Genomic DNA, 115343 nt, shown 5'->3' on the forward strand with positions numbered 1-115343 from the left:
AAACCACCGTTCCGGCCCCGCCTTCCATATCCAGATCGTCTGGACTGATACGGACAGCGCACCCGGGGCACTGACTCCCCAAAACCGTCCGTTTGAGACCGGCAGCCTATGAATACCCCCCGGGCGGAAAGCCGGGGAATCCCCTCATATGGCTTGGGTCACACTCCTGTCAGGCTGAAGCAATCAGAGGACGGCCCCGCCGGACACTTCCGGCGCCGCCGGCTTCCCCTTCAGTCAGAGAGGACTCGGAGACCATGTCACAACCGCATGCCGTACTAGCCGAAAACCCACAAAAGGAGGCACGCACTGCCAACTGGGTGGCCTTCATCATCTGCACAGCCCTCCTGTTTGACGGCTACGACCTCGTCATTTACGGCACCGTCCTGCCAGGGTTGCTCGCGGACGCGGGCCAGATCGGAGCGTTTGATGCAGTCACCGCCGGCCTCCTGGGATCCTGGGCGCTCATCGGGGTACTCGTCGGCTCCCTGGTGTGCGGGGCTATCGGTGACTTTTTCGGCCGTCGCCGGCTGATGCTCCTGGGCATCGCCTGGTTCTCCGTCGGCATGTTCGCCACGGCCTTTGCCACCAGCGTCCCTGCCTTTGGTGCCCTGCGGTTTGCGACCGGGCTCGGGCTGGGCATAGTCATCGCCAGCGCCGGCGCCACCATGGCCGAATTCGCGCCAGCGGGAAGGCGGCAGTTCTACAACGCCATTGTGTATTCAGGCATCCCGGCAGGCGGTGTCCTTGCCTCCGTCCTGGGCATTCTTTTCCTCGACAGCATCGGCTGGCGCGGGCTCTTCATCATCGGCTCGCTGCCGCTGGTCATCCTCCTGCCCATCGCCTGGCGCAAACTCCCGGAGTCACCGCGGTGGCTGCTGTCCCGTGGCCGCGAACAGGAGGCCCTGGCCGCCGCACAGCGCACCGGCGTCCCGCTGATCGAAGAGCGGGTCATCCTGCAGGCCGGCGCCGCACCGCTGAAATCAGGCTTTGCAGCCGTGTTTTCCCGCCAGTTCGCCGTGGCGGCCGTTCTGCTGGGCATGATGTCCTTCTGCGGCCTTCTGCTGACGTACGGGCTCAACACGTGGCTGCCCAAAATCATGGAGGGCTACGGTTACGGGCGGACGTACTCCCTGTTCTTCCCGCTGGCACTGAACCTCGGCGCGGTGGCGGGCGGGTTGCTCGCATCCCGGCTGGCGGACAAGAACGGCCCCCAGCGGGTCATCGCGGCCACGTTCGCGCTGGCCACCATTTCCCTGGCACTCATGACCTTCAGCTTTCCGTTGCCGCTGCTTTTTGCTTTCATCGCCCTCGCCGGCGTGGGCACACTGGGAACCCAGGTGCTGATCTATGGCTTCCAGTCCAACTACTTCACCACCAACGCCCGGGCCGCGGGTGTGGCCTGGTGCGCAAGCGTGGGGCGGCTCGGCGGGGTGCTCGGTCCGATCATCGGCGGCTGGCTGGCCGCCGCAGGCATCGGCGGATCCACGGCCTTCTACATCTACGGGGCTGTGGCCCTGGTCGGTGGCCTGGTCACTGTCCTGGTGCCCCGCCAGCGCAAGCTGGAAGAGGCCGGGCACCAGGTGGAGGAGCTCGTCGAAGGCCGGACAGAGGACAGCCTTCCGGCGGTGCAGCTGAAGTAGGCGCTTTGGCATGGCCGGCTGAGCAACATTACGTCTGCAAAATATCCTAGTAGGGCTTATTATGGTTATTCTTTGAATAAATCGTAGAACGGCATCGGGGCCGGTGAGCGGAAGGACGGGACCACCTTTGGACATCCGCCAGCTGAACTATTTCATCGCAGTCGCCGAGGAGCGGCACTTCGGCCGCGCCGCCAAGCGCCTGCATATGGCCCAGCCACCCCTCTCACAGCAGATCCGGCAGCTGGAAGATCAGCTGGGCGTCAAGCTGCTCAACAGGACCACCCGCAGGGTTGACCTCACGGCGGCAGGCCAGCTCCTGCTGGACCGCGGGCGGCAGATCGTCAACGACGTCGCCACCCTCCAGGCCGATGTCTACCAGGTAGGGCGGGGCGCAACCGGGGTCCTGCGGGTGGGCTTCTCAGGGTCGGCAACGTACGGCGTGATGCCCCGGATCGCCCGCCTTGCGAAACAGGTCCTGCCGGGCCTGTCCCTTGCGCTGCACGGCGAAATGCTCACACCTTCCATGGAAGAGGGGCTGCGGGACGGCACCCTGGACGCAGCACTGCTCCGGCCCCCCGTCGCTTCGCAGGACATCGACTACAGGACTGTGACCCGGGAGCCGCTGGTTGTCGCCCTTCCCTCGTTCAGCGCCCTGGCCGTGGACCGGCCGGTGGCGATGCACGAGCTGCAGGACCAGGATTTCATCGCCTACGGACCCGAGTCCGTGCTCTACCGCACCACCGCGGACCTGTGCCGCCAGGCGGGCTTCCAGCCGCGCATCACCCAGATGGTCGGGGAAACTTCGACCATGCTGGCGTTCGTAGCCGCAGGCGGCGGGGTGGCGGTCATGCCGTCCAGCGTGCAGGCGTTCCAGCTTGAAGGCGTGGCCTACCGGGAGATTGAAAACGTCCCCGAAGTGGAGCTGGCTGTCGCCTGGCTGCGCGGACATCATTCAGCATTGCTGCACAACTTCCTGGAAGTCGTGGCGACCGCAACCGCGGGAGCCGCGGCGCCTGCCCCGGCCCCCGGCCCTGCGCCGGTTCCCACGGATGAGTTTCCTACAGATGAAAGGCTTACCCACGCATGAAGATCGCAGCCATTGAGGCGATTCCGTACTCGATCCCTTACCTTCATCCGCTGCACTTCGCGTCCGGGTCCGTGCACGAGGCGGACCACGTGCTGATCAGGCTTCGCACGGACGACGGCGTGGTGGGCATCGCTGACACCCCGCCGCGCCCGTACACCTACGGTGAGACGCAAAAGTCGATCGTTGCGGTGGTGGAGGACATTTTTGCCCCGCAGCTGATCGGCGTCGACATCTTCGACCGCGAAAAGGTCCAGGCCGTCCTGTACCGGACGGTGCACAACCAGACCGCCAAGGGCGCAGTGGACATCGCGCTCTGGGACGTCATCGGCAAGACGCTCGGTCAGCCCGTGACAAAACTGCTGGGCGGGTACACGGACTCGCTGCGCGTCTCCCACATGCTCGGCTTCAAACCGGCCGAGGAATTGCTGGCTTTGGCCTTGGAGTTCCGCGGGACGTACGGCATCAACACGTTCAAACTCAAGACCGGCCGGCGCCCCCTTTACCTCGATGTCGAGGCCGCCCGGGTACTGCGCGAAGGCCTGGGCGAAGACGCCGAGCTCTATATGGATGCCAACCGCGGCTGGTCCGCCAACGAGGCGGCCGAAGTACTTCGCCGCACGGCGGATCTGGGCCTGCAGTTCCTCGAGGAGCCCGACGACGCCCGCGAGGTCCTGGGCCGCCGCCGCCTCGTGGCCAGCTCCCCCATTCCCATCGCCGCAGATGAATCCGCCCCGAACCTCGGTGAAGCCGCACGGGAAATCCTCACCGGCGGCGCCAACCTCCTGGCGGTGAAGACGGCCCGGTCCGGCTTTACGGAGGCCGCCAAAATCGTCGGGATGGCCGAGGGCATGGGCATCGACGTCTACATCGGCAACCAGATCGACACGCAGGTCGGGACGGCCGCCTCGGTGACCTTCGGCGCAGCCTTCGCCCACACGGCCAAACGTGCAGCGGAACTTTCCAACTACCTGGACATGGCCGACGACCTGCTGGCTGAGCCTTTGGCCATCACCGGCGGACGCATCCGTGTCCCTGAGGGCCCCGGTGTGGGTACCGCCGTTGACGAAGACAAGCTCGCCCTCTACCGCACCGACAAATAGCAACCGCTTTACCGAAGGGACATTCATGAAGTACCTGGTCCACATGGACGTAAACATTCCCGCCGACCTGCCGGCCGATGAGGTCGCGGAGATCAAGGCCACGGAGAAGGCCTACTCGCAGCAGCTGCAGCGCTCCGGCAAGTGGCCGGAAATCTGGCGCGTGGTGGGCGAATACGCCAATTACTCGATCTTCGACGTCGATTCGAACGACGAACTCCACGAGATCCTGCAGAACCTGCCGCTGTTCCCCTACATGGACATCTCGGTGGTGCCGCTCGCGAAGCACCCCTCAGACGTCAAGTAGACGCCGGCGTCAGGTAGGCACCGGCGTCAAGTAAACGCCGGTGCAGAAGCACGTAAAGCGCGGCCGTGTTCCGGCGTCAGTCCTTGGCCCGGAACGCGGCCGCGAGCTCGCTGCGGGAGCGTATCCCCATTTTTCGGTAGAGCCGGGTCAGGTGGTACTGCACGGTCTTCTCCGCCAGGAACAGCGCGCGGGCCGCTTCCTTGTTGGTGGCACCGCCTGCGACCAGTTCGGCCACCGCCCGTTCCTGCGCTGTGAGCTGGAGATGGTGGTTGCTGACGGCGGTCAGCACGGGGTCGGCAGGGTCCGGAACGTTTCCGGCGTCGAGCCCTGTTGCCTTGAGCTCCCGGTCGCACCGTTCCACGTAGGTGGCCGCCCCCAGGGAGTCGTATAAGTCGCGGGCCGCGCGCAGGACGGTCGAAGCCAGGCGCCGCTTGCCCGCCCGCCGCATGCTCTGGCCGAAGGCGAAACTAACCCGTGCCCGCAGATATGGGCGGTTGAGGCCCCTGAGGTGCCCCAGGGACGCCTCGAAATGTTCCCTGGCGGTGTCCGGGTCTCCCTGCGCCGCCACGAGCCGTCCCCTCGCCCACGCCATCCGCGCCATATCCGAAGGTATATCCCGTTCGCGGGGCACCCGCTCAAACGCGGTGAGGAAGGAGTCGGCGGCGTCGAGCTGGTCCGTCATGACAAGGGCGTTGACGTAGGTGTCCTGCCATGGCCAGAAGGACACCCGGTGCTCGGTCCACGGGTCAAGCTCCGTCAGCGGCTGGAGGACGGCCAAAGCGCCTTCATAGTCCGCCCTCGCCTCGTGGAAGCGGGCGCGGGCGAGGCTCGCCGGCACCTGCATGGCGCGGTATGTCCCGGGCTGCACGGCGGCCTGGGAGACGTAGTAACGGGCGCGCTCCCAGTCTCCCCGCAGGGACCACAGCTCAGCGGCAGTCCAGTAAAGCAGCGGGCGGATCAGCGGCATTCGCGAGGTCTCAAGGCGTACGGAGGCGCGCGCCACTGTAGCGGCCGCAGCATCCCAGTTGCCGAGCACCAGGTGGGTGCGCGCCAGCCAGGCCTCGGCCCAGAGGGAAATCCGCATCGAGCCGCCACGGTATTCCGTGGGGGCTGCTGACTCGAAGTTCACCAGCGCCGTCTCAGCGTTGTCCAGCCGCAGTGCCAGCCAGCCCGCCCCCATCTGGACCCGCTGTTTTTGGGCGTTCTCCGCAGCATGTTCGAAGGCCCGGTGATAGGAGGCCTCCGCCTCCGAAAGCCTGCCCTGCGCATACAGGCCCAGGCCGTAGATGGCCTCCGATTCGATGTGGGCGGGGCTTTCCGGCTCGGTAAGTTCCATAGCCCGTTCAGCCCAGGTGGTAATCATCGGGCCGTCCCAGGATGCCACGCCGTGCAGGACGAAGCGCTGGGCCACCTGCGCGGCGGCCGCCGGATCATGCTGCGGGCTGGACGTGCGCCAGGCCATCTCCAACTGCGTCTGTGCGCTGTCGTTCTGTCCCGACGCTGTCGAGAGGTATCCCAGGACGGAGGAACGGAGCGGCGACGGCGGCAGGGCGTCCACTGCCGCCGTCCACATCTGGGCCTGGGCAATGTTGCCGGAACCCACCAGGGCATCCACGGCCCTCAGGAGCCTGTCATTCCGGGAACGGATGTCCAGGGAAAGCCGGGACGCCGAGAACAAAGCCGTGGAGGCATCCTGCCACGCCCCTACCCGGGCCTGAAGCCGGGCGAATTCCTCCAGCTCCTCCGCCAGGGCCTCATCGGCGCCCGGTGTGGCGGAGACGCGGTGGCCCAACCGTTCACCCTCGGGCTGCACCGCCTCAGCGGCCAGCCGATGAAGCGCGATGCGCCGGCTGGGAACGATCTGTTCATAGACGGCCTCCGCGGTGCCCGGTCCAAAGAACACAACGGCGGAACGGGCCTGGTCAACCGTCAGCCCCAGCAGCCCGGCACGGTGTCCCTCATCGAGTGCTTCCATAACGGATTCCGCCCCGCTGACCTGGGAAACGTCTGCCATGCTTGGGGCACTCCCGAGCACTGCCGCGGCCTCCGCGACGGCAACCAGCCCGGGGGACGCTGCAGCGAGGACGCTCCGCACCCGGGCGCGCACACGGGACGTTGGAGGCAGAGAGGGAAACCACGTCTGCCAGGTTTCCGGCGGCAACTCCTGGAGCAGCTCCACGACCGGCTGTGCAAGCCCTCCGGTGTGCCGGACCAGGCCGTGGGCAGCCGTCGCACTCAGGTCGATGCCGAGCATCCTCCTGGCGAGATCCTGCACCTGCTGCGGCGTGAGCGGCTCCAGCGGGATAGTGGCCACCTGATGGCCCGTCAGGAAGTCCAGCACACCGGTAGGAACGCGTAAGGAATCGTCGGGGTTGAGCGTCAGGACAAACAGAACCCGTTTTCCGTGCAACCGCCGCATAACGAAAGTCAGGATGCGCAGGCTCTCCACATCGAGTTTGTGGACGTCGTCCACGGCGACAACGACGCTTCCGTGGGACTGCAGTGCCTCCAGATGCGTGCTGAGGGTGGCAGCGTAATTAACAACCTGGGCGGGGGTAAGAGCCGCGACGGGACCCGCGGGGAGGGCCGGTCCGCCGTCGTAATCCTTGGCCGAGCGGAGCGGCGAGGTGAGCATGAGCTGGGAGTAGCCGGCGAGGGGAAACTGCGCCTCCCACTCGTCACCCATGGCGGACAGCACCCGGACGCCACGGGCCCCGGTGCGGCAGTGCTCAAGAAACAGCTCCAGAACCGCGGTTTTCCCGGACCCGGCGGGACCGGAGACCACCACGGCACCCACCTTGCCTTTGCGGACGGTCCGGAAAACCGCCAACAGTTCCTCAAAGACCCCCGACCGGCCAACAAGCGGTAAGTCCTCCGCCATTTCACCGTGGATGGAGGGCGCCGTCATGGCCGCAACTCTACCGGAGCCGCCGTTCCGGCCCCGGCGGCGGCCATCCGACATGCTGTCCTCAGCCCAGGTCGCCGCCGGCGACCGGAAGGATGCTGCCGGTCACGTAGGACGCTTCATCCGAACCCAGGAACACGATGGGTGCAGCCTGTTCGTCCAATGTCCCGTAGCGCTTCATGAACGACGAGTCCACGGTCTGGTCAACGATCACCTGGTACCAGGCTTTTTCCGTGGCAGATTCGGCCTCGGGTCCCCGCTTGACCCTGCGGGGCGGCGCCTCCGTGCCGCCGGGGGCCGCCGCCACCACGCGGATGCCGCGACCGCCAACCTCCATCGCCAGTGACTGGGTCAGGGCGTTGACACCGCCCTTCGCCGCCGCATACGGCACACGGTACATGCCGCGGGTGGCCACGGATGAAACGTTGACGATGGTGCCCGAACCCTGCTCCAGCATGGCCGGCAGTACCGCGCGGCAGGTCCAGAGGGTAGGGAAGAGTGAGCGGCGGATCTCCTTCTCGATCTTGTCCTCGTCGTATTCCTCATACGGGCGGGCCCAGATGGTGCCGCCAACATTGTTGACCAGGACGTCCACCCGGCCGTGGGCGGCCAATGCCGCGTCCACGGCCTGCTGCGCTCCGGCGAAAGTCTCCAGGTCCGCGGTCACCGATGTGGCAGAGCCTTCCGAACCGGAACCCTGTGCGGCGTCCCGGATTCCTTGCGCCACCTCATGGACCGATTCGTCCCGGTCTACGAGGACGACGGCGCCGCCCTCGGCACCGATGCGCTCGGCCACCTTCCGGCCAATGCCCTGGGCGGAACCGGTCACCACGGCGACCTTGCCGGCGTACCGGCCGGGAGTAATGAACTGTCCCGCGTATGCCCGGGTCATCAACGGCCCGCCTTCGCGTCGATAGCTCCGGCCATCGTTTCCTTGGCATCGTGGGCGTGGGCCATGATGACCTCCCGGACCCGTGCCTTGTCCTGGCGCTCAAAGGCGTCAACCACATCAAGATGGTCCTGTGTGACCCGCTCAAAGATTGCGGTTCCGGCTTCGAAGGCTGCAGCCATCTGTGCGTGGACGTCGAGCCGGCGGTAGGACTCAAGCAGCATGGGATTGTCGCAGACCACAAAAAGGTATTCGTGGAACTCCTCGTTGGTCCGTGCGAACTCATCCGGTTCCTGGATGGTGCCGGCAGCCACCGAGCGGCCGGTGGCCTCGGCGAGCCGCCGGAACTGCTGCAGCTGCTCCTCGCTGAGGCGGCCCAGCATCAGTTCGCTCACCGCGAGCTCCAGTCCCATGCGCGCGTCCAGCTGGGCGAAGCTGTCCTCTTTGCGGAAGTCCAGCCGGCCGGTTTCGAGGGAAGAGACCGCCTCGCTGCGGCTCATCGAGTCGCCCTCGGCCTCGATCTTCTCTGCTGGTGCCGGTGCGCCTGTTTCCGCGTCGCCCCCGGTGGTTTCCTTCGGGGCAAAGCGCTCGAAGTAGAAGTTGGCGGGCTTGATGCCCTCAGAATCCAGCCACTTCGACACAGCGTTCACCATGGGAGGCGGACCGCACAGGTAGATGTCGACGTCGCCGTCGTTCAGGTGCTTTGGCTCGATGATCTGGGTGACATAACCCGTGTGCGGAGCGGACGTGCCCGGCTCGGAGGCAATGTAGTCCCAGGTGAATCCGGGCAGCTTCGCCTCATACTCGCGCAACCAGTCCAGGCCAACGATGTCCGCTTCCCTGGTCAGGCCGTAAATCAGGTGGACCGGCACCGACGCCGGGTTCTCGGAAAGCTTCTCGAGGATGGACAGGAGCGGGGCCAGGCCGGTGCCGCCTGCCAGCAGGAGGAGGGGCCGCTTGGGCTCACGCAGGAAGAAGGATCCGTAGGGACCCGTGAACTCGATCGTGTCGCCCACGGCCGCCCTGTCCCGCAGGTATTCGGACATCGCACCCTGCGGCGTCACCCGCACCATGAACGACGCATCCTGCACCTCGGGGCCGCTGCTGAACGAATAGGAGCGCTCCGCGTCCGTTCCGGGGACCTTGATGTTGACGTATTGGCCCGGGAGGAAAGCCAGGGCCTCCCGGTTTTTCGCCTCCAGGGTGAAGGAAACTGTAGTTTCCGAATGCTTGTTGAGTTCCGTCATGGTGGAAGTGAAGGTGGTTGCTGAGGTTTTGGCGGATTCCGACGTGGCAGGAATCTGAATGGCCAGATCCGACTCAGGGACCGCCTGGCAAGTGAGCAGGTACCCCTTGTCGAGTTCCTCCTCCGTCATCGCGTCGTCGATGTAGTCGCCCGGATCGAAGGTGCCGGAGTCGCAGAAAGCCTTGCAGGTGCCGCATGCCCCGTCCCGGCAGTCCGACGGAATGTTAATGCGTGCCTTATAGGCGGCGTCCATCACGGTCTCGTAATCGCCGACCTTGATGACCTTGGTGACGCCGTCCTCAAAGCTGAGGGCTACTTTGTGGCCCATGGTTTCCTCCTGGCTGGGGGCGCCTCGATGCGACCCGGGGTAGTGCGGATGTGCCCTCCGGGGGGCACGGGTGGTGAAACGGCCAAGGCCGGTGCCGGGCACATGCCGGGCACCGGCGCTGGCCGTCAGATCATGTAGACGTCCACAACGTGGTGGATGTAGTCGTTCTTGAGGACAACCTTCTTTTTCATGATGACCGGCTCGCCGCCGGAGAGATCCATCGTGTAAAAGCTGGTCCCGAAGTACGTGTCCGTGGTGTTGTAGCGGAAGTAGAGGGTGAACCAGTTGAAGCGCACCTTCACCTGGTCGCCGTCGTGCTCCATGATTTCGATGTTGGTGAGGTTGTGCCCCGTGCGGGGCTCCGGCAGGGACGTGGCTGAGGAGCGGTCCGTCTTGATCCGGAAGACGCGGTCTTCAATGCCGCCGCGGTTGTCATAGTAAATGAGCGAGATCTCGTTCTGCGGGTCCTCGGTCAGACGGTCATCGACGTCCCAGGCGGGCATCCAGAACTCGGAGTCCGGGTGGTAGCACTGAAGCCACTCATCGAACCGGCGGTCATCGAGCAGGCGGGCTTCCTTGTACAGGAACGAGCGGACGGTTTCGAGGGCGGCGATCTCCTCGGCACTCTTGAGCGCCGAAGCGGGTTTTGTCAGGTTGGTCATGGGTTCTGCACTCTCTCTGGTTCCACGTGGGCTGGGTCAGGCGATGACTGGGACAGCGTCCAGCGCGGAGGTTTCGGCTTCGGTCTCGGCCTCCGCCAGTGCCCGGTCCATGACTTCCTTCCAGTACCCGTGCTGAATGGGGTACAGCCCCTCATCCTCGGTGCGCATGCCGGACGCGATGACCCTGGTCATGCCCAGCGCCTGCGCCTGCTCATCGGGGCCCGCGATCTCGTGCGTGGAACCGCGGGTCATGTCGTTCCAGGGCGCCGAAGTGGCCCAGTAGGTCTTGTTGCAGGACCGGAACTCCTCGAGGTCATCGGGAGTGGCCATGCCGGTGGCGTTGAAGAAGTCCTCGTACTGGCGGATCCGCTTTGACCGGTTCTCCTGCGATTCACCCTTGGGCGCGATGCAGTAAATGGTCACCTCGGTCTGGTCCGCAGAGATGGGACGGAAGTGGCGGATCTGCGAGGAGAACTGGTCCATGATGTAGACGTTCGGGTACAGGCAGAGGTTGCGCGAGATGTTGATCATGAAGTTGGCCATCTCCTCGCCGTACTTCTCAACGAGCTCGTCACGGCGGTCCCACAGCGGGCGGTCCTCCGGGTTGGTCCATTCCTGCCACAGCAGCAGGTGCCCGTGGTCGTAGGAATAGAAACCGCCCTTGACCTTGCCCCATTTGCCGGCATCCATGGCCTTGGTCTTGTTGGCGGAGTCACCGGCGGTACGGCGTGCCGTGGTGGCGGCGTAGTTCCAGTGCACGGCGGTGACGTGGTAACCGTCCGCGCCGTTCTCTGCCTGCACCTTCCAGTTGCCGTCATAGGTGTACGTGGACGCACCGCGCAGCACCTCCAGTCCCTCCGGGGACTGGTCCACGATGGAGTCGATCACCTTGGTGGCGTCACCCAGGTGTTCCTCGAGCGGGAGCACATCCGCCTTCAGGGAACCAAAGAGGAAGCCGCGGTAGGACTCGAAGCGGGCCACCTTGGTGAGGTCGTGGGATCCCTCTTTGTTGAAGGTCTCCGGGTAGCCCGCGTTTCGCGAGTCCTTCACCTTCAGCAGCTCACCGGAGTTCTTGAACGTCCAGCCGTGGAACGGGCACGTGAAAGTGGTGCGGTTGTCCGTCTTGCGGCGGCACAGCATGGCGCCGCGGTGTGAGCAGGCGTTGACGAGGCAGCTGAGCTTTTCGTCCTTGTCGCGGGTAATCATCACCGGCGTGCGGCCGATGTTGGTGGTGAAGTAGTCCCCCACGTTGGGGATCTGGGATTCGTGGGCGAGATAAACCCAGTTGCCTTCGAAGATGTGCTTCATCTCCAGTTCAAAGATTTCTTCGTCGGTGAAAATTTCGCGCTTGGCTCGGATGACGCCGTTCTCACGGTCATCGATCACGGCGTCGGCAAGGACCTCGCGGACATGGGCCAGGTTCTCGGTCATGGCGTGCTCCTTCGATGGAGGGTGCTGGACGGATGAGCGGGAGGTCCGGGCCAACCCGCGGTGCCCAGGGGGACGTTGTTACGCCAGTCTTCCTTACGGTGACCGCACTCACATCAGGCAAACACCTAGCTTCGGCCAAGGGTGTCTTTATGTCTGGTTAATGACAGAAAACAGGCCAAATCGATATTTGTAGCGTCCTTATTTCGCGCCTACGATGAAACTGACATCACCGAACTGCGCCGCGGCAGGTTCAGATCCTGCCCCCTCCGGTTCACTCCGGGTCCAGGAGCAGTTCCTGTCCCCATTCAAAGAGGAGTATGGACATCACCATGACCGAGACCCAAGCAGACACCCGCAAAGAGGACGAGGGCACTGCCGTCGAAGCCGGCTCCAAGGCCACCGAACGCTTCGCCGCCTCAGGCAAGCTCTCCCACCTGGATGTACCGAAGGAACGAGTGAGCCTGCTGGCGGGGGCACTCATCAAGGCCGCCAACGACATCGTCGTGGAACACCAGGTCACCTACGAGGAGTACAACGCACTCAAAGCCTGGCTCATCAAGGTGGGAACTGACGGGGAATGGCCCCTGTTCCTTGACGTGTGGCTCGAGCACACCGTGGAGGACGTCAACTCCCAGGACCGTCCCGGCACCGTGGGCACCATCGAAGGGCCCTACTACGTCCCGGACTCCCCGGTGCTCCAGACCCCCGGCACCGTCGAAATGCGTGAGGACGAGGAGGGCACACCGCTGCACTTCAGCGGCCGCTTCACCGATACAGACGGTAACCCCATCCAGAATGCCCAGGTGGAAATCTGGCACGCCGACAGCGCCGGGTTCTACTCCCAGTACGCACCGGGCCTGCCCGACTGGCTCTTCCGGGGCACCATCAAGGCAGATGACGACGGCCGCTTCGAAATCAACACGATGCGCCCGGCGCCGTACCAGATTCCGACGGACGGTGCTTGCGGGCAGCTGATCAACGCCGCAGGCTGGCACGCCTGGCGCCCTGCACACATCCACATCAAGGTTTCCGCACCCGGCTTCCAGCCCGTAACCCAGCAGCTGTACTTCCCCGGCGACCCGCACAACGCTGACGACATCGCCTCGGCAGTCAAGCCCGAACTGATGCTCGACCCCAAGCCGCGCACGGATGGCGGCGCCGGGGAGGAAGTGGTCTACGACTACGTCCTCGCCAAGGAAGGCCAGCACAAGTAAGAACCACCGCTGACAATCGGTGCCGGCGCCTCGGCCCGGCACCGCAGGCGCCCCGGAGTGAAAACTCCGGGGCGCCTGTTTTTTTGCCGCCGTCGCCAGGAGCCCCAATGCTGCCATCCCGTCAGGACCCGCCCATCACCCCTCCCGCGGAAAACGTTGCGGCCCACGGTCGCCAGCCACTGCTGGAGCGCCCGGGTGTGCGCCCTGCAGGCGTACGCCAGGTTATCCGCGACCTGGGCCTGCCCTATGTCTCCAACGGGGTAATCGGCCTCGTCTTCTCCGCCTCCGGTCCCATAGCTGTAACCCTGGCCGTCGGGGCCGCGGGAGGACTGACCGAAGCCCAGCTCGCGTCCTGGGTGTTCGGCATCCTCTTTTCGGGCGGGGCGGCCACCGTGGTGATGTCCCTCCTCTACCGACAGCCGCTGGGCTTCGCCTGGTCCATTCCCGGGACCGTGCTCCTGGGTCCGTCCCTGCAGCACCTGTCCTTCGCGGAAGTGGTGGGGGCCTTCTTCACGTCCGGACTTCTCGTCCTCGCGCTGGGCTCCACCGGGGTAATCCGTCGGATCATGGCAGCCGTTCCGATGCCGATTGTTATGGCCATGGTGGCCGCCGTGTTCCTCAAATTCGGCACGGACATCGTCGCCTCAACCCAGGCGAACCCGGTGGTGGCCGCCCCCATGGTGGTCGCTTTCCTGGTCCTCACCGCCGTGCCCGCCCTTGGCCGGTTCCTTCCACCGGTACTCGGCACCCTGGTGGCGGGGTGCCTCGCCGTCGCGGCAAGCGGTCAGTTCTCCTTCCATGCGGGCGGACCGGTCCTGGCCGCCCCGGTCTTCACCCTTCCGGAGTTCACCTGGGCCGCCCAGCTTGAGCTCGTGGTTCCCCTGGCCCTCACCGTGTTGTTCGTTCAGAATGGCCAGGGCATCGCGGTTCTCCGCGCCGCCGGCCACCATCCGCCGGTCAACGTCTTCGCCATCGTTTCGGGCGCCTTTTCGTTGCTCAACGCAGGCTGCGGCGCTGTCTCAGCGTGCGTGACCGGCCCCACCAACGCCCTCCTGACGTCTTCCGGAACAAAGGGGCGCCAGTACACTGCTGCCGTGGTGTTCGGCGTCCTGGCAATGGCCTGTGCCCTCCTGGCTCCCGCGCTCACGCAGCTCATGCTCGCCGCGCCTACGGAATTCATCCTCGCCCTGGGCGGCATTGCCATGCTGCGGGCTCTCCAGCAGGCGTTCGTGGCCGCATTCGCCACGGCGTTCACATTGGGGTCCCTGGTGACGTTCGTGGTGACCATGTCCGGCCTGAGCCTTTTCAATATCCATCCCGCGTTCTGGGGCCTGGTCATCGGCTACACGGTGTCCCGCGTCCTTGAGCACGCAGACCATGCCGCCCACAACGCCAAACCGACAAGCCGCACGTCTGCACCACCTGTAAAGGCCTCGGCCAACTAAGCTAGCGGCATGGCCAAGAAAACCGCTGCAGAGAAGCTCGCCACCATCCAGAAGGGCTACACCCTGGAAGGTGCCACCATCGAACTGGGTGCCGCCATCGTCGACGGCGAACTGCACAAGGAAGCGCAGGTCCGGCTGCCGCTGGCCATGATGAACCGCCACGGGCTGGTGGCCGGCGCCACCGGCACCGGCAAGACTGTCACCCTGCACATGATGGCAGAGCAGCTGTCCGCGGCCGGCGTTCCCGTGTTCCTTGCAGATATCAAGGGCGACCTGTCCGGCCTGGCGACGACGGCAACCGGCAGCGAGAAACTGAAGGCCCGCACCGACAGCATCGGCCAGGCGTGGGCAGGCAAGACCTACCCGGTGGAGTTCCTTGCCCTGGGAGGGGACGGCAACGGCATTCCGGTACGCGCCACCATCACCTCGTTCGGCCCCATTCTGCTCTCCCGCGTGATGGAGCTCAACGACACCCAGGAGTCCAGCCTGCAGCTGGTCTTCCACTTTGCGGACAAAAACAACCTCGAGCTGATCGACCTCAAGGACCTCCGCGCCGTCATCCAGTTCCTCACCTCGGACGAAGGCAAGGATGACCTGGAGGAACTCGGCGGCCTGTCCAAGGCCACGGCCGGCGTCATCCTGCGGGAACTGGTGAACCTTGAGGCCCAGGGCCTGGAGAGGTTCTTCGGCGAGCCCGAGTTCGATACCGCCGAGCTGCTCCGGACCGCCCCGGACGGCCGCGGCGTGGTGACGTGCCTGGAGCTGCCCACGCTGCAGACCAAGCCGATGCTGTTCTCGACCTTCCTGATGTGGCTGCTGGCTGACCTGTTCGAAGACCTGCCCGAAGCGGGCGACCTGGACAAGCCCAAGCTGGTGTTCTTCCTGGACGAGGCCCATCTGCTCTTCAACGGCGCATCCAAGGCCTTCCTGAACGCCATCACCACCACCGTCCGGCTGATCCGGTCCAAGGGTGTGGGGATCTTCTTCGTCACCCAGACCCCCAAGGACGTGCCCGCCGACGTCCTGGGCCAGCTGGCCAACCGCATCCAGCACGCCCTCCGCGCGTTCACCCCCGAGGATGCGAAGGCCCTGAAAGCCACCGTTTCCACCTTCCCGGTCAGCGACTACGACCTCGCGGAAACCCTCACATCCGCGGGGATCGGCGAGGCTGTCATCACGGTGATGAACGAGAAGGGTGCGCCGACGCCGGTGGCCCACACCCGTCTGCGGGCCCCGGAATCCGTGATGGGCCCCAGCACTGACGAGCTCATCAAAAACACCGTCGCCGGGTCCGCACTGTTGGCCAAGTACGGTACCGCCGTGGACAACGTCTCCGCCTACGAGAAGCTCACCGGCAAGGCCGCAGCCTCCACCGGCGACGCCGCCCCGGGTGAGCCCCCGGTCCCAGGCAGCGCGGGAGACACCGGTACCGGCCAGGCCGACGTCGACGCTGAAGCCCGCCGCATCGAAGAAGAGATCCTCGGCCGGCCAAGCAGCCGCCCGGCACCGGCCCCGGACCGGGCCCCCGAACGGGCACGGCGTGCACCTGAGCCGGCCGCACCGGCGGGCGGCGGGTTCGCAGGCGATCTCGCCGGTGCCCTCGGCGGAGCGTTAGGCGGCGGACTCAAGAGCATGGTCCGGTCCATGGGCACCCAGCTCGGCCGCGAACTGCTCCGCGGCGTGTTTGGCACTTCGTCCCGGCGCCGCCGTTAGGCAAAACCGGACGATGTCTGACTCTGCGCCCCCGCCGTCGGGCGTCAGGAAGCCCCCGCCCCCTTCAGAAGGGGTAGCCCCTACACCTGTGTTCACCGGGCTTACAGGTAACGTAAGGGGCGTGCAGATGAGTCAGGCGTTGGTGAGGATAGCGGCAGGGTGGCTGCTGGGCCTCATGCTTGCCGTGGCCGCTGCCATAGTGGCCATCAACGTGGTGAACAATACCGTGGCCAGCCCGCAGCAGCCGGTCCGCGAATATCTGGATGCGCTGCGCGAGGGTGACGGCGGAAAGGCCCTCGGCCTGCTCCGCGCCACGGTGCCGTCCGGCAATGCCGCCATGCTTGACGGGACGGGGCTCCAGACGGCTGCGTCGCGCCTGGCGAACATCACCATCGGCGAGCCCGAGGAACGCCCGAACAGCCAGGTCATGGTCCCGGTCCAGTACACAATTGACGGCAGCAGGCTCCGCACCGACTTCCTGCTGCAGCAGACCGGAACCGAATGGCTGTTCTTCAACACGTGGGCGTTTGTGCCGTCGCGGCTACCCACAGTGGGCGTCACGGTGGTCAACGCCAGCGAAGCGAACCTCAACGGCGTCCCGGTGAACATGCCCGACGGGAAGAACTCGTTCGCCGTGTTCTATCCCGGCGAGTACGAAGCGTCCCTCAACGGTGAATACTTCGCCGCCCCTGCCACCCGCGCCACCATCACGTCCCGTGACGCTCCGGCGGCTCCGCTGAACCTGTTGACCGAGGCGACGGACCGGCTGCGGGAGGACGTGGGAAGGAGCGTGCGGGAGTTCCTCGATGGCTGCGCCGCCGAGGCCGTGAAACAGCAGAAACTCCAGCCGGACTGTCCCTTCTATTTCTCCAGCACCAACAACGTGGACGACGGCACCATCAAGTGGACCATCACGGAGTACCCGGAGATTTCCATCGAGCCCTTTGACGGCCGGTGGGTGGTTGCTCCCCTCGATGGCAAGGCCCGCGTGGAGGCCGTCCAGCAGAGCGCCTTCACAGGGGCCTGGTTCCCATTGGACGAAGAGGTGGACTTCAGCTTCACCACCCGCCTGGACGTGGACGGCGACACCATCAAGGTCACCCCGCTCCTGACCTACTAGGCCCCGCTCCGCAGGCTGGCCGGTGATCAGTCCATGCCGCGCAGGTCCAGGACCAGCTCGGTGTCGCCGTCGTCCGTCAACAGCACAGGGATGCCCCAGTCCTGCTGGTACAGGTGGCAGGCGGCATGGTCCGGAATTTCACCGTCCGCGTCTTCGGGGCCGTCGCAGGCCGCGGCACGGGCGGTGATGTGCAGGACACCCTCCGGAATCCCCGAGGCCAGCTCCAACGTCCGGAGCAGGCCCACCGAGGTCCCGCCGCCGGCCACCAGGAGTTCCGGCGGTGTGGAGGAGATTTTCAGCTGGGTGGGATCGCCCCAGCGGTCGTCGAGCTTCTGGCCTGTGGGCGCTGTGAACCGGACGTTCAGCTCCAGCAGGCCGGGGGCTACCGGGCTCTTGGGCCGGTGGGTCTGCGATGCGCCCTCGTCCACCTGCTGGGCTTCCTTGGGGATGGGTACGTAGACCAGCTGGTGTTTGTTGGCCTCCACCACAACGAGGAGCGGCTCGGAGCCGGTCGCGTGTGTGTGGTCCACAATCACGTCGGAGGGTTCGGAGAGGCCCCGCGCAAGGGTGGAAACCTTGCCTGCGGCGGGGTCGTAGCGGCGGACGGCCCCGTTGTAGGTATCGGCAATGGCCACGGAGCCGTCCGGCAGGACCGTCACGCCCAGCGGGTGCTGCAGGCGCGCCCCGGCCGCTTCACCGTCACGGAAACCGAAGTCGAAGAGACCCTTGCCGACGGCGGTTTCCACTGTGACCGTGCCGGCGTCGTCAATTGCCAGCTTCCGGAGGGCGGAGGTTTCGGAGTCCGCCACCCAGACGTTGCCGTCGGCGTCCTCGGCGAGGCCGGATGGCTGGGCGAACCAGGCCTCGTGGGCGGGGCCGTCCAGCAGACCTTCCAGGCCGGTGCCCGCGACAATCGCCACGGCTCCGGTCAGCGGGTCGAAGCTGAAGATCTGGTGCGTGCCGGCCATGGCAACCAGCACCGCGTTGAGCTTGGTGGACCAGACAACGTCCCACGGGGAGCTGAGTGAAACATCCAGCGGGTGGTCGCTGAGCTGGCCGGTGAACCCTGCCGCGTCCTCATCCACACGTGCCGGGCCCGTTTCCAGGAGCCTCTGGATGCCGTTGCCCACAACCGTCGTGGCTGTTCCGTCCGTCAGTGACAGTCCGCGCAGGCGGTGGTTGACGGAGTCGGCAATGACGACGTCGTACCCCGCCTTCCCTGCCACGTCTTCCGGAAGCAGCACCAGGCCCTGCGGTTCGTTGAACCGGGCGGCCGGTGTCACCGAGTCGACATCAGCGGCGCCTCCGTCGGCGAAGCCCCTGGTGCCTGCGCCGTAGGTGCGGAGCACCGTCTGGAAGTCGGTGCCCAACTCCACGAGGCGGTGGTGGCCGGTATCCGTCACGAGCCAGGTGCCGGCGTCGGACGTTTCAGCGTCAGGAGTTCCAGTCCCGGAAGTACGGGCTTCGGAGGTTCCGCGCCCGGCGGGGAGGAAAAGTGCCTTGCCGGGGAAGCGCAGCGTGCCCGAGGTGGCTTCCGGCGCCACGTAGGGGCCGGAACCGCGGTGCAATGTGCCCTTGGCGTCGTGCTCGGCGATCAGTTCGGGGATGAGTACCGCGAGGCCGTCGGCGTGGCCTTCACCGGACAGGTGAGCCACGATGTAGCCCTCGGGGTCGATGACCACCAGGGTGGGCCAGGCGCGCGCCGTGTACGCCTTCCAGGTGTCCAGGTCGGGATCGTCCAGCACCGGGTGGTGGATCTCATAGCGCTCGACGGCTGCGGCCAGGGCTACAGGATCGGCCTCGTGCTCGAACTTGGGCGAATGAACACCCACGGTGACCAGGACGTCGGAGAACTTCTCCTCGAGCGGGCGCAGCTCATCGAGGACGTGCAGGCAGTTGATGCAGCAGAAAGTCCAGAAGTCGAGCAGGACGATTTTGCCGCGCAGGGCTTCGAGGTCCAGCGACTTCCCGCCCGTGTTAAGCCAGTTACGGCCCACCAGTTCGGAGGCGCGGACCCGGAGTTGGGTGCGTACGGTTTCGCTCATCATCGTCCTTCCAGCTTGTTGCGTTCAGCCAATCTGGCATCGCGTTCGGCCAATTTGGCAAACATATCGTTGTAAGCAGTCAGGTCGGCGTCGTTATTCCTGTCCGCCGCCCTATCTACGCGTTTGGTCTCCCGCTGATCGGACCGGGACCACATAATCGCCACGCCAAGAGCGACCAGCAGCGTGGGCACTTCACCGATGCCCCATGTCACCGCACCGCCTATTTGCTGATCCGCGAGGGCCGACGGTCCCCAGGGGCGTCCGAGGTTCCCGAAGTAATCCGCAGCCAGCAGGCCGGTCCCGCCCATGATCGTGACGCCGAAGAAGGCGTGGAAAGCCATGGTCGCCAGCAGGAGGAGCAACCGCATTGGGTAGGGGGCGCGGCGCGGCAGCGGGTCCGTGCCGATCATGCTCAGGACGAAGATGTAGCCCGTGAGCAGGAAGTGCAGGTTCATCAGCTCGTGTCCCACGTGCTCACGCATCGCGAAGCCGAAGGCGTCCGAGAAGTAGAACAGCACGATGGAACCGGCGAAGTTGGCCGCGGCGAACAGCGGGTGGGTGACTACCTGCGAGAACTTGGAGTGCACAAAGACCAGCAGCCACTCTCGCGGGCCACGGGAGCCGTCAGTCCGGGCAGGCAGGGCCCGCATGGCCAGCGTCACCGGAGCACCAAGAACCAGGAAGATCGGCGCCACCATCGTGAGCGCCATGTGGCCCACCATGTGGGCGGAGAAGAGCACCATGCCGTACACCGTGGGCGGCCCGGACGTGATGTAAGTCAGCACCAGCAGACCGATCACCCAGTTCACCGTACGGAACCACTGCCATTTGTCTCCGCGCCGCATCACCTTGACGACGCCGAGGACGTAGGACACCAGGGCGAAGAGCACCACGGCTGCCCAGAGCCAGTCGACGCGCCACTCGGTCAGCCAGCGCTCCGGGGTCAGTTCAGGCGGCAGCTCGTAGCCGGAGAGGATGAATGCCGGCGTTGCATCCGGGGCGAATGTGGTGGGCTCCGGCGGCGCCGAGCGGCTCAGCGCGACGGCGACCCCCGAAGTGGCTCCCATGATCAGGAGTTCCACAAGCACAAGCTGCCAGAGCACATGCCGGGACGACAGAGACGAGCCCTTCCGGCCCAGCTGCGGGATAACCCACTGCCGGTGCATAAGGCCGATGCCGCCCAGCACCAGGGTGGCGGCCGACTTGGCGAGGATCAGCTGGCCGTACGGGGACCCAAAGAGGTCCGCCCAGTTGGTGATGCGGACGCTTGCGTTGATGACACCGGAGGCGAACACCAGGGCAAAAGCAAAACCGGCCAGGGCCGAAAACCGCCGCAGCGTGGGCTCGGTGATGTCGGCACCCGATCCCGGCTTCGAACCGGTCAGGATGCCGGACAGCAACGCCAGCAGGATGATGCCGCCAACCCAGACGCTGACGCCCACCAGGTGCAGGCCCAGGGAGTTGACCGCCGCGGAGTGGTCCGAGGAGCTCGACGAGTGGCCGATCAGGGCGGCAGGTACCAGCCCGCCAAGCGCCAGGGCCAGCGTGAGCGCGAGGCCGCCAAGGGACCTGACCCCGAACAGGGCCGTGGTCACGACGGCCCCGATGATCGTGACGGCGAGCCAGGCCCTGCCGGTGTCGATATCGGTCATGAAGTAGACCAGGGCACGGGTGAATTCAGCGTCCCCGGAGAGCCTCTGGCCCGCGACGTCCGAGTAGGTGAGCACCAGTACCGCAATCGCTGAAAGCGTCCAGGCTGCACCGGCGGCGGCCGCTATGGCCAGGGCACGGGCGAAGGCCGGGTGTTCCGGAGCCTCAACATCGTGGGTCCGGGTTCGTGGTCCTGCGGCCCGGGGCAGGATGCCGATCGCAAAGATCAGCCCGCCGATGACCGTAGCCAGGGACACGTTGTGGACGGCCTTGCTGATGGGGAGTCCCCACCGCACAAGGGCGCCCGGGTCTGATACGGCCCGGGCTGCGGCAGCGCCGGAGAAAAGGAGTGCTGCTGCCAGTCCCACAAACAGGGCTGCGAGCCCCAGAAGCTGCCACCGCCGGGAAATGCCCACGGCGCCGGCAGCCAGCGTTGTATCGCCCCTGCCGGAGGCCGGTTGGGGTGCTGTGGAACGGGACTTTGCTGCAGAAGGCACTTATCCATTGTCCGCTAAGCGTGCCGAGGCGGCGAATCGGCCATCGCCGCCCAACGCAAAGGAGCGGCAACCCTGAGGTTGCCGCTCCTTTGCTGGTGCTGAAGAAGACTACTTCTTCTTGGCGACGGCAGCCTTCAGCTTGGAGCCGGCGGTCAGCTTGACGCTGTGGCCTGCTGCGATCTGGATGGTCTCGCCGGTCTGCGGGTTACGGCCGGTGCGGGCTGCACGGTCGGTGCGCTCCACTGCAAGCCAGCCCGGGATGGTGATCTTCTCGCCGGCGGCGACAGACGTCTCGAAAACCTCGAACAGTGCATCGAGGACGGAGTTGACGGCTGCCTGGCTGGTGCCGGCCTTGCCTGCTACCTCTGAAACAAGTTCACTACGGTTCTTAGCCATTGATGTCCTCCTGGACGGTCACGATTTCTGGAGCCTGAACGCGGCGTGCGTGCAAGCCACTGTTCGAAAACTTACCAGCTTGGGCCGCCGGGGTCCGCAAATTCCGCGTGTTTCCGCGACTTTTTGACTTAAATCACGGGATTTCCGGGCATTTGCGGGGGAATTGCGCCCACAGCGGACGCTCTCTCACTTAATGTCGGTTTTTGCGGTATTTATCAAGCTGTTTGTGACAGCGGGTTGGTTTCTTTGTGGTTGATGCCGGCTACGGGCGGGACTCCCAGTGCGGTGGGCCTGCGTCGGTATCGGTGTGGGTTGCGGGCGTAGCAGGCATCGAGTGTTTCTTGGCGATGCCTGGTTGCTTGCTGGACCAGTCCGTTGTGGACGGTGTCCGGGGTGTAGTAGTTCAGTCCGCTGTGGCGGTGGTGGGTGTTGTAGCTGGTGAAGAACGTCGCCAAGTGCTCCCGCGCGTGCCCAAGGTCTTGGAACCGTCGGGGGAAATCCAGGTCATATTTCACGGTTCTGAACAGGGATTCCGAGTACGGGTTGTCATCGGAGACCCGGGGCCGGGAGTAGGACAGGGTGATGCCCAAATCGCGGGCAAGTTCCAACGTGGTGCCTGCCCGCATCGGGGCTCCGTTGTCGGCGTGGAGCACGGCAGGCGTGCGTTTGTTGCCGGCGACGGCGTCCCGGATCAGGGCCGAGGCGAGAGCGGCCGTTTCGGTGTGTTCGACGCGGTGGCCGACGACCTTTCGGGAGAACACATCCATGATTGTGTAGAGCTTGTAGGTGTGTTTGCCGGGGCCGTGGAGCATGGTGATGTCCCAACTCCAGAGCTGATTTGGAGCCGTCGCCGCGTGGACGGGTTTAGCCCGTTTGGGGCCGTTGCCGGGGCGTTGTTCGCGGCGGTCGCCGTTCTGCCCGTGGCGGGCCACGATTCGGTGCGCTGCCGCAATCGAGAACGGGCAGTAGCCCGCGTCCAGCATCCGGTAATAGGCCTGGGTGACCGAGAGATCGGCGTATTCCTCGGAATTGAGCAGCGCCATGAATTCGTCTGCCTCGGCCGTGCTGATCCGGTTCGGATAGTCCCGGTCGAGGTGCGGAACGGTGATCCCGGCCGGAGCCGGCGGGGTCAGATGCCGATACCAGCTGGTGCGGTGAACCCCGACCAGGGCGCACGCTTTCACTGCTGACCAGCCGGCTGTCACCAGTTTCCCGGCGAAGGTCAGGGCGATGGTTTTCCAGGCTTTGGCATCAACCACTCCGGGCGCCCTTGCTCCGGTGCGTCCAGCTGCGGATCGGTCGCCGCCGCGCTCTTGGCCATCGCGTCCAAGAGCGCGGAAGCTTTTCCCAGGATGTCCACCGCGGCCTCGGAGCGGGCCAGTTTGGCTTTGAGAATCTCGTTCTCCTTGAGGACTCGTTGGAGTTGTCGTTTGTCTCCGGCACTCAATCGCTGGTCCTCCTTGGTTAGGTCTCCGACGGCAGGCAGTTCCCCGGATTCCCGGGCGCGTGCCCATGCCCGGATTAAAGCCGTTCGAATTCCGAGTGCACGGGCCAGGGCGGCCTTCGAGCCCATCTCCAGGCATTTCTCATGCTCGTCCAGAATCGCGTTTTTCTCGCTCGTTGTGAAGTGGCGATTCGACTGGCGGACAGGAATAACAAAGTCCATCATGGGCCTTTCCCCGTCCCGAGCGTCGGGCTCATGCCGACAGAAACCTGTCACACAAGAGCCTGACACACAGGGTTTGGGGAACGCTCTCTCACTTGATGTGGGGTTTTGGGGAACGCTCTCGCAGTGTGTGGTGTCCGACGGCGGTGCGGGCGAGGATGCCGCGGTGCGGGGACCGTGGGTGGAGGTGCCGTGGGTTTTTGGTGTGTCTGGAGGCTCTGGACGGTTAAATGTGGGAGACCCCCCGACACGTGTGTTGGGGGGTCTCGACCTAATGGTGTTCCGGCGGTGACCTACTCTCCCACACCCTCCCGGGTGCAGTACCATCGGCGCTGTGGGTCTTAGCTTCCGGGTTCGGAATGGGACCGGGCGTTTCCCCCACGCTATGACCGCCGTAACCCTTGCTCCGCACCCTGTCCTGGCTGTGCCGGGCGGGGTGGGAAATCTGTGGTTACAACATGCTTCCTGCCGGTGAGGGCAGGTGTGGTGTTGATTATTGTGTTGTGTTTTTTGTTCCCTGCAACAAATTGGTTTGTTGTTTGGGAACCACATAGTGGACGCAAGCAGTCTTGTTATCTTTGTACTCTCCCCATGGGTGTGAACGTCTTTTGAATCCGTTCACGAGGAGAGTGTGTGGTGTAAGTTATCGGCCTATTAGTACCGGTCAGCTTCACGAGTCGTTAGTCCTCGCTTCCACATCCGGCCTATCAACCCAGTGGTCTGGCTGGGGGCCTCTCACACACAAGGTGTATGGAAATCTCATCTCGAAGCGAGCTTCCCGCTTAGATGCTTTCAGCGGTTATCCCATCCGAACGTAGCTAATCAGCGGTGCACTTGGCAGTACAACTGACACACCAGAGGTTCGTCCGTCCCGGTCCTCTCGTACTAAGGACAGCCCTTCTCAAATTTCCTGCGCGCGCAGCGGATAGGGACCGAACTGTCTCACGACGTTCTAAACCCAGCTCGCGTACCGCTTTAATGGGCGAACAGCCCAACCCTTGGGACCTACTCCAGCCCCAGGATGCGACGAGCCGACATCGAGGTGCCAAACCATGCCGTCGATATGGACTCTTGGGCAAGATCAGCCTGTTATCCCCGAGGTACCTTTTATCCGTTGAGCGACGGCCATTCCACAATGTACCGCCGGATCACTAGTCCCGACTTTCGTCCCTGCTCGAGATGTCTCTCTCACAGTCAAGCTCCCTTGTGCACTTACACTCGACACCTGATTGCCAACCAGGCTGAGGGAACCTTTGGGCGCCTCCGTTACTTTTTAGGAGGCAACCGCCCCAGTTAAACTACCCATCAGGCACTGTCCCTGACCCGGATTACGGGCCGAAGTTAGATGTCCAAAGTGACCAGAGTGGTATTTCAACGATGACTCCACCCGAACTGGCGTCCGGGCTTCAACGTCTCCCACCTATCCTACACAAGCCACTCCGAACACCAATACCAAACTATAGTAAAGGTCTCGGGGTCTTTCCGTCCTGCTGCGCGTAACGAGCATCTTTACTCGTACTGCAATTTCGCCGAGTTTATGGTTGAGACAGCGGGGAAGTCGTTACTCCATTCGTGCAGGTCGGAACTTACCCGACAAGGAATTTCGCTACCTTAGGATGGTTATAGTTACCACCGCCGTTTACTGGGGCTTAAATTCTCAGCTTCGCCGCGAACGGCTAACCGGTCCTCTTAACCTTCCAGCACCGGGCAGGAGTCAGTCCGTATACATCGTCTTGCGACTTCGCACGGACCTGTGTTTTTAGTAAACAGTCGCTTCCCCCTGGTCTCTGCGGCCCCGATCCCCTCCCACCAGCGCGTGGTGTTCAAGGTTGGGGCCCCCCTTCTCCCGAAGTTACGGGGGCATTTTGCCGAGTTCCTTAACCATAATTCTCTCGATCGCCTTAGTATTCTCTACCTGATCACCTGTGTCGGTTTGGGGTACGGGCGGCTAAAACCTCGCGTCGATGCTTTTCTCGGCAGCATAGGATCACCAAATCCCCCCTCACGGGGGTCCCATCAGATCTCAGGCATCATGAACAGCGGATTTGCCTACCGTTCGCCCTACATCCTTAGACCGGGACAACCATCGCCCGGCTTGGCTACCTTCCTGCGTCACACCTGTTAATACGCTTGCCTCCCAGGATCAGGTCCCGCGCTCCACCAAAACCCTTCCACCACAAGGGCGGTCAGGCAGGTTTCGGGCGGTTAGTATCCCCTGTTCAACATGGACGGTTTTTCGCCGGTACGGGAATATCAACCCGTTGTCCATCGACTACGCCTGTCGGCCTCGCCTTAGGTCCCGACTTACCCAGGGCAGATTAGCTTGACCCTGGAACCCTTGATCATTCGGCGGACGGGTTTCTCACCCGTCTTTCGCTACTCATGCCTGCATTCTCACTCGTGTAGGCTCCACCGCTGGTTTACACCGCGACTTCACTGCCCACACGACGCTCCCCTACCACTCCAAACGCCTGAACCAACCCCACAAGGGAGCGGCTTGGCTAATATTTGAAATCCACAACTTCGGCGGTGTACTTGAGCCCCGCTACATTGTCGGCGCGGAATCACTTGACCAGTGAGCTATTACGCACTCTTTTAAGGATGGCTGCTTCTAAGCCAACCTCCTGGTTGTCTTCGCAACTCCACATCCTTTCCCACTTAGCACACGCTTAGGGGCCTTAGTTGGTGGTCTGGGCTGTTTCCCTCTCGACTATGAAGCTTATCCCCCACAGTCTCACTGCTGCGCTCTCACTTACCGGCATTCGGAGTTTGGCTGACGTCAGTAACCTTGTAGGGCCCATTAGCCATCCAGTAGCTCTACCTCCAGCAAGAAACACGCAACGCTGCACCTAAATGCATTTCGGGGAGAACCAGCTATCACGAAGTTTGATTGGCCTTTCACCCCTACCCACAGCTCATCCCCTCCATTTTCAACTGAAGTGGGTTCGGTCCTCCACGACGTCTTACCGTCGCTTCAACCTGGCCATGGGTAGATCACTTCGCTTCGGGTCTAGATCACGCCACTGCAACGCCCTATTCAGACTCGCTTTCGCTACGGCTTCCCCACACGGGTTAACCTCGCGACGTAACACTAACTCGCAGGCTCATTCTTCAAAAGGCACGCCGTCACCAGAATCAGACTGGCTCCGACGGATTGTAAGCACACGGTTTCAGGTACTGTTTCACTCCCCTCCCGGGGTACTTTTCACCTTTCCCTCACGGTACTGGTCCGCTATCGGTCATTAGGGAGTATTTAGGCTTATCAGGTGGTCCTGACAGATTCGCACGGGATTTCTCGGGCCCCGTGCTACTTGGGATACTCTCCAGGCGGCACAAAACATTTCGGTTACGGGGCTCACACCCTCTCTGGCCGGCCTTTCAAGACCGTTCACCTATGCCTGCACATCACACCTCACTGTCCCGGCAGAGACAGTATGGAAAGTCCCACAACCCCGACCATGCAACGCCCGCCGGCTATCACACATGGAACGGTTTAGCCTGATCCGCGTTCGCTCGCCACTACTAACGGAATCACTATTGTTTTCTCTTCCTGCGGGTACTGAGATGTTTCACTTCCCCGCGTTCCCTCCACGCACCCTATGTGTTCAGATGCGGGTCACCAGGCAGATCGCTCCCCTGGCGGGGTTTCCCCATTCGGACACCCTGGGATCACAGTCCGGTTATCGACTCCCCCAGGCTTATCGCAGATTCCTACGTCCTTCTTCGGCTCCTAATGCCAAGGCATCCACCGTGTGCTCTTAAAAACTTGACCACAAAAGATCAAAAAACTACTTCACGAGAGAACCATGAAAACCATCACTCCATCCCGAAAGACAGAACAACAGATCCAGGTTCATATTCTTGGAAATTGCTTCTTATAAAAGATGCTCGCGTCCACTATGTAGTTCTCAAACAACAACCCCAAACCACACACCCCACACACACAACATGCGCGATCGATGCAGCCAGGAAACCAGAAACAAACAAACCCGGAACCCTCCCCAAGGGAAGAACCCCGGCCCTGTTGCCTCAGGACCCAACAGTGTGCCAAACACTACCCAGCAACCCGAACCAGCGAGCGTTCCAGGACAACTGATCTTCCGAAGAAAAACAATGTCCGTACTAACAACCGGTCCGTGCCACCAGGCACCTATTTGCTGATATTCCACCCGTGAGCACCCGCCGCAGAACAAACGTCTGCGCAACGGGCATATACTCCTGACAACCCCGCCACACTCACATAACGTGAGGCACGGTGACTGTAGGTGCTCCTTAGAAAGGAGGTGATCCAGCCGCACCTTCCGGTACGGCTACCTTGTTACGACTTAGTCCCAATCGCCAGTCCCACCTTCGACAGCTCCCTCCCCGTAAGGGGTTAGGCCACCGGCTTCGGGTGTTACCAACTTTCGTGACTTGACGGGCGGTGTGTACAAGGCCCGGGAACGTATTCACCGCAGCGTTGCTGATCTGCGATTACTAGCGACTCCGACTTCATGGGGTCGAGTTGCAGACCCCAATCCGAACTGAGACCGGCTTTTTGGGATTAGCTCCACCTCACAGTATCGCAACCCTTTGTACCGGCCATTGTAGCATGCGTGAAGCCCAAGACATAAGGGGCATGATGATTTGACGTCGTCCCCACCTTCCTCCGAGTTGACCCCGGCAGTCTCCTATGAGTCCCCGCCATAACGCGCTGGCAACATAGAACGAGGGTTGCGCTCGTTGCGGGACTTAACCCAACATCTCACGACACGAGCTGACGACAACCATGCACCACCTGTGAACCGACCGCAAGCGGGGCACCTGTTTCCAGGTATTTCCAGTCCATGTCAAGCCTTGGTAAGGTTCTTCGCGTTGCATCGAATTAATCCGCATGCTCCGCCGCTTGTGCGGGCCCCCGTCAATTCCTTTGAGTTTTAGCCTTGCGGCCGTACTCCCCAGGCGGGGCACTTAATGCGTTAGCTACGGCGCGGAAAACGTGGAATGTCCCCCACACCTAGTGCCCAACGTTTACGGCATGGACTACCAGGGTATCTAATCCTGTTCGCTCCCCATGCTTTCGCTCCTCAGCGTCAGTTAATGCCCAGAGACCTGCCTTCGCCATCGGTGTTCCTCCTGATATCTGCGCATTTCACCGCTACACCAGGAATTCCAGTCTCCCCTACATCACTCTAGTCTGCCCGTACCCACCGCAGATCCGGAGTTGAGCCCCGGACTTTCACGGCAGACGCGACAAACCGCCTACGAGCTCTTTACGCCCAATAATTCCGGATAACGCTTGCGCCCTACGTATTACCGCGGCTGCTGGCACGTAGTTAGCCGGCGCTTCTTCTGCAGGTACCGTCACTTTCGCTTCTTCCCTACTGAAAGAGGTTTACAACCCGAAGGCCGTCATCCCTCACGCGGCGTCGCTGCATCAGGCTTTCGCCCATTGTGCAATATTCCCCACTGCTGCCTCCCGTAGGAGTCTGGGCCGTGTCTCAGTCCCAGTGTGGCCGGTCACCCTCTCAGGCCGGCTACCCGTCGTCGCCTTGGTGAGCCATTACCTCACCAACAAGCTGATAGGCCGCGAGTCCATCCAAAACCACAAAAAGCTTTCCACCCCCCACCATGCGATGAGGAGTCATATCCGGTATTAGACCCAGTTTCCCAGGCTTATCCCAGAGTCAAGGGCAGGTTACTCACGTGTTACTCACCCGTTCGCCACTAATCCCCCCACAAGTGAGGTTCATCGTTCGACTTGCATGTGTTAAGCACGCCGCCAGCGTTCATCCTGAGCCAGGATCAAACTCTCCGTTGAAGTAAAACAAAAACGAACACAACACAGAAACCACGGAAATAACGCGGCAACCGCACTGCAAAATTTGAAACCAGCTGTAAAAACCAGACCACACCACAGGGGCGGCATGACCCGGCAAATTCAACCAATTCAATACAATAAATTGGTATCAACAAACTTGGCACACTATTGAGTTCTCAAACAACAGACACACCCGGCACCACCACCAGCACTAAACAGCCGTGGATCGCTCCGGAGCAACTTTTCAAACTTACCCGGTCTCGGCCAGCTTTGCAAATCAGCGTTTCCGCGATTTCCTGCTCCGACGAACCGGCCCCACCCGTACCTGACACACCAGAAAGTGCGCCATTCTCAGGCTGTTGAAGAAGGGGGCTTGTCGCTATTTTCCCGCATCAGCGGCGGCGACTCAGAAAACAATACACGCCCCCAACCCACACCGCAAATCCACCACCAACACCACCCCCAAACCCCCAAAAACCCCGCCAACACACCAAACCCGGACCCTCCCCAACGCAAAACAGGCCCCCACAGCCGGCATCCGACACTGTTCCCTGAATCACACCCCATGGTGCCTCCAAGCCAGCGGCGCTCCACCCCATTTCCTATGGGTCACACCGAACCGTCACCGCAAGCGCCCGGCAAACTAGCCTGCCCCGTGGAAGACCGTCCCGGCCTTAACGGCCAGGCTGACCGGGGCAAGGCCTTCAGGCACGCTAACCAAGTCACCCAAACTAAGTTGGCTTTCCGCTCCAGGCGGGTATGCCCGCCGCCTGTCAGCCTGCGGGCATACCCGCCCTGATGTCGCGCACAGCGCCGGCGTCAACGACATGAGTCACACCGAAGAGGACCACTAAGCCTCGGATCGCGTTAGAGGTCTAGGGCCAAGACAACCAATGCAGAAATGCGGCTGCCCGATGGCGTATGCATCCTCCGCGGGTAAAATGAGGCGAAATTCGCCTATGAACGTACTCGTTCCGATAGAGGAGCCGGTTGTCGCGAGGCAGCCTGCTGATCTCCTTGCCGGCCGGTGGAACATAGCGATGGCGCTGACCAGCAAGGGATACGCCGGCTCGATGAGTGACGGCAGCCAGGCTGGCATGGAGCTTTTACCGGCCGCCCCCCAAGTTCGAGCCATTATTGCGGACGCCATTTGGCGCACCCGTACCAGTTAGGTCGCCAACGGCAGAACCCCTGCCGGCGACAACCGAGCCGGAGGCGAGATCCGCCGCCAACCGCAAGAGCCTGGCCAGATTCCCGTACCAGAGGCCCTCGACTGAGAGCCCGCGAACTGAACGTTCGTAATCCTGCCGCCTACCGGCGAACCGCTGGTTGTGGGGGCAACGGCGGCACGTACACCGGGCAGCCGCACAGGTGCTAGGCCAGCGAGCGAGGCCTGATCTGTGTCACCGCTGCGCGTGGACCGACCCGAAGTAGCGCCTGCCGGACCTGAACACGATAGGTACGACGTCCATGCGCACCTCGTCGACCAGACCCGCGGCAAGCACCTGGCCGTCGACGAAGCGAAACGGCGCCGCGGCGTTCCACCCCTCAGAGTCACTCGGGCCGATGCGTCACCACGACCACATAGTCGGCCCCTGCCTGAGGCTTCCCGTCCCAGCCGTCCGCCGTGTCGAAAACGTGGCGGATGGCAACGGTCGCCCCGATCTGGGCCCAGTGCGCCCGGGTGTAGTCGGAGGACCGCTGCGACACCTTCAAATGCCCCGTTATCGTCCGACCCACGTCACCGCTGGACAACCAATCGAACAGGCGTCCGGGCTTGTCGTTTCCGTCCGCGATGAACCCGTCCACCGACACCGAGCCGTACATGACCACCTTGCCCATGGGGGAGCTCTTTTATGCTTTGAGGTGCCCCGGATTAGCGCCTCAGTATCTCCGAAGTACCCCATATCGGGGTGGGGTGGTCGTCGTTTACGGGGCTCCTCGGGAGGCACCGGGGTGTTTCCGGTTGTCGGTTGGGCGCCAGGGCCGACCGGCGCCGATCAACGGCAAACGCGCGGGGTGCCGGGTGATAGTTGCCCGCCGCAGCTGGCCGGGTCGTACTGGAACTGTCGGAGCTCTGGCGGGCATCGGCAGGCGACGGCGATCTTCGCGGCCCAACCGACTGCAGCTCCCGCGAGGGGCGTTCGAGAACGATGTAGCCACCGTTAGGTACCTTGGGCTTGGGCACGCGCCGTCGATGACGGCGGCAACATCCGTCCGCTATCAAGGCACCGCTCCGATGCCACGACCGATTGTGGCTCCGCACATGTCGTCAAGATAGACGCTGTCACGACCTGCCTGCATGACCTGGCCGAGCGGTACTGGCTAAGTCTTCGACCTGACTTGGCTCATTTGCTTAGCGCGTGAGTTTCGGGTTGTGGAGGGCGTCGAGAATGGCCTGGTGCTCGGCGGCGATGTCCCGGGCAAAATGCCTGGTTGGCGCCGTTGATGGCGATGGTCGCTGATCACAGGGACCTGAGTTGTTTGATGACGTTACGAACTGCCAGGCCTGTCTTGTTCTGGACAGTCCGGGAGACCGCAATCGCGGTGAAAACGGTGGTCAGGTGCGCCTCGATAGCGTCGCGGGTGCGGTGGAACATGGGTCCGGCCCGCAAGTCTGTCTTGCTCATCCGGAACGACTGCTCGACGTGCCACCGGTCGTGGTAGGAGCCGATGACTTCCCCTGCGGCCATGATGTTTGCGGCGATGTTCGTCACGTAGCCTTTCAGCCCGACGAATTGCCGGGCACGCGCTGTGAGGCTTCGTCCAGGCTCGGTTTCCCGCCGGCGGTACTGACGAACCATGGGGTCCGGGCTGATTTCTGTCCCTCGATGACCTCGCGGGCCCGGTTCTCCTGGGCCGTGAGCGGGGTGTTGTCATGGACGGCCCGTTTGCGGGAGTACGCCCGAACTGCCCGCCAGGAGCCGGGGTGCGCGGCAGGGTCCCAGACGGGTTCTGCGCGCAGGTCGGGTGGTTCTCGTTCGTATGGCCGGTCCTGGGAGTTGTGTGTCGATCAGTTGCCCGGCGCTGAACGCGTCGCCGTGCCAGCGGAAATGCGAGGCCAGGTCATTCGGCGCTTTCGTCATCCGGGAGCCGACGATGAACCGCAGGTTCGCCTCGTCCAGCTCGCGCAGGTTGCCCGCTGAGAGCATGCCGGCATCGGCGACAACGACCATGTCGGCCAAGCCGTGGCGGGCTTGGAACTGCTTGATGATCGGGACGATGGTCGCGGTTTCGGCCTTGTTGCCCTCGAAGCAGCCGATCTCCAGCGGGTGGGTAACGTGCCGTCGATGATGGAGGCAACATCCGTCCCCTCTCAAGGCACTGCTCCGATGCAATGACCGATTATGGCTCCGGACATGTCGTCAAAACGCTGTCACGATCTGCCCGTATGACCTGGCCGAGCGGTACCGGCTAAATGTTCGACGGCGGTGCTGTGGGTGTGGGGCACTAGGCCTGTGCACCTCGGGGTTTTGCCCGCGTTGAGTGAGAGAGGGTCAGCGGTTTTCGCGCGTTAAGTGAGAGAGCGTTGCAGGTGGGCTTGGTTTGGCCGGTTTTTTGGTGTGGTGGTTAAATGTGGGAGACCCCCCGACACGTGTGTTGGGGGGTCTCGACCTAATGGTGTTCCGGCGGTGACCTACTCTCCCACACCCTCCCGGGTGCAGTACCATCGGCGCTGTGGGTCTTAGCTTCCGGGTTCGGAATGGGACCGGGCGTTTCCCCCACGCTATGACCGCCGTAACCCTTGCTCCGCACCCTGTCCTGGCTGTGCCGGGCGGGGTGGGAAATCTGTGGTTACAACATGCTTCCTGCCGGTGAGGGCAGGTGTGGTGTTGATTATTGTGTTGTGTTTTTTGTTCCCTGCAACAAATGGGTTTGTTGTTTGGGAACCACATAGTGGACGCAAGCAGTCTTGTTATCTTTGTACTCTCCCCATGGGTGTGAACGTCTTTTGAATCCGTTCACGAGGAGAGTGTGTGGTGTAAGTTATCGGCCTATTAGTACCGGTCAGCTTCACGAGTCGTTAGTCCTCGCTTCCACATCCGGCCTATCAACCCAGTGGTCTGGCTGGGGGCCTCTCACACACAAGGTGTATGGAAATCTCATCTCGAAGCGAGCTTCCCGCTTAGATGCTTTCAGCGGTTATCCCATCCGAACGTAGCTAATCAGCGGTGCACTTGGCAGTACAACTGACACACCAGAGGTTCGTCCGTCCCGGTCCTCTCGTACTAAGGACAGCCCTTCTCAAATTTCCTGCGCGCGCAGCGGATAGGGACCGAACTGTCTCACGACGTTCTAAACCCAGCTCGCGTACCGCTTTAATGGGCGAACAGCCCAACCCTTGGGACCTACTCCAGCCCCAGGATGCGACGAGCCGACATCGAGGTGCCAAACCATGCCGTCGATATGGACTCTTGGGCAAGATCAGCCTGTTATCCCCGAGGTACCTTTTATCCGTTGAGCGACGGCCATTCCACAATGTACCGCCGGATCACTAGTCCCGACTTTCGTCCCTGCTCGAGATGTCTCTCTCACAGTCAAGCTCCCTTGTGCACTTACACTCGACACCTGATTGCCAACCAGGCTGAGGGAACCTTTGGGCGCCTCCGTTACTTTTTAGGAGGCAACCGCCCCAGTTAAACTACCCATCAGGCACTGTCCCTGACCCGGATTACGGGCCGAAGTTAGATGTCCAAAGTGACCAGAGTGGTATTTCAACGATGACTCCACCCGAACTGGCGTCCGGGCTTCAACGTCTCCCACCTATCCTACACAAGCCACTCCGAACACCAATACCAAACTATAGTAAAGGTCTCGGGGTCTTTCCGTCCTGCTGCGCGTAACGAGCATCTTTACTCGTACTGCAATTTCGCCGAGTTTATGGTTGAGACAGCGGGGAAGTCGTTACTCCATTCGTGCAGGTCGGAACTTACCCGACAAGGAATTTCGCTACCTTAGGATGGTTATAGTTACCACCGCCGTTTACTGGGGCTTAAATTCTCAGCTTCGCCGCGAACGGCTAACCGGTCCTCTTAACCTTCCAGCACCGGGCAGGAGTCAGTCCGTATACATCGTCTTGCGACTTCGCACGGACCTGTGTTTTTAGTAAACAGTCGCTTCCCCCTGGTCTCTGCGGCCCCGATCCCCTCCCACCAGCGCGTGGTGTTCAAGGTTGGGGCCCCCCTTCTCCCGAAGTTACGGGGGCATTTTGCCGAGTTCCTTAACCATAATTCTCTCGATCGCCTTAGTATTCTCTACCTGATCACCTGTGTCGGTTTGGGGTACGGGCGGCTAAAACCTCGCGTCGATGCTTTTCTCGGCAGCATAGGATCACCAAATCCCCCCTCACGGGGGTCCCATCAGATCTCAGGCATCATGAACAGCGGATTTGCCTACCGTTCGCCCTACATCCTTAGACCGGGACAACCATCGCCCGGCTTGGCTACCTTCCTGCGTCACACCTGTTAATACGCTTGCCTCCCAGGATCAGGTCCCGCGCTCCACCAAAACCCTTCCACCACAAGGGCGGTCAGGCAGGTTTCGGGCGGTTAGTATCCCCTGTTCAACATGGACGGTTTTTCGCCGGTACGGGAATATCAACCCGTTGTCCATCGACTACGCCTGTCGGCCTCGCCTTAGGTCCCGACTTACCCAGGGCAGATTAGCTTGACCCTGGAACCCTTGATCATTCGGCGGACGGGTTTCTCACCCGTCTTTCGCTACTCATGCCTGCATTCTCACTCGTGTAGGCTCCACCGCTGGTTTACACCGCGACTTCACTGCCCACACGACGCTCCCCTACCACTCCAAACGCCTGAACCAACCCCACAAGGGAGCGGCTTGGCTAATATTTGAAATCCACAACTTCGGCGGTGTACTTGAGCCCCGCTACATTGTCGGCGCGGAATCACTTGACCAGTGAGCTATTACGCACTCTTTTAAGGATGGCTGCTTCTAAGCCAACCTCCTGGTTGTCTTCGCAACTCCACATCCTTTCCCACTTAGCACACGCTTAGGGGCCTTAGTTGGTGGTCTGGGCTGTTTCCCTCTCGACTATGAAGCTTATCCCCCACAGTCTCACTGCTGCGCTCTCACTTACCGGCATTCGGAGTTTGGCTGACGTCAGTAACCTTGTAGGGCCCATTAGCCATCCAGTAGCTCTACCTCCAGCAAGAAACACGCAACGCTGCACCTAAATGCATTTCGGGGAGAACCAGCTATCACGAAGTTTGATTGGCCTTTCACCCCTACCCACAGCTCATCCCCTCCATTTTCAACTGAAGTGGGTTCGGTCCTCCACGACGTCTTACCGTCGCTTCAACCTGGCCATGGGTAGATCACTTCGCTTCGGGTCTAGATCACGCCACTGCAACGCCCTATTCAGACTCGCTTTCGCTACGGCTTCCCCACACGGGTTAACCTCGCGACGTAACACTAACTCGCAGGCTCATTCTTCAAAAGGCACGCCGTCACCAGAATCAGACTGGCTCCGACGGATTGTAAGCACACGGTTTCAGGTACTGTTTCACTCCCCTCCCGGGGTACTTTTCACCTTTCCCTCACGGTACTGGTCCGCTATCGGTCATTAGGGAGTATTTAGGCTTATCAGGTGGTCCTGACAGATTCGCACGGGATTTCTCGGGCCCCGTGCTACTTGGGATACTCTCCAGGCGGCACAAAACATTTCGGTTACGGGGCTCACACCCTCTCTGGCCGGCCTTTCAAGACCGTTCACCTATGCCTGCACATCACACCTCACTGTCCCGGCAGAGACAGTATGGAAAGTCCCACAACCCCGACCATGCAACGCCCGCCGGCTATCACACATGGAACGGTTTAGCCTGATCCGCGTTCGCTCGCCACTACTAACGGAATCACTATTGTTTTCTCTTCCTGCGGGTACTGAGATGTTTCACTTCCCCGCGTTCCCTCCACGCACCCTATGTGTTCAGATGCGGGTCACCAGGCAGATCGCTCCCCTGGCGGGGTTTCCCCATTCGGACACCCTGGGATCACAGTCCGGTTATCGACTCCCCCAGGCTTATCGCAGATTCCTACGTCCTTCTTCGGCTCCTAATGCCAAGGCATCCACCGTGTGCTCTTAAAAACTTGACCACAAAAGATCAAAAAACTACTTCACGAGAGAACCATGAAAACCATCACTCCATCCCGAAAGACAGAACAACAGATCCAGGTTCATATTCTTGGAAATTGCTTCTTATAAAAGATGCTCGCGTCCACTATGTAGTTCTCAAACAACAACCCCAAACCACACACCCCACACACACAAACGTGCGCGATCGATGCAGCCAGGAAACCAGAAACAAACAAACCCGGAACCCTCCCCAAGGGAAGAACCCCGGCCCTGTTGCCTCAGGACCCAACAGTGTGCCAAACACTAAACCACCCACCCCCGCTCCCGCACCGTTCCAGGACAGGCATCCGAAGAGACTATCCGTACTAGGCAAGAAGAAGAAACACGCGGCCGCTATTTGTTGATATTCCACCCGTGAGCACCCGCCGCAGAACTTACGTCTGCGCAACGGGCATATACTCCTGACAACCCCGCCACACTCACATAACGTGAGGCACGGTGACTGTAGGTGCTCCTTAGAAAGGAGGTGATCCAGCCGCACCTTCCGGTACGGCTACCTTGTTACGACTTAGTCCCAATCGCCAGTCCCACCTTCGACAGCTCCCTCCCCGTAAGGGGTTAGGCCACCGGCTTCGGGTGTTACCAACTTTCGTGACTTGACGGGCGGTGTGTACAAGGCCCGGGAACGTATTCACCGCAGCGTTGCTGATCTGCGATTACTAGCGACTCCGACTTCATGGGGTCGAGTTGCAGACCCCAATCCGAACTGAGACCGGCTTTTTGGGATTAGCTCCACCTCACAGTATCGCAACCCTTTGTACCGGCCATTGTAGCATGCGTGAAGCCCAAGACATAAGGGGCATGATGATTTGACGTCGTCCCCACCTTCCTCCGAGTTGACCCCGGCAGTCTCCTATGAGTCCCCGCCATAACGCGCTGGCAACATAGAACGAGGGTTGCGCTCGTTGCGGGACTTAACCCAACATCTCACGACACGAGCTGACGACAACCATGCACCACCTGTGAACCGACCGCAAGCGGGGCACCTGTTTCCAGGTATTTCCAGTCCATGTCAAGCCTTGGTAAGGTTCTTCGCGTTGCATCGAATTAATCCGCATGCTCCGCCGCTTGTGCGGGCCCCCGTCAATTCCTTTGAGTTTTAGCCTTGCGGCCGTACTCCCCAGGCGGGGCACTTAATGCGTTAGCTACGGCGCGGAAAACGTGGAATGTCCCCCACACCTAGTGCCCAACGTTTACGGCATGGACTACCAGGGTATCTAATCCTGTTCGCTCCCCATGCTTTCGCTCCTCAGCGTCAGTTAATGCCCAGAGACCTGCCTTCGCCATCGGTGTTCCTCCTGATATCTGCGCATTTCACCGCTACACCAGGAATTCCAGTCTCCCCTACATCACTCTAGTCTGCCCGTACCCACCGCAGATCCGGAGTTGAGCCCCGGACTTTCACGGCAGACGCGACAAACCGCCTACGAGCTCTTTACGCCCAATAATTCCGGATAACGCTTGCGCCCTACGTATTACCGCGGCTGCTGGCACGTAGTTAGCCGGCGCTTCTTCTGCAGGTACCGTCACTTTCGCTTCTTCCCTACTGAAAGAGGTTTACAACCCGAAGGCCGTCATCCCTCACGCGGCGTCGCTGCATCAGGCTTTCGCCCATTGTGCAATATTCCCCACTGCTGCCTCCCGTAGGAGTCTGGGCCGTGTCTCAGTCCCAGTGTGGCCGGTCACCCTCTCAGGCCGGCTACCCGTCGTCGCCTTGGTGAGCCATTACCTCACCAACAAGCTGATAGGCCGCGAGTCCATCCAAAACCACAAAAAGCTTTCCACCCCCCACCATGCGATGAGGAGTCATATCCGGTATTAGACCCAGTTTCCCAGGCTTATCCCAGAGTCAAGGGCAGGTTACTCACGTGTTACTCACCCGTTCGCCACTAATCCCCCCACAAGTGAGGTTCATCGTTCGACTTGCATGTGTTAAGCACGCCGCCAGCGTTCATCCTGAGCCAGGATCAAACTCTCCGTTGAAGTAAAACAAAAACGAACACAACACAGAAACCACGGAAATAACGCGGCAACCGCACTGCAAAATTTGAAACCAGCTGTAAAAACCAGACCACACCACAGGGGCGGCATGACCCGGCAAATTCAACCAATTCAATACAATAAATTGGTATCAACAAACTTGGCACACTATTGAGTTCTCAAACAACAGACACACCCGGCACCACCACCAGCACTAAACAGCCGTGGATCGCTCCGGAGCAACTTTTCAAACTTACCCGGTTCCTCGCTGCGATGCAAATCCATCTTTCAGGACCCGCATCAGCGGAAAACACATTCTCAACCCAATCTGAAGCGCTCGAAAGAACTACCAGAATTTGGTCTTGAATTTGGGGGTTTTTGCCATCCGCGGTTACCAGCTCTTCGCTGTCTCCCTGCGGCGACTTAGAAAACAATACACCCGCTGGCGCCCCACCGCAAATCATCCCCGGCAGAGGTCCTGTTCCCCGTGATTCCGCGGAAGATGCGGTCACTAGGCACCCAGGATAGGCGCCGCCGTCGTGCATTCCCTTTGTGTGGTGCAGCACAGGCATGGATCCCGACAATCCGGAGCAAATGCACTTGCGGCGGTTAAAAGCAGAAGGGCCGGCAACCAAGCGGTTGCCGGCCCTTCTCAAGCAGCTGGAATCAGCGGTGCTGGATTACCAGGAAGACTTGGTGATGCCCGGGAGCTCACCACGGTGAGCCATGTCGCGGAAGCGAACACGGGAGATACCGAACTTCTGGAAGGTACCGCGGGGACGGCCGTCGATGATGTCGCGGTTACGCAGACGGATCGGGGACGCGTTGCGGGGCAGCTTCTGCAGGCCGAGGCGTGCAGCTTCGCGTGCTTCGTCGGTTGAGTTGGGGTCAACCAGGGCCTTCTTCAGCTCGAGGCGCTTTGCAGCGTAACGCTCAACGATGACCTTGCGCTGCTCATTGCGAGCAATCTTGGACTTCTTAGCCATGGTTTAGCGCTCCTCTCGGAATTCGACGTGCTGGCGGATCTTGGGGTCGTACTTCTTCAGAACCATACGGTCCGGGTTGTTACGACGGTTCTTACGCGTTACGTAGGTGTAACCCGTGCCCGCAGTCGACTTGAGCTTGATGATCGGACGTACGTCCTTGTCCTTAGCCACTAGAGCTTCACCCCACGAGCCAGGATTGCGGCGACGACAACGTCGATGCCGCGTACGTCGATGGTCTTGATGCCACGAGCAGAAACCTGCAGCGTGACGTTACGGCGCAGGGACGGAACCCAGTAGCGCTTCTTCTGAATGTTCGGATCGAACCGACGCTTGTTGCGGCGGTGCGAGTGCGAAATGCTGTGCCCAAAGCCCGGCTCGGCTCCGGTCACTTGGCAGTGTGCTGCCATGACTTCTCCTCAAGAATTGAAAGTAATGATCCGCATATCTGCTGCAGGATCATGCGTCTGAGTGCGACCCAAAATGATCAGGGTGAACGGTTAGTCACGCAACTTGAGCCCCTAACTACCGGCTACCCTGGAGAAATTTACCGGGCCACCGGAGCAATTGCGCACGCTCCGCGCACTTAGCGCCTACCAAGTCTACGAGTTCACGCAATTAAAGACCAATCCTGGCTCGGACGGTGTATAAGGTAGCCGGCGCTGGTGCCAGGCATTCATAGCTGGCGGACCGCTATTTTCACAGCTGAATGAAAGCTTCGGTGCCCATCGTTGAAGCATGAAGACACAGCTCCAGCCGGCCAATCCGGCGCTAAGCCGTTCCGGCCACACAGAGCCGTTCTCCGCCGGACGTCCCGCTCCGGGCCGGTTCGCGCGGCAGCACCGGCAGCGGACGCTCCGCGCCGATGCCCTGACCGTCATCGCCTGCAGTTCCGTGGCAGCCGCCGTGGCATTGTGGTTGGCCGACGGCGGCGCAACAGTAATCAATTCGCCCGCTTCCGCGGTGACCGCCGCGGGCATCGTGGCGGGGTTGGCCGGCATGGACGTTGTCCTGCTGATGCTCCTCCTGGCGGCCAGGATCCCGGTGGTGGACCGAACCTTCGGCCATGATCGCGCCCTGGAATTCCACCGCAGGCTGGGCAAACCATCGTTGTACCTGCTTCTGGCGCATGGGCTGCTGCTCGCCGCGGGGTACGGCATGGCAGAAGGGCTGGACCCCGTCAGTGAGTCGGTTGCTTTGTGGACGCTGGTTCCGGACATGTGGCTGGCCTTTGTCTCCATCGGCCTGTTCATCGGTGTGGTGATCACCTCGCTCGTGGCCGTCCGACGCCGTTTCCCCTACGAATTCTGGTACGTCGTCCACCTGCTGACGTATGCCGCCGTCGGCAGTTCCCTCCCCCACCAGTTCAGCGTGGGCGGGTTGTTCGCCGAGGGAACCTGGCAGCGGTGGTACTGGCTGGCAGTCTGCACCGCAACCGGCGCGGCCCTCCTCTACTACCGTGTTGCACGGCCCCTGATGGCCACGTGCCGGCACCAGCTCACCGTCAGCCGGGTGACCGGTGTGGCCCCTGGCGTCGTGAACATTGAGATGACCGGCCGGGACCTTGACAGGCTCGCCGGGAACGGCGGACGGTTCCTCGTCTGGCGCTTCCTCGCCCCGGGCTTCTGGTGGCATCCGCACCCCTTCAGCCTGTCAGCCGAACCGCTGGCGCCGGGGCGGGACGGCAAGTCAGCCCTCCGCATCACGGTCCGGAACCTTGGCCGCGGCTCGGCCCGACTCATGAGACTGCGGCCGGGCACGAAGGTGGCCGTGGAAGGACCGTACGGAATGTTCGGCACAGCTGCGCGCACCAGGGAAAAGGTGGTGATGATCGGAGCGGGCATTGGCATCACCCCGCTGCGCGCCCTGCTGGAAAGCACGCCATTCGCCCCCGGGAACGCCACCATCCTGCTGCGCGGGCACAGCGAACAGGAGCTCTATCTGGGCTCCGAGATCCTCGAACTCTGTGAGGACCGCGGTGCCAGGCTGTTCCATCTGACCGGTCCGCGCGTTCAGTGGGACACCAACAGCTGGTTGCCCGAGGATGCCGTCCGCGCCGGCTACAACGTGGCCTCGTACGCACCGGACATTGCTGATTCGGACGTCTACATCTGCGGGCCGCAAGCCTGGGCCCGCAACGTCATCTCCGCTACCCACGCTGCCGGCGTCGGGACGGACCAAATCCATCACGAAAGGTTCGACTGGTGAAAGCACGGGGAGCTTTATCCGCAGCAATCGCCTCCGCCGGGATCCTCGTGGCCGGCTGGCAGGCCGGCACCCAGGTCGCGGGCGTCAGCACCACCACCAGCAGTACGACGGCGGCAGGCACCGGCGGTGCCGCGCCCACCGGCGGTGCCGCGCCCTCCAGCGGTGCGGCATCCTCCGGTACGTCGGGCCCCTCTGGTTCTCCCGCGGACTCCGGCTCCTCCAGCAGCGCATCCGCTGCAGGAACGTACACAGGATCGGTGGTGCAAACAAGGTTCGGCGCAGTGCAGGTTCAGATCGCGGTCAACGCCGGAAAGATCACTGAGGTCACTGCCCTTCAGCTGACCGACGACGACCGTAAATCCATTCAGATCAGCAACCGGGCCGCCCCGCTGCTGCGAAGTGAGGTCCTGGCTGCACAGTCTGCGCAGGTCAAGACCATCAGCGGCGCCACTGTCACCAGCAACGCGTACCTCTCGTCCCTACAGGCAGCCATCGATGCCGCGAACCTTTGAGAGCTCATCCTCGGCTGAGCCCCCGCACCCGAGGCCGCGCCTGAAGGCCGGGACATTCCGCAGCATGGGCACGGTGGTCAGCCTGACCATGCCGGTGGACGCATCCGCAGGAGGCGCCTCAGCCGAGGATGAGCCTCCAAGGGCCACCGCCGTCGTCGAACGCATTTTCGGTGAACTGGATCAGACGTTCAGCCTGTACCGCACGGATTCGGAGGCGAGCCGCCTGGCGCGCGGCGAGCTGTCGCTGCGCGATGCGTCGGCCGGTATGCGCAGACGGTACGAGGACGCGCTGGAGTGGCGGCTCCGCACCGAAGGCGCGTTCACGCCGGAAAGACCGGACGGTGCGCTGGACCTTTCCGGGCTCATCAAGGCGTACGCGATCCACGAGGCGGGTGCGTCGCTGCTGGCGCTCGGACGCCCGGACTGGTGCCTGAACGCAGGCGGGGACGTCCTGGTCAGCGGCTCTCCCGCGCCGGGAACCGCAGAGCCGTGGGAGGCCGGGATCGTGGATCCCGCTGACCGCGGCGTTCTGCTCGCCGGCTACCCCCTGGGCGGACGACGGCGGCACGCGGCGCTGGCGACGTCGGGTTCCGCTGAGCGGGGGGACCACATTTGGAGTGGCACCTCGAAAAAGAAGGCCTTTGTCCAGGTGTCGGTTGCCGCTGCGGACATGGAGACAGCCGACGTCCTGGCCACGGCGATCGTTGCAGGTGGCCTACCCATGCTGGACAGGGCCACGGCCCACTGGGACATCGCCGTCCTGGCAGTGGGCCCGGACGGTGCCCTGCTGGGGACTCCGGACTTCCGCGGTCAGTAACCTGCCAGGACTTTCACTTCAGAGGCGTGTGAGTTGGGGATACTTCGGTGATAGTCCATCGCCGGAGGACCTGCCGGTGACGCGGCGGACCACCCACGGGCCGGCGAATTCGCGGACCCACCGGGCGTTTGCGCGAATGGCTTCGGCGCGGCTGAGTTCCGGTACCGGGGTCATGGGCGGGACATCGATCGAGTGGTCGTGTTCCAGCACAGTCAGTACCCGCTTGGCCATGTTGGCGTGCCCGGCTGCGGACATGTGCATCCGGTCCTTGGCCCACATGCCCCAGTCGTAGTACTCGCTGAACCGCCAGTAGTCCACCAGCAGCGCACCGTGGTCACCGGCGATGCCGCGGACCAGCTCGTTGTAGATGGCAGTGCGGCCGCGCATGGTGCTGAACACCTTGGAACCGCGGGCGTCGAAACCCGTGAACATCACGACGGTGGCACCGGTTGCGGTCAGTTTGCGGATGCCGGCGTCGTACTCAGTCAGCAGGTCATCGATGTCGATCCTGGGCCGCAGGATGTCGTTGGCACCAGCGTAAATGGTCACCAGGGTGGGGTTAAGTTCGACGGCGGCGTCCACCTGCTCTGCCATGATCTGGCGGAGCTTCCTGCCGCGGATAGCCAAATTGGCGTAGCCGAAGGCGGGATCCGCCGCGCCCAACTGCTCCGCCACACGGTCGGCCCAGCCGCGCAGCCCGTTGGGGCGCCCGGGGTCATCATCGCCGACGCCCTCCGTGAACGAATCACCGAGGGCTACATAGCGGGTGGAAAAGTCCATGCCTAGGCCTGGCCGTCCTTTTCGCGGAGGATCCAATGGTCCTCGTCCAGGCGCGCAACGATTTTCTCGCTGATGCGGGCCAGGTCGTTGACATCACGGTCGGTGAGGGCGTCCAGAAACTTGGTGCGGACTGCCTCCACGTGCCCCGGTGCGAGTTCCACCAGAGTGGCCATCCCGACGTCGGACAGGTGCGCCGTGGTGACACGCGCATCACGCGGATGCGGGCGCCGCTCCAGCCAGCCGCGCTTTTCCAGCTTGGACACGACGTGCGAAAGCCGGGACAGCGAGGAACTGGTGCGGGCTGCCAGTTGGCTCATGGGGAGGAAATGGCCCTCTGCCTCTGACAGCATGGCCATGACGTTGTAGTCGAACAGCGACACTTTGCCGGCAGTGTGGAGCTGGCTGTCCAGTGCGGCGGGAAGCAGTGTGTTGATGCTCAGGATCGCCAGCCAGGCACGGCGTTCATCGGCGTTGAGCCAGCGCGGTTCGGTCATGGGTCCAGTCTAGGAGACAAACTCCTTGACGGTTCAAGTGCCCCGCGCGGGCACGGGTAGGCTGGCCCTATGTTTGTTGTGTCGCTGACCTACAAGGTGCCCGAAGACATCGTCGATTATCACCGCCCCGCGCACATGGCCTGGGTTAAACAGGCGTTCGACGACGGCGTCTTCCTCGCGTCCGGACGTTTAGTTCCAGCCGTTGGCGGTGTGCTGTTGTCCAAGGCGGACCGGGCCACCCTTGATGCGGCTTTGGCCAAGGACCCTTTCTACAGCAACGGCGTGGCCGAGTTCGAGGTCATCGAGTTCACTGCCACCACTGTGGCGGAGGGCTATGAGAACCTGCTGGACACCTAGGTCTTTTTCGCCTTTGCGCGTTTCTCGGCCAACTTCCTGAGGCCGCCTTTCCGCGGTACCTTGACGGGCTCGGGCCAGCGTGGGCTCAGCGCATCCCCCAGCGTGATTCCCCTGATCTTGCGGCCGAAGAGTGGCAGCACCCAGTCACTCACCCACCGCCGCTGCCGCTGCTCCCACTCGCGCAGGCTCAGCCTCGCCGGCGGGTCCCATTCCTTGGGCCGGATCTTGTGCGGCACCCCCAAGTGGTCCAACACCTGCCCGGCGAGGTACTTGTGGCCCGCCTTGGACATGTGGAGCCGGTCCGAATCCCACATCCGCCGGTCATGGAAGGCGTCCAGGCACCAGTAGTCCACGAGGACAGCCCCGTACTTAACGGCGATCTCCCGGACCCGCTGGTTGTAGATGGTGTTCCGCTTCTTGAGCAGCTCCAGCACTGCCGACACCTTGACGTCGAAGCCCGTGAACAGGACCAGCGTGGCTCCGCTCCCGGCAAGCCGCGCCACGAGGTCTTCGTACTCATCCATCAGGACGGCCATGTCCGTGCCGATGTCGAGGAGATCGTTGCCGCCGGCGTAAAGGGTGATCAGTGCCGGTCTCATGGCCAGCGCCGGTTCCAGCTGTTCGCCCGAGATGTGGCGCAGGCGTTTGCTCCGGATGGCCAGGTTGGCGTACTCCCAGCCCGGCTCGGCCTTTGCCAGCTTCTCAGCCACCCGGTCGGCCCAGCCACGCACGCCGTTGGGCAGCCGCTCATCCCGGTCCCCGACGCCCTCGGTAAAGGAATCCCCCAGGGCTACGAAGACGCGCCGCCCGCTTTGGGGCAACAAAGGATCACCAACCACCCGGCCACCCTAACTATCCGAAAAAGCGGCCAGGGAAAGGTGAGGTGAATGCAAGGTGACTGGACGGAGGGGAGGCATCCGGCAGCGTGCGTCTAAGCGAGGAACGAGCGAGCACGCCGAGGATGCGCCCCCTCCGTTCCTGGAAGACTCAGCCCTCGGCCTTCCCCTTGCGCCAGTAGCCCATGAACGCGACCTGCTTCCGGTCAATGCCGACGTCGCGTACGAGGTACCGGCGCATGTCCTTGATGACGGCGGCTTCGCCGGCGATCCAGGCGTAGAAGGGCATGGCACCGGCGGGCAGGGCGGGGTTTCGGCTGGCCTCGATCTCGGCCGTCTCCATCCGCGCGGGAGTCTCCCAGAGGATGTCCACGTCCACGTTGACGTCCTCGGGCTCGGGGCCCGCACCGCCGTCGGCCGCTTTGATGCCTACCCAGCCGGGCACCGGCACCGCCCTCTGCACGGCCTGCTGCAGCAGCTCGCCGTGCGGGCGTGAGCGGCCGATGGCCGCGCCGCGGGCAAGCCAGGTGATCTCGATGTCGGCGTCGGTCTTGAGATCCAGGAAGTCACCGGCCTCCGGGACCTCCAGGAAGGCGTGGCCGCTCATATAGGACGGCAGGCTCTCAAGGATGGCGGAGATGGCGGGAACGGCGGTTTCGTCGCCGGCGAGCAGCACCCGCTGGGCCAGGCCCGGACGCCATTCGATGCCGCCGTACGTTTCGGCGGTTTGGCACTGTGCGGCACGGTTGTTGGGTCCGATGACGGTGAGCGCATCACCGGGTTTGGCCGTCTGCGCCCAATTGGCGGCCGGCCCGCCGTGGCCATCGGCGTCGAAGTGCATCACGAAGTCCACGTCGATTTCCGGGTAGACCGCATCCAGGCGTTCGCGGCGAACCGTGTAGGTGCGCATCGAACCGCGGAGGGCGGGGTCCATCGCGAGCCATGCCTGGTACCAGCCGGAGGCATTCATATCGAAGGCGGGCAGCGGGATCTGCTGGCCGGAGCCGTCAAGCGAGGGGATCATCAGTTTGATCCGCAGGTCCTGCGTGTCTCCGGAAACGCCGAAGTCGCGCAGTGAGTAGCCGCCGAAGGTGATGCGTCGGAAGTTGGGGCTGAGCTCCTCCACCGAGGAAACCGTCACTTCAAAAGCGAGGGTCATGGGCTCGGTGTTCATGGTCTTTGCGGCGGCAGTTTCGCGGGTCTTCATGAAACGAGCTCCAGTTCGTTGGCGGTGGTGTGGTGGCGGCCGATGGGAATGATCAGCGGGGTTCCGGACACGGGATCGGGGATGACCCTGGACTCGAGTCCGAAGACGTCCAGGACCAGCTTTTCGGTAACAACTTTTCCGGGGGCGCCGAGGGCCACGATCCCGCCGGCTTTCATGGCGATGACGTGGTCCGCGTAGCGTGCGGCCAGGTTCAGGTCGTGCAGGACGATCGCCACCGTGGTGCCGCGCTTGCGGTTCAGGTCCGTGACCAGGTCCAGGACTTCCACCTGGTGGGCCAGGTCAAGGTACGTGGTGGGTTCGTCCAGCAGCAGGACGTCGGTTTCCTGGGCCAGGGCCATGGCAATCCACACGCGCTGCCGCTGGCCGCCGGAGAGTTCGTCCACGTTGCGGTCAGCGAGTTCCAGCGTTTCGGTGCTTTCGAGCGCTCGGTGCACCGCCGCGTCGTCGTCCGGGCTCCAGCTGCGGAAGAAGCCCTGGTGCGGGTACCGCCCGCGTCCCACGAGGTCACGGACGGTGATGCCGTCCGGCGCGGTGGGGTGCTGCGGGAGGAGGCCAAGAGTGCGGGCCAGTTCCCGGGCCGGGCGGGAGTGGATGTCCTTGCCGTCAAGGGTCACGGCGCCGGCTGCGGGTTTGAGCAGGCGGGACAGGCCGCGGAGCAGCGTGGACTTCCCGCAGGCGTTGGCGCCCACGATCATGGTCACCTTGCCCTCCGGGATCTCCGCGGTGAGCCCTTCCACAACGCAGCGCTGATCGTACTTCAGCGTGAGGTCCTGAGCCTTGAGAACGGCCATGTCAGGCATCCTTTCGGTTGGCCGTGACCAGGAGCCACAGCAGGAAGGGGGCACCCAGGGCGCCGGTAATGACGCCGACGGGCAGCACGGTGCCGTCCAGCAGCAAGGGGGCAACATTGGCCGCGAAGTAGTCGGCCGCGAGGACAATCAGCGCACCGACAAATGCCGACGCCGGGAGGCTGGCTTTCCGGGTGAAGCGCCGGGCTATGGGACCGGAGAGGAAGGCGACGAACGAGACCGGGCCGGCTGCCGCCGTCGCCACCGCTGCAAGCCCGACGGCGGTGATCACCACGGCGAGGCGGGTGAACCCGACACGGATGCCCAGGCCGGCCGCAGCGTCATCGCCCAGTTCCAGGATGCGGAGCGGGCCAGCCAGGGTGATGACCGCAGGGACCAGGACCAAAAGTGCCAGTGCCAGCAGGCCTGCGCGTTCCCAGTTGGCTGAATTAAGGGACCCGTTAAGCCACACAAGTGCGTCGGCTGCCGTGCGGATGTCCGCGCGGGTCATGAGGAAGTTGACCACGGCGTGCAGGGCGGCGGCGATGCCCACACCCGCCAGGATGAGCCTGTTCCCGGCAGCGTTTCCACGGTTGCCGCCGCCTGACCCCAGCGCAGGCCCGCGGGAGATGGCGTAGATGAGGGCGGCAATGCCCAGCGCGCCGCCGAGTGCCGCCCCGGACACGGCCGGACCGGTGGCGCCGAAGACCACGATGGCGGTGACGGCCGCGGCGCTGGCACCGTAACTGATGCCGATCACATCCGGACTGGCCAGGGGGTTGCGGAGCATGGTCTGGAACAGACCGCCGGACAGGCCGAATCCGGCGCCGATCAGGATGCCGATGACCGCACGGGGCAGCTTGTTCTCCATCACGATGAAGCTGGCGCCGGGGATTCTTTCGCCGCCGTTGAGGTGGGCGATCAGGATTGTGAAGAAGTCGGGGATGGTCACGGTGTAGCTGCCGAGCAGGACATAGACGGCAAACATCACGACGACGGCGAAGCCGAGGAGCGCGGTCCGGGTCAGTACGCGGGACGGCAGTTCGCGCCAGTGTTTGCGCGTTGGGTGGCCGTCACGCGGCAGCCCGGCGGGAGCGTTGAGGGTCTTCACAGGCCAACCCCCTTGCCCCGGCGGATCAGCCAGACGAAGACGGGCGCGCCAACCAGTGCCGTCATGATGCCGGCCGGAACTTCGCCCGGAAGCAGGACCACGCGGCCGATGATGTCCGCGCCAAGCAGCAGTGCCGGTGCCAGGACGAGGGAGAACGGCAGGATCCAGCGGTAGTCGGGGCCGGTGAGTGACCGGACCGCATGTGGGATCACCAGGCCGATGAAGCCGATCGGGCCGGCCAGCGCGGTGGCTGAACCGCACAGCAGGACGATGCCCAGGGCGGTCAAGCCTCGTGAGAGGCCCACGCGCTGGCCGAGGCCTCGGGCGATGTCATCACCGAGTGCCAGGCTGTTGAGGATTCGGCCGGTGCAAAGAATGATGAGGGCACCAAGGGCAAGGAATGGCAGGCCCGGAAGGACGACGGCCCAGTCACGGCCTGCTATCCCGCCCACCTGCCAAAAGCGGAAGCGGTCGTAGGTGTCCTGGCTGGAGACGAGAATGACGCTCATCAGCGAATAAAGTCCGGCGTTCAGCGCCGCCCCGGCGAGGGCCAGCTTGACCGGCGTCGCTCCGTCCCGGCCCATCGAGGCGATGAGGTACACCGCAACGGCGGCTGCTGCGGCGCCAATGAAGGCAAACCAGATGTAGCCGCTGAGGGAGGTGACGCCAAAAAGGTAGATGCCGGTAACCACGGCCAGCGCAGCTCCGGCGTTGACGCCCATGATGCCGGGGTCAGCCAGGGGGTTGCGGGCGACGCCCTGCATGGCAGCGCCCGCGAGGCCCAGGGCACCGCCGGCAAGGATCCCGAGGATAGTGCGCGGAATGCGGGCGTGAACCACCGCATGGTCGCCGTTGGCGGGGTCGAACTGGGTGAGGGCCTGCCACACCGTGGCGAGGGAAAGTCCCCGGGCGCCGATGACCAACGAAGCGGCGGTCAGGACAATAAGTACGACGACGGCGGCCAGCAGCCAGGCTGCCTGCCTGCCCCGGGAGCGCGGGCGGGCGGCGTCGGGGTTTCGAGAGGTGAGATCCCGGCGCTTTGGCGACGCCAAAGCGGTGAGACCTCGCCCCTGGGCGGCCGCCGTCGTCGTACTTTCCGTCATGGGACGGTGCTTACTTCACTGCATCCGCTGCGCTGGCAAGCTGCGGCAGGAACGTGTCCAGTGACCACGGCAGGCTCAGCGGCGAGGATGCCGAGATGGACAGCGTCAGGGTGTTGTCCGAATCAGCCACGAGGGCGCCGTCCTTGATGGCCGGGATCTGGCCGAGGAGCGGGTCTGCCTTGATGGAATCGGTGGTGGCGGCATCCGGAACCCAGGTGACGAAAATATCGGAGTCCAGTTCGTTGGCCTTCTCGGCGGACCACGGGATGAAGAATTCCTTGGAACCCTTCGAGTTTTCCTCCACAACGGAAGCGAGCTTCATGCCGATCGCGCTCAGGAAACGGGGGCGGTTGTCGTTGGCGGTGTAGACGTTGACGCCCTCAGCCGATGCTGGCTCGAGGTTTCCGTAGATGAAGCTCTTGCCGGCGATCTGCGGGTACTTGGAGACCTTGTCCTTGATGGTGGCTTCGGTGTCGGAGACCAGTTTGGTGGCCTCCGCATCCTTGCCCAGGGCCTTGCCGATGATGGAGGTGGAGTCCTGCCAGGAGGTTCCGTACGCGACCTCGGGGTGGGCCACCACAGGGGCGATCTCGCTGAGCTTCTTGTAGTCCTCTTCGGTCAGGCCCGAGTAGGCGGCCAGGATGACGTCAGGGGTGAGCTTGGCGATCTCGGTGAAGTTGATGCCGTCCGTCTCGGAGTACTGGACCGGAGCCTTCTCCGTGCCGAAGCCGGCGCCGAGTTCTGTCAGGGCCGCATCCTTCCACGGCGTGGAGCCCTGTTCATTGCCGCCCCATTCGTTCTTGGGGACGCCCACGGGTACAACGCCGAGGGCAATGGCGACGTCGTCATTGACCCAGGAGACGGTGGCTACGCGGGTGGGCTGTTCCTTGATGGTGGTCTCGCCGAAGACGTGCTTGATGGTGACGGGGAACTGGGCGCTGCTTGAGCTGGAGGCGCTGGCGTCAGGGGTGCCGGCCGCGGGCCCGGTGGAGCAGGCAGAGAGCGTGAGCGCCGCGGCGGCCAGGACCGCTGTGGCCTTGCCGGCTGACTTGAACAGCGTACGGCGGGTGGCGCCAGGGCCACGGAAAAGGGGGGAAGTCACGGAACTCCTTAGGTGAATGATGCAATCCTAAGTAAGGGTAGCCTAGCCTGCTCGCTATTACGAAAGCTTTGCGTTGCCTAATTGCTCCTGTGACGCAATAAACACTACCCCGACATTGCTGGCGGGGGGTGAACGGTGGTTCACTGGAAGCGGGTAAACGTGCGTTCACCCCACCCAATCCACGCCTGACCCCTGAAAGCAGTACATGCCGCGCTCCCAAGCCCCCGACTCGCGACGCCGCCCGTCTCCGTCCGCCATCACCGCAGTCCTGGCCCTCAGTGGCACGCTCGTGGCGCTGATGCAGACTCTGGTGGTGCCCCTCCTTCCGGACTTCCCCGGGATCCTGGGCGTCACGGCCGACGACGCCTCCTGGCTGGTGACCGCCACCCTCCTGTCCAGCGCCGTGGCAACGCCGATTGTGTCCCGCAGTGCGGACATGTACGGAAAGCGCAAAATGATGGTGGTGTGCCTCGCCATCATGGTGGCGGGATCCGTCATGGCAGCCGTTGGCGGGGCCTTCGTGTGGCTGATCATCGGCCGGGCACTCCAGGGGTTCTCCTCGGCCTTGATCCCGGTGGGCATCAGCATCATGCGTGATGAACTGCCCAAGGAGAAGATGGGCTCCGCGGTAGCCCTCATGAGCGCCACCCTGGGCATCGGCAGCGCCATGGGCCTGCCGCTGGCAGGAGTTCTGTACGAAAGCCTTGGCTGGGCCTCGATCTTCTGGGTCTCGGCTGGCGCGGGAGTGCTGCTGCTCCTCGCCGTGGTGCTGATCGTTCCGGAATCCAAGGTCCGCACGCGCGGAAGCTTCGACTATGCAGGCGCCCTGGTGCTGTCTGCGGCGCTGGCAGCCCTGCTCCTGGCGATTTCCAAGGGCGGCTCCTGGGGCTGGGGATCCGAGCCCGTCCTGCTGCTGTTCCTGACCGCTGCGATACTTCTGGCCGTCTGGGTCCCGTATGAACTGAAAGTCCGCCAGCCGATGGTTGACTTGCGGACCTCTGCCCGCCGCCCCGTACTGATGACCAACCTGGCCTCGCTGCTGATCGGCTTCGCCATGTTCGCCAACATGCTCCTCACCACCCAGCAGCTCCAGCTTCCCGCCGTCACCGGCTACGGCTTCGAACTGAATGTGATCACCGCCGGGTTGTGCATGGTCCCGTCCGGGCTGGCGATGGTGGTGTTCGCACCGCTGTCCGGACGCATAATCCGGATCTTCGGCGGCAAGACGGCGCTCATGGCAGGGGCGCTGGTGATGATTGTGGGCTATGTGGGCCGCGTCTTCTTCTACGATTCCATCGCCTGGGTCATCATCGGTTCCACCGTGGTGAGCGTGGGCACCGCCATCGCTTACGCGGCGATGCCCACCCTCATCATGGGCGCGGTGCCCATCACCGAGACGGCGTCCGCGAATGGCCTGAACAGCCTGGTCCGTGCCATCGGCACCTCAACATCCAGTGCGGCGATCGCCGCCGTCTTCACCTCGGTCACCATCGCGGTGGGCGATGCCCGGTTCCCGTCCTTCGACGCGTTCCGGGACATTTTCTGGCTGGCGGCCGCGGCTTCGGCAGCATCGATGCTGGCCGCCGTCTTCATCCCCCGCGCCGCCGGTGTCCGCCGCCCGCCGGCAACCGTTGCCGGCGCCGCCGAACTGGTGGTGCAGGGGCGCGTCCTGGCGCCGGATCACCGCCCCCTCACCCCCGCCGTCGTCACCGTTCTCCGGACCGACGGCGATCCGGTGGACTGGAGCCGCGTGGACACGGAGGGCAACTACTCCGTGGCTCTGCCCGGCGCCGGGAAATACCTTATGGTGGCCAATGCGGGCGGGTGGGCCCCCATGGCCGAAGTCTTCGACTTTGACGGCCGCACCCTCACACAGAACTTCATGCTGCGGGAACGCCTGGAGCTCGGCGGCTCCGTTGTAGCCGGCGGCACGCCGGTTGCCGGCGCCATGGTGACGCTCCTGGAAGCCAGCGGCGAGCATCTGGCCACCACCCGGACGGACGACAACGGGATATACGCTTTTCCCCTGCCCCTCGCCGGACGCTACGTCGTGACAATGCTTCACCCCGCAACACTTCAGGCGGTGGCGCGGAAGCTCGCTGTCGACAACCGTTCGGTGACGCTGGACTTCGCCGCTCCGCCCGTGGAGGAAACCTCCGGCGAGCGGGTGGGAGCGTGAGCAGCCCCAGCCACGACGCGATCCTCCAGTCCGCCGGGCGCCTCTTCGGTGAACGCGGATACCGGGCCGTGACCGTCCGGGACATCGCGGCGGACGCCGGTGTTTCCGCCGCCCTGGTCATGAAGCTGTTCCTGTCCAAGGAAAAGCTGTACGCCGCCGTGCAGCCGGACGAGTCGCTGCTCGCCGAGTTGGAGGTCCCGACGCCGGAACTCGGCAGGGCCCTCGTGTTCCGGGTGCTGATGCGCCGGGAACGCGGCGTCCAGGAGCCGTGGGCCATCATTCCGTTCGCCGTACTGGACTCCCCCGACCCCGAAGCCGCCCGGGCTGACATCCGCGAACGCTACGTCACCGCCATCGCCCGGCTGATCGGTGACACAACGCCGGACCGCCGCTACGCCTCGACCGTGACCGCCCTGATGACGGGCTTCGGCGAGACCGTCCGCACCCTGAACCTCTTCGCCAGCTGGGACTTTGATGACCTGGTGGCGCACTATGGGGAAATTGTCCAGACCCAGATCGATGCCTGCACCACCCCCACGGCCCCTGCCCCCACCTCCAACCCCTGAAACGCTATCTCACTTAATGCGCTTAAAACACCGACGCTCTCTCAGTTAATGTGGGAAATTCCCCTCTACGTCAGGCTGGTTGTGAGTCAGCCAATGATTGATGAGGAGCAGGAGCAGACATGACTGTTGGTGCGCGAGGTATTAGCCGCGATGAGATTCGGGAGTTGGTGCATCAGTATTACGTGCAGCCGTACGGGACGAGGAAGGAATGGCTTGCCTCCCAGCCAGTGACTGAGTGGACGTTCCGGCGCTGGCGGAGGATGGTGCAAGAGGGTGACCTCGACCGGAATCTGATTCCACGAGAGCATGGGAACATGGCCCGCACGAATGGCGAGTGGTCCGCGTTTGAGAAAGCGCGCGCCAAAGAGATCGCTGAACACCAGTCCGAAGTCGAACAGCTCAAGGGCCGTATTCGTGATCTTGAAGGCACGAATACAGCCTTGGGAAAAGCTATCGGGCTCTTGCACGAGTTGAGCGTGCCAGAGCCCGATACGGCCCGGACGAAAGATCCGAAAGGTTCATCGAAGCCGAGAACATCCTCGTCCGGCAACTGACAACGCTCACCGGCTCGCAACGGCAAGCCCTCGAGTTCGCCGGCGTATCCCGCTCGACCTGGCACTACCGGCAGAATCCCCGCGCAGGGGTCCAGGACCCGCTCGGACAGTCTGAACGCGCTTACCAGTCACGTGTCAGCGCCAATGACCGCGACCGGATCTGCGAATACATCCTGGTGGGCTGGGCCAACCAGGTCTCCGTTGATCATTCCTACGCGGCTGCCTGGGACGCGGGGGTGATGCTCGCTTCCCGCCGCACATGGTGGCGGGTCGCGGCGCAGATCGAGGACCAGATGCTGCGCCCCGCGATCCCGACCAGGACAGGGAAGAACCGGCCCCCGCGGGAGAAGCCCGTGGTGATGGCCACGGGCCCGGGGCAGGTCTGGTCCTGGGACATCACCGATCTGTATTCACCCTGGCGGGGACGGTCGTTCAAGGCCTACTCGGTCCTTGATATCTACTCCCGCCGCATGGTGGCCTGGCGGGTCGAGGAACGGGAGGCGGACCATCTCGCTGTGGAGATGTTCGAAACCGCGATCGCCCGGTATGGCGCACCGCGCATAGTTCACGCCGACTCGGGGCCGGCGATGCGATCAAACCTGCTCCGCGAAGCTCTCACCGGCCACGGCGTGGAGCTCTCCCACAACCGGCCCTACGTCTCGAACGACAACCCCTTCTCCGAGTCCGGGTTCCGGACCATGAAGTACAGGCCCGGCTACCCCCGTGTGTTCAAAGAAGTCGAGGCCGCCCGGGCCTACCTTGCCGACTACGTGCCCTGGTATAACACCCAACACAAACACTCGGGCATCGCACTGTTCTCGCCCGCCGAAGTCCATGACGGCTCATGGAAGGAAGTTTGGAAAACCCGGGACCAGGCACTACAGCGCTACTACAACAAACACCCCGAACGATTCCACCAGCGCCCAACGACACCAGCCCCAGCCAGCCATGCCGGAATCAACCTCCCGACAACAAAAACACCCACACAACAAACCCAATGACTCCACACAGCTTGACAACCTGCGTTCCCCAGCGCTCTCTCACTTTCTTTAGGAAAGTGAGAGAGCGTCGGTCAAAAACCCGCATTAAGTGAGAGAGCGTCCGGGGGTGGGGTCAGCGGTAGGTGAAGCTCATCAGAATAGCCTTCAGGGTTTTGCCGTCAGCTCCCCAGTACCAGTCCTTCGCCGCATCATCACTTGCGAACGGCGGACCGTCGAACAGCACGTCGGCAGTCAGGACGCGGTTGCCGAGCATAATGAGCCCGTTCTGCACCTGACCGTCCGGCGAGACCGGCAATCCTGCTGTAAGACCCATTCGATACTGTGCAGCGCCACCGCTGCGATCAACAAAGAACGACGAATGGGGCGTTGGAACAGCATGGCCCCGCAGGCCCAGGACCGGGTCCGTCTCGAGCACGGTCCGGGCGCCGGAGCCGGCTACCACGTCGGCAATCTCGCCGGTATAGACGGTGATCCGCATCCGGCCGGCGGGGTCGTAGACCGTGGCAGTCCCCACGAAGGGCGAGGCGGATGCCTCGAAGAGCTCCACCCGCCAGTCCTTCGGGTGCTGGAAGGAAAGCCGGCCGTCCGGAAAGGTGTAGGTCGCCAGGCTGTCACCAGGGACAGCCGGCTGTGGCGTGCCGGCCGCGGGAGAGGGGCTCGGAGATGCCGGGGCCGATGCCTCGGGGACCGGGGAATCAGGGCTTTCCGACGAGACGTTGGCCGCGCAGCCTGCGAGGGTGAGGGCTGCGACGGCGGTGAGCGCCATGTAGGTGGTGGCGCGGCGTGCTGGGCGCATTTGTCATGCCTTTCAAGGGAAGGCCGCCAACCTCATCAGGCGTCAGATGCAGGACCCAGCGTTCCGCATGTACCCGGAAAGAGGATGAAGGCGAGTGTTTGATGCCGACAAGCATGGCACCAGGACAACGCCCTCCAACAGCATCCGGACAATATATCCATCGATTTGTTATAACCGCGGTCCGCTGATAACGGCTAGCGCAAAATAATGTCCACGGGGTTCGCCTCGGACCGCCATTCCCCCTCGCTGCCGGGGCGGGGCCGGACTACCGGTGCCGTCAGGACCCCGGACCGGTTGGTGCGCTTGTCGCGGAGGATTTCGGTGACCGAGCCCAGGTGCCGGGACAGGTCGATCACGTTTTCCGGGGCTGCCAGCAGCAGCTGGAACCCGAACTCGTGCAGCGCCTTAATCCCCGCGCCGGCGAATTCCTCGGACGCCAACACGAATGCCTCGTCCATCATCACCGTGCCGTACGTGGTGAACCCCTGCTCAGCGATCCCCAGCTGGTAGCTCAGTGCCGCCGCCATGATGAACGCGGTGAAGCGCTGACGCTCGCCGCCGGACATGGAGCCGGTATCGGCGTGCATGTAGACGTCGGTGCGCTTGCCGGCTTCCCGGTGCTCCTTGCACTGGATAAACAGGTGGCCGCGGACGTCCAGCACCTCGGCACGCCAGCGGCGGTCCTCGGGCGTGGGCGATCCCAGCCGTTTCACCAGCGTTTCCAGGGTCTTGTAGCGCGCGGTCAGTTCGGCGTCGTCGTCCCCGCCGGAGTCCGCAGCACCGCGGGCGGGCCGCGTGTGCCGGGCCTTCAAAGCATTCTGGATGGCGTCCTTGAACTGCTTCGCCGTGGCGGGCAGCGTCTGTTTGATGTCGAGTTCAAGGAAGCTGCCCTCGTGGAAGTTGACCTCGGACAGGATGCCGTTGAGCGGAAGGATGCGGCTGGTGATCGAGCGCCGCTCCTCGTCCAGCAGGTGCAGCAGGGTGCTGAACGATTCGTGCGTCCGCTGGTTGAAGAATTGCCGGAACTCGGTCTCCTGTGCGGGCAGGCCGTCGCTGACAATCGCGTGGTAGCGGGCTTCGAACTCGCCGGCCGCGCCGATGGACGTGCCGTGGTCCGCCGAGATCGCCGAGCCCCATTCACGAACGAAGCCCTCGAAGATCCGGGTCAGGCGCTCCGACGTGGCCTGCCCGCGCGTTTCGGCGGTGTGCAGCTCCCCCAGCAGGGCGGTCCGGACGCGGTTGGCCAGGTTGTCCAGCTCATGCATCTCGCTGACGTCGCCGAAGTCCGTAAAGTACGGCGCCAGCGCGGTGATGGTAGCGTCCGACGGCGGCGCCTGCTCCAGGCGGGCGCGCGCACCTTCCAGCAGTGAATCGGCTGTGGTCAGCTGCCGGTCGAGTGCCTTGTATTCGCTCTGCAGGACTGCCGCGGCCTCGGTGCTGGCCTGGTGTTTCTGCCGCGCCGTTTCGATGTTGGCGCGCAGCGGCTCCAGGTCTGCCTGGGCCGCCAGGGCGTCCTTGAGCCGCTGTTCAATCCGGCTGAGTTCCTCCGTTGCCACGGCAGCTGACACCTGCTCCCAGGGCCGGTGGTCCTCGGCGATGCGCCGAAGCGCGTCCAACTGCCGGCTCATGCCCTGGTGCGACTCTTCGCGGCTCTGGGCCAGTTCGGCCGCTTTCGCCAGCTCCTGCTGCAGGTCCTCCACCTGGGCGGCCACGAGTTCCAGCTTGGCGGCGTTGTCGAACCCCAGCACGTAGTCCTGGCGGCTGCTGAACCGGTCGTCCTTCTCCACGGTGTGGCGGTTCCGCTTGACCACACCGCCCAGGCTCAGGCCCTTGTCCAGCTTCGCCAGCTCGTCGGGGTCCTCCACGCACGGATATGCGAAGTCGAGGGCGATCCGCTCACGGATCCATTCCCCGGCGTCGGCCACCGCGCCGCTGGCGAGGATGTCCAGCTTGGTCAGCAGGTCGCCGTCGCGCACGTCCTCCACGGCCAGCGCGCCGCCGGCAAGCGGCTTGGAGACGTCCACGGCGCGCAGGGCACCGCGCACCCTGTTCTCATTCAGGTACCGGGTCACTGCGGCGAAGTGCTCGCCGGGCACCAGGAGGGTGGTGGCCAGGTTGCGGAGGGCCCGCTCAGCGGCAGGCCGCCATTGTTCCTCCCCCTCGGCGAGGTCCATCAGCTCGCCGCCGAACGGCATCCGGTCCTCGGGCACCCCGGTGGCTGCCGCGATGGCGGCACGGTTTTCAATGCTCGACGGCGGCAGCAGGGACTTGCGCGTCTGCAGCGAGACCAGCTCCTGCTGTGCCGCCGCCAGCTCGCGTTTCTTCGTGGCATGGCCGTCGAAGGCTTCGAAGCGGAGTTCCTGCAGGGCCTGGGAGTCATCCTTGAGCTCGGCTGATCTCGCAGCGGCCTGCTCGTGCGCCTGCTCCCAGCCCTCGGCGGTCCACTCAAGCTGCAGCCCGGCGTCGGACAGGGCCTTGCGGGCTGCCTCCTCCACCTGTTCGCGCAGCCGCAGGCCAACTTTGGCGTTCTCCAGCGACTGCTCGATCGCGGAGATCGCGTTGCCGCCCTGGTTGTTGTAGTCGGTTTCGAGCTCACGCAGGTCCTTGGCCAGCCCGTCGCGCACCAGGCGCTCCGCGCCGAGTTCCCTGGCCTTGGCCTGGGCCAGTTCTTTGAACCGCACGAGGGTTTTCTGGTGCACCGTGACCGCGAGCTGCTGCTTGTAGGCCTCGAATTCCTCGCCGGCCAGCTCCCGCAGCCGGTTCGCGTCCAGCAGCGACTGTGCGTACTCCTTGTTGAGGCCGGGCACGGGGGCCAGCTGGTCCCGCTGCTGCCGCACATCCTCCAGGCGCTGCCGGATGGACATGAGGTTACTGAATTCCTCCACCACATCGTCCGCCGCCGCAAGGGTGGCCGGGGCGTCCAGCACCTGGTCCAGGAAGAACGTATTGACGCTGCCGCCCAAGCCCTTGCCGGCCTGGATCACGCGGAGCAGCGGCAGGGCCTGGTCCGAGCTGATGCCCAGCAGCCGGCGGAAGCGCTCGGCGAAGGCTTTATGGACGTCGAAAATCTGGGCATCCGGGAAGACGGCCTCCAGCGCTGCCTTGGTGAAGCGCTTGTCCGCGATGTCCTCGATGGCGGGCAGGTCCAGCGGCTTGCTGTCGATCAGGTAGAAGCGCCCGACACTGGACTCCGTCCCGTTCTTCGGCACATCGAACAGTGCCGACACGGTCACGCGCGTGCCCGCGGCGTTATCGAACGTCAGCGCGACGGCGGACCACGTGGCCCCAGGGCGCTGGAAGGCACTGGCCGAGCCTTCGCCCACGGCCTTGTCGCCCACCTTGCCGCGCATGTAGGTAAAGGTGGTCCTCTTGTCCTCCACGGCCCCGCCCGAGCGCTGTGCCGCGGCCTCGTTGGAGCGCGGCCGGGCATCGAACACCCGCAGCATGGCATCAAACAGCGTGGACTTTCCCACGCCCGAGTTGCCCGTCAGCAGCGTTCCGTTGCGGTCCACATGCATCGTGTGCGCCCCGTGGAACGTGCCCCAGTTGACCACCTGCACCAACACCAGGCGCATCTGGCCGGGGTTCGTCACGTCGCCCATCGGCAACATGGATGCGATGCTCACTTGTTGTTCTCCGTTGTTGTGGCTGGGTTCGCGTCGGCGGGGGCGGCATCGGCGTCGTCGTCCTCGGCACCCGTGTCGTTGTCGAGGTCCAGCAGCGGTTCGGTGCCTGTGGGATCTGTTGTGGCTGCCACCAGGGCTTCGATCTGGGCCGGGATGTCGCCGATGTTTTCGAAGGGGAGGGCCAGTGGGAGGGCGTTGGAGATGGTGTAGACGTCCTCCAGGCCGGTGGTGAGGAGGAGTTGGCGGGCCAGGAGCTTGGTGATGGCGCGGGTGACAACATCTGAATCGCGCAGGGCGTCCTGCTGGCCGGCCGGCTGGTAGTGGGCCACAAGGTCTGCGATTTCTTCGCGGGTGATGGTGGGATCGGTCTGGGCCGTGACGTGGCGGTCCAGCAGGAGGCGCAGGCGGAGCAGCACGATGGTTTCGACCCGGCTCAGCGCACGCTGCTGGCGCAGGATGCTCGACCGCGTGCTGCCGCCGATGGCCTCGGGGTCGACCGGGCGCAGGACTGCGATTTTGCGTTCGTGATCAAGCTGCAGCGACAGGAAGACCTCGGACAGGCGGCTGCGCAGGATGAGCTGGTTGTCCAGCAGCGTGGTCCACAGCTTTTCGTCCCGGCCACCATCGACGTACGGGCCCTTCAGGAGCTTCACCAGTGCCTGCCGCACCTTCATCGACAGCACGCCGGTGTCACCGGGGAACAGCGCCGCGCCGTCCACAAAGGTGTCACGCGGGGAGAGTGCTGCCCCAACAGGTCGCTCAGCGCCCGATGCCGCCCCCGCCCCTTCGCCGCACCGCTGATCTTCGATCAGCTCAGCGCGCGGCTCCGACAGGCCCGATGCCACTCCCTGGGCGGCATCGGGCGCCGAGCTCGTATCGTTCGTTGCTTCAGTCATCATGAATCCTTTGTGAGCGTGACCACGGGCAGGTACGCCTTGCGGGTGGTGCCGTCTATCTGTTCGAAGTCCAGGCCGTCCCAGGCTCCGCGGTCGAAGGCTGCGCCTTCGTGCAGTGCATGGGACAGGAGGGCGCGGATGGAGTTGATGTGCTGCTCCCCGGCCGGCAGCTGCTCCCAGGCTTCGGCCAGGGTGGACGCGCCGGCAACGGCGGCGCTTATGGCGGCGGGGCTCGCCTTCCGCGTTCTCGGCGAGCGCACGCGGTCCGAGTCGCTGAAGGCGATGGGGTCTGCGAGCCTGGGCGGGACGGCGAACTCGTCGGGGTCGTAGAGCTTGACCATGGCCAGGGATTCGAACCCGGCGTTGAACAGCGCCGGGCCGCGGACCAGGCCGGGCCGTTCGCGCTCGTAGGGCAGCGACCTGATTGCCTGTTCGGCCTCGCGGAGGACCTTCCGGAGCCGGACGGACTGGCGGAAGTCGTCGCTCTGGACGTAGGTGTTCAGGCTTTCGCTGAGCTTGCCGTAGATGCGCTGGATCTGACCGTGCTGGTGGCGGAGTTCCGCTACGAGGTTCTTCAGGGTCTCGCGGTCCTCGGGTGAGAGGTCATCGGCGAACTGCCTGCTCAATACCTCGCCGATCGCGGACCGGAACCGCATTTGCTGCTGCGGATCCTCCAGAAATGCGGTGAAGGAGCGGAAGGTCCTGCCTTCGGGACTCTGCCGGAGCCGCTTGTCCGCCTCCAGCACCTGGGCCATGGTGGCACCCTTGCTGAGCGACTCCTCGATGATCTGGTTGCGCAGGGCGCCCACCAGTTCCTCGATGCGGTCGCGCATCTTTTTGTAATCGGCGGGCAGGCTCGCGGCCAGGTCAAGAATGTTGCCCGCGGCCTCCACGGCCTCATCGTCGTCCAGCAGGCCATCGAAGTCGCCCGAGCTGATGTCCTGGATGAGCTGCTGCCGCTCCTCGATCTCTTCGCCGAGGGATTCCAGCCGGGCGCTCTGGTCCGGGTTGGTCTCGTTGGCCAGCTTCTCCACGTCGCCCAGCAGCGTGCCCAGCCGGGAACCGTTCAGCGTGGACCGCTCGCTGGACAGGCTGTCCAGGAACGCGAGCACGCGGGCGGCGGGTTCGGTGACCTCGTAGACGATCTGCCCCGACTGGTTGCGCCGGGTCAGGAAGTTCTTGCGGGTCCACTCGTCCGCGTAGTTTCGGCCCGAAGACGTGCCAGGTGCGGCTCCGCCCGGCCCGGGCTCCTGGCGCCGCAGCTGCTCAAGGAAGGAGTCGACGTCGGCGTGGAACTCCTCGAGCGGAAGCTGCGGACGGGTGCGGGTAAAGGATGCCTGCAGCACCGCGATGACCCAGGGCGCGGAGCGCGTGAGCGCCCAGGCGGGTCCTTTGGTGAGGAGTTCGAGGTCCCGGAGCCGGGCGCTGATCACGTCAGCGGATGACCTGGCGGAGCGGGGCACGCACTCTCCTTCAACTGGCGGGGGATGGGTTGGGCAGGAAAACTGCCAACTACAAGGTTAACGCAGACGCCCTGCACCCCTAACAGTGAGCGTTCCGCGACCGCGCCGTGACCTACCTGCGGGTAGCATTTCGATCCCGTATCAACCCGGGTTCCGCGCGGCCTGTGTCTGGTTTGGGACGTCCGGGACCCCCTACGCTCAGTCCTACTGATTCAACCGAGGCAACGGCGCAGCAGGGGGAACAATGCAGTTCGACTTAAGTTCAGTGGAAACGGCCACCATGGTCTTTATGGGAACACTGGTGTTTGCAGTGGCCCTGACGGCCTTCGTCCTGGTGGCGGGTTTCCTGGCCCTCATCCTGGTGGGGCTGGGCAAGCTGGCCTGGGTTGCTGTCTCCACGTCGCTGGTGGCCACGGTGCACGGCATCAACCTGGGCTGGGAACGGCTGGTCCGCAAGGCCGCCACGGTTGAGCTTCCCGGGGAGTTTCAGGGGCAGCCTTCCCCTAGCACCGGAAGCTACCCGCGGGTAATGTTGGGAGACAGCTAAAGGGTTCTCCAACCCGGCGGATCCATGGCTTGAGCCGGCCATCCCGGGCAGAGGAGATACCCCATGAGCTCCGCCACTGACAGTCCCGCAACCAAGGCAGCAGTTACCGACGTCCCTCCCAAGGATGCTCCGGCCAGTGACGTTCCCGTGGCCGCGGACAACCTCGGCCCGGAAGCCACTGCAGAGGATGCCCGCGCGCTGGCCGAGGCCTCCCGCGAGACCGGCTGGGACCGGCCCAGCTTTGCCAAGGGGCTCTACCTCGGAAACTTTGACTTGGGCCTGGTCCACCCGTGGCCCAAGGCGAAGGCCGAAGACGTGGAGCGCGGCGAAGCCTTTCTGGAGCGGCTGACCGAATACGCCCGCACCATGTCCGGCCGGAGGATCGAACGCGACGCCAAGATCCCGGACGAATACCTCCGGGGCCTTGCAGACCTGGGCGCCTTTGGCATGAAAATCCCCCGGGAGTACGGCGGCCTGGGCCTGTCGCTGGTGTACTACGGCCGGGCGTTGGCGCTCCTGGGCAGTGTCCACCCCAGCCTGGGTGCACTGCTGTCCGCCCACCAGTCGATCGGTGTCCCCGAGCCGGTGAAGGAGTTCGGCACCCCGGAGCAGAAGCGGGAATACCTGCCGCGGTGCGCAGCGGGAGCCATCACCGCCTACCTGCTGACGGAACCGGACGTGGGCAGCGATCCGGCCCGGATGGGCAGCACGGCAGTGCCAACGGACGATGGCGGGGCCTACATTCTGGACGGCGTGAAACTGTGGACCACCAACGGGGTGATCGCCGAACTGGTGGTGGTGATGGCGGTAGTCCCCGCGCACACCGATGCCCAGGGCACTGAGCACAAGGGCGGCATCAGCGCTTTTGTGGTCGAGATGGATTCCCCCGGCATCACTGTGGAGAACCGCAACGCCTTTATGGGGCTCCGCGGCATTGAAAACGGCGTGACCCGGTTCCATCAGGTGCGCGTGCCTGCAGCAAACAGGCTGGGGCGTGAAGGCCAGGGGCTGAAGATAGCCCTGTCCACATTGAACACCGGGCGGCTTTCCATTCCGGCGCTGTGCGTTGCTTCCGGACGCTGGAGCCTGAAGATTGCCCGCGAGTGGTCAAGTGCCCGCGTTCAGTGGGGCCAGCCGGTGGGCATGCACGAGGCCGTCAGCAAGAAGATCGCGTTCATTGCGGCTACGGCCTTCGCCCTCGACGCCGTCTTCGAACTGTCTGCCGAAATGGCCGATGCGGGGCAGAAGGACGTGCGGATCGAAGCCGCGCTGGCCAAGCTGTGGTCCACGGAGATCAGCTACCGCATCGCGGATGAACTGGTGCAGATCCGCGGCGGCCGCGGCTTCGAAACAGCGGACTCGTTGGAAGCCCGGGGCGAGCGGGCCGTCGCGGCTGAGCAGCAGCTTCGCGATCTCCGGATCAACCGGATCTTCGAGGGATCCTCGGAGATCATGAAACTGCTCATCGCGCGCGAGGCGGTGGATGCCCACCTCGCCGCGGCCGGCGACCTCGCCTCCGTCACGGCGAGCCTGCAGGACAAGGCGAAGGCCGCCGTCGGTGCGTCAGGTTTTTATGCCAAGTGGCTGCCAAAGCTGGTGGCCGGCGCCGGTATGGATCCGCGCTCCTACGGGGAGTTCGGGCGGCTGGCCAAGCAACTGCGGTTTGTGGAGCGGTCCTCGCGCCGGCTTGCCCGCCAGACCTTCTACGGAATGGGCCGCTGGCAGGCCAACCTGGCGTACAAGCAGGCGTTCCTGGGCCGGGTGGTGGACATCGGTGCCGAACTGTTTGCCATGGCGGCATGCTGCTCACGCGCTGAGATGATCCTGCACACGGCGCCGGAGAATGCGGCGAGCGCCTACGAACTGGCGGAGGCGTTTTGCGAGCAGGCCCGGGTCCGCGTGGACGAGTACTTCGACCAGCTCTGGCGCAACACGGACGACGGCGACCAGGGGCTCACGCGCAAGGTCCTGGCCGGGGATTACACCTGGCTTGAGGCCGGCGTGCTGGACCAGTCGGAGGGCACCGGGCCGTGGATCGCGGATGCGACGCCGGGCGCGTCCACCAAGGAAAACCTGCACCGGGACTATCGCTAGCGAATAGTAAGCATCCTTGTTATCGCCGGGCAGCAGTGGTTGAGTTGACCTATGAGCAACCACATGGAACCAGGGGACGGTCTTCCGCGGCGCGCCCGCAATGACAATCTGCGGAGCGAAACTGCCCGTGATGCGTCCTTCGCAGGTGGTGAGCCAACGCGTGCTCTCGATCAGACCAACCCGCCCAGGGTTGAGCAGTCCACCGTGGAGCAGCCGTACGGGGCGCGGGCCACCGGGGATCAGGAGCCAAGCGCGGAGCGGTCCTACCGGGCTGAGCCGTACGCAGCCGAGCCGGCAGGGGCCGCACCGGTAATCGACCCCCGGCTGACCGACCCGCGCCTGACCGACCGCCAGACCGCCGTCGCCCGCGAGAAGGAACAGTTCGGCGGCGTCAAGGTTGGCTCTGCCTTCTTTGGCTGGCTGGCCGCCACCGGGATGGCTGTCCTGCTGACGGCCTTCGTGGCCGCGGCGGGCACTGCGGTGGGGCTGGCCAACAACACGGATGTCAATGAGGCCGTCAACCAGATGGCCACCAACGGCACCGTGGGCGTGGCGGGCATCGTCATCCTGCTGGTGATCCTCTTCGTCTCCTACTATTCAGGCGGCTACGTGGCCGGCCGGATGGCCCGGTTCAACGGTGCCAAGCAGGGCATGATGGTGTGGGTCTGGGCCCTGATCGCCGCTGTTGTGGTGGCGCTGCTGGGCCTTCTTGCCGGGCAGCAGTTCAACGTCCTGGCCAACCTCAACAGCTTTCCGCGGATCCCCGTCAACGAGGGCGAACTGACAGTAACCAGCATCATCGCCGCAGTAGTGGTGGCCGCGGTTGCCCTCGTGGGAGCGGTGCTCGGCGGCCTGGCGGGCATGCACTTCCACCGCAAGGTGGACAAAGCCGGGTTCACCCCGGACGAAACGTACAGCGAGGCCTAGGCGGGCAGAACGGCGTCCACGTAGTACCAGCGCCGGTTTTCGCGCACAAAACGGCTGGTTTCGTGGTGGACGCCGCGTTCGGCGTCGTGCCGGAAATGCGCCTTGAACTCCACCGTGCCTTCCGTATCCAGCGGTCCGCCGCGGTGCGTGGCGAGAATATCCAGCCGCCGCCATTCCATGGCCGGGTCCAGTTCCAGGTCCGCCGGCACCGTGTCCGGATGCCATGTTTTCCTGAGGTAACCGGCGTCCAGCAGGACAAACGCGCTGTAGCGGGAGCGCATGAGCTGTTCTGCCGTGGCGGCGTCGGCACCGCCGCTGTGAAAGCGTCCGCAGCAGTCCGTGTATGCCTCGCCGGAAAGGCAAAAGCAGTTGCCGGCCGTGCCTGGGTTCTCGGGCAATGGTGCTCCTTCGGCAGTGGTCCGGGCCGCATCGCGGCGGCGTGGTGGTCTCTTCCGACTATAGGCCGAAGGGCCCTTCGTCATATCCGGTAACAGCTTTGAAACAACCTCTGAATCACCCTGCAGGCGGCGGCGCGGCCAAAAATTAGTCCGTAAGGTAGTAGGGGGTTTTGGTGCCCGTGGTGAGTGCCGGGACGGACTCCGCCGGTGGCAGATTGGAGAGATGACGTGGGAGATTCAACGACGATCGCTCTCAACCTGACGTTTTTCGGCACACTGGGGCTGGCGTTCCTGATGTTCCTGGGCCTGTTCCTGCTGGTGGTGGCCACTTTGGTCCTGGCCGGTGTCGGGCGCCTGATGGTCCTGACCGTCCTGGCCCTGTTTGGCCGCCTCCCCAAGCACGAATCCCTCCCGCTGGTCCGCCTTACCGGAGAACAGGGCACGCCGTCACACGACGACGACGCTGCCCCCTCCTCCGCCAAACCGCCGCGCGCCGGGGTGCTCCGCGCCCGCGCCCTCCGCGCAAAAGCCGCTGCCCTCCGGGCCAAAGCTGCTGCCCTCCGGGCCAAAGCTGCTGCCCTCCGGGCTAGGACCCGCGCGGCCCCGGCCAAAGCCCGTGCCCGGTGCAGGGCAGCATTCTCGATGGCGGCTGCCTGGTGCAGTGCCATGACCGCCGCGCTCCTTGCGCCCCGGGACTGGCGTCAGGCTGCGCGGAACGGCCGCGACCTCCTGAAACCATCCGAGTTCCGCCCCCGGCTGCAGGAGGCCGTGGAGCATCACCCCCTGCTCACCGCCGCCCGCCGTGAGCAGCCCGTGCTCGCCGAGGACTGGGCGGCCGCCGTCGCCGAAGCCGACGCCCGGGCCATGGCCCGCGCGCGAGCCTCCGCCCCGGAGATCAAAGTGTCTGTCCGCGAGCTTCCCGCCCCGTCCGTCCCCGCGGCAAAGGTGGAGGCCGTGGCACCTTTGGTGGAGTCGGCTCTGCATAGGGACATTCCCGAGCGCGTCAGTCCTGGACGCGACGGCCGCGGCGCGGCCCGGTCCTTCACGAAGCCACCGGCCGCCGCGCCCATGTCACTGCTGGACACCGGCTCCCTGGTGTCGCTCTCCGGCCATGCGACGGCCCTCAAAGCCAAGCTGCCCGCGGACACCTGAGCCCGGCCGGCCTGAAGGAAACGTTTACAGGGCGAGGAAACGTTCACAAAACGTCACGGCGCAGGGCCGCGTTACGTCCCGCTACGAAAAGCGAACTACTAAGGCGCGAATCGTTTTCCGCTCCATCGAATTTGTGTAGCGTCATGACGATCCACAGCAATCCGCATGGAAAATCAATCGTCAGGAGCCGGGGATGAGCCTCAGCGAACTTCGGGTGTTCGGCCGCTCGGGCACACCCATCAGCCCGCTCACGCTGGGCACCATGAACTTCGGCGAAGGCCCCGGCGGTGCTTCGGGCGGCGGCCTGACTAGCGCTGCTCCTACCGGGGCGGACGAAAGTATCCGCATCATCCAGTCGGCACTGGACGCCGGCATCACCGCCGTGGACACCGCCGACGTCTACTCGCAGGGCGAATCCGAACAGGTGGTGGGCCGGGCGCTCCGCGGCCGCCGTGACGACGTCTTCCTGGCCACCAAATTTCACGGGCAGATGAGCCCCAACCCGGCCCACTCCGGCAACTCCCGGCGCTGGATCATGCAGGCCGTTGAAGGCAGCCTCCGCCGCCTGCAGACCGACCGGATCGATCTCTATCAGGCGCACCGGCCGGACTACAACACGGATGTCCTTGAGACCATCACCGCCCTGAACGACCTCATCAGGCAGGGCAAGATCCTCTATTACGGCACGTCCGTGTTCACCCCCGCTCAGCTGGTGGAGGCCCAGTGGCTTGCCACCACAAACCACCTGATCCCGCCCGTGGCCAACCAGGTTCCCTACTCCATGCTGGTCCGCGGCAACGAACGCGACGTCCTTCCCATCGCGCAGCAGTACGGCCTTGGCGTGCTCGCCTACGGTCCGCTGGCCGGGGGCTGGCTGTCCGGCGAGTTTGTCCTGGACGCCGGACAGCCGCCCACCCGCGTTCATTCGCTGCCGGGACGCTACGACATCTCCGGGCCCAGCAGCGAACGGAAGCTCCTGGCCGCGGATTCGCTGGCCCGGCTGGCCGACAAGCTGGAGATCTCCCTGGTGGACCTCTCCATCGGGTTCGCCCTGAACCACCCCGCAGTGAGCAGCGTGATCATCGGCCCGCGCACCGAAGCCCATCTCCAGGCCTACCTCAAGGCCGCCGACACCCTGCTGAGTGAGCCCGTGCTGGATGCAATCGACGAGCTGGTCCCGCCGGGGACCAACTTCGTGGAACGTGATGCGGGCGCCGTGGTGCCGTCCCTTGAGTACGCGGAGCTCCGCCGCCGCTGACCGCGGTACCCGGCGCACCGTCGTCGTAGGTTCCCCAAGCCGCACCCCGCCAAGCCCTTACCCTGAGCAACCAACTCCGTTAGCGTGGAAACCATGGAATTCAGATACCTCGGAAACAGCGGCTTCAAAGTCTCGGAAATCACGTTCGGCAACTGGCTGACCCACGGCTCCCAGGTGGAGAACGACGTCGCCACCCAGTGCGTCCGGGCAGCGCTCGACGCCGGCATCAGCACCTTTGACACGGCGGACGTCTACGCCAACACGGCCGCGGAAACCGTCCTCGGCGAGGCGCTGAAGGGCGAGCGCCGCGAATCGCTGGAGATCTTCACCAAGGTCTTCGGCCCCACCGGCCCCAAAGGCAAGAACGATCTGGGCCTGTCCCGCAAGCACATCATGGAGTCCATCAACGGCTCGCTGCGCCGGCTCCAGACTGACTATGTGGACCTCTACCAGGCCCACCGCTACGACTTTGAAACACCGCTGGAAGAGACCATGCAGGCGTTCGCGGACATCGTCCGGCAGGGCAAGGCCCTGTACATCGGTGTCAGCGAATGGACGGCTGAGCAGCTCCGCGAAGGCCATGCTCTGTCCAGGGAACTGGGCTTCCAGCTGATCTCCAACCAGCCGCAGTACTCCATGCTGTGGCGGGTCATCGAAGCTGAGGTTGTGCCGGCATCGGAAGAGCTGGGCGTCTCGCAGATCGTCTGGTCTCCCATGGCGCAGGGGGTCCTGAGTGGAAAGTACCTGCCCGGCCAGCCTGCGCCTGAAGGCAGCCGCGCCACCGATGACAAGGGCGGCGCCAAAATGATCGAACGCTGGATGCGCGATGACGTCCTCACCGGCGTCCAGGCGCTCAAGCCCATCGCCGAGGAGGCCGGACTCTCGATGCCGCAGCTTGCGGTGGCCTGGGTCCTGCAGAACCCGAACGTGGCCTCTGCCATCGTGGGCGCGTCCCGCCCGGAGCAGATCGCCGACAGCGTCGCTGCGGCAGGGGTGACCCTCGAGCCCGAGGTGCTGAAGAAGATCGACGACGCCATCGGCTCGCTCGCGGAGCGCGATCCGGCGAAGACCACGTCCCCCGCTACCCGCGAAAGGTAAGGGGATCCCTTGACGTCTGTTCCGACCCTGCCCGATCTGGCGGTCACCGGGTCCACCGGCGGCCTGGGCGGGATGGTGGCCCGGCAACTCGCCGACGCCGGCACCGCCCAGCGCCTGCTGGTCCGCGACGCCGGCCGCGCCCCTGAGCTCGAGGGTGCGGTCCCGCTGGTGTTCAGCTATGCGGACAGCGCCCTGGCCGGCCAGGTCCTGGAGGGAGCCAAGGTCCTGTTTATGGTGTCAGCGGCCGAGGCCGAGGACCGGCTGGAGCAGCACTACAGTTTCATCGATGCCGCGGCCGGCGCCGGAGTGCAGCACGTGGTGTACACGTCGTTCTACGGCGCGGCCCCGGACGCCACGTTCACCCTGGCCAGGGACCACTACGCCACCGAGGCGAGGATCCGGGCATCCGGGATGGACTTCACGTTCCTCCGGGACAACTTCTACCTGGACTTCCTGCCGCTCCTGGCCGGGCAGGACGGCGTGATCCGCGGGCCGGCCGGGGACGGCCTGGTCTCGGCAGTCTCCCGCGAGGACGTCGCCCGGTCAGCGGTAACCATTCTGCGGGATCCTGCACTCCATGTGGGCACCACCTACAACCTGACCGGGCCCGAGGAGATTTCACTGGGCACCGCGGCGGAAGTCCTCACGGCCCACACCGGGCGGACCGTCACGTATCACCCGGAAACCGTTGAGGAAGCGTACGCCTCCCGCGCGTCCTACGGGGCACCGCCCTGGCAGGTGGACGCGTGGGTGAGCACGTACACGGCCATTGCCGCCGGCGAGCTTGCCGGACTGTCACCGGACGTTCGCGCGCTCACCGGCCGGGACCCGCTGAGCCTGGCGGAGTTCCTGGCGCAGCCGCAGCTGTAGCCGGCGGACGTTTCTGCCGGAGGCGGACAGCAAGACGCCGTTGACCCGGCGGGCGGCCGGGCGTAAACCTGTGAAGAGGGGGAACGCCTGGCCGCACCGAGCAGAATCGCACCGCCATGAAGCAGATCTACAAGCACCGGCTGTCCGACCGCCTCACCCTGCATCCCGGCGAGCCCACCACGGGCCCCCTGACTGCGGAGGAACTGCAACTGGCGGCACGAAACCATTCGATGCCGCTCGAAGCCCTCCGCCATAACCTCACTCCCCCGGGCCTGCACTATGTGCTCACGCACTTCGACATCCCGGACACCGCGGCGGCGGGCTGGCACCTGCAGATCAAGGGCGCCGTAAAGCAATGCCTGGAGCTGAGCCTCGCAGCGCTGAAACGGGATCCTGCCATTACTGTGCCCGTCACCCTCGAGTGCGCGGGCAACGGCCGCTCACTGCTCAAGCCCAGGCCGCTCAGCCAGCCCTGGGTCCTCGAAGCGGTAGGGACGGCCGAATGGACCGGCGTGCCGCTGGCCTACCTGCTCGCGAAGGCAGGGGTCCTGCCGGGTGCGGTGGAGGTGGTGTTCACCGGAGCCGACGCCGGCATCCAGGGCGGCGTCCCGCAACAGTACGCGCGCAGCCTCCCGATCCGCGAGGCGATGCGTCCCGACGTCGTGCTTGCCTACAGGATGAACGGCAGCGACCTTCCGCCGCAGCACGGCTATCCACTGCGGCTGGTGGTCCCTGGCTGGTACGGCATGGCCAGTGTTAAATGGCTGCAGTCGATCGACGTGGTGACTGTCCCGTTCGGGGGTTACCAGCAGGCAGTCGCGTACCAGTACCAGGAGACCGCGCACGACGCCGGTGTGCCGGTTTCGCGGATCCGGATCCGTTCGCTGATGGTCCCCCCGGGCATCCCGGACTTCTTCGAACGCAAGCGCGTCCTGCCGCACGGGCCCGTGATGCTGCAGGGCAGGGCCTGGTCCGGACAGGGTGCGGTGACCGGAGTTGAGGTGGGGATTGACGGGCAGTGGATTCCGGCGCACCTGGAGAAGCCGGCCGGGCCGTTTGCCTGGTGTAAATGGACGCTGCCGTGGGTGGCGGATCCAGGCCAACACGAACTCGCCTGCCGGGCTACCGACAGCACCGGCGCCAGCCAGCCCCTGGCGCAGAACTGGAATTACCAGGGGATGGGCAACAACATGGTTCAGCGGGTGAGGGTCACGGTGGAATAACCTCCGCTCCGGAGTCCAGCCGCGTCAGCAGCCTTCGAAGTCGGTGAGGACTTTGACCTTGTCCGCCGAGGCCGATGCGGGATCAAAGGTGTAGCCGATCCATTCCTTCGCCAGCCTGCTGGCCAGTTCCACACCGACCACCCGCTGCCCCATGGTGAGCACCTGGCAGTCGTTGGACAGGACCGAGCGCTCCACGGAGAAGGAGTCATGGGCCGTGGTGGCGCGGATTCCGTCCACCTTGTTGGCAGCGATGGCCACCCCGATACCCGTGCCGCAGAACAGGATGGCCCGGTCCGCCTTACCGTCACGGATCATCTCGCCCGCGGCGATGCCCACATAGGGGTAGGGCCTGACGAAGTCCGCCGGGGCGTCGGTCCGGTTGACCCCGATGTCGATGATTTCGCTGATCCTTGGATCGGCCTGCAGGTCGGCCAGGATGCGGTTTTTGTAGTCGACGCCGGCTTCGTCGGCGCCCAGGACCAGACGCAGCCCGGCCTTCCCTGCCGCGGGGGGTGCTGCCGTTGTGCGTGCTGCTGTGGTGGTCATGAGAGTGCTCCTGCCGGCTGGCTGTTGGTGGTTGCGGCGGCGGGATGCCCGGACGCGGCCAGGAACGGTCCCATCACGGTGAAGATCATCGCCAGGGAGGTAGCCCCGGGATCCGGTGTGCCCACGCTCTTTTCCGCGAGCGGCCGCGCCCGCCCCTTCAGGGGGCGCAGCGATGCTGTGGCCCCGGCCGCCGCTGTTGCTTCAAGGGCCGCTGCGTCCCACGCCCGGCCCGGCTCCGCGCCTTCGGTTGCCAGGCGGGTGAGGGTTTGTGTGAACGGCACCAGGGCATCCACCATGGTTTTGTCGCCGGGCTCTGCCTTGCCGAGACCGGTGATCCTGTCTGAAAAGGCACGCACGCCGGCCGCCAGTTCCTCGGCGTCAGGGCTCTGCCGGTCACCCAGCGACTCCCCGAACGCCCGCAACCCCGCGCCCCAAAGGACGCCGGAGGTGCCGCCGGCCTTGTCCGCCCACGCGTCACCCGCGGCGATCAGGACCGAACCGGCCCCGGCGCCTTGCCCGGCCGCGGCTGACGCGGCGGAGGTTGCGGCGTCGATCCCGCGGACCATTCCGCGGCCGTGGTCGCCGTCGCCGGCGATGGCGTCCATGTCCCCTAGCCGCGTTTCGGCGCCGTGCAGGCAGTCACGGGCGGCGTCAAGCGCCGAAACGCAACGGACGGCGTACTCACGCGAATCCTCCGTGGCCTCGAAGGCGGCCGGTTCGCCGGCGTCGTCGGACGTTTCCTCACGCGACGCATCACCGGACTGAATGGCAGCATTTCCCCGGCGGTACGCGGGTGTCTCGGCCGGTGCGGTCCAGAGCGGCTCCAGTTCGTCATCCAGCCACGTGATGGTGAGGGACACACCGGACATGTCCAGGCTGGTGACCAGCTCGCCCACCTCGGGCATGACCAGCGTGTAGCCTGCCTCCCGGAGCAGCGGAGCCACCGTCAGCCAAAGGACAAAAAGTTCCTCATGCTTGGTGGAGCCAAGTCCGTTGAGGATGACGGCGAGCCGGTCACCGGCGCCTTCCGGCGTTTCCGCCAGCAGTCGGGTGACGAACTCCTGGCCGAGTTCCTTGGCGGACGGCAGGTCGGTGTCGAACAGGCCCGGCTCGCCGTGGATTCCCAGTCCGAGGCCCATCTGCTTGTCCTTGAGCGCGAACAGCGGTGCGTCCGCGCCGGGGAAGGTGCAGCCGTGGAAGGCGCTGCCGATGGTGCGGGTCAGGCTGTTGGCCTTCCGGCCCAGCCGGACAACGTCCGCCAGGTCCGCGCCGGCTTCGGCTGCGGCTCCCATGATTTTGAAGACCGTGAAGTCACCTGCGATGCCGCGGCGCTTTTCTGATTCCGACGGCGGTGCGCTGGCGATGTCGTCCGTGACCAGGACATTTTCAACCCGGATTCCGTCGGCGGCGAGGCGTTCGCTGGCCATGCCGAAGTTCATCACGTCGCCGGCGTAGTTGCCGTAGGTGAACACGACGCCGGCGCCCGACTCCGCGGCCTTGGCCACTGCGTAGGCCTGCTGGGCGGAAGGCGAGGTGAAGATGTTGCCCACCACGGCGCCGTCGGCCAGTCCGGGCCCGATCAGCCCGGCGAACGCGGGATAGTGCCCGGACCCGCCACCGGCGAGGACCGCCACTTTTGCCTTGGCCGGACGGTGGCGCCGCACTGCGCCGCCGGGGACCTGGCGGACAAGGCCGGAGTGGATGTCGCAGAACCCGGCAAGGGCTTCTTCCGCGAACTCGGACGGATCGTTGAAAATCTTGGTCATGGTGGGCTCTCTGACGTGGACTTGGTCTTCGGGGCGGGCTGCTAGTGGATGTGGCTTCCGCCGTTGATGTCGATGGTGGTGCCGGTGAGGTACGCGGATTCCTCGGAGGACAGGAAGGTGATGACGGCGGCCACTTCCTCGGTGGTGGCGTTGCGGCCCAGGGGGATGCCGGCGTTGATGGCGGCTTCCTGCTCCTCGGTGCTGCCCACACGGATGTTGGTGTCCACGGCGCCGGGGGTGATGGCGTTGACCGTGACCCCTGCGGTGCCGAGTTCGCGGGCCAGTGCCTTGGTGAAGCCGAGGATGGCGGCCTTCGCGGCGGAGTAGGGGACCTTGCCGAAGACGCCGCCGCCGCGCTGGGCGGAGACGGAGGACATGTTCACGATCCGGCCCCAGCCGTTCTCGATCATGTCCGGCAGGAACGCCTTGGTCACCAGGTAGGTGCCGGTGGCGTTGACGTCCATCACCTTGTGCCAGAGCTCAAGCGTGGTCTCGAGGAACGGGACCGGCGAGGTGATGCCGGCGATGTTGGCAAGGGCGCCCACCGGGGGAAGGATGCCGGCGTCGATTTCCTTCTTGACGGCAGCGTAGGCGGCGGTGACGGAGCCCTCGTTGGCCACGTCGATCTCGTGGCCGAACGCCGGCACGTTGAATTCGTTGCCGATTTCGGCGGCGACCTTGGCGGACTTCTCGCCATCGAGGTCCAGGATCACCACACCCCAGCCCTGGCTGGCGTAGCGGCGGGCGGTGGTGATGCCGATGCCCCGCTCGGAGGTTGCTCCGGTGAGGACGGCGGTGCGCTGGATGGTGGTCATGATGCTCCTTGGATTACTTATGTGGTGGTTCAGAGTGGTGGTCAGATGAGGTCGGTGATGAAGCTTGCCGCTTTGGCTGCGGCGGCGGGGCGTTCGTCGTGGGTGACGTCCCGGGTTTCGAGTTCGAGCGAGAAGTGGCCCGCATAGCCTTGGACGGCGAGGGCGCGGAGCCCGGCGGCGAAGTCCGTCTGCCCGTTGCCGATGCTGAGGTTGATGTTTCCCGGCACGGCGTCCCGCAGGTGGACGTGGGAGATCCGGCCCTGGTGGCGTTCGAGGTACTGCAGCGGGTCTTCGCCGGCGGCAACAATATGGCTGAAGTCCATAACGATGCCGACGCCGGTCCCGGCCAGCCGCCGGGCCAGCAGTTCCGCGCGTTCCAGGTTCCAGCAGAACCGGAGGAAGTGCAGGGATTCGGTCCAGAGCTCGACGCCGAACTCTGCCGCACGCTGTCCGGCGTGGGTCAGCTGGGCGGCGATGAGGTCCAGGTCCTCGTCGGGACTCCGCACCGGGTTGTGGTTTAGTGCGCCGCACGGGAGGACCAGCGCTTTGGCACCGGTGTTACGGGTGAGGGTAAGCAGCGCCTCGAGGTGCCGTTCGCGCGCTTCGCTTGCGCCGGCGTCGAGCACTGCATTGAGGTCGCCGATGTCCCCGTTGACTGAACGGACCCGTAGGCCGGAAGTGGCCACCTCCGCGGTTACCGCGGTAACCGCGGCTGCGTCAAGGTTGTACGGCACGTGGTCGCACACACCCGGGAGGGCCCCGAGGTCGATTTCTTCGAAGCCCAGGCCGCTGATGGTCCGCAGGGCGGCCGGCAGGTCCTGATGCCTGAAGCTGATGGACGAGCAGCCGAGTCGGGAGTTGAACATCGTCGTTGATCCTCTGGATAAGCGGGTGGTGATGTGAATCACTGTAGGTCAATTCATTGTTGACAGTCAACCTCAAACATTGACTGTTGACATTGCGGCATGATGCGGGTCACACTTGGGGCATATCATTTGTTAACAGTCGACAGCGGCGGTGCGGAAGCGTTCCTCGCTCTTCGAAAGGTAAAACAGCTATGAGCAATGAAGCTCTGAAAATGCGCGGCCACGTGCATGGCACCAAGGACGCCAAGCGCGTTGCTATCGGCTCCGGTGTTGGCGCCGTTATTGAGACATATGACTTCATCGGCTTCGGTACGGCCGCTGCCCTGTACTTCGGTACGGCGTTCTTCCCCACCGGCGATCCGGTCACGGGAACCCTTGCCGCCTTCGCCACCCTCGGCGTCGGCTTCGCTGCCCGCCCCATCGGCGGCATCATCGGTGGTCACCTCGGCGACAAGGTGGGCCGCAAGCCCGTCCTGGTAGCCTCCCTGATCCTCATGGGTGTGGCCACCTTCCTCATCGGCCTCCTGCCCACCTACGAGCAGGTTGGCCTGCTGGCTCCGGCCCTTCTGGTCTTCGTCCGAGTGGTCCAGGGCCTGGCCTTCGGCGCTGAATGGGGCGGCGCCATCCTGATGAGCTACGAGCACGCACCCTGGAAGTCCAAGGGTAAGTACACCGGCATCGTCCAGGCCGGCTTCCCCGTCGGCCTGCTCCTGGCGAACCTCGTTTTCCTCGTCAGCGTGAACCTCGGCGGTGAACTCGCCTGGCGCGTCCCGTTCCTGGCCAGCATCGTGCTGGTGGCAGTTGGCCTGATCATCCGCTCAAAGGTCCCCGAGTCCCCCGTATTCGATGAGGTCAAGGACAGCGGCTCGATCGTCAAGAACCCCATCATCGAGGTCATCAAGACCGACTGGCGCAGCATCGTCCGCGGCATCGGCCTGCGCATCGCCGAGACGGCCGGCTACGCCGTCTCCATCACGTACATGATTTCCTACCTGCACACCCAGCAGCTCGCTGACAAGACCCAGACCCTTGTGGCCCTCTGCATCGCGTCCTTCATCGGTATTTTCGCCACCATGGCGTGGGCACGGCTCACGGACAGGATCGGCCGCCGGCCGCTGTACATCTGGTCCACCGCCTTCGCCCTGCTCTTCGGCATCCCGATGTTCCTGCTGGTGAACACCGGCATGTTCATCTTCGTCATCGCCACCATCGTCATCTCCTACGCCGTCTGCCAGAACTCCCTGGCCGGCGCCCAGGGCCCGTGGTTCCCCGAACTGTTCCAGGCCAAGACCCGCTCCTCCGGCGCCTCGCTGGCCTACCAGATCTCCGCCATGGTCTCCGGCTTCACCCCCTTCATCACCACCCTGCTGTTCGTGGCCCTCGGCTGGATGGGCCCGGCCCTGCTCTTCAGCCTCTACGCAGCGATCGGCCTCTGGGCCGCCCTCGTCACCCGGGAAACCTGGGGCAAGCGCGAACGCCAGCTGGCAGATGAGGCCACCAAAAGCACCCCCCAGTCGGTGAACGTCTGATGACTGCCACGCACGAACTGCACACGCCCGAACTCCCGCAGAAGGAACGAATGCCCCAGGAAACTGCTTCAGAACGCCTCGAACGCGTCAGTGCCGCGGCGTACCGGATCCGCCACCACGCCCTGAACATGGGCGAGGTCCAGGGCCAGGGCTACGTGGGCCAGGCCCTCGGCGCCGCGGACATGCTGGCCGTGGTTTACGCGGACCAGCTCCGCTACCGCGCCGAGGATCCAGAATGGGAGGCCCGGGACCGGTTCCTGCTCTCCACCGGCCACTACGCAATCGGCCACTACGCCGCCCTGGCCGAAGCCGGCATCGTCCCCGTCTCCGAACTGGAAACCTACGGATCAGACGACTCCCGCCTCCCGATGTCCGGGATGTCCACCTACACCCCCGGCATGGAAATCTCCGGCGGCTCCCTGGGCCACGGCCTCACCATCGCCGTGGGCATGGCCCTGGGCCTCCGCTACCAGAACTCCGACGCGAGGATCTACAACTTCCTCTCCGACGGCGAACTCGACGAAGGCTCCACCTGGGAAGCGGCCATGGGCGCCCACCACCACCAACTCGGCAACCTCACCGCCATGGTGGACATCAACGCCCTCCAGGCCGACGGCAAAACCGACACCGTGCTCCGCACCGAACCCGTCACCGAAAAATGGGAATCCTTCGGCTGGTACACCCAGCGCGTGGACGGGAACGACGTCGGTGCGTTGCTCGCAGCGTTCGATAACGCAGCTGCCCAAGCCGCCGCCGTCGGCCGTCCCTCCGTGATCCTGTGCGACACGAAGGTGGGACGCGGCGTGACCCTGGTGGAGGAACGCGAAAAGGCGCACTTCATGCGCATCGAAGAACACGAATGGCAGACCTGCCGCGGACAACTCACCGCAGGATACGAAGGAAAGGCTTCAGCATGAGCACCGCAGCCGTCACCAAGCCGAAGCTGAAGACCTCGGCGATGATCGCCTCCTTCGCGGATCCCGGCCAGAAGACCGCGTCCGCACCGTTCGGCCATGCCTTGGTCAAAGCAGCGCAGGAGAACGACAAGATCGTTGGGCTCACTGCGGACCTGGGCAAATACACCGACATGCACATCTTTGCCCAGGCCTACCCGGAGCGGTTCTTCCAGATGGGCATGGCCGAACAGCTGCTCTTCGGTGCCGCCGCCGGCCTCGCCGAAACCGGCCTGGTCCCGTTCGCGTCCACCTACTCCGTGTTCGCGGCCCGCCGGGCCTACGACTTCCTCTGCCTCGATTCCGCCGAGCCGAACCTGAACGTGAACATCGTGGGCGGCCTCCCCGGCCTGACCACCGGCTACGGCCCCAGCCACCAGGCCACCGAGGACATGGCGATCTTCCGCGGCATGCCGAACCTGACCATCGTGGACCCCTGCGACTCGATCGACATCGAACAGGCCGTCCCCCAGCTCGCAGCCTCCGAAGGACCCACCTACCTCCGGCTGCTCCGCGGCAACGTGCCCACCGTCCTGGACGAGTACGGCTACACCTTCGAACTGGGCAAAGCCAAGGTCCTGCGCGGCGGCAACGACGTGCTGTTCATCTCCTCCGGACTGATGACCATGCGCGCCCTGCAGGCGGCCAAGGCCCTGGCCGAGCACAACGTGGACGTCGCGGTGGTCCATACGCCGACGATCAAGCCGTTCGACGCCGAGACCGTCCTGGCTGAAATCAACACCGACCGGCTCGCCGTCACCCTGGAAAACCACAGCGTGATCGGCGGCCTCTTCGAAACCGTCGCCTCCGCCGTTGTCACCGCCGGACTCGGCAATCGCGTCGTGCCGGTGGCACTGCCGGACGAATTCCTCGACGCCGGTGCGCTGCCCACACTGCACGACCGTTACGGACTCACCGTCCAGAAGATCGTGGCGAAGGTACTTGCCGAACTGAAGTAGGACCTATCCAGATCAGAAGCGCGGCGCCGAAACCACCCGGCGTCGCGCTTCTGCCGTACCATCGATTGTTAACAGATCGACTGTAAACAGTCGACCAATGACATTGAGGAAGTATCACCATGGCCGGAGCAACAGCACCGCTGCTGGGACTGCAGAAGAAGAGCCTGCGCGAGCAGGCACTTGCCGCGTTGCGCGCCGCCATCACCAGCGGGGAGCTGGAACCGGGGCGGCACCTTGTGGAAACCGAACTGTCCGAGATGCTCCAGATCAGCCGCGGCACCCTCCGGGAAGCGCTGCGCCAGCTGGAACAGGAAGGCCTGCTCTCAGCCGGACCCAGAGGCCGCCTGTCCGTCCGGCACCTTGATGCCAAGGAAATCCGTGACATTTACTCCGTCCGGGCCGCGCTGGAATCGCTGGCTGCGCGCACCCTCTGCGAACTCCCGGACCGCCAGCACGTCATCAGCTCCCTGAAGACCGCTATTGAAGCCATGGCCGCTGCCGAGAAATCCAGCATGCAGGACCGGGTTGAATCGGACCTGGAATTCCACCGGACCATGTGCCGGCTCACCGGCAACGAGACACTGCTGCATTCCTGGGAGGCCCTGGAGGGGTCCATCCGGATGTCCATCATGTTCGCGGGCCAGGAAAAAGGTGTACGAAACATGAGTGTGGACCGGCACTACGACATCGTGGCAGCGATCGAGACCGGCGACGCCACGTTGGCCCGGAATACGATCCGCGAACACATGGACACTGCTGCCGCGAACCTGGTGGCGTAGGGCGGGCGGGCTTTAGTCGCCGCCCCAACCAAAGCCCGTATACTCGGTGCCAGCCATGACCAGCCTTCCCGCCTCCCCCGCCAGCGTCCGTCTCGACGCGTGGCTGTGGGCGATCCGCGCGTACAAAACCCGTTCCGCAGCCACGGCCGCGTGCCGGGCCGGGCACGTGCGGCTTAACGGCAGCCCTGCGAAGGCATCGGCCACGCTTGTCACCGGCGAGACCGTCACCATTCGCATGTCCGGCTTTGAACGCATCCTCGAGGTCCGCCGCCTGATCGCCAAACGCGTGGGGGCGGAGGCGGCATCGCACTGCTTCACCGACCACACCCCGCCCAGGCCCGTGGCGCCGGCACTGGGTCTCCCGCAGCGGGACCGTGGCGCGGGACGGCCCACCAAAAAGGACCGGCGGGAGATGGAACGGCTCAAAGGTTCTTAGGCGAGGGCTAGTTTTTGGATTTCGCCTGCACAAGGTTCGCGAACGGTAGCTTGCCGTGGTCCGCAACGAAGGCTGCGTGATACGCGGCCTCGGCCTGGCTTACTTCCTCCGCGGGGAGTTCCTTCCACGCGAGGATCAGCTCGTCCGCGTGGGTCAGCTGCCAGATCAGCCGGCTGTCCCAATGGCCCGGTGGCAGGCCGCGCCCGAAGTCCAGGAACTCCTTGATCTGGATGCGGAGGCCGCGGTTGCCTTTGCTGCCTGGCCCCGCTTTGCCGATGTAGAGAATGTCAGCGCCGTCCACCCATTCAGTCCAGATAGCGTCCGCCGGCAGGGTGGGGATCTTCTTTTTGAAGACCCCTGCGGTGCTTCTCTTGAGGAAGTGCGGCTCGAACTCGTTGGGCCGCAGGACGGCGAAAAGGCCGGGGCCCTGGGGAACCCTGATGATCTCCAGGCTGTCGAACGGCCTGAACCCAACAAAGCCGTCAGACTTGAGCGTTTTCCTGTTCATCCTGACGACGTTACCCGGCCCCGCCCGGCGCGGGTGCAGGAATCAGCACTGCGCACCCAAACGTCCAAAAGCGTAGAGTGGGTTAAGACGCCTGATTCTGGACGCCGTGCTGCTGAGGGAGAGATCGTGACGATTGACTGGGACGAAAAAAAGGCCCTGCTACAGGAACCAAACATCGCGGCTGTAACGCAGCTCTGCGATGAACTCATGGAAAAGAAGCCAGGGTCCGTCGTCCCGTACATCGACCCCGTGCATGACGAGGACGAATGCCGGATCGTCAGCCTCCATGTGAGCCCCGGCAAGGGCACTGAATCGGGGTTTGTCTCCCACTTCAACGATGACGAGGCAGCCCGCCGCGCCACCCAGATCTACGAACTCGCGGAACTCGATCCGCGGTACGTCATGCCGTGGAACGCCTACCCGTGGGTCCGCGATCCGGAACTGCCCTCGGCCCTGAACGTCCAGGAAAAAACCGATGGCCTGCGTCCGTTCCGGCAGTTCCTGAAAATCAACCGCCGCGTCTCCGCAGTCATTGCGCACGGCACGGATGCGTCCACGTTCCTCACCCTGTTCGAGAAGACCTACCACTCTTCACTGAAGAACAGCGGCATCAAGATCTATAAGGCCAGCGCGCTCGGCGGGCGGGCCTTTGCTGTTTCCGAAGCGAAACAGGAGGATCTGCTGGCCAAGAGCGTGGAAGTATACAAGGACGCCATGCAGCGGGCGGGCATCCAGCACCTTTAGTTCCCGGGAACGCACCGCGACGGGACTCCCCTCTGTGGCGCCGCCCGCCGCGGTGCTAGGTTGGGCGAATGGACGTGCTCGACTGGCTTCTGGACTCCGATCCCGCGATCCGCTGGCAGGTCCTGCGCGACCTTACCGGGGCTCCGGCTGAAGAGATCCGGGCCGAGCGGAGCCGCATTGCCACTCATGGCTGGGGCGCCCGGCTGCTTCAGCTCCAGGGCCCCGACGGACAATGGGACGGCGGTACCTACTGGCCGGCGCAGGACGACGATCCGGACAGCCAGCCTTGGACCGCCACAACCTACAGCCTGCTGCTCCTGCGGGATTTCGGGCTGGACCCCGGCAGCAGGGAGGCCCGGCACGCGATCACCCTGGTGCGGGACAACAGCCGCTGGGAAGAAGGCAACCAGCCGTTCTTCGAGGGTGAAACCGAACCCTGCATCAACGGCATGACCGTGGCACTCGGGGCGTATTTCGGCGAAAACGTTGACTCCGTGGTGGAGAGGCTGTGCCGGGAACAGCTCGACGACGGGGGCTGGAACTGTGAGGCGGAAAGAGGATCCACCCGATCCTCTTTCCACACAACCATCTGTGTCCTGGAGGGCCTCCTGGAACACGACCGTTCCACCGGCGGGAACTCCCGGTCGCGGGACGTACGCCGCGCCGGAGAAGAATTCCTTCTGGACCGCAGCTTGCTGCGGCGAAAGTCCTCCGGCGAGCTGATCAGCCCCGACTGGCTGCAGTTCTCCTACCCCACCCGTTGGTTCTACGACGTGCTCCGCGGCCTGGACTACTTCCGCGCCACGGGATGCAGCCCGGACGAACGCCTGCGGGAAGCAGCGGAGGTGGTGCGGTCCAAGCAGCAGTCCGACGGCACCTGGCTGCTGGAGAACACCCATCCGGGCAAGGTCCACTTCGCCGTGGACGACGGCGACGGGCAACCAAGCCGGTGGAATACCCTCCGCGCCCTGCGTGTCCTCAAGTGGCACGACGGTTTGTGATGGCCCTCCCCCGTTCAGCCCTCCAGCAGCCTCCGGCGGTGTTTCAGTTCCTTGACCCAGGCCCTGGTGACCATGTCCGGAAAGGGTGAGCCGCCGCCGTCGTTCCTTCCCGCACTTGGCGCACTTGGCGCGGCGGCGAAGGCGGTACCGGCGTCCAGATCGGCGATCAGCGGGCCTGATGCCTTCAGGGCGAGCTCGATCACCTGCGTGGCGGTGCGGTCCGTGAGCCCAAGGTCTTTGGCCCAGGCCAGGAAGTGCCGGCGCGAGATGCCGCTCCGCTTTCCGTTCAACGTCAACGCCAGGGTTTTGTCGCCGTAGACCACTGTGGAGGGAATGTCGTACACGGGGGCGATGGTCCACTCCCCGTGCGGCAGCTGGACCATGGAGACGTTTTTGGCATGCAGGTCCCCGTTGCCGCTTAGCCACGCGAATGCCCCCTGGATGGCGAGGTTGCGGAGCGCGGGGAGCGGTGCAGAACAGTGATCGGCCAGCGCCCGGCACACCGTCCCGTACCCCACGTTGTACTTGTCTGCCGGGTACAGCTTCAGCACTTGAGCGCCGTCCTCCACCGCCAGCCGCTGGACCTCGTTGGCCCCTCCGCCGGGAACGGGGATCCGGTCAAACCGCTCCACCAACAGCCCTGGCCGGCCCGCTACGTCCCGGATCACCTGCACAGGGCTCACGGGGATGCGCAGTTTGGCCGCATACCGGAACATCACCAGCTCGTTCTCCACCACGTGCGGGAACTCGGGCGCGTTGAGCTTGAGGATGTAGCGCTTGCCGGCCCTGGCCACGGGGAGCGAGATCATGCCGGCGGACAACTTGTCCTGCACGCCGGCGAGGGCCACGGGATCGATCAGGTCCGGGTCCCCCAGCAGCTGGTCGAAGTCCATGGGCAGCTTCGGGTCCAGTTCGACGGCGTGCTCGTCCGGGTCCAGCGGTTCGCCGTGACCCACGATCTGTACGTCGCCCACCGGGTTTCCGCCGGCGGCGATGAGCAGGGACAGGTCGTCGTCGGCGCTGGTCTTGATGGAGCGCCGCAGCGCATTGAGCCGGCGGCCCTCCGGCAGCAGCCCGGTGAAATACGGCGGCGCCGCACCTGCCGCTGAGAGCACCGGCTCGCTGGTGAGCGGCAGGGAACTGGCGACGGCGGGCCCCCCGCTTTGGAGGTAGGCCGGCAGGTAGCTGAATCGGGTGCCGCCGTCGTGCCGTTCCAGCCTCGCGGCCAGAACGCCCGCCTTGTAGATGTCGGCGACGCGGTGCTTCATGGCTGTGTTTCTTTGACGCTGCCTGCGGCAGCCGCGGGGCTGCCGGGAGTGAGCACTGCCTGGCTGGTTCTGGTGGCGAGCCGGAGTTCGAGGCCCAAGGTCTCCAGGACCGCAGTCAGCGAATCCAGCTGCACACTCGGCTTGCCCTGTTCAACGAACCGGACAAAGCGTTCGGAGACTCCGGCCATATCGGCAAGATCCCGCTGGGTGAGGCCCAGCTGCCCGCGCCGCGAGCGGACCTCAGCGGCCAGGAGGCCCGCGAGTTGATCAGCCATGACTCTCCCATAGGTACGATCGTGCCGTTTCTGTGCTCACCGAGAGTCTACGCCGATGGCGAATGAAGCAAAAGACTTAGAACGGTACGAACGTACCGCTCAAGCATCGCTTTCACTGACAGCTTGCAACATCTTGAGCAAATCTTGACGATTCCTTGTCCCGCAGCGTCCAGCATGTTGGGAGGAAACTTTCAGGTTCAACCAACGTTGCCCGTAGCCTTCCACTCCGATCGCCTGTTTCAGAAAAGAGTTTTGAATGAAGAAACTACTCGTCGCACCAGTCGCCGCGGCTGCGCTGGTGGCGGGCTCAGTGGTCGTCGCGTCTGCAGCGAATGCAGATTCCGGAACCGTGGTCCGGGTCATCGATGGTGACACCTTGGTGGTGTCGATAAATAACGGGGACCACACGATTCGGCTGCTCAATATAGACACCCCGGAGACGAAGGACCCCGCCCAGCCTGTCGAGTGCCTCGGCCCGCAGGCCACGGAATACTTGGAGGGCCTGCTGCCAAAAGGCACGCAGGTCAGGCTCGAGTTCGACGCCAAGCGCCACGACAAATACGGCCGGACTCTCGCTGGGGTTTTTGCGCCTGACGGATCACTTGTCAACGCCAACATAGCCCGGGAAGGTCTGGGCATCCCCGTGCAGTTCGACGGCAACATTAAGTTCCTGCCGCCGGTCGAAGCGGCGTACGCGGAGGCCAGGGCGGCCAAGAGCGGACTCTTTTCCGATCAGGTCGACTGCACGATACCTGCCCGGCTTGCGCAGACGACAGAGGCGCTCGAGGCCGTGGCAACAGCCGAGCCCGCAGCCACGTCAGCTAATGCCGGCGCGGCTGCGGCAGCACTAGTCACGCAACTGGCGGCCGCAAAGGCCCTCAGAGCAGTTATCGCCGCAGGCAAGGACGCCCAGAGGGCAATCTACTGGGCCGGCCTGACCGCCACCGTCACCGCGGCGTACCTTTCGACGCTGGATAGCAAGGTTTCAGCCGCAGAGAAGAAGCGGGACGAAACGGTGACGCTGCAAGGCACCCTCGCCGCAGCGGAGAAGAAGGCCCACGAGGACCGCCTGGCCGCAGAAGCGCAGGCTGCAGCAGAAAAGAAAGCTGCAGAGGAACGTGCGGCGGCTGAAAAGAAGGCGGCGGACGACGCGGCAGCAGCTGAAGCGGCCCGTCAGGCCGAAGCCGAGCGCCTGCGCGGGCTGCCGGCACCCGCACCCTACATCCCGCCGGCACCTCAACCGTACATTCCGCCCGCTCCCGCCCCTTATGTACCACCGGCCACGAAGTACACGGGCCCGCGCTGCTACGCACCGGGCGGGAAGAGCTGGCGACCCTGTTAGCGATAAGGGGATGGCAGCGGGTCACCAGTGCGTTGGGGGCCCGCTGTTTTCATCAGAGCCGGTGAGGAGCCGAAGGTGCCCACTTAGAATGCCGGCACGCGGCGGGCACCTCAGGGAATGAAAGCTCCTTGAGCTTTGGATGTCTTGTGGAGTGATAGGAAGTAGACACGCACTCATCAAACCCTAGGTGGAATATCCCGTGGAAAACGCGGAAGAGGAACTGGCCAACCGCGGCATCACAATCACGCAGGGCAGGTGGCTAAACACCGATTTCGCCGGATACAGAGACGCATCAGCCAGATCAGCCGTGGGGAGCGCGATCGTTAAAGTGCCGGCCATATCCGGCAAGGCGATCGCCTTTCTTGCAGCATTCGTGGCTTTTGTCTTCCTGGTCCCCTTTCTACTTTCCCCTTTATTGGGATATGACGACGTTCCCATTCATATGTTGCGCTCCTTCGTGATGCTGATAGCGGCGCTTATGGTCTGGAGCGGGAGCCGGATATTCGTCATCCTCGGCGCTGCAGGATCCGCCCTGTTTGCGGTTGGCTCCCTGGCATCGTTGTTCGGCACGGGCGCCGGCGCCGGCGCCGGGGGCGTGATTGGGCTCGGCACTCTCGCTGCCGCATTTGCGGTGGCTTTGTTCGGAGCCCCGCTCTTTAGAAGAACTGAGGTTGCGGCTTCCAACAGCCAGTATGTCTACGGGACACAACCAACCGAATGGGGCCGCGGTTCCGGTGATTCGAGTCGCAGCGGCATATGGGTGATGGGCCTGCTTTTGAATAGGCTCGTCAGGATTCCCGGCATCTACGTATTCCACGGGTTGAAGTCGCCCGGAGCCAAGAGGATCGGCGTGGAGCACGCGGTAACCCACGGAAACAGTGTCTATTTGATCGACTCATGGATTGACCTGCCCGCGCATTACAGCTGGCACCCGAACAGGAAAGGGCTCGCGGTCTCTTCCAAAGGCGATGACGGTCACCGGCACACCAAAATCGCTGATGCCGCAGACCACTACCGCTCAGCTCTGGGCCCCGGCGTCAACGTTGTCCCCATCATTGCCATCGCCTCCGGAGCAGCGACCATCGGACCCGAGAGATGGTCGCCACGCGGCGTCGGTCTCTTTACGGCTGATGAGATCCTGACGTTTATCGGAGATGGCGCAGTGGGAAGCCTGCCAGCGTTCCAAGACCGCCCTGAGGTTCGCGAAACCATCGCCTCCACAGTCGAAACCTACGGGTGAACAACCGTCCCAGACCGTCCCCGGCCGGTGGCGCCGCACCCGATATGGCGAGACAATTAAGTCACAGGTAAGCAGAATCTGAAGGAGCCAGCGAGCATGCATGCTCCGGCATCGCTGCGCCCGGTGGAGCGCCTCGACGGGTACTTGCCCATCGAAGATCATGGCCTCATCGGCGACGGATCCACGTGTGCCTTGGTGGGGCGCGACGGCGGTATTTCCTGGCTTTGCCTCCCCGAGTTCGACAGCCCGCCGTTCCTTGCCGGAATCCTGGACACGGACGCCGGCGGCCTCCTGGAGATCGCTCCCCTGCCGCTCCTTTCCTCCACCCAGCGGTACACGGAGGACTCCGGCGTCGTTGTCACGTCTCTGCTATCGGACCACGGCATGCTCAAGGTGACGGACTGCATGACGCTCCGCTCCGGTGCCAATCTCGCAGAACCGGTTCCGGCGGGCAGGCATGAGCTTCTGCGTTATGCGGAGGCGGTGGGCGGTGACATCCGGGTTCGCGTTCGCCTGGTCCCCAAGATCGGCACCACTTTTGACCAGCTTGCGGGCGGGTGGAGGTTCGACTGGCCGGTGAACGGTACGGCCGAGGTCTACCTATGGTCCTCCGTAGAGCTTCGGCCGGACGGACGGGGACTTAGCGCCGAGCTGACGCTCCGCGCAGGCGAGACACTGACGGTCTCACTGCATTGGTCAGGGCGCTTCCGGCTGCGGCAACGGCCGGAAGCGAAAAAGCTCATCGACCAGACCGTACGGGCATGGCGGGAGTGGTCCTCCGGCCTGAATTGCGAGGGCTCGCAGGCCGAGCTGATGAAGCGCTCGGCCCTGACCCTGAAGCTCCTCGATCATGCGGAAACCGGTGCCATCATGGCAGCGGCCACCTCGTCCCTGCCCGAATGGCCGGGCGCCCCGCGCAACTGGGACTACCGCTACACCTGGGTGCGGGACGCGTCCTTCTCCAACTACGTCTTCCGGCGGATCGGTGACCGCAGTGATGCCGACGTGTTCCTCGCCTGGGTGCTCACCAATGTGGAGCGCGACGGCGTTCCACACGTGATGTACGCGCTGGACGGTTCGCAGCCGCCCGAGGAAGTTGTGGATCCAATTCTGCGGGGCTACCGGGGCTCCGCCCCGGTTCGGTGGGGGAACGGCGCCATCCACCAGGTGCAGCACGATGTCTACGGTGAAATCGTGGACATCGCCTACCAGTGGTCCAACAGCGGCCAGCCGGTGGACAAGCACCTGTGGGCGGCACTGGTCCCCATCGTGGAAGCAGCCATCACCAGCTGGAAGACGCCGGACAGCGGCCCCTGGGAGGTCCGCACCGCCGGGCGTCCCTTCACCTACTCGGCGGCCATGTGCCACGTGGCCCTGGACCGGGCCATCCAGATCGCCCGGAAGCACAAGCTGCCCTATCCCACCCGGCGCTGGGCCGCGGCGGCCCGGGAGATCCACGACGCGGCACTGGGACTCTCCTGGAATCCGGAGCGCCGCACTTTTACTGAACAGCTCGGTGGGACGGGCGGCGTGGACGCTGCCCTGCTGTCACTGCCCATCCGGAATGTCATCAGGTTCGACGACCCAAGAATGGTCTCCACCACCAGGGCCATCGCTTCCAGTCTGGATGCAGGCAACGGACTTCTCTTCCGTTACCTGCCCGAGGAGTCGCCGGACGGACTGCCCGGCGGCGAAGGCGCCTTCCTGCTGTGCAGCTTCTGGCTGGTGGACAACCTGGCGGGGCAAGGACGGTTGGATGAGGCGCATGAACTGTACGAATCCCTGTGCAGCCGGGCGAATCCCCTCGGCCTGCTCCCCGAACAGATCCATCCGGACACCGGGGAGTTCCTCGGCAACTTCCCGCAGGCCTTCAGCCACGTGGGCGTCCTGTCCAGCGGACTGCGGCTCCTGAAAGCGCAACGCCGCAAGGCCTCGCAGTCCTGATCCGCTGCGGGCCCCGGAATCCCAACGCTGAAGGCTAAAAGAGCGGCACCGTATTCTTCTCCACCAGAGCGGGATTCCCCACCGGTTCCCGCTTCCGTTTAAGGAAACCGGCCCGTTGGTAGCGCTGGGCCAGGATGAACCCGGCGGGCGTGCCGTGTTCGTAGGACTCAACAAAGACGGCCTCCTGCCGGCCTTCCGAGGTGGTCATAAATCCATCCCAGGCAAGGGCTGCACGGTCAGGACGTGGATCCTCACTGACCGACCGCCTGGCTGCGGCCACGCCTTCCTCGAGCTGATTTCCGGCGAGATAGCGCTGCAGATTCCGTTGATCTCCGGTTTCCCGAATAACGAAGGGCACCAGGTCGGTGCCGGAAGAGACAACAGAGTCGATGGCATGGTCCAGAGCCATAAAGGCCAGGTTGCGAAGTTCCTCAGAGTATTCATCCATGGCAGGAGGCTAACCTCCCGCCACTGCAAAAATGCTGCTTACGGCAGGTGACACACCGGGCAGATATCGCCCGCGGCATGGCGCCGACATTGACACGCCCTGTGACCCGTGCCATATTTAAGGCGTGAACCTGTCAGACAGCCGGACAGCAGGACAGCCTGCCACCACCCACCACGAGCAGAGTGCCGGAACCTTGCCTCTCGCAAGGCTCAGCGCTGCCGAAGCGGTGTTCAATGCCGTCCGGGCTGACATCGAATCCGGCAAAGTGGCGGTGGGTGGGAAGCTCAGCTCCGAGGCGTCCCTCTCGCAGCAGTACGGCGTCAGCCGCTCAGTGATCCGGGAAGCCCTGCGTTCCTGCACGGCCTTAGGCCTGACCGTCACCAAGACCGGGAAGGGCACCTTTGTGGTGGCCGACAAGGTCGCAAACGACCTCACGCTGGGACAGTACTCCGCACGGGACCTCACCGAAGCCCGGCCCCACATCGAAGTCCCCGCCGCCGGACTGGCCGCCCAGCGGCGGACAGGCGAGGAACTGGAGACGCTGCGGAGCATCGTCGCCGCGATGACCGCCGAAACCGACCCGGAATCGTGGGTTGCCCTGGACTCCAGCTTCCACGCCGCCATCGCCCGGGCCAGCGGCAACAAGGTTTTCGCCAGCGTGGTTGCGGATATCCGGGGAGCCCTGGCCTTCCAGTCCGAGACGCTGAACATGGTGGCTGACCGCCAGCACGCCTCGGACACCGAACACCAGCGGATCCTTGAAGCCATCGAAGCAGGCTCAGCAGACGAAGCCAGCAAAGCGATGGCAGAACATCTCCGCGCCGTGGGCCTTGCCCTCGATTCCATCCTCAGCAAGTAATCCCTGAACAAGACTCCTAGGACCTCATGCCTGCCGCTGCCCTTTCTGCTGCCCAAACCGCCGTCCCCGGCACAGCTCCACACGGATTCCGGTCCGGAATCAACAGCGGAAACCTTCCGCAGCACGCACCCCTCGTGGTTGCCACGCGCGACGGACTAGTGGAAAGCATCCACTACGGATCGGCCATCGCCACGGCCCCGGACGGCTCTATCCTGGCGTCGGCTGGCGATCCCCTGGCTCCGTTCTACCCCCGTTCTTCACTCAAGCCGCTGCAGTCCGTGGCCATGGTCCGCGCCGGCCTGAAACTGCCTGCCGACCTGCTCGCCCTGGCTGCAGCGAGCCACTCCGGCGGAGCCAGGCACCGCGGCGGTACCCAGCGCATCCTCGCCATGCACGGCCTCACCGCCAACGACCTGGAGAACAGCACCGACCTCCCCTATGGCACCAGCGAGCGCGAAAACTGGCTGCGTTCCGGACTCCACGCCACACAGGTCACCCAAAACTGCTCCGGCAAACATGCCGCCATGGCCGCCACCTGCGTCATCAACGGCTGGCCGGTCAAGGGCTACCTGGACCCGTCGCACCCGCTGCAGCAGGCTGTCGCGGCCACCGTCGCCGACCTGACCGGCGAGCAGCCACTGGCCCTCAGCACCGACGGCTGCGGCACTCCGCTGTTCGCCCTCACCCTGCGCGGCATGGCCCGCGCCTTCGGCACCATCGCTGCAGCTGCCGCCGCCGCCAATACTCCTGCAAGAACCCCCGACGACGGCGGGGCGGCCCCGCTGCTGGCGGAAGCCGCCGTCGGACTTGCCATGCGGCAGCACCCGGACATGGTGGCCGGCGAGCGCCGCGACGTCACCGAACTGATGCGGCTGCTCCCCGGCGCCGTGGCAAAGGACGGTTTTGAGGGTGTCCAGCTCGTGGGCCTGCCCGATGGCCGCGCCGTCGCGATCAAGATTTCAGACGGCGGCGATCGCGCCCGGATGCCCGCCGCCGTCCACATGCTTGAGTGCCTCGGCGTGAATACTGCGCCGCTGGCCGGTATCAGCACGGCCCCCGTTTTCGGCGGCGGCCACCACGTCGGCCTGCTGCAATCCCTGAATTTCCTGGCTGCACCAACACTGTCCAACCCCGACAACGAAACCCGCTGAGGACCCTCATGCCAACCCTGACCACTCTTGAGTCCACTGACGTTGTACCGGAAATCCGCTCCGAGCACGATCTCCTGGGCGACCGGGATATCCCTTTCAACGCATACTGGGGCGTCCACACGCTGCGCGCCGTGGAGAACTTTCCCATCACCGGGCAGCCGCTGTCCTCCAACATGCACCTGGTCCGCGGCCTTGCGGCCGTGAAACTCGCGGCTGCACGTACCAACCACGAGCTGGGCCTGCTGGACGCCGAACGCACCGAAGCCATCGAACAGGCATGCCAGGACGTTATGGCCGGGAAACTCAGCGACCAGTTTGTGGTGGACGTGATCCAGGGCGGGGCCGGGACGTCGTCGAACATGAACGCCAACGAGGTCATTGCCAACAGGGCGCTGGAAATCCTCGGCCACCCCAAGGGCGACTACGCCCGCCTGCACCCGAACGACCACGTGAACCTTAGCCAGTCCACCAACGACGTCTACCCCACGGCCGTGAAGCTGGGCACCATCTTCGCCGCCCGGAAACTGCTGGACGCACTGGCCGAACTCGAGGAGGCGTTCGGTGAGAAGGCGCTGGAATTCCGCACAGTGGTGAAGATGGGCCGGACACAGCTTCAGGATGCCGTCCCCATGACCCTGGGCCAGGAATTCGGCACGTATGCCATCACCATTGGCGAGGACCGCCTGCGCATGGCCGAGGCCGAACTGCTCATCCACGAAATCAACCTCGGCGCCACAGCAATCGGTACCGGCCTGAACGCCCCGGCCGGCTACGCCGAGACCGCCTGCCGGCACCTCGCCGAAGTCACCGGACTGCCGCTGGTCACCGCCGTCGACCTCATCGAGGCCACCCAGGACGTCGGCGCCTTTGTGCACCTGTCCGGCGTTCTCAAGCGCGTGGCCGTGAAGCTCTCCAAGATCTGCAACGACCTCCGCCTTCTCTCTTCGGGCCCGCGCGCGGGCTTCGGCGAAATAAACCTCCCCGCCGTCCAGTCCGGCTCCTCCATCATGCCCGGCAAGATCAACCCGGTGATCCCGGAAGTGGTCAGCCAGGTGGCCTACGAGGTCATCGGCAACGACGTCACCATCACCATGGCCGCCGAGGCCGGCCAGCTCCAGCTCAACGCCTTCGAACCGATTATTGTCCACAGCCTCCACAAGAGCATCTCCCACCTGGAAGCCGCCTGCCGCACCCTCACGGCCCGCTGCGTCCGGGGAATCACCGCCAACACCGACCACCTCCGCCTCACCGTCGAGCAGTCGATCGGCCTGGTCACCGCCCTGAATCCCCATCTCGGCTACGCCACCGCCACCGCCACCGCCATCGCCCAGGAAGCCCTCGCCACCGGCAAGGGCGTAGCGGAACTCGTCCTCGAACACGGCCTGCTCACGGACACCCAGCTCCAGGACCTGCTCAGCCCCGAACGCCTCGCCAACCTCAGCAAGTAAGGCACACGCATGACTAATCCCCCCACCCCCCTCCCCGACCACATCATCGACGGCGGCCACGCCCACGCCACCGAATCCGCTCTGCACGCGGAGGACAAGGGCTATCACAAGAACCTCAAGCCCCGGCAGATCCAGATGATCGCCATCGGCGGGGCCATCGGCACCGGCCTGTTCCTTGGAGCTGGCGGCCGGCTCAACGCCGCCGGGCCGTCCCTCGTCATCGCCTACGCGGTCTGCGGCTTCTTCGCCTTCCTCATCCTCCGGGCGCTGGGCGAACTGGTGCTCCACCGGCCGTCGTCGGGCTCGTTCGTCTCCTACGCCCGTGAATTCTTCGGCGAGAAGGCTGCGTTCGTTTCCGGGTGGTTCTACTGGATCAACTGGGCCACCACAACCATCGTGGACATCACCGCGGCCGCCCTGTACATGAACTTCTTCGGCAACTACATCCCCTGGATGGCAGCGGTTCCGCAGTGGGCATGGGCACTGATCGCCCTGCTGGTGGTGCTCGCCCTGAACCTCGTTTCCGTCAAGGTCTTCGGCGAAATGGAATTCTGGTTCGCCCTGATCAAGGTCGCCGCGCTGGTGGTCTTCCTCGTCGTAGGAACCTACTTCGTCATCTTCGGCACCCCCGTGGACGGCCAGCAGGTGGGCCTCAGCCTCCTGTCCGACAACGGCGGCGTGTTCCCCAACGGCCTCCTGCCCATGATCATCCTGATGCAGGGCGTCCTGTTCGCCTACGCCTCCATCGAACTCGTGGGCACCGCCGCCGGCGAGACCGAGAACCCCGAAAAGATCATGCCCAAGGCCATCAACTCCGTGGTCTTCCGCATCGCCGTCTTCTACGTCGGGTCCGTCATCCTGCTCGCCCTGCTGCTGCCGTACACGTCCTATGAGAAGGGCGTTAGCCCCTTCGTGACCTTCTTCGGCTCCATCGGCATCCAGGGCGTGGACGTCATCATGAACCTTGTGGTCCTCACCGCCGCGCTCTCCTCCCTCAACGCAGGCCTATATTCCACCGGGCGCATACTTCGCTCCATGTCCGTGAACGGCTCCGCGCCGAAGTTCGCGGGGCGGATGAACAAAGCCGGCGTCCCCTACGGCGGCATTGCCATCACCGCCGGAGTCTCCCTGCTGGGCGTTCCGCTGAACTACCTGGTGCCCGCACAGGCCTTCGAGATCGTGCTCAACGTGGCGTCCGTGGGCATCATCATGACCTGGGCAACCATTGTGCTCTGCCAGATCCAGCTCAAACGCTGGGCTGACAAGGGCTGGCTCGAACGCCCTTCCTTCCGCATGTTCGGCGCCCCGTACACCGGCTACCTCTCCCTGCTGTTCCTGGTGGGCGTGCTGGTGATGGTCTTCCTCGAGTCCCCGCTCACCATGCTGGTCACGGCCATCGCCTCGGTATTGATGGTGTTCGGCTGGTACGCCTGCCGCCACCGCATCCGCGAAATCGCCGAGGCCCGCGACGGCTTCACGGGCACCGCCCCGGTGGTCGCCAACCCGGCCGCAGACACCTTCAGGAAGTAAGGCGCCAGTAACGCCCGTCCGGTCCTGGCTGGATCCCGCAGCCGCGCATTGACAAAGCACGCCACGGCAGAGCATGCGGCCAGGCCGCACCCATCTGTTGCGGTGCACCGGTCTCACAACTCCACATCAGGTACGGCCAGCTGGCGGGGCGTGGTGCCTGAACACCTCAGCGTTCACAAAGCTTTGGAGTTCACCATGAACAGCAGCACCCTGCAGGCTTTACAGGAAAAGTTACGCGGACCCCTCATCACGCCGGAGCATACGGACTATGACGCAGCCCGCGCCGTCTACAACGGGATGATCAACAAGCGCCCGGCCGCCATACTCCCGGTTTCCCAGGTAGCGGATGTGATCTCGGCAGTGAACTTCGCCCGCGATGCGGGAATGGACATCGCAGTCCGCGGTGGCGGCCATAGCGCCCCCGGCTTCGGCACGTGGGATGACGGCCTGGTTATTGATTTCGTCAACCGCCGGGGAGTGCGCGTGGACCCGGCCGCCGCCACTGCCCGGGCCGAAGCAGGCACTACCTGGGCCGATTTCAATCACGCCACCCACGCGTTCGGCCTTGCCACCACGGGCGGCATCATCGGCTCCACCGGAGTGGCGGGCCTGACCCTGGGCGGCGGGATCGGCTACCTTTCGAGGAAATACGGGCTGACCTGTGACAACCTCAAATCCGCCGACGTGGTCACAGCAGACGGAAAATTCCTGGTAGCCAGCGCCACCGAAAACGAGGACCTTTTTTGGGGACTCCGCGGCGGAACCGGAAACTTTGGTGTTGTCACGTCCCTCGAATTCAACCTGCACCCGGTGGATATTGTGTACGGCGGCGTCGTCATCTATCTGCTCGAACACGTCGAGGCCGTGGGGCAGCTGTACCGGGAGACACTCGCTTCGGCACCGGAGGAGCTCGGCATCTTCCTCGGCGTCCATCAGGGCCCCGAAGTCCCCTTCCTGCCGGCCGAGTACCACGGACGTCCCGTAGTGGTCATTGTGGGCGGCTGGACCGGCCCGCAGGACGAGGGACCGCGGCAGTGGCAGCCATTCCTGGACGTCGCGCCCGTGGCCGGCTCGTTTGTGGGGCTGCTCCCCTACCCGGTCCTCAACACGCTGTTCGACGAGTCCCTTCCAAAGGGGCTCCAGGCGCACTGGAAGGCTGAATTCCTGCCCACCATGAGCGACGAAGTCATCAAGGTGGCCAAGCACTTCGGCGAAGGCGTGCCCAGCCCGCAGACGGCCAACCACTTCTATGCCATCAACGGTGCAGTCCAGCGGGTGCCAAAGGATGCCACGGCCTTCCCGTACCGGGATGCCGACATCGCCGCCGTGATCGCCGGCATGTGGGAGGATCCTGCGCACAACGAGGCGAACGTGCGCTGGGTGCGCGACTACAGCACGGCGCTGCACGAACACAGTGCAGGCGGAGCGTACATCAACTTCATGGACGCCGATGACCAGTCCCGGATCAAGGACAACTACGCCGGTAACTACGAGCGCCTGGCCAGCATCAAGGCGAAATACGATCCCGATAACCTCTTCCATATCAACCAAAACATCAAGCCGGCGGTCTGACCTCAGCGCCTCCCGTGTAACGCAACCCTCCCGCAACCCATCGTGGCGGGCAGATCGCTTATGCTCAGCAGAGCGCCTTGGCTAGCTGCCCTGCGCGCATCGCAACCTGCAGTTCAACGACGAACCACCCGGGAGACACGGCATGACCAACTGGCGGATCAGGGATTTCCACTCAGCAGACCTCGACGGGATCCTGCACCTGTGGGAGACCCTCAAGGCCTCCGACGTGGAGCCCGTCTATGCCCTCTCCGAAGTCCTCGCGTCGTGCGAGAAGGACCACGCCGTGGTGGCGGTGCAGGGAGACATGGTGGTGGGCGCCGCCGTCGGACGTGCAGCGCATGACCAGGGCTGGATCGTTTTCCTCGCCACGCTGCCGGAGTACCGCGGCCGGGGCATCGGCACCTCGCTGCTCGCCGCCGTCGAAAACCGGATGGCGCCGCACGGCCTCAACAAGCTTTCCGCCCTGATGCCCGAGGCCGAAACCCGGGTGGAGGCGTTCCTCAGCCGCGGCTTCGCGCTCAAGAAAAACCTCCGCTACTTCGAGCGGACCATTCCGGTGCAGCGCCAGGAACTCGGCGCGCTGGGCCAGCTCGGCGGCCGGATCCTGGCCCGGGACCTCTGGGAAAACGTTGCCGGCATGCGCAAGGAAAAGGAGCTCCTCGAGCGGCGCCTGGTCCTCCCCCTGGCGGAGGCCGATCTCGCCGACGAATACGGCGTGGTGCCGCCCCGCGCCGTGGTGCTGTTCGGTCCTCCGGGAACCGGCAAAACCACGTTCGCGAAGGCGATCGCATCCCGGCTGGAGTGGCCGTTCGTGGAGGTTTTCCCGTCGCGCCTGGCCTCCGATCCCCAGGGGCTCGCCGGTGCCCTGCGCGAAACATTCCTGGAGATCGCCGAGCTGGAGCACTGCGTGGTGTTTATCGACGAGGTGGAGGAGATCGCCTCCCAGCGGTCCGGCGAGCCGCCGTCGCCGCTGCAGGGGGTCACCAACGAGCTGCTGAAAATCATCCCGGCGTTCCGTGAGCAGCCGGGCCGCCTGTTGGTCTGCGCCACGAACTTCATCAAGGCCCTGGACAGTGCCTTCCTCAGGCACGGCCGGTTCGACTACGTCATCCCCATCGGCCTCCCCGACCGCCAGGCCCGCGAAGCCATGTGGCAGCGCTTCATCCCCGCCGCCGTGGTGGACGACGTCGATGTGGAACTCCTCGTGGAGCGGACCGAGGGCTTCTCCCCCGCAGACATCGAATACGCCGCCCGCAGCGCCTCCCAGCGTGCGCTCGAAAAGGCAGTGTACGACGACGGCGGCGCTGCTTCCGGCGGCAGCGTTTCAGTCCGTGAGGCGGTCCGGAAGGGGCCCTCCACGCAGGATTACCTGGACGCTATCGGGGAGACCCGGACCACCGTCAGCGAGGAAGTGCACCAGGACTTCCTCGAGGACATCGACGCACTCGGCCGGGTCTAGCCCGGGTCTGGCCCGAAGGCACGAAGAACTTTTCAAACTCCTTTGGGGGGGTGGACCCCTGGCGCCGCTTGAATGTCGTACCCCCTTGTCATGCTGGAGGTATGGATAACAGGGCAGGTGCAGAGGTGTTGGAGGCCATCGCGGCTTCTGCTTTGCGGCTGGCCGGTGTGCTCCGGGGGACGGATCCGGCCGACACACCTCCTGTAGCTGGCCCTTCGGCGGCTGACTCGGACCCGCTGCGTTGGCAGGCTGAGGCGTGTCTGACGGTCCTGTCCGGCGCGGCCGGGTTGGAGGCGATGGTCGCCGCTGTGAAGGTCCATGCCGCCGGCGGGTACGACGAAGCCGCCCAAGTGATCGCGGGGCCCATCTTGTCCCCGCAGGAGCAGACCGCCCAGGAAATGGGCACGGTGGCCGAGGTCGCCTGCGCCCTGACCGTCAGTGAACGTACGGCCGCCGGGCTGCTCGGTGAGGCCCACCGCCTCACCACGGCCCTGCCGCTGACGCTGGCGGCCCTTCAGGCCGGGACGTTGTCGTGGCAGCACGCCCGGATCATGGTCGACGAAACCACCAACCTCGAGCCCGCCGCCGCCCATGCCCTGGAGGCGCACTTCCTGGACCCGGAGGCACCGAACCCGGCCCGCGGCGCGGCCGGCGGGATGGTCCCGGGCCGGTTCCGGGCCAAAGCCAGGACCTGGCGGGAACGCCACCACCCGGTCAGCATCGAACAACGCCACACCCGGAGCGCCTTGGACCGGCGGGTTGAGTATGCCCCGGACCGGGACGGGATGGCCTGGCTCTCGGCCTACCTGCCCGCCGACCAGGCAGCCGGGATCTGGAACCGGGCCACCACAGCCGCCCGCGCCCTCCAAAGCCCAACCGAGGCAAGGACACTCACCCAACTCCGGGCGGATAACGTCGCGGCCTGGCTCCTCGGCGGGGACAACGCCGATGACATTCCCTCACCGGCAGCCCAGGTCCTCGTGACGGTTCCGGTGTTCGCGCTGATGGGTCTGACCGATGAACCGGCCATCCTCGACGGATACGGACCGATCCCGCCCTCCATGGCCCGCGCCCTCGTCGCTAATGGTGCCGAGTCGTTCCGCCGGGTCCTGACCGATCCCCGGGACGGGGCACCATTGGAGATCGGGCGGGAAAGCTACCGGATCCCCAAAGCACTGCGCCAATGGCTCCGGCTCCGGGACGGCAAATGCCAGTTCCCCGGCTGCTCCAACCCATCCCTGGACAACGAAGCCGACCACCTCAAGGCCTGGGCCAACGGCGGGACCACCGGGATTTCAAACCTGACCCAACTCTGCCCCAAAACACCACAAGCTCAAACACACCACACCCTGGCAACCACCGAAGCCACCAAGGACGAACCGCCCGGCTGGATCTCACCCACCGGCCGCCACTACCAAAGCGAACAACCCGACCCGGAACCACCCCACTGGCCGGACCAAATGGCGGACGGACTCCACAACGGGGAATTTGGCTCCTCCCTGCCCCACAGCCAACTACAGGCAGATCCGGTGACGGAGTGGGCTTGGTTAGGGCGCCGGCTCCAGGAACCGGAACCGTTTCTTTGTCCTTCCGTCCCTGATTTTCTGTGGCTGACTGAACAGCCGAGGGGCACCGCGCCGCATCAATGCCTCTGCGGCAGCACCGGATGAGCCGTGTCGCGCAGCCTCGAAATATAGGGCGGGCCCGTTTCTGCGGCTGTAATCTTTGACGCATGCCCTCCAATCCCCTCCGGCACGCCTTGGCCAGCATGGGTGGCCGGGACCCGCACGAAAAACACCGTACCGCCACACCACTGGAACTCTTCTTTGACCTGACCTTCGTCATTGCCTTCGGAGTCGCAGGCAGCCAGTTTGCCCACGAAATCGCGGAAGCCCACGTCGGCGTTGGCCTGCTGGGATTCTCTTTTGCGATGTTCGCGGTGATCTGGGCCTGGATCAACTTCACCTGGTTCGCGAGCGCCTACGACACCGACGACTGCGTCTTCCGTGTAGTCACCATGGTGCAGATAGTTGGCGTTCTGATCCTGACGATGGGCATCGAACCCATGTTCCACTCCCTCGTGGAAGGAGACCACGTCGACAACAGGGTCATTGTTGCCGGCTACGTGCTGATGCGCCTTGCCCTGGTGACGCAGTGGGTGCGGGCTTCGAGACAGGACCCTGCCCGCCGCGAGACCTGCCTGCGCTACGCGAAGTACCTGGCCGTAGTCCAGCTTGGCTGGATCGCTGTGCTCATCATCGAAGCGGACATCGCCACCACGTTCGCCATGACGGTGCCGCTGATCGTGCTGGAGATGGCCACACCATACGCCGCGGAACGTAAGGCTACGACGCCATGGCACGCGCATCACATTGCCGAACGCTACGGGCTCCTCGCCATCATCGCCTTGGGTGAATGCCTTATCGGGGCGATTGAAACCCTGCGGGCGATAGTGGCCAATCACGGCTGGAGCGTTGACGCCGCCCTTGTTGGCTTCGGTGGAACCGCCCTGGCATTTGGCATGTGGTGGATCTACTTCATGCTTCCCGCCGGCCGTGCCCTGCACTTGAGACGGCACCGGTCATACCTGTTCGGCTACGGCCATATCCCCATCTTCGCGGCAATAGCGGCCACCGGCGCAGGCCTGCACGTGGCCGCCTACTTCATCGACCATGAGGCGCACATCAGTGCGGCAATAGCTGTGGCCAGCATCGCCGTACCCGTCGCCCTGTTCAAACTCTCGCTGACGTGGCTTTACAGCGCGATGGTCGGCGCCGACCGAACCATCATCACCGTCGCCGCCTTAGTGCTGGTGGTGCTGGCCGGATCCATCGGCCTGGCTGCCGCCGGGGCATCCGTCCCGGTGTGCTTATTGGTGATTGTCCTGGCGCTTGCCGCCTCAATCGTCATTGACGAACGCCGGGGCTCGGAACGGCTCCATCAGGCCCTTCAGAAGCTGGAAGCGGAGGCTGCTTCGTAGGCTGTGACTTTCGGCCCTGCACCGGCCCCGCAACAGCTGCCAACGTGACGGTATGACCCGAAACGTCGGGCCGTGGAGGCGGCAGGCATGAGCACGATAGTCAGAACGAAGCAGGGGCAGTTGCGGGGGACCGCCGACGGCGGCACTCACCGTTTCCTTGGCATTCCGTACGCGGCGCCAACCTCTGGTGCCAACCGGTCCGTCCGCAGCAGCTGCAGCCCTGGAGCGGAATCCGCGATGCCAGCACCATGCTCTTTGAGGCCGAACCGCACCTCATCCATGACCCCGCGCCTGGGAACGGGACCTCTGGAAGGACGTCCGCTAGGACTCGTAGGAGAGGTTCTCGTAGTCGGTATCGTCGTCCTCATCCAGCCGGTCATCAAGTTCCTCCAGCAGCCACGGGTTGACGCGGGCAAGGATCTTGCGGATTTCCTCCGTCTCCACGGCTGCGTACAGCACCGGCCGGGCGTCACGGTATTTCGTGACCGGCGGCTTGTCCGGCCACTTCTCGGCGAGTGCCTTCACGCGCTCAGGGAGCGAATTGTGGGCGTTGTCCGCGATCTTCACGAGGGCGGCGTCGTGGTCCTCCGCAATGTAGCGGATGCCGGCCTGATAGTCATCAGGGTTGTCGTGCAGCCGGTTGGTGACCCGCTCGATGATATCCACGGCCCGTTCTGGAACGCCCATCTCCAGCAGTGCCTGCCGGGTGATGGGGGTGTCCTCAGCGATGTCATGGAGATAGCCGGCAATCCGGATATCGTCGTCGAAATCCGCCAGGGCATCCCCGACGGCGATCACGTGGTCCCGGTAGGGCCGCTTGAGCTTGTCCTTCTGCCGGTTGTGCGCCACCTCTGCCAAAACCCGGGCGGTCTCGACGGTGAATCCCGGCTGGGGGACGTGCGCTTCAGTGAATTCAGGTTCCGACATGGTTCCAGCCTACGCGCCGGGCACGTCCTAGCCGGGCACGTCCTAAACTAGCGCGGGCGGTCCGCACCCAAGCCACTCCACAGCCACGGTTCGCGCGGGAGCTTGCCCGGCACGAATGCGGCAAGGGCCTTCTCCAGGCTGCCGGCCGGCAGCCCCAAGGACTGCAGGAGGTGATTCCGGACCTCCGTCACAGTAACGCCGGCCAGCGCGAGGTCGGCCAGCGTGACGGCGCCGTCGCGCTTGGCCAGCCGCGCGCCGTCGTGATTGACAACCAGCGGCACATGGGCATATTCCGGAACTGGAATATGCAGCAAAGACGCAAGGTACGCCTGACGAGGGGTGGAGGGCAACAGGTCATCCCCGCGGACCACTTGATCGACGCCCTGCGCAGCGTCGTCCACCACTACCGCAAGGTTGTACGCGGTCACACCGTCGTTTCGGCGGAGGACAAAATCGTCCACCACCCCGGTGAACCCGCCGTGCAATACATCGTGCACCGTGAACTCCGCGACGTCCGCGCGGAGCCTTATCGCCGCTGGCCGGATGGAGCGTTTGAATTCCAGCTCGGCGGGATTCAGATTGCGGCACGTTCCGGGGTAGGCGCCCTGCGGTGCGTGCGGCGCCGATGGGGCCTCCTGGATCTCGCTCCGGGTGCAGAAGCACTCATACGTCAGTCCCGCGTCAATGAGACGGCGGATTGCCTCGTCGTACACCGCACCGCGGTCTGTCTGGCGGACGACGGCGCCATCCCAGGTCACGCCGATGGCCGCCAGATCGCGGAGCTGCCCTGCCTCCGCGCCCGCACGAGCCCGGTCAAGGTCCTCAACGCGGAGCAGGAAGTCCCGGCCTGTGGAACGCGCAAACAGCCAGGCAAGGATGGCGGTGCGGAGGTTGCCGACGTGGAGTTCCCCTGAGGGGCTGGGGGCAAAGCGCCCGGCTGGAGTCATGAATCAACCCTACGCATTGGGGCAACACAAAAGCCCCTCAGCTACCGCTGACGCCGAAGGTTCGGCGCCCGGGAGTTCAGGGGCTCTTGTCGTGATTGCAGAATGACCGTGGTGTGAACAAGTGTCATCAGCGGCAGCCTCCTTGCGGGAAGCGGTGTCCAGTTTCCGGGTGGTGTGCCGGGGAGCCTGTCAGCCAGCAGGATTCGGCGGTAGCCTTTGCCTGCTTGTTGCCACCATTTGACCAGACAGCCTACAGTTGGCACAACCGGCATAGGAATCATTGGTCAGACTGATCAATGCAGATGGCATGGACCGACGGAGAATGATCACATTGCAGGAATTGGATGCCACCGACAAACGGATCCTTAACGCCCTCGACGAGGATCCCCGCCTTCCGATCATGGTTCTGGCCCAACGGCTGGGCCTGGCGCGTGGAACCGTTCAGTCACGCCTGGAGCGGATGACGGCGTCGGGTGCGCTCCGGCCCAACAGCAGCCGCGTGCTTCCGTCCGCTCTTGGCCGCGGCGTGGCGGCCGCAGTAAGTGCCGAACTGGACCAAAGCCACCTCAACGAAGCCATCGCCGCGCTCCGTGAAATCCCCGAAGTCCTGGAATGCCACGCCCCCGCCGGCGACACCGACCTGGTGATCCGGGTAGTGGCCACGAGCCCTGACGATCTGTACCGCGTCTCGGAGGAAATCAGACTCTGCCCGGGGATCGTCCGGACGTCCACCAGCATGTTCCTGCGCGAGGTCATCCCCTACAGGACCACGGGGCTGCTGAAGGAGTAGAGGTCCCGGGGGCTGAATCTAGACAGGCGGCCCCGCGTTGGACTTGAGGTTCTTCATTACCAGCGTGGATGTCAGCCGTTCCACGCCGGGCAGCGACGTGAGCTCGGCGTCATAGAAACGCTGATAGGCCGGCAGGTCCTCGGCGATGACCTTCAGCAGGTAGTCCGGTGAGCCGAAGAGCCGCTGCGCCTCCACGATGTTGGGTGAGTCAGCCACGCGGTTCTCGAAGATCTCCATGGTGGAGCGGTCCACCTGGCGCAGGGTGACGAAAACAATCGCTTCGAAACCGAGCCCGACGGCGGCGGGATCGATGTCCGCCTTGTAGCCGCGGATCACCCCGGACGCTTCCAGGTCACGGAGCCTCCGGTGGCATGGCGCCACCGTCAAACCCACCTTGGCGGCGAGCGCCGTGGCAGTCATTCGGCCATCCTCTTTGAGATAGCGCAAAATATTCCTGTCAATATGGTCAATCACGCAAGAAGCTTACCAATTTAGATCCGATGACAGCGAAAAAGGTAAGCACTTATGGCCGGAAAGTTCATAGGGTTTGTGCTGTAGCCATCGGACAGGAGCCCACCCATGAACCCCCAGCTGTTTTTCGCCTTCGTGCTGGTTGCCGCGGCCCTCGCCTGCACGCCCGGCGTGGACTGGGCGTACTCGATCACCGCCGGACTGCGGCAGCGCAGCTTCGTCCCGGCAGTGGCCGGACTGTGTGGCGGGTACGTCCTGCACACCCTGCTGATGGTGGTGGGCCTGGCGGCGCTCCTGTCGGGGATGCCAGGCCTCCTCGGCTGGCTCACCGTGGCAGGGGCCGGGTATCTCCTCTGGCTGGGCATCAGTACCCTCCGCTCGTGGCGCGGGGCCTCCTTCAGTGCGGCAGACGCCGTCGGGAAGCCCGTCAACCAGCTCCGGACCTTCCTGCAGGGCATGGGCACCAGCGGCATCAACCCCAAGGGACTGCTCTTCTACGTCGCGCTGGTCCCCCAGTTCGTCAGCCCGGACGCCGCCTTCCCGCTGCCCGTCCAGTCCGGACTGCTGGGACTGACCTTCGTCCTGCTTGCCGGAACCGTCTACACCTGCGTGGCACTCATGGCCCGGAAGCTCCTGCAGTCCCGCCCCGGCGCCGCGCGCGCAGTCACGCTGACCAGCGGCATCATCATGATCGGGCTGGGTTCAGTACTCCTGGCCGAGCAGGTGGTCCCCGTGGTGGCCGGCCTTGCCCGGCACGCCTAGACCTTGCGCTCCATGAACCACTCGGTGAACTCCGACGCGCGGCCGTCCGGCTCCAACCGGATCACCCACAAGTTGTCATAGCTGGGCCGGTCGCCAAAATAGTGCGTGAAGCCCTGAACGAACGCCAGCCCGCCGTCGGTCCCCAGCAGGTTCCAGTCGAACGACCATTCGTCCGGCTCGTCCCGCTCAACCAGCCAGCGCTCGACGATTTGCTCGCGCCCCCGCCAGGCATCCGGATCGTGCGGCCGGGTGGCGTAGACGGCCTGCTCAGTGAACAGTGCCTTGATGTCCGCGGGCTCGTTGGTGGTCCATGCCGCGATGTACTTTTCCATCCAGGTCCGGACTGCGTCGCTCATCCCTCCGTTGTACTCCGGGGCGGATGGCACCACAAGGCGCCCGCGGCCGGCAAGCCTATTTCCCGTCCAGGTTCTCCCACTCCTGCTCCCACAGCCTGCGTTCGTCCACGTCCTTGCGGATCACCTCGAACGTTTCCAGCTCCGCCGGCCTGCCCCGGAGCCAGTCCCGCGGGTTGAGGGATTTGCGGCCGTTGTCCAGCACCAGAAGAGCGCGGTCCGTCAGGGCGTCGTTGCGGAGCACCACGTCCGTCTTCCGACGGCGAAGCACCTCCTTCAGCGCCTCGTGTGCCTTTGCGTGCGCCCCGAGCCGCCGCAGCGCACGGCCCCGCAGGAGCAGCAGCGCAGCCGAGAGGTCATCGGAATTCATCAGGCCCTCAGTCCAGATCACCACCTCCTTGTCCCGCCCCAGCGCGAACGCCAGTGAACAGCGGGCCAGCGCTGAGGGCAGCGACGGCGGCAGGCCGGCTACCGTCTGGAGGGCGGCTTCCAGCTGGCCCGTCTCCCGCAGGGAGTGGGACAGTGCCAGGAAGACGGATTCCTGCCCGAACAGGACGGGGACTTCAATGCGCTCGGCGACCTCGACCCGGGTGACCACCCGCGTCAGGTACGTGGCCGCATACTGGTTGGCGTCGTCGTCGTTCCTGATGGACAGGCCCCGCTGGAGAAGCTCGGAAGCGCGCAGGTAGCCGCCGTGCTGGTATGCCAGGAGGCCGGCCATAACGGAACACAGGCCGGCCCAGCCCGGGTACGTGCGGCCCACGGCAATGAGCCGCTCCGGTTCCCGGCTCGTAAAGATGGCGTTATGGACTGCTTTGACCGTCCGGCCGGGCATGATCCCCAGCCTGGGGACGTCGCCGTCCACGGCGATCAGCGCAGCATCGCGGCCACCGAAAACACCGTTGATCAGCCCGCCCATGCTGCCGGCAAGCTCCCGGACGGGAGTCTGGAACTGGACGTTTCCGAACGGCGTCAAATCCCGGGTGTCCCGGTAAATCGGTCCTCTGGCATCCCCCACGGTCATCTCTCCATGCTACGGCGAGAGCGCGTCGCCGCCCTACGTGACGGCGGCGATCCAAAGCCCGATCACCCAGGTACTGGCGGCCAGGCAGGCCAGCCCGAACTCTACGAGGATGCCCAGTCCGGTGGCCTTCAGCGCCGCCCAGCTGGTGGTGGTTGCGGTGTGGATGTGCCGCGTCCGGTGCAGCTCACTGAGCAGCAGACCGGCGGCGAACCCCACAAAGAGGCCCACGAAGGGGATGATGAACATCCCGATGACGCCTGCAATTAGGCCGACGACCACGCTCCGGTTCGGGATGCCGTGCTGCTTGAGCTTCCGGCCGGCCAGGACGGCGCTGGCGGACATGCCGGCAACCACAAACACCATTCCCACCGCGAAGACCACCCAGCCCAGCGTTCCTGCACCGCCCCAGATGGCCCACGCCAGCAGGCTGAGGCCGATCAGGAAGCTGCCCGGCAAGACCGGGATGATGGTCCCGGCCACTCCCACCAGGATCGCAAGGCCACAGAGGATGCTTACAACGGTTTCGGAGTTCATGAGCCCCAGTTTAGGGTGGCGCGGCCGGCCCGCCGGCAACGGGGCTGGCACTCCGGCTTGTGCCCGGCTTAACGCACGACGGCGGTGCCCCACCGTTGAAAGGGAGGCACCGCCGTCGGGCGTTAGGGAACTGTGTGGCCGGTGAGGTTACTCAGCTTCCACAGCGGCAGCCACGGCGGCCGTCACTGCGGGGGCAACCCGCGGGTCCAGCGGGCTGGGCACGATGTAGTCAGCGGACAGGTCCTCTTCGGCGAGCTCGGCGATGGCGCGTGCCGCGGCAAGCTTCATGGCGGGAGTGATCCGGCGGGCTCCGGCATCCAGGGCACCGCGGAAGATGCCGGGGAAAGCGAGCACGTTGTTGATCTGGTTGGGGAAGTCGCTGCGGCCGGTGGCCACAACGGCGGCGTACTTGACCGCAACCTCGGGCAGGACTTCGGGGTCCGGGTTGGAGAGGGCGAACACGATGGAATCGGCGTTCATCAGCTTCAGGTGCTCTTCATCCAGCTTCGAGGAGGAGACACCGATAAAGACGTCCGCGCCGAGCAGTGCATCACCCGGGCCGCCGGTAACGGCGCGCGGGTTGCTCCGCTGGGCCATCTGGGACTTCTTGCTCTGCGGATCAGCCACAATGTCCGCCCGGGCGCTGCTGATGACGCCCTTGGAGTCGAGCAGCACAACGTCCCCGATGCCTGCGGTGAGCAGGATTTCGGCCACGGCGATGCCGGCCGCGCCGGCACCCGAAACAACCACCCGAAGGCCGGACAGTTCGCGGCCGGTGACCTTGGCGGCGTTGGTCAGGGCAGCGAGGGCCACCACGGCGGTGCCGTGCTGGTCGTCGTGCATAACGGGGCAATCCAGGGCCTCGATGAGCTTCTCTTCGAGTTCGAAGCAGCGCGGGGCGGAGACGTCCTCAAGGTTGACGGCGCCGAAGCTGGGGCGGAGCCGGACGAGGGTTTCCACGATCTCGTCCACGTCCGTGGTGTTGAGGACGAGCGGGATGGAATCCAGTTCGCCAAAGGTCTTGAACAGGGCGGACTTGCCCTCCATGACCGGCAGTGAGGCGCTGGCCCCGATGTTGCCCAGGCCAAGGACGGCGGTGCCGTCGCTGACCACTACTACCAGGCGCTGAGCCCAGGTGAGGGTCTTGGCGAGCTCAGGGTTGGCGTGGATGGCACGGCTGACTTCGGCCACACCCGGGGTGTAGGCGATGGACAGGTCGCGCTTGTTGGACAGGGGGACGGTGCTGGTGACCGAAAGCTTGCCGCCCTGGTGGGCATCGAAAATCTCGGCTTCGGTCAGGGCCGTTGCGGCGGAGTTATCAGTGGGTGCGATTGCGTCAATGGACACTTCGTTGTCTCCTGGTGCTAGCCGTGGGCGTACGGCGCGGAATGGCTCAAGCGCAGGGAGGCTCAAGGTGGTCTAATTCGGCGCTTCGTGGGCCCAGTTGTGGCGGGCCCGGGGTGAAGTCCTTTGCAGAGGCAGGTTCCCATCCTCTCCGGTCCTGCAATGATAAACAGCGCTCACAGGCGCAAAGTTGTGTTTCGTGACCGGAGGAGCGTGCCAAATCGTTTTGTCGCCGCAATTTGTGATCCACATCACGGCATAAAGGCGTATTTAATCACCCATTGGTCTAGACCAGTTACGCTGATCGATGGGCCCTGCGGGCGCCTGGAGCGCCCGGAGCAAGCAGGGTGCAGGCCTTTTTCAGGTCCTCTTCGGCCTCGAAGAGCGATAACCGGCGGTTTCGGACGGACTGGACCAGACCAGTGACCGTCAGCAGGAGCACCCGGGCCGCCACGGCGTCGTCGGAGGCGGTTGTCACTGCCTTTCGCTGAGGGTGTCGATCTCCTCCAGAAGGGCCGTGGTGTCCCTGCCCTTGAGGTACACGCTGCGGGCCAGGCACTGTTCGACGGCGGGCTGCATCACCCGCATGTGGAAGATCTCCATAACCACGCCGGTGAGGGCGCGGCCGCCAAAGCTGGCAGCTGACGTGCTGGCACGCGACTGGAGCTCATCCAACTGCTGGCGATAGAGGGCCAGCATCAGGTGTGCGGGTGAGGGAAAATACCGGTAGACGGTGCCCAGCGGAACACCGGACTTCTCCGAGATCCCGGCCAGGTCCACTGACTCCAGCCCCTTCCGGGCAAACCCTCCGGCGGATTCGAGGACGCGTGTATAACGCAGCCTCTGCCGTGGAGTGGAGGGCCGGGCGGCCATGGGCGGATGGTCGGGAAAGGTCTCGGGCATCAGCATTCCGGGGTAGTGAACTTACGGTGCAGCGGCAGGCGGGTCCCCATCCCGGTTGCCCTGCAGTCGGCCTCAACTATACGGCACGGTAACTTACCGGCTCAGTCCACGCCTTTGATCTTGACCACGAACACGGCGCCGAGCAACCCAAGGACGGCCGCAGTAATGAACAGCGTGAAGTACCCTCCGAAGTACGTCACCGCGAGGAACGCGAGGCCGGTCGCGAACACCTGCGGCAGCGAGGCGGCCACGTTAATGACCCCCATATCCTTGCCACGATCAGCGGCCTGCGGCAGCACCTGCGTCAGCAGCGCGAAGTCAACGGCCTGGTAGGCGCCGAACCCAATGCCCAGGATGGCGGCGCCAACCAGGGCGCCGGTCCACACCGGGAAGAAGGCCATGGTCAGGCCCGCGAGGGCAATGAGGGCTGAGGATCCGATCACGAAGGGCTTGCGCTTGCCCACCCGGTCGCTCCACGGCCCCGCAATCACCGCAGTAATCATCACCAGCACCGCATAAATGCCGGTCAGGATCAGGACTCCCAGCGCCGGGCTCTCCAGCTTGAGGACGTCCCCGAGGAAAAAGATCAGGTACACAATAGTCAGCTGGTTGCAGACGTTGACCAGGAAGCGGGTGAGCCACGCCCAGGCGAAGTCAGGGTGGCGGGCCGGGCTGATCCAGAAGCCGCTGAGGAAACTGCCCCACGAGAACGGCGGCCGGAGTTCCCTGGGCAGCGGCGGGTCATTGCGGTGGAACAGGTACGGCACCACGGAGAACAGCAGGGCGGCCGCACACATGGTGTAGCCCACCATGAAGTTTCCCGACACCACCGCCCCGAAGACGGCGCCCAGGAGGATGCCCGCCGTTTGGCCCAGGGCCGCCAGTCCCCCCACTCCGCCGCGCTGCAGCACCGGCACCCGGTCCGGGATGGCGGCGGTGATGGCCGCGTAGGCTGCGTTGGCGCCCAGTTGGACCAGGCACCAGAACAGGACCATCAGGGCCACAGAGCTGGCTCCGGACATCGCCAGCAACGCTGCCGTGGCCAGGATGGCACCGGCCAGGACCCAGGGGGAACGACGGCCGAAACCCGAGACCGTCCGGTCGGACAGCGCCCCGAACAGCGGATTGGCCACTAGGGATACGGCGGCGCCGCACCCAAGTACGAGGGAGGCGATGGCTTCCTTGTTGGCTTCGTCGATGCCAATGGCCTGCTCGGCGATAAAGACGTTGATGGGCCCGAAGAACGCGGCGTTGATGCCAACGTTAACCAGCACCAAGCCGGTCACCCAGCGCGCGGTGACCCTCTGCGTCGGCTCGGCGAGCGCCGCCGTCGTACTTCCTGCTCCTGCCAAGGGCTGTCCGGTGGAGCCTGGATCCGATGCACGGCCCGGATCGGCCGCTGCGGGTGTGTCGGGCAGGCTCATAGCTGGTTCCCCCTGGAACGGTAGGTAATTCTGGAGACAGACTATCGTGGGCATCAAGCCCCGCTTGTCATACGGCGCACGCCGTGCGGGGACCGCCCTGGACACCAGACACCGGACACCTGGAGATGCAATGAACGCACCCGCCCAACGCCCCGCCGACGCCGTCAATACCGCCGATCTCTACGACGAGCGCGGCGAGGACCTCGCCTCCGTGTCCCTCCAGTTCCAGTCCCTCGGCGGACGCTCACACTTCAGCGGCCCGGTCCGGACCATCCGCTGCTTCCAGGACAACGGGCTGGTCAAGTCCACCCTGGCCACCCCGGGCAACGGCGCCGTCCTGGTGGTGGACGGCGGCGGTTCCCTGGGCACGGCCCTGATGGGGGACATGATTGCCGAGAGTGCCGTCGCCAACGGGTGGGCCGGCGTCGTTATTAATGGCGCCATCCGCGACCGTGTGGCGATTGCCGCCCTGGACCTCGGCGTCAAGGCGCTGGGCAGCAATCCGCGCAAGAGCGCCAAGGCCAGCGCCGGCGAGGTGGACGTGGATGTAGTGCTCGACGGCGTGACCTTCCGTCCCGGTGTCACCGTCTGGTGCGATCCGGACGGCATCCTCGTGGAGCGCTGAGGTCCTCCCCTCCCGATCGAGCGGTGAGATCCCGGCGTTAAGCGCGCCTCTTAGCGCCGGGATCTCGCCGCTCGATCGCGAGGCGGGCGGCCAGCCGCCAAGTGGAACGACGGGCGGTGACGTGCCACACTGGCACGTGCACACCGGCCAATCTGCGCCGGTACCGCAGCCGACGACGTCCGCACCGCAGCCACCCACCCCCAAACCCAGGGAGAACTATGTCCACCGCCACGGAGCAGACAGCCGCCAAAATCCCGCAGCGGGTTATCTGGCTGGCACTTGCGGGTGCTGTGGGCGGCTTCCTGTTCGGCTTCGACTCCTCCGTGGTGAATGGCGCGGTGGATGCGATCAAGGATGAGTTCGCACTGTCAGAGGCCGTTACCGGATTCGCCGTGGCCATTGCCCTCCTGGGCTGCGCGGCCGGCGCCTTCCTCGCCGGAAAGGTCGCCGACCGCTACGGCCGGATCCCCGCCATGAAGCTCGGCGCCCTGCTGTTCCTGGTCAGCGCCATCGGGACCGGCTTCGCCTTCGGCGTCTGGGACCTGATCTTCTGGCGCCTGGTGGGCGGCCTGGGCATCGGCCTCGCCTCAGTGATTGCGCCGGCCTACATTTCCGAAATTTCCCCGCGGCACGTCCGCGGCCGGCTGGCCTCGCTGCAGCAGCTGGCCATCACCACGGGTATCTTCGCCGCCCTCCTGTCCGACGCCGTCTTCGCCACCAGTGCCGGCGGCGCAGACCAGGCGTTCTGGCTGGGCATCGAGGCGTGGCGGTGGATGTTCCTCGCCGCAGCGGTTCCGGCCGTGGTCTACGGCTGGATCGCCTACACGCTGCCCGAATCCCCTCGGTTCCTGGTGGTCCAGGGCAAGGAAGACGAAGCCCGCAAGGTGTTCGAGTCCATCGCCCCGTCCGAGGACACGGACCGGCACATCCGCGAGATCCAGGACGCCATCGAAGAGGACAAGCTGGCCGGCCAGAAGGGCTCGCTCCGGGGCAAGACCTTCGGCTTGCAGGCCGTGGTCTGGATTGGCATCATCCTCTCCGTCCTGCAGCAATTTGTGGGCATCAACGTGATCTTCTACTACTCCACCACCCTGTGGAAGGCCGTGGGATTCCAGGAGAAGGACTCGCTCACCATTTCCGTGGCAACCTCCATCACCAACATCCTGGTTACCCTCGTGGCCATCGCCCTCGTGGACCGGATCGGCCGCCGCCCCATCCTGCTGGCCGGTTCCATCGGCATGGCAGCCTCACTCGGCACGATGGCGCTGGCATTCTCCTCTGCAGTGGGCACCGGGTCCGAAATTTCCCTGCCGGGCGCCTGGGGTCCGGTGGCCCTGGTCGCAGCCAACATCTTTGTGGTCAGCTTCGGGGCGTCCTGGGGCCCGCTGGTCTGGGTGCTCCTCGGCGAGATCTTCCCGTCCCGGATCCGTGCCCGTGCCCTCGGCCTGGCTGCCGCGGCGCAGTGGGTGGCAAACTTCGCCATCACGCTCAGCTTCCCGGTGATGGCCGCCGCTTCGCTGCCCCTGACCTACGCCATGTACGCGCTGTTCGCTGCGGCATCGTTCTTCTTTGTGATGTTCAAGGTGCCGGAGACCAATGGCATGTCCCTGGAGCAGGCAGAGACCCTCTTTGTGGCCAAGGGTTCCAGGAAGGCCTGACCGCCACCCTCAGAGCGTGAGCTTCATGCCCTCGTGGCTGGCGTCAAAGCCGAGCCATTCGTAGAAGCGGTGGGCGGACGTCCGGGATTTGTGGGTGGTCAGCTGCATCAGAGTGCAGCCGCGGCGGCGCGACTCGTCGATGGCCCACTGCACCATCAGGTTGCCGATGCCCTCGCCACGGAGGCTCTCGGCCACCCGCACCGCCTCAAGCTGAGAGCGCCACGCGCCCTGCCTCGAGAGGCCGGGGAGGAAGCTCAGCTGGAAAGTTGCGATCACCTGGCCTGTCTCAGCGCCTGGGGAAACCAGCTCCCCCACCACCAGAAGGTGGGCCGGGTCAGCGTCGATCGCTTCGAAGGCCTGCTCATACGGCGTCATGTCCTGGCTCTGTTCACGGCCTGCGCCCAGCGAGTCGTCGGCCAACAGCGCCACGATGGCCGGGAGGTCCGCCGGTAAGGCGCGCCGGAGACTGATCGCCCCGCCGTCGACGTCGGCAGTCAGCAAGGGGGCAACGGCACCGGTATTCACCCCACCAGCATTCCACACCGCCACCGTGGCTTCCGGGCCGGAGGACTGTACGCTGCACCTACAGTCAATTGGGGGAGAGCCTGTAATGGATCACAACACGGTTTCTGGATTGCCACGAAAAACTCTGCGCGCGGGAATAGTTGTGGGTGCCGTCGGCGCGTTCGCGGTCATTCTTGCTCCACAGATTATGCAGCTGTTGGTGCTTGGTCCCAGCTATTCCCAGGCACTCGGCGCAGTCCTCCAAGTGCTTTTTCAGCTCGTCACGCTCTTCTTCCTGCCGTTTTCCGCCGCCCTGATTGCTGCCTCGCTGGTCATGCGCCATCTTGACGCGGCACTCGCGCCGCGGGCGCAGACACCACTCGACGCCCTGCCGCCAACGGACTAGGCCAGCCACAGATGAAGTACGACGACGGCACTCACGGTGAGTGCCGTCGTCGTGCGTTAAGTGCGAGAGCGTTTCAGGAAAATCCGCGTTAAGTGAGAGAGCGTCACCGAAAAACCGACATCAAGTGAGCGAGCGTCGCGGGGTCAGGCGAAGTAGACGCCGATGCGGTTGCCGTCGATCTCTTCGATGCGGATATCGATGTCGTAGACGTCGTGCAGCATGGCGGCCTGCATGATCTCCGCCGGAGTGCCCTGATGGACCAGGCGGCCATGCTTCATGGCCAGGATGGTGTCCGAGTAGCAGGACGCGAAGTTGATGTCGTGGACCACCAGGACGATGGTCTTGCCCAGCTCATCCGCCAGCCGGCGCAGGAGCCGCATCATCTCCACCGAGTGCTTCATGTCCAGGTTGTTCAGCGGCTCGTCCAGGAGCAGGTACTCGGTGTCCTGCGCCAGGACCATGGCGATGTAGGCGCGCTGCCGCTGGCCGCCGGAGAGTTCGTCCACGAACTTGTCCGCCATGGAGCTCAGGTCCAGGTGCGCGATGGCCTCCTCCACCTTGGCCAGGTCCTCCACAGTGGGCCGGCCGCCCGAGTGCGGGAAGCGGCCGAAGGCCACGAGGTCGCGGACGGTCAGCCGCATGGTCAGGTGGTTTTCCTGGCGGAGGATGGCCATGGTGCGGGCCAAATCGCGGCTGGGCGTGGCCACGATGTCCAGCCCGGCCACGGAGACGGCACCGCTTTCCAGCGGCTGGAGCCGGCTGATCAGCGACAGCAGCGTGGACTTGCCCGCGCCGTTGGGCCCGATGATCGAGGTGATGCCGCCGCGGGGAATCATGCAGGTGACGTCGTCGAGGACCTGCTGGCCGCCGTAACTCTTGGAGACGTTCCGGACGTCAATCATTTCAGCGAGCCTTTCAGCAGGAGGTAGAGGAACAGGATGCCGCCGGCGAACTCGATGACCACGCTCAGCGCGGTGGCGAAACCGAAGACGCGCTCCAGGATCAGCTGCCCGCCCACCAGCGCCACAGCCCCGATCAGCACCACAATGGGGATCAACCGGGCATGGTTGAAGCCGCGGCAGAGCTGGTAGCCGAGGCTGACCACCAGCAGGCCAAAGAACGTCACGGGCCCCACCAGCGCCGTGGACACGGCAACCAACAGCGAGCAGGCCAGCAGGCTCCGCATGACCACACGGCGGTGGTCCACCCCCACATTGATGGCCAGTTCCCGGCCCAGGGCCAGGACGTCCAGCGTGTGCCGCGCCCGCCATACGCCGACGCAGACAACGCCGATAATTACGGCCGAGACGCCCAGCAGGGCAGGATCCACGTTGTTGAAGCTGGCGAAAAACAGGTCCTGCAGGATGATGAACTCGCTGGGCTCCATGAGCCGCTGCAGGAGCGAGGAGAACCCACGGAAGAGGCTGCCCAGGATGATGCCCACCAGCAGCAGGAGGTGCAGCGACCGGGTGGCGCCGGTGAACATCCAGCGGTACAGCAGGGCGCTGAAGGCCACCATCAGGACAACTTCGACGCCGAACTGCAGCGTGGGCGGCGCAGCGGTCACTGCCGCGGCACTTACGGTGAAGACGAGCGCCGTCTGCACCAGGATGTAGAGCGAATCGAAGCCCATGATGGACGGCGTCAGGATCCGGTTGGCGGTGACGGTCTGGAACAGCAGGGTGGAAACGCCCACGGCGACGGCCACCAGCAGCATTGCGGCCACTTTCAGGGCACGCCGCGGAAGCACGTAGCCCACATTGCCTTTGAGGTCGCTGAACAGGAAGAACACGACTGCGGCGACGGTGGCGGCCAGCAGTATGCCGATCACCAGGCGCGGCGGCGCGTTCCGGATGCTGTTCCGCAGGCGCGCGCCCGGCTTACGCGCGGCAGGTTTCAGCGTGGGCGCACCGGGCGTGACTGAAATGGCGGGGCTGGGAGTGGCGGTCTCAGGCATTGCGTTTCCTCAGGATCAGGACGAGGAACAGGATGGCCCCCACCACGGCCATCACCATGCCCACGGGAACTTCGTATGGATAGCGGATGGTGCGGCCGATGATGTCGCAGACCAGCACAAAACCGGCCCCGAAGAGGGCCGTCCACGGTACGGCGCGGCGCAGGTTGTCGCCGAACAAGAGCGAAACGATGTTGGGTACCACCAGGCCAAGGAACGGCACGGCGCCCACGGTGGTCACCACCACGGCCGAGATCAGCGAGACGATGATGAGGCCCAGCCGCATGGTCACCCTGTAGTTGAGGCCAAGGTTGGTGGTGAAGTCCTCGCCCATGCCGGCCACCGTGAACCGGTCGGCGGCCAGCAGCCCCACGAGCATCAGCGCGGCCACGATCCACAGCAGCTCATACCGGCCGCGGAGCACGCCGGAGAAGTCCCCGATCATCCAGTTGCTCAGGGTCTGGAGCAGGTCGTAGCGGTAGGCGAAGAACGTGGTGACGGCCGCGATGACCCCGCCCAGCATGATGCCCACCAGCGGAATGAGGAGGGTGTTCCGGGTGGGCAGGCGCCGCAGGATGGCAAGGAACAGCGCCGTGCCCAGGACCGCGAAGATGCTGGCAACACCCATCCGCAGGAGGATCGGTGCCGTCGGAATGGCCACAGTGACCACCAGGATGCCCAGCGTGGCGGACTCGACGGTCCCCACGGTGGACGGCTCCACAAAACGGTTCCGGGCCATCAGCTGCATGATCAGCCCGGCCACGGCCACCGCCATGCCGGCCAGGACCACGGCCATGGTGCGCGGGACGCGGGAAACCCAGAAGATTTCGACGGCGGCGGGATCGCCGGCGAGCAGCGCCGGCAACGACACGTCACTGACCCCAACGAACATACTCGCGGTGGCCAGGGCCAGCACAACGGCGGCAGCCGCAACCAGCCCCACGTACTCGCGGGACCGGCTGCGGCTTACCGGCGCGGCGGTCCGCACCGCCGTCGTTGTCATGATTGAACGTCAGTCAGTGGTCAGGGAAGCTCAGGCCACCGATGCGGCAACGGCT

Annotated in this window: 95 protein-coding genes, 6 rRNA genes and 3 pseudogenes (1 of these 104 running past the window's edge); 47 read left to right on the plus strand and 57 right to left on the minus strand. The window is 64.6% G+C overall.

Annotation, left to right across the window (positions count from 1 at the left end):
- Nucleotides 1-254 precede the first annotated feature (254 nt).
- The 4 genes from IDT60_RS18975 (at nt 255) to catC (ending at nt 4131) form a co-directional block, all read left to right on the plus strand.
- Entirely contained in the window at nt 255-1640 is a 1386-nt protein-coding gene (locus IDT60_RS18975; protein ID WP_191080241.1) for an aromatic acid/H+ symport family MFS transporter, read from the plus strand.
- A 127-nt stretch (nt 1641-1767) separates the two neighbouring features.
- Nucleotides 1768-2727 carry a LysR substrate-binding domain-containing protein gene (locus tag IDT60_RS18980; RefSeq protein WP_164204188.1) on the plus strand — a complete coding sequence of 320 codons (960 nt, stop codon included), beginning with the start codon at nt 1768-1770 and terminating at the stop codon, nt 2725-2727.
- A complete protein-coding gene (locus IDT60_RS18985) occupies nt 2724-3827 on the plus strand; it encodes a mandelate racemase/muconate lactonizing enzyme family protein (protein WP_191080242.1) in 1104 nt (367 codons plus the stop codon). The genes IDT60_RS18980 and IDT60_RS18985 overlap by 4 nt, the downstream gene beginning before the upstream one ends.
- Before the next feature lie 25 nt (nt 3828-3852).
- Nucleotides 3853-4131 carry a muconolactone Delta-isomerase gene (gene catC, locus IDT60_RS18990; protein WP_191080243.1) on the plus strand — a complete coding sequence of 93 codons (279 nt, stop codon included), beginning with the start codon at nt 3853-3855 and terminating at the stop codon, nt 4129-4131.
- Nucleotides 4132-4207: 76 nt separating this feature from the next.
- Here the strand turns inward: catC and IDT60_RS18995 are convergent, their stop codons facing one another.
- From IDT60_RS18995 to benA, 5 genes are all read right to left on the minus strand, one after another.
- On the minus strand, nt 4208-7039 hold the full coding sequence (locus IDT60_RS18995; protein WP_191080244.1) for an AAA family ATPase: 2832 nt from the start codon (nt 7037-7039) through the stop codon (nt 4208-4210).
- A gap of 61 nt (nt 7040-7100) precedes the next feature.
- A complete protein-coding gene (locus IDT60_RS19000; RefSeq protein ID WP_191080245.1) occupies nt 7101-7928 on the minus strand; it encodes a 1,6-dihydroxycyclohexa-2,4-diene-1-carboxylate dehydrogenase in 828 nt (275 codons plus the stop codon).
- On the minus strand, nt 7928-9499 hold the full coding sequence (gene benC / locus IDT60_RS19005) for a benzoate 1,2-dioxygenase electron transfer component BenC (RefSeq protein ID WP_191080246.1): 1572 nt from the start codon (nt 9497-9499) through the stop codon (nt 7928-7930). Before benC ends, IDT60_RS19000 begins: the two co-directional genes overlap by 1 nt.
- A 125-nt stretch (nt 9500-9624) precedes the next feature.
- Nucleotides 9625-10161: a benzoate 1,2-dioxygenase small subunit gene (gene benB / locus IDT60_RS19010; protein ID WP_191080247.1), complete on the minus strand. Its 537-nt coding sequence runs from the start codon at nt 10159-10161 to the stop codon at nt 9625-9627.
- A gap of 36 nt (nt 10162-10197) precedes the next feature.
- Nucleotides 10198-11592, minus strand: a complete 1395-nt coding sequence (gene benA, locus IDT60_RS19015; protein ID WP_191080248.1) for a benzoate 1,2-dioxygenase large subunit — start codon at nt 11590-11592, stop codon at nt 10198-10200.
- Nucleotides 11593-11909: 317 nt separating this feature from the next.
- On the opposite strand from benA, the gene catA reads away from it, so the two are divergent.
- From catA to IDT60_RS19035, 4 genes are all read left to right on the plus strand, one after another.
- Complete coding sequence (gene catA, locus IDT60_RS19020) at nt 11910-12806, plus strand: catechol 1,2-dioxygenase (RefSeq protein ID WP_164204172.1); 897 nt, start codon at nt 11910-11912, stop codon at nt 12804-12806.
- 107 nt (nt 12807-12913) lie between these two features.
- Nucleotides 12914-14251, plus strand: coding sequence for a benzoate/H(+) symporter BenE family transporter (locus tag IDT60_RS19025; protein WP_191080249.1), 1338 nt, complete (start codon nt 12914-12916; stop codon nt 14249-14251).
- 9 nt (nt 14252-14260) lie between these two features.
- Nucleotides 14261-15964, plus strand: a complete 1704-nt coding sequence (locus IDT60_RS19030) for a helicase HerA-like domain-containing protein (RefSeq protein WP_191080250.1) — start codon at nt 14261-14263, stop codon at nt 15962-15964.
- A gap of 127 nt (nt 15965-16091) precedes the next feature.
- A complete protein-coding gene (locus IDT60_RS19035; RefSeq protein ID WP_191080251.1) occupies nt 16092-17084 on the plus strand; it encodes a hypothetical protein in 993 nt (330 codons plus the stop codon).
- A gap of 26 nt (nt 17085-17110) precedes the next feature.
- On the opposite strand, the gene IDT60_RS19040 is transcribed toward IDT60_RS19035, so the two are convergent.
- The 17 genes and pseudogenes from IDT60_RS19040 to rpmB form a co-directional block, all read right to left on the minus strand.
- Entirely contained in the window at nt 17111-19129 is a 2019-nt protein-coding gene (locus tag IDT60_RS19040) for an NHL domain-containing thioredoxin family protein (protein ID WP_191080252.1), read from the minus strand.
- A complete protein-coding gene (locus tag IDT60_RS19045; protein WP_191080253.1) occupies nt 19129-21276 on the minus strand; it encodes a bifunctional copper resistance protein CopD/cytochrome c oxidase assembly protein in 2148 nt (715 codons plus the stop codon). The genes IDT60_RS19040 and IDT60_RS19045 overlap by 1 nt, the downstream gene beginning before the upstream one ends.
- Before the next feature lie 108 nt (nt 21277-21384).
- Nucleotides 21385-21672 carry an HU family DNA-binding protein gene (locus IDT60_RS19050; protein ID WP_056341443.1) on the minus strand — a complete coding sequence of 96 codons (288 nt, stop codon included), beginning with the start codon at nt 21670-21672 and terminating at the stop codon, nt 21385-21387.
- Between the two features lie 215 nt (nt 21673-21887).
- Nucleotides 21888-22931 carry an IS3 family transposase gene (locus tag IDT60_RS19055; RefSeq protein WP_191080254.1) on the minus strand — a complete coding sequence of 348 codons (1044 nt, stop codon included), beginning with the start codon at nt 22929-22931 and terminating at the stop codon, nt 21888-21890.
- Complete coding sequence (locus IDT60_RS19060; RefSeq protein WP_223883800.1) at nt 22895-23341, minus strand: hypothetical protein; 447 nt, start codon at nt 23339-23341, stop codon at nt 22895-22897. The genes IDT60_RS19055 and IDT60_RS19060 overlap by 37 nt, the downstream gene beginning before the upstream one ends.
- Nucleotides 23342-23618: 277 nt before the next feature.
- A 5S ribosomal RNA gene (rrf, locus tag IDT60_RS19065) occupies nt 23619-23735 on the minus strand.
- Between the two features lie 236 nt (nt 23736-23971).
- A 23S ribosomal RNA gene (locus tag IDT60_RS19070) occupies nt 23972-27110 on the minus strand.
- 504 nt (nt 27111-27614) lie between these two features.
- A 16S ribosomal RNA gene (locus IDT60_RS19075) occupies nt 27615-29138 on the minus strand.
- The 16S, 23S and 5S rRNA genes sit together here, the layout of an rRNA operon.
- Nucleotides 29139-30547: 1409 nt before the next feature.
- Nucleotides 30548-30980: pseudogene (locus tag IDT60_RS19080) on the minus strand (dihydrofolate reductase); the annotation flags it as partial.
- Nucleotides 30981-31603: 623 nt separating this feature from the next.
- Complete coding sequence (locus tag IDT60_RS23605; protein ID WP_191080255.1) at nt 31604-31942, minus strand: transposase; 339 nt, start codon at nt 31940-31942, stop codon at nt 31604-31606.
- Between the two features lie 72 nt (nt 31943-32014).
- Nucleotides 32015-32458 (minus strand): hypothetical protein, encoded by a 444-nt coding sequence (locus tag IDT60_RS23610; protein WP_370590706.1) that lies wholly within the window; start codon nt 32456-32458, stop codon nt 32015-32017.
- Between the two features lie 304 nt (nt 32459-32762).
- A 5S ribosomal RNA gene (rrf, locus tag IDT60_RS19095) occupies nt 32763-32879 on the minus strand.
- A 236-nt stretch (nt 32880-33115) separates the two neighbouring features.
- Nucleotides 33116-36254: ribosomal RNA gene (locus tag IDT60_RS19100) — 23S ribosomal RNA — on the minus strand.
- Between the two features lie 499 nt (nt 36255-36753).
- Nucleotides 36754-38277 (minus strand): 16S ribosomal RNA (locus IDT60_RS19105).
- Between the two features lie 677 nt (nt 38278-38954).
- Nucleotides 38955-39260, minus strand: a complete 306-nt coding sequence (rpsN, locus tag IDT60_RS19110) for a 30S ribosomal protein S14 (protein ID WP_164204161.1) — start codon at nt 39258-39260, stop codon at nt 38955-38957.
- Between the two features lie 3 nt (nt 39261-39263).
- Entirely contained in the window at nt 39264-39431 is a 168-nt protein-coding gene (gene rpmG, locus IDT60_RS19115) for a 50S ribosomal protein L33 (RefSeq protein WP_164204159.1), read from the minus strand.
- Entirely contained in the window at nt 39431-39667 is a 237-nt protein-coding gene (gene rpmB, locus IDT60_RS19120; RefSeq protein ID WP_011693744.1) for a 50S ribosomal protein L28, read from the minus strand. Before rpmB ends, rpmG begins: the two co-directional genes overlap by 1 nt.
- A 328-nt stretch (nt 39668-39995) precedes the next feature.
- Here rpmB and IDT60_RS19125 point away from each other — a divergent pair, with 328 nt between their 5' ends.
- The 3 genes from IDT60_RS19125 to IDT60_RS19135 all read left to right on the plus strand — a co-directional run bounded on the left by IDT60_RS19125 (nt 39996) and on the right by IDT60_RS19135 (nt 42794).
- A complete protein-coding gene (locus tag IDT60_RS19125; protein ID WP_191080257.1) occupies nt 39996-41465 on the plus strand; it encodes a ferric reductase-like transmembrane domain-containing protein in 1470 nt (489 codons plus the stop codon).
- Complete coding sequence (locus tag IDT60_RS19130) at nt 41462-41977, plus strand: FMN-binding protein (protein ID WP_191080258.1); 516 nt, start codon at nt 41462-41464, stop codon at nt 41975-41977. Before IDT60_RS19125 ends, IDT60_RS19130 begins: the two co-directional genes overlap by 4 nt.
- 64 nt (nt 41978-42041) lie before the next feature.
- Nucleotides 42042-42794: an FAD:protein FMN transferase gene (locus tag IDT60_RS19135; RefSeq protein ID WP_191082028.1), complete on the plus strand. Its 753-nt coding sequence runs from the start codon at nt 42042-42044 to the stop codon at nt 42792-42794.
- Between the two features lie 18 nt (nt 42795-42812).
- On the opposite strand, the gene IDT60_RS19140 is transcribed toward IDT60_RS19135, so the two are convergent.
- Together IDT60_RS19140 and IDT60_RS19145 are read right to left on the minus strand one after the other, a co-directional pair.
- Nucleotides 42813-43574 (minus strand): SGNH/GDSL hydrolase family protein, encoded by a 762-nt coding sequence (locus IDT60_RS19140; protein ID WP_191080259.1) that lies wholly within the window; start codon nt 43572-43574, stop codon nt 42813-42815.
- Between the two features lie 2 nt (nt 43575-43576).
- A complete protein-coding gene (locus IDT60_RS19145; protein WP_164204155.1) occupies nt 43577-44068 on the minus strand; it encodes a MarR family winged helix-turn-helix transcriptional regulator in 492 nt (163 codons plus the stop codon).
- 69 nt (nt 44069-44137) lie between these two features.
- On the opposite strand from IDT60_RS19145, the gene IDT60_RS19150 reads away from it, so the two are divergent.
- Entirely contained in the window at nt 44138-44425 is a 288-nt protein-coding gene (locus IDT60_RS19150; protein ID WP_164204153.1) for a YciI family protein, read from the plus strand.
- On the opposite strand, the gene IDT60_RS19155 is transcribed toward IDT60_RS19150, so the two are convergent.
- From IDT60_RS19155 to IDT60_RS19180, 6 genes are all read right to left on the minus strand, one after another.
- The gene (locus IDT60_RS19155; protein ID WP_191080260.1) at nt 44422-45264 is read right to left on the minus strand and encodes an SGNH/GDSL hydrolase family protein; all 843 of its coding nucleotides are present in this window, start codon (nt 45262-45264) and stop codon (nt 44422-44424) included. The two genes, IDT60_RS19150 and IDT60_RS19155, sit on opposite strands and share 4 nt — an antisense overlap.
- Before the next feature lie 148 nt (nt 45265-45412).
- On the minus strand, nt 45413-46468 hold the full coding sequence (locus tag IDT60_RS19160; protein WP_191080261.1) for a siderophore-interacting protein: 1056 nt from the start codon (nt 46466-46468) through the stop codon (nt 45413-45415).
- The gene (locus IDT60_RS19165) at nt 46465-47280 is read right to left on the minus strand and encodes an ABC transporter ATP-binding protein (RefSeq protein ID WP_191080262.1); all 816 of its coding nucleotides are present in this window, start codon (nt 47278-47280) and stop codon (nt 46465-46467) included. Before IDT60_RS19165 ends, IDT60_RS19160 begins: the two co-directional genes overlap by 4 nt.
- Before the next feature lies 1 nt (nt 47281).
- Nucleotides 47282-48265: an iron chelate uptake ABC transporter family permease subunit gene (locus IDT60_RS19170; protein ID WP_191082029.1), complete on the minus strand. Its 984-nt coding sequence runs from the start codon at nt 48263-48265 to the stop codon at nt 47282-47284.
- 119 nt (nt 48266-48384) lie between these two features.
- Nucleotides 48385-49491 carry an iron ABC transporter permease gene (locus tag IDT60_RS19175; protein WP_191080263.1) on the minus strand — a complete coding sequence of 369 codons (1107 nt, stop codon included), beginning with the start codon at nt 49489-49491 and terminating at the stop codon, nt 48385-48387.
- A gap of 10 nt (nt 49492-49501) precedes the next feature.
- Nucleotides 49502-50593, minus strand: a complete 1092-nt coding sequence (locus IDT60_RS19180) for an iron-siderophore ABC transporter substrate-binding protein (RefSeq protein WP_191080264.1) — start codon at nt 50591-50593, stop codon at nt 49502-49504.
- 205 nt (nt 50594-50798) lie between these two features.
- Here IDT60_RS19180 and IDT60_RS19185 point away from each other — a divergent pair, with 205 nt between their 5' ends.
- The 4 genes from IDT60_RS19185 to IDT60_RS19200 all read left to right on the plus strand — a co-directional run bounded on the left by IDT60_RS19185 (nt 50799) and on the right by IDT60_RS19200 (nt 54893).
- Nucleotides 50799-52772 carry an MFS transporter gene (locus IDT60_RS19185; RefSeq protein WP_191080265.1) on the plus strand — a complete coding sequence of 658 codons (1974 nt, stop codon included), beginning with the start codon at nt 50799-50801 and terminating at the stop codon, nt 52770-52772.
- Nucleotides 52769-53338: a TetR/AcrR family transcriptional regulator gene (locus IDT60_RS19190; RefSeq protein WP_191080266.1), complete on the plus strand. Its 570-nt coding sequence runs from the start codon at nt 52769-52771 to the stop codon at nt 53336-53338. The genes IDT60_RS19185 and IDT60_RS19190 overlap by 4 nt, the downstream gene beginning before the upstream one ends.
- Before the next feature lie 119 nt (nt 53339-53457).
- The gene (locus IDT60_RS19195; protein WP_191080267.1) at nt 53458-53892 is read left to right on the plus strand and encodes a hypothetical protein; all 435 of its coding nucleotides are present in this window, start codon (nt 53458-53460) and stop codon (nt 53890-53892) included.
- 176 nt (nt 53893-54068) lie between these two features.
- Nucleotides 54069-54893 (plus strand): DDE-type integrase/transposase/recombinase, encoded by an 825-nt coding sequence (locus IDT60_RS19200; RefSeq protein WP_191080268.1) that lies wholly within the window; start codon nt 54069-54071, stop codon nt 54891-54893.
- A gap of 112 nt (nt 54894-55005) precedes the next feature.
- Here IDT60_RS19200 and IDT60_RS19205 read toward each other — a convergent pair whose 3' ends face one another.
- From IDT60_RS19205 to IDT60_RS19220, 4 genes are all read right to left on the minus strand, one after another.
- Nucleotides 55006-55689 (minus strand): hypothetical protein, encoded by a 684-nt coding sequence (locus IDT60_RS19205; protein ID WP_191080269.1) that lies wholly within the window; start codon nt 55687-55689, stop codon nt 55006-55008.
- A 194-nt stretch (nt 55690-55883) separates the two neighbouring features.
- Nucleotides 55884-59315, minus strand: a complete 3432-nt coding sequence (locus IDT60_RS19210; protein WP_191080270.1) for an ATP-binding protein — start codon at nt 59313-59315, stop codon at nt 55884-55886.
- Nucleotides 59312-60211: a DUF4194 domain-containing protein gene (locus IDT60_RS19215; protein WP_191080271.1), complete on the minus strand. Its 900-nt coding sequence runs from the start codon at nt 60209-60211 to the stop codon at nt 59312-59314. Before IDT60_RS19215 ends, IDT60_RS19210 begins: the two co-directional genes overlap by 4 nt.
- On the minus strand, nt 60211-61674 hold the full coding sequence (locus tag IDT60_RS19220) for a DUF3375 family protein (RefSeq protein WP_191080272.1): 1464 nt from the start codon (nt 61672-61674) through the stop codon (nt 60211-60213). The genes IDT60_RS19215 and IDT60_RS19220 overlap by 1 nt, the downstream gene beginning before the upstream one ends.
- Before the next feature lie 244 nt (nt 61675-61918).
- Here IDT60_RS19220 and IDT60_RS19225 point away from each other — a divergent pair, with 244 nt between their 5' ends.
- From IDT60_RS19225 to IDT60_RS19235, 3 genes are all read left to right on the plus strand, one after another.
- On the plus strand, nt 61919-62221 hold the full coding sequence (locus tag IDT60_RS19225) for a hypothetical protein (RefSeq protein WP_191080273.1): 303 nt from the start codon (nt 61919-61921) through the stop codon (nt 62219-62221).
- 63 nt (nt 62222-62284) lie between these two features.
- Nucleotides 62285-64315, plus strand: coding sequence for an acyl-CoA dehydrogenase family protein (locus IDT60_RS19230; RefSeq protein WP_191080274.1), 2031 nt, complete (start codon nt 62285-62287; stop codon nt 64313-64315).
- 51 nt (nt 64316-64366) lie between these two features.
- Entirely contained in the window at nt 64367-65242 is an 876-nt protein-coding gene (locus IDT60_RS19235) for a TIGR04086 family membrane protein (protein ID WP_191080275.1), read from the plus strand.
- Here IDT60_RS19235 and IDT60_RS19240 read toward each other — a convergent pair.
- On the minus strand, nt 65239-65640 hold the full coding sequence (locus tag IDT60_RS19240; RefSeq protein ID WP_223883812.1) for a YchJ family protein: 402 nt from the start codon (nt 65638-65640) through the stop codon (nt 65239-65241). The two genes, IDT60_RS19235 and IDT60_RS19240, sit on opposite strands and share 4 nt — an antisense overlap.
- A gap of 228 nt (nt 65641-65868) precedes the next feature.
- Here IDT60_RS19240 and IDT60_RS19245 point away from each other — a divergent pair, with 228 nt between their 5' ends.
- The 5 genes from IDT60_RS19245 to IDT60_RS19265 all read left to right on the plus strand — a co-directional run bounded on the left by IDT60_RS19245 (nt 65869) and on the right by IDT60_RS19265 (nt 71241).
- The gene (locus tag IDT60_RS19245; protein ID WP_191080276.1) at nt 65869-66792 is read left to right on the plus strand and encodes a hypothetical protein; all 924 of its coding nucleotides are present in this window, start codon (nt 65869-65871) and stop codon (nt 66790-66792) included.
- Between the two features lie 193 nt (nt 66793-66985).
- Entirely contained in the window at nt 66986-68050 is a 1065-nt protein-coding gene (locus tag IDT60_RS19250; protein WP_191080277.1) for an aldo/keto reductase, read from the plus strand.
- 93 nt (nt 68051-68143) lie between these two features.
- Nucleotides 68144-69148 (plus strand): aldo/keto reductase family protein, encoded by a 1005-nt coding sequence (locus tag IDT60_RS19255; RefSeq protein ID WP_164204119.1) that lies wholly within the window; start codon nt 68144-68146, stop codon nt 69146-69148.
- 9 nt (nt 69149-69157) lie between these two features.
- A complete protein-coding gene (locus IDT60_RS19260) occupies nt 69158-70018 on the plus strand; it encodes an SDR family oxidoreductase (protein ID WP_191080278.1) in 861 nt (286 codons plus the stop codon).
- 116 nt (nt 70019-70134) lie between these two features.
- Nucleotides 70135-71241, plus strand: coding sequence for a sulfite oxidase (locus tag IDT60_RS19265; protein ID WP_191080279.1), 1107 nt, complete (start codon nt 70135-70137; stop codon nt 71239-71241).
- Between the two features lie 24 nt (nt 71242-71265).
- Here the strand turns inward: IDT60_RS19265 and IDT60_RS19270 are convergent, their stop codons facing one another.
- From IDT60_RS19270 to IDT60_RS19285, 4 genes are read right to left on the minus strand one after another with little or no spacing between them, the layout of a single operon-like run.
- The gene (locus tag IDT60_RS19270; protein WP_167525097.1) at nt 71266-71787 is read right to left on the minus strand and encodes an RpiB/LacA/LacB family sugar-phosphate isomerase; all 522 of its coding nucleotides are present in this window, start codon (nt 71785-71787) and stop codon (nt 71266-71268) included.
- Entirely contained in the window at nt 71784-73553 is a 1770-nt protein-coding gene (locus IDT60_RS19275) for a dihydroxyacetone kinase family protein (RefSeq protein ID WP_191080280.1), read from the minus strand. Before IDT60_RS19275 ends, IDT60_RS19270 begins: the two co-directional genes overlap by 4 nt.
- Before the next feature lie 41 nt (nt 73554-73594).
- A complete protein-coding gene (locus IDT60_RS19280; RefSeq protein WP_191080281.1) occupies nt 73595-74368 on the minus strand; it encodes an SDR family NAD(P)-dependent oxidoreductase in 774 nt (257 codons plus the stop codon).
- Nucleotides 74369-74409: 41 nt separating this feature from the next.
- On the minus strand, nt 74410-75234 hold the full coding sequence (locus tag IDT60_RS19285) for a sugar phosphate isomerase/epimerase (RefSeq protein WP_191080282.1): 825 nt from the start codon (nt 75232-75234) through the stop codon (nt 74410-74412).
- A gap of 191 nt (nt 75235-75425) precedes the next feature.
- Between IDT60_RS19285 and IDT60_RS19290 the strand changes: the two genes are divergently transcribed.
- The 5 genes from IDT60_RS19290 (at nt 75426) to IDT60_RS19310 (ending at nt 79890) form a co-directional block, all read left to right on the plus strand.
- Entirely contained in the window at nt 75426-76763 is a 1338-nt protein-coding gene (locus IDT60_RS19290) for an MFS transporter (protein ID WP_191080283.1), read from the plus strand.
- Between the two features lie 50 nt (nt 76764-76813).
- Entirely contained in the window at nt 76814-77680 is an 867-nt protein-coding gene (locus tag IDT60_RS19295) for a transketolase (RefSeq protein ID WP_191082030.1), read from the plus strand.
- Nucleotides 77677-78675 (plus strand): transketolase family protein, encoded by a 999-nt coding sequence (locus IDT60_RS19300; protein WP_191080284.1) that lies wholly within the window; start codon nt 77677-77679, stop codon nt 78673-78675. Before IDT60_RS19295 ends, IDT60_RS19300 begins: the two co-directional genes overlap by 4 nt.
- A 119-nt stretch (nt 78676-78794) precedes the next feature.
- Nucleotides 78795-79454: a GntR family transcriptional regulator gene (locus IDT60_RS19305; RefSeq protein ID WP_191080285.1), complete on the plus strand. Its 660-nt coding sequence runs from the start codon at nt 78795-78797 to the stop codon at nt 79452-79454.
- A gap of 55 nt (nt 79455-79509) precedes the next feature.
- On the plus strand, nt 79510-79890 hold the full coding sequence (locus IDT60_RS19310) for an RNA-binding S4 domain-containing protein (RefSeq protein WP_164204101.1): 381 nt from the start codon (nt 79510-79512) through the stop codon (nt 79888-79890).
- A gap of 7 nt (nt 79891-79897) precedes the next feature.
- Here the strand turns inward: IDT60_RS19310 and IDT60_RS19315 are convergent, their stop codons facing one another.
- Complete coding sequence (locus IDT60_RS19315) at nt 79898-80398, minus strand: hypothetical protein (protein WP_191080286.1); 501 nt, start codon at nt 80396-80398, stop codon at nt 79898-79900.
- A 126-nt stretch (nt 80399-80524) separates the two neighbouring features.
- Between IDT60_RS19315 and IDT60_RS19320 the strand changes: the two genes are divergently transcribed.
- The gene (locus IDT60_RS19320; protein ID WP_164204097.1) at nt 80525-81142 is read left to right on the plus strand and encodes a uracil-DNA glycosylase; all 618 of its coding nucleotides are present in this window, start codon (nt 80525-80527) and stop codon (nt 81140-81142) included.
- A gap of 68 nt (nt 81143-81210) precedes the next feature.
- A complete protein-coding gene (locus tag IDT60_RS19325; RefSeq protein WP_191080287.1) occupies nt 81211-82143 on the plus strand; it encodes a hypothetical protein in 933 nt (310 codons plus the stop codon).
- 14 nt (nt 82144-82157) lie between these two features.
- On the opposite strand, the gene IDT60_RS19330 is transcribed toward IDT60_RS19325, so the two are convergent.
- Together IDT60_RS19330 and IDT60_RS19335 are read right to left on the minus strand one after the other, a co-directional pair.
- Nucleotides 82158-83411 (minus strand): type II toxin-antitoxin system HipA family toxin, encoded by a 1254-nt coding sequence (locus tag IDT60_RS19330; protein WP_191080288.1) that lies wholly within the window; start codon nt 83409-83411, stop codon nt 82158-82160.
- On the minus strand, nt 83408-83686 hold the full coding sequence (locus IDT60_RS19335) for a helix-turn-helix transcriptional regulator (RefSeq protein ID WP_191080289.1): 279 nt from the start codon (nt 83684-83686) through the stop codon (nt 83408-83410). Before IDT60_RS19335 ends, IDT60_RS19330 begins: the two co-directional genes overlap by 4 nt.
- 256 nt (nt 83687-83942) lie before the next feature.
- On the opposite strand from IDT60_RS19335, the gene IDT60_RS19340 reads away from it, so the two are divergent.
- From IDT60_RS19340 to IDT60_RS19350, 3 genes are all read left to right on the plus strand, one after another.
- Nucleotides 83943-85028, plus strand: a complete 1086-nt coding sequence (locus IDT60_RS19340) for a thermonuclease family protein (protein WP_191080290.1) — start codon at nt 83943-83945, stop codon at nt 85026-85028.
- Nucleotides 85029-85227: 199 nt separating this feature from the next.
- Nucleotides 85228-86268 (plus strand): hypothetical protein, encoded by a 1041-nt coding sequence (locus IDT60_RS19345; RefSeq protein ID WP_191080291.1) that lies wholly within the window; start codon nt 85228-85230, stop codon nt 86266-86268.
- Between the two features lie 96 nt (nt 86269-86364).
- Nucleotides 86365-88212: a glycoside hydrolase family 15 protein gene (locus IDT60_RS19350; protein WP_191080292.1), complete on the plus strand. Its 1848-nt coding sequence runs from the start codon at nt 86365-86367 to the stop codon at nt 88210-88212.
- Nucleotides 88213-88246: 34 nt separating this feature from the next.
- Here the strand turns inward: IDT60_RS19350 and IDT60_RS19355 are convergent, their stop codons facing one another.
- A complete protein-coding gene (locus IDT60_RS19355; protein ID WP_164204083.1) occupies nt 88247-88660 on the minus strand; it encodes a hypothetical protein in 414 nt (137 codons plus the stop codon).
- Between the two features lie 124 nt (nt 88661-88784).
- Here IDT60_RS19355 and IDT60_RS19360 point away from each other — a divergent pair, with 124 nt between their 5' ends.
- From IDT60_RS19360 to IDT60_RS19395, 8 genes and pseudogenes are all read left to right on the plus strand, one after another.
- A complete protein-coding gene (locus tag IDT60_RS19360) occupies nt 88785-89519 on the plus strand; it encodes a FadR/GntR family transcriptional regulator (protein ID WP_191080293.1) in 735 nt (244 codons plus the stop codon).
- Nucleotides 89520-89545: 26 nt separating this feature from the next.
- The gene (locus IDT60_RS19365; protein WP_191080294.1) at nt 89546-90670 is read left to right on the plus strand and encodes an asparaginase; all 1125 of its coding nucleotides are present in this window, start codon (nt 89546-89548) and stop codon (nt 90668-90670) included.
- Between the two features lie 8 nt (nt 90671-90678).
- Nucleotides 90679-92118, plus strand: a complete 1440-nt coding sequence (locus IDT60_RS19370; RefSeq protein WP_191080295.1) for an aspartate ammonia-lyase — start codon at nt 90679-90681, stop codon at nt 92116-92118.
- 9 nt (nt 92119-92127) lie between these two features.
- On the plus strand, nt 92128-93648 hold the full coding sequence (locus tag IDT60_RS19375) for an amino acid permease (RefSeq protein WP_191080296.1): 1521 nt from the start codon (nt 92128-92130) through the stop codon (nt 93646-93648).
- 195 nt (nt 93649-93843) lie between these two features.
- Nucleotides 93844-95220 carry an FAD-binding oxidoreductase gene (locus IDT60_RS19380; RefSeq protein ID WP_191080297.1) on the plus strand — a complete coding sequence of 459 codons (1377 nt, stop codon included), beginning with the start codon at nt 93844-93846 and terminating at the stop codon, nt 95218-95220.
- A 142-nt stretch (nt 95221-95362) separates the two neighbouring features.
- A complete protein-coding gene (locus IDT60_RS19385; RefSeq protein ID WP_164204071.1) occupies nt 95363-96679 on the plus strand; it encodes an ATP-binding protein in 1317 nt (438 codons plus the stop codon).
- A 101-nt stretch (nt 96680-96780) separates the two neighbouring features.
- Nucleotides 96781-98349, plus strand: a pseudogene (locus IDT60_RS19390) (DUF222 domain-containing protein).
- A gap of 62 nt (nt 98350-98411) precedes the next feature.
- A complete protein-coding gene (locus IDT60_RS19395) occupies nt 98412-99659 on the plus strand; it encodes a low temperature requirement protein A (protein WP_191080299.1) in 1248 nt (415 codons plus the stop codon).
- 321 nt (nt 99660-99980) lie between these two features.
- Here IDT60_RS19395 and IDT60_RS19400 read toward each other — a convergent pair whose 3' ends face one another.
- Nucleotides 99981-100586 carry a phosphohydrolase gene (locus IDT60_RS19400; protein WP_191080300.1) on the minus strand — a complete coding sequence of 202 codons (606 nt, stop codon included), beginning with the start codon at nt 100584-100586 and terminating at the stop codon, nt 99981-99983.
- A 47-nt stretch (nt 100587-100633) separates the two neighbouring features.
- Nucleotides 100634-101533, minus strand: a complete 900-nt coding sequence (gluQRS, locus tag IDT60_RS19405; protein WP_191080301.1) for a tRNA glutamyl-Q(34) synthetase GluQRS — start codon at nt 101531-101533, stop codon at nt 100634-100636.
- 322 nt (nt 101534-101855) lie between these two features.
- On the opposite strand from gluQRS, the gene IDT60_RS19410 reads away from it, so the two are divergent.
- Entirely contained in the window at nt 101856-102323 is a 468-nt protein-coding gene (locus IDT60_RS19410; protein ID WP_164204060.1) for an Lrp/AsnC family transcriptional regulator, read from the plus strand.
- 18 nt (nt 102324-102341) lie between these two features.
- Here the strand turns inward: IDT60_RS19410 and IDT60_RS19415 are convergent, their stop codons facing one another.
- Nucleotides 102342-102797 (minus strand): Lrp/AsnC family transcriptional regulator, encoded by a 456-nt coding sequence (locus IDT60_RS19415; protein WP_164204058.1) that lies wholly within the window; start codon nt 102795-102797, stop codon nt 102342-102344.
- Nucleotides 102798-102902: 105 nt separating this feature from the next.
- Here IDT60_RS19415 and IDT60_RS19420 point away from each other — a divergent pair, with 105 nt between their 5' ends.
- Nucleotides 102903-103556, plus strand: a complete 654-nt coding sequence (locus IDT60_RS19420) for a LysE family translocator (RefSeq protein WP_191080302.1) — start codon at nt 102903-102905, stop codon at nt 103554-103556.
- Here the strand turns inward: IDT60_RS19420 and IDT60_RS19425 are convergent.
- From IDT60_RS19425 to IDT60_RS19450, 6 genes and pseudogenes are all read right to left on the minus strand, one after another.
- Nucleotides 103553-103912, minus strand: coding sequence for a nuclear transport factor 2 family protein (locus IDT60_RS19425; RefSeq protein WP_164204054.1), 360 nt, complete (start codon nt 103910-103912; stop codon nt 103553-103555). The genes IDT60_RS19420 and IDT60_RS19425 overlap by 4 nt on opposite strands.
- Nucleotides 103913-103967: 55 nt before the next feature.
- A complete protein-coding gene (locus IDT60_RS19430) occupies nt 103968-104933 on the minus strand; it encodes a hypothetical protein (RefSeq protein WP_191080303.1) in 966 nt (321 codons plus the stop codon).
- A gap of 33 nt (nt 104934-104966) precedes the next feature.
- Nucleotides 104967-105467: a DUF456 domain-containing protein gene (locus IDT60_RS19435; RefSeq protein ID WP_164204050.1), complete on the minus strand. Its 501-nt coding sequence runs from the start codon at nt 105465-105467 to the stop codon at nt 104967-104969.
- Between the two features lie 147 nt (nt 105468-105614).
- Nucleotides 105615-106814, minus strand: coding sequence for an NADP-dependent malic enzyme (locus tag IDT60_RS19440; RefSeq protein ID WP_191080304.1), 1200 nt, complete (start codon nt 106812-106814; stop codon nt 105615-105617).
- A 292-nt stretch (nt 106815-107106) separates the two neighbouring features.
- Nucleotides 107107-107714, minus strand: a pseudogene (locus IDT60_RS19445) (TetR/AcrR family transcriptional regulator).
- 101 nt (nt 107715-107815) lie between these two features.
- Nucleotides 107816-109138, minus strand: a complete 1323-nt coding sequence (locus IDT60_RS19450; protein ID WP_223883813.1) for an MFS transporter — start codon at nt 109136-109138, stop codon at nt 107816-107818.
- A gap of 130 nt (nt 109139-109268) precedes the next feature.
- Here IDT60_RS19450 and rraA point away from each other — a divergent pair, with 130 nt between their 5' ends.
- Together rraA and IDT60_RS19460 are read left to right on the plus strand one after the other, a co-directional pair.
- On the plus strand, nt 109269-109763 hold the full coding sequence (gene rraA, locus IDT60_RS19455; protein WP_191080305.1) for a ribonuclease E activity regulator RraA: 495 nt from the start codon (nt 109269-109271) through the stop codon (nt 109761-109763).
- A 218-nt stretch (nt 109764-109981) separates the two neighbouring features.
- On the plus strand, nt 109982-111421 hold the full coding sequence (locus tag IDT60_RS19460; protein WP_191080306.1) for a sugar porter family MFS transporter: 1440 nt from the start codon (nt 109982-109984) through the stop codon (nt 111419-111421).
- A gap of 9 nt (nt 111422-111430) precedes the next feature.
- On the opposite strand, the gene IDT60_RS19465 is transcribed toward IDT60_RS19460, so the two are convergent.
- Nucleotides 111431-111946 carry an N-acetyltransferase family protein gene (locus IDT60_RS19465; protein ID WP_370590707.1) on the minus strand — a complete coding sequence of 172 codons (516 nt, stop codon included), beginning with the start codon at nt 111944-111946 and terminating at the stop codon, nt 111431-111433.
- Between the two features lie 85 nt (nt 111947-112031).
- On the opposite strand from IDT60_RS19465, the gene IDT60_RS19470 reads away from it, so the two are divergent.
- A complete protein-coding gene (locus IDT60_RS19470) occupies nt 112032-112331 on the plus strand; it encodes a hypothetical protein (RefSeq protein WP_191080307.1) in 300 nt (99 codons plus the stop codon).
- 143 nt (nt 112332-112474) lie between these two features.
- Here IDT60_RS19470 and IDT60_RS19475 read toward each other — a convergent pair whose 3' ends face one another.
- The 4 genes in view from IDT60_RS19475 to IDT60_RS19490 are tightly spaced (at most 30 nt apart) and all read right to left on the minus strand, a layout consistent with a single transcriptional unit that may run on beyond the window.
- Nucleotides 112475-113233, minus strand: coding sequence for an ABC transporter ATP-binding protein (locus IDT60_RS19475; RefSeq protein WP_191080308.1), 759 nt, complete (start codon nt 113231-113233; stop codon nt 112475-112477).
- Nucleotides 113230-114288, minus strand: a complete 1059-nt coding sequence (locus IDT60_RS19480; RefSeq protein ID WP_191080309.1) for an iron chelate uptake ABC transporter family permease subunit — start codon at nt 114286-114288, stop codon at nt 113230-113232. The genes IDT60_RS19475 and IDT60_RS19480 overlap by 4 nt, the downstream gene beginning before the upstream one ends.
- Nucleotides 114281-115288, minus strand: a complete 1008-nt coding sequence (locus IDT60_RS19485; RefSeq protein ID WP_164204031.1) for an ABC transporter permease — start codon at nt 115286-115288, stop codon at nt 114281-114283. The genes IDT60_RS19480 and IDT60_RS19485 overlap by 8 nt, the downstream gene beginning before the upstream one ends.
- A gap of 30 nt (nt 115289-115318) precedes the next feature.
- Nucleotides 115319-115343: the end of a siderophore ABC transporter substrate-binding protein gene (locus IDT60_RS19490; RefSeq protein WP_223883814.1), read on the minus strand. 926 nt of this gene lie beyond the right edge of the window; 25 of the gene's 951 nt are visible here — the last part of the coding sequence; the start codon falls outside the window, past its right edge; it ends in the stop codon at nt 115319-115321.

Origin of the sequence: Pseudarthrobacter sp. BIM B-2242 (assembly GCF_014764445.1) — a bacterium.
Classification (GTDB): domain Bacteria; phylum Actinomycetota; class Actinomycetes; order Actinomycetales; family Micrococcaceae; genus Arthrobacter; species Arthrobacter luteus_A.

Coding starts and splice junctions, on each gene's coding strand:
- IDT60_RS19470 (WP_191080307.1), top strand. CDS start 112,032: ATGGATCACAACACGGTTTCTGGATTGCCACGAAAAACTCTGCGCGCG.
- gluQRS (WP_191080301.1), bottom strand. CDS start 101,533: ATGACTCCAGCCGGGCGCTTTGCCCCCAGCCCCTCAGGGGAACTCCAC.
- IDT60_RS19060 (WP_223883800.1), bottom strand. CDS start 23,341: ATGATGGACTTTGTTATTCCTGTCCGCCAGTCGAATCGCCACTTCACA.
- IDT60_RS19000 (WP_191080245.1), bottom strand. CDS start 7,928: ATGACCCGGGCATACGCGGGACAGTTCATTACTCCCGGCCGGTACGCC.
- IDT60_RS19280 (WP_191080281.1), bottom strand. CDS start 74,368: ATGACCACCATCCAGCGCACCGCCGTCCTCACCGGAGCAACCTCCGAG.
- IDT60_RS19335 (WP_191080289.1), bottom strand. CDS start 83,686: ATGGCTGATCAACTCGCGGGCCTCCTGGCCGCTGAGGTCCGCTCGCGG.
- IDT60_RS19310 (WP_164204101.1), top strand. CDS start 79,510: ATGACCAGCCTTCCCGCCTCCCCCGCCAGCGTCCGTCTCGACGCGTGG.
- IDT60_RS19285 (WP_191080282.1), bottom strand. CDS start 75,234: ATGTTCAACTCCCGACTCGGCTGCTCGTCCATCAGCTTCAGGCATCAG.
- IDT60_RS18985 (WP_191080242.1), top strand. CDS start 2,724: ATGAAGATCGCAGCCATTGAGGCGATTCCGTACTCGATCCCTTACCTT.
- IDT60_RS19365 (WP_191080294.1), top strand. CDS start 89,546: ATGCCTGCCGCTGCCCTTTCTGCTGCCCAAACCGCCGTCCCCGGCACA.
- IDT60_RS19370 (WP_191080295.1), top strand. CDS start 90,679: ATGCCAACCCTGACCACTCTTGAGTCCACTGACGTTGTACCGGAAATC.
- IDT60_RS19305 (WP_191080285.1), top strand. CDS start 78,795: ATGGCCGGAGCAACAGCACCGCTGCTGGGACTGCAGAAGAAGAGCCTG.
- IDT60_RS19175 (WP_191080263.1), bottom strand. CDS start 49,491: ATGACGGAAAGTACGACGACGGCGGCCGCCCAGGGGCGAGGTCTCACC.
- IDT60_RS19410 (WP_164204060.1), top strand. CDS start 101,856: ATGATCACATTGCAGGAATTGGATGCCACCGACAAACGGATCCTTAAC.
- IDT60_RS19385 (WP_164204071.1), top strand. CDS start 95,363: ATGACCAACTGGCGGATCAGGGATTTCCACTCAGCAGACCTCGACGGG.
- IDT60_RS19300 (WP_191080284.1), top strand. CDS start 77,677: ATGAGCACCGCAGCCGTCACCAAGCCGAAGCTGAAGACCTCGGCGATG.
- IDT60_RS19420 (WP_191080302.1), top strand. CDS start 102,903: ATGAACCCCCAGCTGTTTTTCGCCTTCGTGCTGGTTGCCGCGGCCCTC.
- IDT60_RS19050 (WP_056341443.1), bottom strand. CDS start 21,672: ATGGCTAAGAACCGTAGTGAACTTGTTTCAGAGGTAGCAGGCAAGGCC.
- IDT60_RS19265 (WP_191080279.1), top strand. CDS start 70,135: ATGAAGCAGATCTACAAGCACCGGCTGTCCGACCGCCTCACCCTGCAT.
- IDT60_RS19295 (WP_191082030.1), top strand. CDS start 76,814: ATGCCCCAGGAAACTGCTTCAGAACGCCTCGAACGCGTCAGTGCCGCG.
- catC (WP_191080243.1), top strand. CDS start 3,853: ATGAAGTACCTGGTCCACATGGACGTAAACATTCCCGCCGACCTGCCG.
- IDT60_RS19025 (WP_191080249.1), top strand. CDS start 12,914: ATGCTGCCATCCCGTCAGGACCCGCCCATCACCCCTCCCGCGGAAAAC.
- IDT60_RS19030 (WP_191080250.1), top strand. CDS start 14,261: ATGGCCAAGAAAACCGCTGCAGAGAAGCTCGCCACCATCCAGAAGGGC.
- IDT60_RS19330 (WP_191080288.1), bottom strand. CDS start 83,411: ATGAAGCACCGCGTCGCCGACATCTACAAGGCGGGCGTTCTGGCCGCG.
- IDT60_RS19195 (WP_191080267.1), top strand. CDS start 53,458: ATGACTGTTGGTGCGCGAGGTATTAGCCGCGATGAGATTCGGGAGTTG.
- IDT60_RS19400 (WP_191080300.1), bottom strand. CDS start 100,586: ATGTCGGAACCTGAATTCACTGAAGCGCACGTCCCCCAGCCGGGATTC.
- IDT60_RS19140 (WP_191080259.1), bottom strand. CDS start 43,574: ATGGACTTTTCCACCCGCTATGTAGCCCTCGGTGATTCGTTCACGGAG.
- IDT60_RS19270 (WP_167525097.1), bottom strand. CDS start 71,787: ATGACCACCACAGCAGCACGCACAACGGCAGCACCCCCCGCGGCAGGG.
- catA (WP_164204172.1), top strand. CDS start 11,910: ATGGACATCACCATGACCGAGACCCAAGCAGACACCCGCAAAGAGGAC.
- IDT60_RS19225 (WP_191080273.1), top strand. CDS start 61,919: ATGCAGTTCGACTTAAGTTCAGTGGAAACGGCCACCATGGTCTTTATG.
- IDT60_RS19290 (WP_191080283.1), top strand. CDS start 75,426: ATGAGCAATGAAGCTCTGAAAATGCGCGGCCACGTGCATGGCACCAAG.
- IDT60_RS19145 (WP_164204155.1), bottom strand. CDS start 44,068: ATGACCGAACCGCGCTGGCTCAACGCCGATGAACGCCGTGCCTGGCTG.
- IDT60_RS19340 (WP_191080290.1), top strand. CDS start 83,943: ATGAAGAAACTACTCGTCGCACCAGTCGCCGCGGCTGCGCTGGTGGCG.
- IDT60_RS19395 (WP_191080299.1), top strand. CDS start 98,412: ATGCCCTCCAATCCCCTCCGGCACGCCTTGGCCAGCATGGGTGGCCGG.
- IDT60_RS19325 (WP_191080287.1), top strand. CDS start 81,211: ATGGACGTGCTCGACTGGCTTCTGGACTCCGATCCCGCGATCCGCTGG.
- IDT60_RS19315 (WP_191080286.1), bottom strand. CDS start 80,398: ATGAACAGGAAAACGCTCAAGTCTGACGGCTTTGTTGGGTTCAGGCCG.
- IDT60_RS19450 (WP_223883813.1), bottom strand. CDS start 109,138: ATGAGCCTGCCCGACACACCCGCAGCGGCCGATCCGGGCCGTGCATCG.
- IDT60_RS19355 (WP_164204083.1), bottom strand. CDS start 88,660: ATGGATGAATACTCTGAGGAACTTCGCAACCTGGCCTTTATGGCTCTG.
- IDT60_RS19255 (WP_164204119.1), top strand. CDS start 68,144: ATGGAATTCAGATACCTCGGAAACAGCGGCTTCAAAGTCTCGGAAATC.
- IDT60_RS19425 (WP_164204054.1), bottom strand. CDS start 103,912: ATGAGCGACGCAGTCCGGACCTGGATGGAAAAGTACATCGCGGCATGG.
- IDT60_RS19230 (WP_191080274.1), top strand. CDS start 62,285: ATGAGCTCCGCCACTGACAGTCCCGCAACCAAGGCAGCAGTTACCGAC.
- IDT60_RS19185 (WP_191080265.1), top strand. CDS start 50,799: ATGCCGCGCTCCCAAGCCCCCGACTCGCGACGCCGCCCGTCTCCGTCC.
- benB (WP_191080247.1), bottom strand. CDS start 10,161: ATGACCAACCTGACAAAACCCGCTTCGGCGCTCAAGAGTGCCGAGGAG.
- IDT60_RS19170 (WP_191082029.1), bottom strand. CDS start 48,265: ATGTTTGCCGTCTATGTCCTGCTCGGCAGCTACACCGTGACCATCCCC.
- IDT60_RS19350 (WP_191080292.1), top strand. CDS start 86,365: ATGCATGCTCCGGCATCGCTGCGCCCGGTGGAGCGCCTCGACGGGTAC.
- IDT60_RS19165 (WP_191080262.1), bottom strand. CDS start 47,280: ATGGCCGTTCTCAAGGCTCAGGACCTCACGCTGAAGTACGATCAGCGC.
- IDT60_RS19135 (WP_191082028.1), top strand. CDS start 42,042: ATGGGCACGGTGGTCAGCCTGACCATGCCGGTGGACGCATCCGCAGGA.
- IDT60_RS19475 (WP_191080308.1), bottom strand. CDS start 113,233: ATGATTGACGTCCGGAACGTCTCCAAGAGTTACGGCGGCCAGCAGGTC.
- IDT60_RS18995 (WP_191080244.1), bottom strand. CDS start 7,039: ATGACGGCGCCCTCCATCCACGGTGAAATGGCGGAGGACTTACCGCTT.
- IDT60_RS19460 (WP_191080306.1), top strand. CDS start 109,982: ATGTCCACCGCCACGGAGCAGACAGCCGCCAAAATCCCGCAGCGGGTT.
- IDT60_RS19205 (WP_191080269.1), bottom strand. CDS start 55,689: ATGCGCCCAGCACGCCGCGCCACCACCTACATGGCGCTCACCGCCGTC.
- IDT60_RS19375 (WP_191080296.1), top strand. CDS start 92,128: ATGACTAATCCCCCCACCCCCCTCCCCGACCACATCATCGACGGCGGC.
- IDT60_RS23605 (WP_191080255.1), bottom strand. CDS start 31,942: ATGGTTCGTCAGTACCGCCGGCGGGAAACCGAGCCTGGACGAAGCCTC.
- rpsN (WP_164204161.1), bottom strand. CDS start 39,260: ATGGCTAAGAAGTCCAAGATTGCTCGCAATGAGCAGCGCAAGGTCATC.
- benC (WP_191080246.1), bottom strand. CDS start 9,499: ATGGGCCACAAAGTAGCCCTCAGCTTTGAGGACGGCGTCACCAAGGTC.
- IDT60_RS19125 (WP_191080257.1), top strand. CDS start 39,996: ATGAAGACACAGCTCCAGCCGGCCAATCCGGCGCTAAGCCGTTCCGGC.
- IDT60_RS19485 (WP_164204031.1), bottom strand. CDS start 115,288: ATGACAACGACGGCGGTGCGGACCGCCGCGCCGGTAAGCCGCAGCCGG.
- rraA (WP_191080305.1), top strand. CDS start 109,269: ATGAACGCACCCGCCCAACGCCCCGCCGACGCCGTCAATACCGCCGAT.
- IDT60_RS19215 (WP_191080271.1), bottom strand. CDS start 60,211: ATGACTGAAGCAACGAACGATACGAGCTCGGCGCCCGATGCCGCCCAG.
- IDT60_RS19235 (WP_191080275.1), top strand. CDS start 64,367: ATGAGCAACCACATGGAACCAGGGGACGGTCTTCCGCGGCGCGCCCGC.
- rpmB (WP_011693744.1), bottom strand. CDS start 39,667: ATGGCAGCACACTGCCAAGTGACCGGAGCCGAGCCGGGCTTTGGGCAC.
- IDT60_RS19250 (WP_191080277.1), top strand. CDS start 66,986: ATGAGCCTCAGCGAACTTCGGGTGTTCGGCCGCTCGGGCACACCCATC.
- IDT60_RS19040 (WP_191080252.1), bottom strand. CDS start 19,129: ATGAGCGAAACCGTACGCACCCAACTCCGGGTCCGCGCCTCCGAACTG.
- IDT60_RS19480 (WP_191080309.1), bottom strand. CDS start 114,288: ATGCCTGAGACCGCCACTCCCAGCCCCGCCATTTCAGTCACGCCCGGT.
- IDT60_RS18975 (WP_191080241.1), top strand. CDS start 255: ATGTCACAACCGCATGCCGTACTAGCCGAAAACCCACAAAAGGAGGCA.
- IDT60_RS19380 (WP_191080297.1), top strand. CDS start 93,844: ATGAACAGCAGCACCCTGCAGGCTTTACAGGAAAAGTTACGCGGACCC.
- IDT60_RS19435 (WP_164204050.1), bottom strand. CDS start 105,467: ATGAACTCCGAAACCGTTGTAAGCATCCTCTGTGGCCTTGCGATCCTG.
- benA (WP_191080248.1), bottom strand. CDS start 11,592: ATGACCGAGAACCTGGCCCATGTCCGCGAGGTCCTTGCCGACGCCGTG.
- IDT60_RS19430 (WP_191080303.1), bottom strand. CDS start 104,933: ATGACCGTGGGGGATGCCAGAGGACCGATTTACCGGGACACCCGGGAT.
- IDT60_RS19150 (WP_164204153.1), top strand. CDS start 44,138: ATGTTTGTTGTGTCGCTGACCTACAAGGTGCCCGAAGACATCGTCGAT.
- IDT60_RS19160 (WP_191080261.1), bottom strand. CDS start 46,468: ATGAAGACCCGCGAAACTGCCGCCGCAAAGACCATGAACACCGAGCCC.
- IDT60_RS19035 (WP_191080251.1), top strand. CDS start 16,092: ATGAGTCAGGCGTTGGTGAGGATAGCGGCAGGGTGGCTGCTGGGCCTC.
- IDT60_RS19275 (WP_191080280.1), bottom strand. CDS start 73,553: ATGACCAAGATTTTCAACGATCCGTCCGAGTTCGCGGAAGAAGCCCTT.